Here is a 115,343-nt window from a genome sequence, read left to right as displayed (position 1 = left end):
GTCATCGAGTCGCGATGGCTCACCCGCAGCAGCACCCAGGCGGCGAGCGGCGACACGGTCAGCCCGGCGCGTCGGACCAGTGCCTCGTACAGCCCCTTACGGGTCTGGCGGCTGCTCAGCGAGCTCAGGGACCGCTGGATCTCGTCCAGCGAGGTGCGCTCGGTCGGCGCGCCGCCGAGGCCCTCGCCGTAGTCGACGACCTCGAGCGTCTTGCGCAGCGGCTGCTCCTTGACGAACCACGCGAGGACGAACGCCACGACCGCGATCGGGGCGGCAGAGAAGAACACCGTCGAGATCGCGTCGGAGTACGCCTGGATCAGCGGTACCTGGACGGCCGCGGGGAGCGTCGCGATCGACTGCGGGTCGGCCTGGAGGGCCGACGGGTCCACCCCGGGCGGCAGGGACGTGCCGGCGAGCTGGTCCGCGATGTTGCTGGAGAGCTGGTTGGCGAAGATCGTGCCGAACACCGCGACACCGAACGAGCCGCCGATGGTCCGGAAGAACGTCGCACCGGCGGTCGCGACCCCGAGGTCCTCGTACCCGACCGCGTTCTGCACGATGAGGACGAGCACCTGCATGACGAGCCCCAGCCCGAGGCCGAGGAGCAGGAACGCGAGGCTCATCTCGAGCGTCGACGACGCCGGCCCGAGCAGCGACAGGCACCACAGGGCGACGGCCGTGAGTCCCGTCCCGAGGATCGGGTAGATGCGGTACCGGCCCGTCTTGCTGATCAGCTGGCCCGTGCCGATCGACGTCAGCAGCATCCCGAGGACCATCGGCAGCATCCGGATCCCGGACATCGTCGCGGACACCCCGTGGACGACCTGGAGGAACGTCGGGATGAAGGTGAGCGCCCCGAACATCGCGAATCCCACGATGAAGCCGATCGCGGAGGTGATCGTGAACGACGGCAGCGCGAACAGGTGCAGCGGCATGACCGGCTCCGCGGCCCGCCGCTCCACCGGGATGAAGAGCGCGAGCATCACGACGGCGGCGCCGACGAGCGCGTACGTCTGCCACGAGTTCCACGGGTAGCTCACCCCGCCCAGCGACGTCATGAGGACGAGCGCCGTCGCGATCCCGGCGAGCAGCGTCGTGCCGAGGTAGTCGATCTTCTGCTTACGGTGCTCGGCGTTCGTGTGGAGCACCGCGGCGATCACGACGAGCGCCACGATGCCGATCGGCAGGTTGATGTAGAAGACCCAGCGCCACGACAGGTGGTCGACGAACAGGCCGCCCAGCAGCGGGCCGCCGACCGACGTCACGCCGAACACCGCACCGAAGTACCCCTGGTACTTGCCGCGCTCGCGGGGCGGGACGACGTCCCCGACGATCGCCTGCGTCAGCACCATCATGCCGCCGCCGCCGATGCCCTGGAGGGCGCGGAACAGGATCAGCTCGGTCATGTTCTGCGCGAGCCCGCACAGCGCGGAGCCGACCAGGAAGATCACGATGCACGCCTGGAAGAACGCCTTCCGGCCGTACATGTCGCCGAGCTTGCCCCACAGCGGCGTCGACGCCGTGCTCGCCAGCATGTACGCCGTCACGACCCACGACAGGTGGTCGAGCCCGCCGAGGTCGCCGACGATCGTCGGCAGCGCGGTCGAGACGATCGTCTGGTCGAGCGCCGCGAGGAACATCGCGAGCATCAGGGCGCCGAACACCACCCACACGCTGCGGGTGGGCTCCTCGGACGCGGCGGCGTTCCCGGCGGGTTCGACCGCCTCCGTGCGGCTCATTTCCCCAGTGTGCGTCCGACTCGTCCGGCGCGCCCGGTGCGCCTGACGGGTGCTGCCGCCGCGGCCGGCCACAGAGTGTCGTCGGGAGTTCTGCCGTGGTCCGGGGTCCGTTCACCCGGGTCGGTCAGCATGCCGAGGACCGAACGGAGAACCATGTCCCGCCTTGTCCCGCTCCCCGCGGCCCGTACCCGGGGGGCCACCCCCGCCCGCCGCTGGGCCACCGCGGCGCTCGCGGTGGTCGCGGCGTGCCTGGCGCTCCCGGTGCTCGGCGCGGGGACGTCGTCCGCGCACGGCTTCTCGTCGAGCGTGTACGCGTCGGTCGTCGCCGGCCCGGAGGGCGCGGTGCGGACGACGCTGGACCTCGAGTACGACGTCCTCGTGGTGTCCGCGGGAACGGCCGAGGACGACCCCGACCTCGTCGCCGACGGGTCCGCAGACTTCGGCACGGGACACGAGGTGGACGCGCTGCACGGCCACCCCGACGCGGTCCTCGCGTACGTCACGGACCGCTTCCGGGTGTCGGCGGACGGCGCGGCATGCGCCCTGACGCAGGTGGGCCGGGCGACCGTGCACCAGCGCGACGGGGTGCCGTACGCGACGCTCGTCCTCGACCACGCGTGCGGGCGCGCCGCCGCGGGGCACGAGATCCGCAGCACGCTCTTCCCGGACTCCGAGGGGATCGTGCGCGGCACGGAGACGATCGTGACGTACCACCTCGACGGACGGTCGGGAAGCGCGGCGCTCGACACGGTGACCCCGTCGGTGTCGACGCAGCAGTCGACGGCGAGCCACCTCCTGGAGTTCCTGCGCCTGGGCGCGGAGCACCTGCTCACAGGGCTGGACCACATCCTGTTCCTGCTCGCGCTGATCGTCGGGTCGCGGCGGCTGCGCGACGTCGTCGGCGCGGCGACGTCGTTCACGCTCGCGCACTCGGTGACGTTCCTGCTGGCGGCGCTCGGGATCGTGCACGTGTCGTCGCGCTGGGTCGAGCCGACCATCGCCCTGTCGATCGCGCTGGTCGCGGGCTGGTACCTGTGGCGCCTGCGCGCCCGGCGCGGGACGGAGACGTTCGAGGCGCCCACGGTGGGGCGCCTCGGGATGGACCGCGCCGACTGGACGCGGCTCGGGATCGTGTTCGGCTTCGGGTTGGTCCACGGGCTGGGGTTCGCCGGTGCGCTCGGCATCGACGCGGCGTGGTCGTGGACGCTGCTGTCGTCGCTGCTCGTGTTCAACGTGGGGATCGAGCTGGTGCAGCTGAGCATCATCGCGCTCGTGTTCCCGCCGCTGGTGCTGCTGCGGCGCCGCGCACCGCGGACCGCGCTGTGGGCGGGTGCCGTGGTCGCGGCCGGGGTGAGCGCGGTCGGCCTGTTCTGGTTCGTCCAGCGGGTCGCCGGGGTGGGCTGATCCCGGTCGGGTGCGCCACAGCCAGTTCATCGGCGGTCCACCGATGTTCACAAGGTGGCCCCCCGGGTGTTTTGTCGGGTCAACAAAGGGTTCGGCCTCGCCTGGTCGGGTGAGGTCGTGCACGCCACCTCGTCCCGCCGAGCGCGGTCCGTCGTCCGCACCGCGCTCGCGGCGCTCGTCACGACGACAGCCCTCGCGGGCCTCGTCCTCGGTGCCGCGCAGCCCGCCGCCGCGCACCCCTTCGGTGCGCCGCAGAGCATCACGCTGAGCCTCGCGGACCCCGACACCGTCCGCATCCACTGGCAGGTCGGCGCCCAGGACGACCTCACGTACCTCGCCGAGTACCTGGACCTCCTGCCGGACGACCGCATCATGCTCGACGGTGCCGTCACCTACGACGACGGCGATCCCGCCCTCCTCGAGTCGTCCCCCGCGTTCCGGGCCTACCTGCTCGACCACCTCGGCGTCACCGTCGGCGGGACGACGTGCCCCGGCACGATCGTCGACGAGAAGGACGTCCTCCACGACGGCGCCACCCTCGACTTCGCGTGCGGGGCTCCCGTCACCAGCGCCACCGTCTCGGTGAGCATGCTGACCGACCTCTCGTCGCTCTACACGACCCTCGCCACCGGCCCCCACGGCCAGCGCGGTGCGTACGGGGGGGCGCGCACCAGCCAGGAGTGGTCCTTCGGCAGCGATGCCGCCTCCGCGTCGGCCGGCCCCGCGACCGCGCCGGCATCAGCGCCCGCACCGGCCGCAGCGTCCCCCGGCTCGTCCGCCGCGGGCGCCGGGCGCGCAGCGGCCCTGGCGGTCGGTGCCGCGGCGCTGCTCGCGCTCGCCGTCGCGGGCGTCCTCCTCTCCCGGCGCAGGCGCCGGGAGCCCGAACCCGCACCGGAGCAGCCCGCACCGGTGTGCCCGCGTCGCAGCGCGGCGCAGCCGAGCACCACGTCCCAGAACCCCCGACAAGGAGCACAGACGTGAATCCGCAGACACGAGCCCGAACGGTGCGACGCGTCGTCGCAGCCGCCGCAGGGCTCTCCCTCGCCGCGAGCGCGCTCGTCGGCGTCGGCGTCGCCGTCGCCGAGAACGGCGCGAGCCCGAGCCCGCAGGCCACCGGCCTGCCGAAGGCCGACGTCCTCGACGTCGACTTCGCCGACGGCAGCCCCACCGACCACGCCCAGGGTCGCGTCGCCGCGACCAACGGGTCGCCCACGTACGCGCAGGACGCGACGCTGCACCGCGCCGTGCCGACCTTCAACGGCACCACCGACGCCTACGTCTACCCGGCGTCCGACGCCTGGGACGCCGGCAAGACCCCCAACATCACGAAGTCCGTGACGTTCGAGTGCGTGTTCCGGTTTGACGGCGCGCTCCCGAGCGCGACCGAGCAGGACCTCTGCTCCGGCAAGGAGTCCGGCGGCTACTCCCTCTACGTGCCCAAGGGCACGTCGTCGGTGCGCTGGGGCGCCTACGTCGACGGCGCGTACAAGACTGCGACGGCGGCGCTCGACACCGGACGCTGGCACCACGCGGTCGGCACCTACGACGGCGCGAACGTGGCGCTCTACCTCGACGGCCAGCTCGCGTCGACCGCCCCGGCGACGGGCACGCTCGGCGCCCCCGAGTCGACTTCGCGCTACCTCGCGATCGGCTCCGACATCGGCAAGGCCGGCGTGGTCCAGACGCCGGCGACCGCGACGGTCGCCCTCGCCCGCGTCTACAGCAGCGCCCTGGGCGCCGCGGACGTGCAGGCGCTCGCGGTCGCGTCGGGCGTCGTGGCGGGCACGCCGACCGGCACGCCCACGCAGACGCCGACGGCCACCCCGAGCCAGACCCCGACGGCCACGTCCACGCCGACGCAGACGCCGACCGGCACCCCGGCCCCGACGGTCACCGTCCCGAAGGCCGACGTCCTCGACGTCGACCTCGTGGGCGGCGCGCCGACGGACCACGCGCAGCAGCGCGCGGCGAAGGTGTACGGCAAGCCCGTGTACTCCGTCGACGCGACGACCCACAAGGTGGTCGCGGCGTTCGACGGCAGCACCAACGGCTTCGTGTACCCGCTCGCGGACGCCTGGGACCCCGACCACACCCCGAACGTCACGAAGAGCGTGACGATCGAGTGCTGGTTCCGGTTCGACGGCGCTCTCCCCGTCGCCTCCGAGAACGACGTGTGCTCGGGCAAGGAGGGCGGTGGGTACACCATCCGGGTGAGCTCGTCGAGCGTGCAGGCCCAGTTCTACGTGGGCGGCGCGTACCGCTACGCGACGGCACCGGTCACGGCCGGTCGCTGGACGCACGCGGTGGGCGTGTACGACGGCTCGGCCGTGAAGCTGTACCTCGACGGGACGCTCGCGGCGTCGACCGCGGTCACCGGCGCCGTCGGCACCCCGGGCGGCCTGTTCTTCGGTGTCGGGACGGACATCGGGACGACCGGCGGGATGCAGACGGGCGCGGCGGCGACCGTCGGCGCGGCCCGCATCTGGAGCAAGCCGCTGTCGGCCGACCAGGTGTCGGCCCTCTACGCGCAGGACACCGCGGCGGTCACGGTGCCGTCCGCGGACGTCCTCGACGTCGACCTGGCGGACGGCACCTGGACGGACCACGCGCAGAACCGGACGCCCACGGTCAACGGTGACCCCGCGGTCACGAAGGACCCGGCGCTGGGCCGGACGGTCGGCTCGTTCGACGGCCTGCACGACGCGGTCGTGTACCCCGTCCAGGACATGTGGGACGCGACGCACACGCCGAACGTGCTGCAGTCCGTGTCGATCGAGTGCGACTTCCGGTTCGACGGCACGCTGCCCGTCACGAGCGAGAACGACGTCTGCTCCGACAAGAACAGCGGCGGCTACTCGGTGTACGTGACCGGCTCGTCCGTCCGGGCGGCGTTCTACATCGGTGGCGCGTACCGGTACGCCACGTCGCCCGCGATCCAGCGCGGCGTCTGGCACACCGTGGTGGCCACGTACGACGGTGCGAGCCTCAAGCTCTACGTCGACGGGTCGCTGTCGGCCAGCACCGCTGTCAGCGGTGCCGTGGGCCTGCCGCAGAAGGACGCCGGCTACTTCGCGATCGGGTCGGACGTCGGCTCGTCGGGCGGCTCGCCGGAGTTCTACGGTGCGGCGACGGTGTCGGCCGCACGCATCTGGAGCACGACGCTCACGGCCGCCCAGGTCGCGGCGCTCGACGTCCGGTCCGTGGGGACGCGTCAGGTCGACGTGACCCTGACGTCGTCGACGCCGGCGAGCGGTACGAAGCTCACCAAGCCCGCCGAGTTCGACGTGCAGGTGGTGAACCAGGGCGCGGCGACCGGGTGGACGTACACCCTCGACGGTCAGCAGATCGCGCTCGGCCAGAAGATCGGCGCCGGCCTGCGGGCGGGGAGCCACACGATCGCCATCACCGCGACCGACCTGTTCGGCCACCCGCTGAGCTGGACCGTCCCGTTCACCTCGGCGACCATCCCGACGGGCGGCGGCACGGACACCGGGCAGGGCGGCGGCAAGGTGACGCTCTCGGCCATCGCGTCCGACCCCGCGGGCGGCAAGGTCACGACGACGTTCAAGCAGGCGACGGCGAGCCTCGCCGACGGCGGCTTCCAGGGCACGGTGGCCGTCGCGCCGTCCGCGCTCGAGTTCGCGTACGACGACGCGGGCACCGTCACGGGCACGCAGGCGGAGGACGGCACCACGGCCGACAGCCCGTCGAGCCACGAGGCGATCCCGTTCCAGCGGTTCGACGTCCGGGTGCCCGCGTCCGACGGTGACCGGCACCTGCGCTGGTCCGGTGTCGTGGACCCCGAGCGCAGCGTCAGCCTGCGCGTCTGGGACGCGACCAAGAAGTCGTGGACGGAGGTCGCGGCGGCCCGCGGCGCCGAGGGGACGAACACGGCCCTCGACGCGGCGGTGCCGGTGAGCGCGGTCGACGGCGGCGTCGTGCACGTCCTCGTCATGGCGCTCGACCCGTTCGCTGACGACCTGGCCCCGCGCGACGCGTCGGCCGGGACCGCGGCGCTGCAGGACCACTTCCAGGACCCGAAGGACTACCAGTTCTCCTTCGTGCACTGGACGGACCCGCAGTTCATCGCCGAGGGCGCCGTGGGCGGCTCTGGCAAGTGGCCGGCGAGCCCGCAGTACCAGACGTCGTCCGGTGTCGAGACCAAGGAGGAGCAGGCCGTGTGGGCTGCCGCCTACCGCGGCAGCATCGAGTGGACGAAGGCCAACGCGGCCGACAAGAAGATCGCCTACCTCGCGAACACGGGCGACCTCATCAACAACAACACGCAGGACCCGGACGCGAAGGACGCGAACGGCAACCTGCTGTACCCGGGCCTGAAGGACGAGATCGCGAAGGAGAACGCGTTCGCCACGGGCGCCTTCTCGATGCTCGACGGCACGGGCGTCGTGAACCAGGTCGTCGCGGGCAACCACGACAACCGGGGCGGTGCCGAGACCGGTGCCGACTCGACCTTCTCGAAGGCGTTCACGGCGGACGGCTACTACGACCAGGCGAAGGACTGGCCGGCCGGCGCGTCGTACCACGCGTGGGACGAGCAGACCGCGTCCGACGGCTCGACGACGGCACGCGGCAAGGACAGCCAGAACAGCTACGTGCTGTTCTCCGCGGGCGGCCTCGACTTCGTCGCGATCGGCCTGTCGTACGGCGTCACGCAGGCCGAGGCCGACTGGGCCAACACCGTGCTGCAGCGCTACAAGGACCGCAACGCCGTGATCATCACGCACGGCTACCTGGGCGCGTCGGGCAACAGCGACGGCCGTGAGGCGTCGTTCAACAGCGACGGCAGCCTGCTCTACAAGCAGGTCGTCTCCGCGAACCCGAACGTGTTCCTGGTCCTCGCGGGGCACATCCACGGGGTGGGCACGAACCTCAAGACGATCCAGGGCCCGCAGCTGTCCCACAAGGTCGTCGAGCTGCTCGCGGACTACCAGGAGTACCAGGAGCCGGCGAGCAAGATCTTCACGTCGAGCACCTGCCCGACGTGCGTGACGCAGCCCGACGGCAGCATCGACGTGGACGGCGACGGCGTCGTCGACCACAAGGCCGCGGACTCGCTGCGGTTCGGGGCGAGCTACCTGCGTCTGCTGCAGTTCGACACCAAGCGCTCGACGATGTCGGTCGACTCGTACTCGCCGTTCTTCAAGCAGTTCGGCAACTCCGCCGACGACGGGAAGGCACGCTACGACGGCTCGGAGAACAACTTCACGGTCCCCGTGGACCTGTCGAGCCGCCGCACGTCGTTCGGCACGGACGGCCTGGCCGTCGTCACGCCGACCGACACCGTGATCGGCACGGCGACGGGCACCTCCGGGTTCCCGGTGTCGGTCACATGGTCCGGGCTGACGCAGGGCCAGACGTACGCGTGGACGGCGAGCAGCACGGACGCCGCCGGCAACGACCTCGGGACCGTCGACCAGTTCGGCGGGATCTTCGTGGCGTCGGCCGCCGGCACGGACACCGCGGCGCCCGTCCTCACCGTCCCCGCGACGACGACCGTGCAGGAGGGCGACACGTTCGACCCGATGGCCGGCGTCACCGCGGTCGACGCGGCGGACGGCGACCTGACCCGCAGGGTCACCGTCGTCGGCACGGTCGACAGGACCACGCCGGGCACCTACACGCTCCTGTACAGCGTCGCGGACGCGAACGGGAACGTGGCCCAGGCGCAGCGGGCCGTGAAGGTCGTCGCGAAGCAGGCACCGCAGCTCACGAGGACCACGGTCTCGGCGGGCAACGTGTCGGCGACCTTCGGGACGCAGCTCGGCCTGTCCGCGACGGTCGCGCCCGCGGGGGCGACCGGCACGGTGCAGTTCATGCTGGGCGAGGACGCGCTCTGCGTCACCCCGCTCGTCGCCGGGAAGGCGCAGTGCACGATCGACCACCTCCCCACCCCGGGGAGCTACGTCGTCGTCGCGTCGTACCTGGGTGACGACCGGCACGCGGCGTCGCAGCAGTCGTTCGTCCTGACGGTCAAGGACCCTTCGGACGCACCGGCCGCGGCGACGAAGGTCACCGGCACCACCAGCACGTGGGCGTACGGCCGCAACGGCACGGTGCGCGTCGCCGTGACCGGCGGGACGGCGAACCCCTCGGGCAGCGTCGAGCTGCGGTCCGGCTCGAAGCAGCTCGGCTGGACGTCGCTCGTGCGCGGCACGGGCAGCGTCACGCTGGCCGCCGGGACGCTCGCGCCCGGCAAGCACACGCTCGCGCTGCGGTACACGGGTGACCGGTACCACCTCGCGAGCAGCGGCACGGTCGTCGTGACGGTGACGAAGGCCGCCCAGCGGCCGACGCTGACCGTCACCCGCACGCCCACGACCCGGGCGCACGGGACGGCGGTCGTCACGGTCGCGTCCGTGCGCGGCGGGTCGCCCGCGACGGGGAAGGTCGTCGTGACCCTCACGCACGGCGCGTCGAAGCGCACCGTCACGGTGACGCTGCGGTCCGGGCGCGCGACGGTCACGCTGCCGACGCTCTCCCGCGGGACGTGGCGTGCCGTCGCGTCCTACCGGGGTGACGACCGGTACGCGGCGGCGACGTCGTCGGCGCACGGGGTGTCCGTGACGCGCTGACCACGGCGTGCAGCGACCCTCGGCCCTCCGGGCCGGGGGTCGCTGTGCGGGGGGCGTCGGTGGTTCAGTGCGGGCGGGCCGCGCGGCGCGTCTCGCTCCGGTGGGCGACGACGACGAGGAGGACCCCGAGCGCGACGAGAAGGACGCCCGCCGCGGCCCACGGCCAGGGGTTCATCGCCTCGGTGCACGCGGTGCCTCCGGCGTGGCACACGTCGCCCGGGCCGCCGCGGTTGAGCCACGCCACGTACAGTGGGACGACACCGAGCCCGCTGACCACGAGAGGTGCGGTCGTCAGCGCCCACCGGCGCCCGAGGGTCCCGAGCAGGATGCCGCCGACGATCGCCAGCGGCGCCGTGACAAGGCCGATCACGGAGATGCCGAGCCCGATCCCGGCGCCGACCAGCACCCACAGGACGCCGCTGACGGTCACCGCAGAGGGCCCCGGCGGCGCCTCCGGTGGCGGAGGCGTGGGCCACGTCGGGGGTTGGGCGCTCACGACGCACCTCCGGCGGGTGCCCTGCCCGTCCGGGGGCGCGGGGCACGGTCGCTGCGGACCGCGGGCCCGGGCTCCAGCAGGTCGGCGACGCGTCGCGCGCGTCCGAAGAGGACGGCGGTGGTCTCCCGGCCGGTGGACGTCCCGGCCACGAGCTCAAGACCCAGGAGCGTGGCGATGAGCACGTGCGCCGCCTCGTCGACGGGGAGCACGGCGGCGCCGGGCACGAGCTCGAAGACGCGCCCGACCGCGAGCTCCGCGAGGTCGCGCCACGGGGCGAGCCGTTCCGTGACGGCTGCGGCGAGGTCGGGCGACGACGACCCGGCGGTGAGCAGCTCGACGAGCACTGCGACGTTTCCGGCGGCGAGGTCGTCCTCGAGCACCCGCTCGGCGGCGTCGACGAGGGCGTGCAGGGTCGTGGCGGTCGCGATCGACTCCTGGTAGGCGGTCAGACGGCGGGTGCTGACGTCGTCGAGGGCGGCGAGCAGGAGGTCCTGCACCGACCCGAAGTGGTAGAAGACGAGCGCCTGGTTGCAGCCGGCGCGGCGCGCGATCTCGCGGGCGCTCGACCCGGAGTACCCGACGTCGCGGAGGGCGTCCTGGGCGGCGTGGACGAGCGCGGTGCGGGTGGCGTCGGCGCTGCGTCGTGCGGGTGGCGGCATGCCCGGCTCCGGCGGTCGTCGTTATCGAGCGCTTGGTTTGAGCGAACGCTCAACGGTCGTGGACGACGCTACCGGCGTAGCGTGGTCGGAGCAACCCCACCCCCACCCCCCCCGGGAGATGCCTCATGCACGCTGCCGTCATCCACGGTCCGCACGACGTCCGGTACGAAGAGCGCCCGGACCCGACGATCCTTGCCCCGGGCGACGCGCTGATCCGGGTCGTCGCCGCGTGCGTGTGCGGCTCCGACCTGTGGCCGTACCGCGGCGTCCGCGAGACGAAGCAGCCGCACCCCATCGGGCACGAGCTCGTGGGCGTCGTCGAGGAGGTCGGCGCGGACGTCACCGTCGCGCAGCCCGGCGACTTCGTCATCGCGCCGTTCTCGCTGTCCGACGGGACGTGCCAGGCGTGCCGCGCCGGGATGCCGTCGGCGTGCGACCACGTGTCGTTCTTCGGCGCGCCCGACCCCGACAAGCTGCCGATCGACGGCGCCCAGGGCGAGCGGGTCCGCATGCCGCTCGCGGACGGCTCGCTCGTCGTCGTCCCCGGACCCGTCGACGACGCCCTCGTGCCGCACCTGCTCACCCTGTCCGACGTCATGTCGACGGGGCACCACGCGGCCGTGTCCGCGGGCGTCGGACCGGGCAAGACCGTCGTCGTCGTGGGGGACGGCGCCGTCGGGCTGTCGGGCGTCCTCGCCGCGTCGCGTCTCGGCGCCGAGCGGATCATCGCGATGAGCCGGCACGAGTCGCGCGCCGCGCTCGCTCGCGAGTTCGGTGCCACCGACGTCGTCGCCGAGCGCGGCGACGACGGGATCGCGGCCGTGCGCGACGTGCTCGGTGGCGACCTCGCCGACTGCGCGCTCGAGTGCGTCGGCACGAAGGAGTCGATGGAGCAGGCGCTCGGCGTCGTCCGCGGGGGAGGGCACGTCGGGTACGTGGGCGTGCCGGCCGGCGGGTCCGAGCTGCCCATCGGGAAGCTCTTCTCGCGCAACATCACGGTCGGCGGCGGCATGGCCCCCGCCCGCCAGTACATCCCCGAGCTGCTGCCCGACGTGCTCTCCGGGAAGATCCAGCCCGGCAAGGTGTTCGACCTCGAGCTGCCGCTCAGCGAGATCGCCGAGGCCTACGCCGCCATGGACGAGCGACGCGCCATCAAGGTGCTGGTGAGGCCCTGAGAAGGGCCACCAGCGGCGCCGGAGAGCGGCGTGGCGAGCGTCACCCCGGATCGAGTTTGGGATGACGGCTCGGGCACGGTAGGCTTCTCGACGGCCCCGCAAGGTGGTCAAGCGCCCGTAGCTCAACGGATAGAGCATCTGACTACGGATCAGAAGGTTGGGGGTTCGAATCCCTCCGGGCGCACCGACAGAAGGCCCCGAACCGCAACGGTTCGGGGCCTTCGTCGATCTCCTGGGTCACTCGCCATGGGGGCCAACTCGGGGGCCAACCGTGCGAGGCGTGACCCGTTCGACGTCGCCGGTGGGCAGCCATGCGCGCCAGGTCGGCCACCCGGGGGCCGGTCTGCTGCACGCACAGGGCACCGCGGGCGGCGGCGACCACGAGGACGTCGACGGTGTCACCGCTGTAGGCGGGGCCAGTGGCGCGGGCCGGCACGGGCTGATCGAGCACCCGCACACCCACCGGGCGGAGGTCGACCTCACGGTTCACGAAGAGGGCGGAGAAGTCCGGCGTCGGCGGGCGCGGCATCGGGCCATTGTCGCGCAGGGATGTGACGGAGGTACTCCCCGGACAAACGGAAGTACGCACATGCGAACAAGTGAGTGGAAGAAATAGTATGCCGATAGCGTAGAACTGTTGTGACACAGGGGTTTAGCGCCTACGCTCGCTGCCTGTCCCCAGTTGCGGCGTACCCGTTCATTTCGTTCGAGTTTGACACGCGTACCAGCTGGCCGCGATCAGTAGAGGACGAGGTTGGTGTTAACGACGTTGACCTGGACGGCATCCGCAGGGATCAGTCCGGTGCTGGCGATCGCGTCGTGGGTCGCCTGGACGCCGTACGGGTCAGAGATGTCGAACCCGAGCTTGCCGACACTCGGCATCACGTGGATGGCGACCAGCTTGACCCCGATCAACGCATGGCGGAATTCCTCCTCGCCGGTGAGCGCCTCGAAGCCGCGTAGCTGCTCGTCAGTGTAGGCGGACGACGATGCCGGAGACGTAGGGCCTTCCGTGGCAGATCGGGCGGCAGTGATGCTCGGTGCGGGCGATGGACGGGCAGCCGCTGCCACCGAGGCGTGGTAGCCCGCCGCTCCTGCCGCCAGTGCTGCAATGACGAGTGCACCGGAAGTGACGCCGTAGATTCGCTGACGCGACACGGTAGCTTTCCCTTCGTTCGGTTAGTGCGACACCCGCGTAGACATTCTTGCACCCGATCAGGCGCCGAGCGACGCGGAGAAGTTGGTGAGGATGGAAGTGAGCGTCGTGCCAGTCACATCGTTCGAGCAAGCCCTGTACGGTTGGTCAACGGTGGAGTACTTCAGGTCGGCGAAAGTGTCGCACCTCGTAGGCGCAGAACCTCGGCCCGTGTTGCTTGTGATGATGCCGACGTACTGGCGGGGGCTGGCCGCGAAGTAGATGGGACCACCGCTGTCGCCCTCACCGGCCCCCTGCCCCTCGCCTCGGTAACTGTCGAACAGGCCGCAGGGGAACCTCATTGGCCCACTCTGGGTCGCTTGCGCCTTGCAGTAGTTGACGTAGTCGCCGTTGACGGTCATCGAGCATCGAGCGCCGGTGAAAGCGCCGTTGGCGCATACTTCGGTTCCGGCAATGGGGGACTTGATTGTTGCCGACATCGAAACCTTGTCGGACCACGTTGTATACATTGCGCGTCCGGTTCCGAGCGATGAATCGAGAGCAATAAGCTCGGCATCGACGCCGTAGTCCTCCATCCAGCTCCGCTTCGCGACCGCGCCGATTTTCTGTGTGGTCGTTGGCGTGTCGGGGAGCACTACCGAGCGACCGGTGGAGATGTACTGGCCAAGCTCCCAGCAGTGGCCGGCAGTCACGATGTAAGAGCGTCCGGCAATTACGACGCCCGGCCCGGCGCTACAGTCCGCGGCTTCTGTGACCTGGCCATTGACCGTGACCTTGCGAGTGAGATTCATGCTACTGCTGTACGGAGCTGAATCGTCCGCCCGCGAGAAGTTGACTGAAGATTCCTTGGAGCCGTTCTCGACCACGACGGCGTCCGCGGGAACGCCGAGGTCTGTGACGACTTTGGTTGCTGTGTCCCGAGAGTCGCCGTCACCCACGAGTTCAATTGCGACGGCGTCAGCCGAGGGCCGCTGGCCGATTCGCCCGAGGGTGAGGCCAGCGTCATCGAACGACTTGCTTCCGGCGAGCAGTGTTGCGAAGAACTGGTCGAGTTGAGCTTGCGTGTACTTTACGGACACCACCTCGAGTGAGTCCTCTGCGGTACCAGACCCGGCAGCAGTGGCTGCTGCGTCGGCCAGGCGCGACTGGGTCTTGACTGAAGTCTTGGCGGTCGCACCAACCTTGACGGTGCCTTCGCTGCGATCGACCCAGAGCGGACCGGTCGTCTGGGGATCCAGGGTGTCTTGGACGGCGAGGGCCTGCTGGGTGAGCGAGTCCACAGGGTCGGTTGTGGCGTCGACCCCGGCGTCGACGGAAAGCTGGTCACCTGTTGCATTACCCATCGCCGTGGACGCCCATGCTCCACCGCCCGCGATCGTCATCAATGCCGTCAGGGTGGCCATGCGAGCAAAACTGCGTGATCTCATCTAGTCTCCTCGGACGTCTTTGTAAACACCGCTGACGCGTGACGGTGAGCCGGAGGTTACACCGCCTGAAGGACCGGTTCCACGAGTCGTCCAGAAGGGAGCGGAATTGGTCTCCGGAGCGGCACAGACGAGGACCCATGGAGGCTACTTGGTTGCCTCGATCCACCAGTGGTAGCCGCCGTCGATCGTGTAGGGGGTGCGTTACGCGTTGGCGGGGTAGTACTTGCCGTCGATGCGAACGGGTTCCCAGGTGGCAGCGCCGGCCGGGGCGCTCGTGGTCAGCGTCCCGTCAGCTTCGATGAGAGACGTGCCCTGGGTGTAGTCGACGAGGTAGGGCGCCACGTGCTCCCAGTCGGCAGGTCCGGCGGCGCAGGTCGACGAGTCGTGCAGTGGCGCGACGGTGGTCGCGTCGTTGATCACGAACCAACCGGCGTCGACGGTGCCGCAGCCGGCAAAGGCGATCTCGAGCTCATTGATCGCCCCCTTCTTGGGAGACAGAGAGAGCTCCTGGCACGTCGGCAGGTGAGATCGACGCCGTGCTGCAGGCCGACGGCGTCATGCAGGAGAGGAATGCGGTGATCGTTCGACGCGCACTCGGGCTCGTTGCGGTGACGGCTCTTGTGAGCTCGGCGCTCGTGGGCTGTTCCCGTGGGCCGGACGCCAAGACACTGATGCACAACTGCGTGGCGTACCACTACGACGGATGGGGTGCTGAGGCGGCTCGCACGGTCTGTCAGGTGGAGTTCGACGACCAGCCCGCATACTCCGCGTGCAAGTACGCGGAGGCGGATCCTGCGATCGTCGATCGGGAGGCCGCGGCGAACGACTGCGACGCGAAGTGGATCGACGGTGGCGCTGCCACGCAGGGCTCCGCAGGTGGGGCCGACGGCGCGTCGGACGCGGACGACGACGCCGACGTCGCCGAGGAGCCGCAGGCGCCGGCCCCCGCGCCGGCCGCGAGCACCGACACGAGCGCCGACGCCGGGGACGCGCCGGAGCCTCCCGTCGCGGACGACGAGGGTGACCCCATGGCCGTCCCAGCTGGCGGCGGAGTGCCCACGGGCGTCGAGGGTGTCGTACAGGACTTCCTCCAGGCGACCCAGGGTGCTGACGTCGACCTCGCGATCGATGTTCTCGGGGCTCCGGGGGCGGGGTTGTCCGACATGTTCGGTACGTATGGCGGTCGGGCGCCGTACACGAAGAGCCTCGGGTGCGCACTCGGTCCCGACGGACGGGCGTACCTCTGCGACGTGACCAACGGGACCGATCCCCTCGAGCTGGTGATCGCGTCGAACGCCGATCATGCGATGTGGCTGCTCGACTCGCTCTACAGCGCCGACCCGGAGAACTGAGACCGCGTTCCCGTGACCCGTCCGCCCGCTCGTCCTGTCCGCCCCGGCGAGCGGGCGGTTAGCCCACGCTGAACGGGAGGCTATCCACCCGAAACCGCGGCAGAGGGTGGATAACCGCCCGCTCGGCGGGCGTCGGACGGCGGGCGTCGGACGGCGGGCGGCGGACGGCGGGCGTCGGACGGCGGGCGGGGCGGGCGGGGCCGGGGTCAGGCGTCTCGCGCGTCGCGCACGCAGAGGGCGACCTGCACCCGGTTGTCGACGCCCAGCTTGGCGAACACGTGCCCCACGTGGGCCTTGACGGTCGGCACGCTGAGGTACAGCTCGGCGGCGATCTGTGCGTTGCTGAGCCCGCGCGACACCGCGTCGGCGATCTCACGCTCGCGGTCCGTCAGGAGCGCGAGGCGCTCGCGGGCGTCCGCCGAACGGTCCGGGGCCTGCTGGGTCACCTGTGCGATCAGCGTCGTGAGCACCGCGGGAGACAGCATCGGCTCCCCGGAGGCCACGCGCCGGACGGCGTGCACGATGTCGGCGGGCGGGGTGTCCTTGAGCAGGAATCCTGCGGCCCCGGCGGACAGGGCCCGGACGACGTGGTCGTCCGCACCGAACGTCGTCAGCACCACCACCCGTGGCGGCGCCGCGACCGACCGGAGCCGCGCCGTCGCCTCGATCCCGTCCATGACGGGCATCCGGATGTCCATGAGCACGACGTCGGGACGCAGGTCCTCGACCAGCGACAGCGCGGCACGCCCGTCGCCGGCCTGGCCCACGATGTCGAGGTCTGGCGCTCCGCCGAGGATCAGGGCGAGGCCGCTGCGCACCAGCGGGTCGTCGTCGACCAGCACGACGCGGATCGAAGCGTCGTCCGTGCGCCCGCTCATCGCTGACCTCCCGGTGTCGTCCGTGGCTCACGACCGGCCGGGTCGGCCTGGCCCGCCTGCCAGGGCAGCCATGCTTCCAGGGCGAAGAGCCCCGGGTCGGCCCGTACTTCGAGCCGCCCGCCCGCGAGCTGGACACGCTCCCTCATGCCGACGAGCCCGAGTCCCGCACCGGTCCGCTCGCTCGGGTTCGCGAGGCCGTTGCGGCCGTTGCGCACGACCAGGTGCAGCCAGGCGCCCGGGTCCCCGCTCACCGTCACGGTGACCGGCGACCCGGGGGCGTGCTTGCGGGCGTTGGTGAGCGCCTCCTGCACCACGCGGTACGCGGTGCGCCCGGTCCGGTCGGGCACGGCGGCAGGATCCGCGACGTCGACCTCCAGGCGGACGCGCGCGCCCGCCACGGCCGCCTCGTCGACGAGCTCCTGCACGTCCACCAGCGTGGGCTGGGGGCGGGTCGGCTCCGTCTCGCGCAGCACCCCGAGGACCTCACGCAGCTCGGCCAGCGCCTCGTGCGCCTTCTCCGACACCAGGGCGGCGGTCTCCCGCACCTGCTCGGGCGGCAGGTCGGTCCGGTACGCGAGCGCCCCGGCGTGCATGCTGATGAGGCTGATGCGGTGCGCGAGGACGTCGTGCATCTCGCGGGCGATCCGCTCGCGCTCGAGGTCTCGGGCGCGCTCGACGCGCAGCTCCTGCTGCTGCTCGGCCTGGTCCGCCCGGTCGCGCAACGACCACAGCAGCTCGCGACGCGACCCGATGTACATGCCCCACACGACCAGGGCAGCCGTCACGATGACCGAGAAGACCATGTTCAGCCACCATGACGACTCGTCGGCGTGCGGCACGAGCGCGTCGAACGCCGTCCCGGCGGCGACGCCGGCAGCCCCGACGACGACGAGCCGAGGGAGCTCGCGGCGTGTCGCCAGCGAGACGAGCGCGAGGGCCGCGGGCCCGCTGGACACCTCGGACAGCGTCCCGAAGCAGGCGAGCACCAACGCGATCGTGAACGGGTGCTGTCGTCGACGGAGCACCACGACGAACGACGCGGCACCGAGAACGAGGTCCGCCCAGAAGACCACCGGCCGGTGCGTCGCCTCGGCGTCGGCGACCTGGGACCACGTCAGGACCGACAGGAGCAGGCACAGGGTGAGCCGCCACGTCGTGCCCCACCGTGTGAGCGGCGGGGCGAACGGGTCTGGGCGGACGGGCACCTCCACACTCTAGGAGCGCTGCCGCGCGGCGGCAGCGGCCCCAGGTCTCGGACCAGACCCGACTTTGGTATCGGTCGGGTCGATCCCGCGGCCCGATGTGCGGGACGCTCCGCTCGACGAGGCTGGACGCATGATCACCTTCGAGAACGTGAGCAAGAGGTACGGAGGCTTCACCGCCGTCGACGACGTCTCGTTCGTCGCGCGCTCCGGCCGCGTGACCGGCTTCCTCGGGCCGAACGGCGCCGGCAAGTCGACCAGCATGCGCATCATGGCGGGGCTCACGCTCCCCGACCACGGTGTCGCGACCATCGGCGGCCACGCGTACGCCGACATCCCCAACCCGGGCCGCCACGTGGGCGTCCTGCTCGACGCGTCCGCGCAGCACGCGGGCCGCACCGGGCGCGAGGTCCTCGCGCTCACCGCGATGACCATGGGGCTGCCCGGCTCCAGCGTCGACGAGATGCTCGAGACGGTGGGACTGACCCCCACGGAGGCCAAGCGGCGCGTCAAGAACTACTCGCTCGGCATGCGCCAGCGACTCGGCATCGCGAACGCCCTCATCGGCAAGCCGTCCGTGCTGATCCTGGACGAGCCCGCCAACGGGCTCGACCCCGCGGGCATCCACTGGATGCGCGGCCTGCTGCGCCAGTTCGCCGCCGACGGCGGCACCGTGCTGCTGTCGTCGCACCTGCTGCACGAGGTCGAGATGATCGCCGACGACATGGTGCTCATCGGCCGCGGGAAGATCGTCGCGCAGGGCAGCAAGCAGGAGCTGCTGCAGACGGCCGGCACGTTCGTCCGCGGGGAGGACCCCCAGCTGCTCGCCAAGGTGCTCGCCGACGCCGGCATCACCGCGACCGCGTCGGGCGACGGTGGCCTGCGCACCGAGGTCGACCCGATCGAGATCGGCCGCGCGGCTGCGGCGGCGGGGGTCGTCCTCGTCGAGCTGCGGCCCGCGGAGGGTGCCGGCCTGGAGGAGATGTTCCTCCAGCTCACCGCGTCCGACGCCCGCGAGTCCGTGAACTCTGAAGGAGCTGCAGCATGACCACCCTCCTGCCCGCTGCCCCCGGCAGCCCGGCCGCCCGTCCCGCCGCCGACGTCCTCGACGTGAGCGGCACCCCTTCCGTCCCGCTGACCCGGCTGGTTCGCGTCGAGCTGCGCAAGATGCGCGACACCCGGTCCGGCAAGTGGCTCCTCATCACGGTCGCCGCGGTCGCGGTCCTCGTCATGGCGGGCCTCTTCATCTGGGGCGACCAGGACGACAGGACGTTCATGACCCTGCTCGGGATCGCGTTCGTCCCGCTCGCGTTCGCGCTCCCCGTGCTGGGCATCCTGCTGATCTGCTCCGAATGGGGTCAGCGGACCGCGCTCGTGACGTTCACGCTGACGCCGCACCGGGGTCGGGTGCTCACCGCGAAGGTCGTCGCCGCGCTGCTGTTCGCGCTCGGCGCGATCGTCGTGGCGGCGATCCCGGCCGCGATCCTCGCCGCCGTCGGCGGTGCCCACGCGCCGTGGGACGACGTCACCGTCGCCGTCCTCGCGCGGGTGCTGCTCGCGTTCGTCCTCGGGGTCGTGTGGGGTCTCGCGTTCGGCGCGGCGCTGCTGAACTCGGCGCTCGCGATCGTCGCGTACTTCCTGGTGCCGACGCTGCTCAGCCTCGTCGGCGGTATCTGGACCGGCGCCCAGGACGCTCTCGTGTGGTTCGACCTCAACCAGTCGAGCAGCGTGCTGTTCGACTCCGGGCCGGTCACCGGCGCCGAGTGGGCGCACATGGCCACCGGGTTCCTGGTGTGGGTCGTGCTGCCGGGCGTCCTCGGGACGTGGCGGATCCTGCGGTCCGAGGTCAAGTAGCCGCCGAGCTCTCGCGGTGCGCGCCGGGTGACGACGCGCACCGCGAGGGCGGCCCAGGGGCTGTCTGTCAGCCGCCTGCGAGCAAGACCATGTCCGTGTCGCCGACGAAACGCTCCGAGACCGTGACGGAGGACCCGGCGACCCACAGGGTGCCTCCTCCGTCCCGCGCCACCTCGAGGTAGGGCGCGACCCGGTACCCGGAGGTGTCGTACAGCTTTTCGTAGCCGAGGCCGGGCTGGCGGCCGTCGTCCTCTGCCGAGACGCCCGCGAGGGTGGGGAGCCGGCACGAGTCGGCCTCCGTGAGCCGCCCGGTCACGGTGACCGTCGAGGCCCGGGCCGTGCTGTGAACGCTCGTGGGCTGCCGACCCCACGACACGACGCGACCGTTCTCGACCCAGGCGATGCCGACCGACCGGACGTCCGCCGCAGAGACGCCGTGGCCGAGATGCACGGCGACCTGGACGCGCGCGCCCGACGTGCGGGCCAGCAGGTCCCCGGCGTCGACCGTCGTCGCCAGGATCCGGGGATCGGCGGTGTGCACGTGGACGGCGTCGTCCCACGACATCCCGCAGGTCAGCCCGGACCCGGCGAGCCACGCCGGCTCACCAGCGGTCGAGACGTCCGACACGACCGTCCCGTCGTCGGCGATCCGGACGGTGACTGCGTCCGACACCACGGTGGCCTGCGAGGTCGCCGTGGGTCCGGCGAGAACCTCGGCCCGCACCTGGTAGGTCCCTGCGGGGAGCAGCCTCTCGGCACCCGGGAGGCTGCCGCACGCCGACGGGGCCGAGAAGCGCGCGGCGCTCGGGTAGGTGCCGCCGGGCGACAGCTCGAACGTGTCGGGCGGCGCGTCGACCCCCGCTGACTCGCTGACGACCGTGCCGTCCTGGATCCAGACCAGCGCGGGGCTCGACACCACATGGCTGCCGCCGCCCTCGGAGACGTCCGTGACGGACACCGGGAGCTCCGTCGTCCCGGACGGTGCGCGGTGCACCGGCCCCGTCACACGCAGGCCCCAGTCGGTCGACGCGTGGTCGAGGAGATACGCCTCGGGCTTCGTCCCGCACGACCCGTCCCACGTGGCCTTCGCGGTGGCTCTGGTCGTGGTCGGGTCGGAGGACGTCCGGGTCGGTGCTGACGTGGACGTGGGCCGTTCCGTCGACGTGGCCGAGGGCGCCGGGGTGACAGCGGCGGTCGGCGACGACGTCGGCGTCGCGGTCTGCGTCGCCGGAGGGACGACGGGCGAACGCCAGGACGACGCGGACGAGACTCCCGCGACGACAGCACCGACGAGCACGCACGCGCTCATACCCGTCGTCACCGCGCGGGCCGTCCGACGACGACGGACGCGGCGTGCCACGCCGTCGAGCATCCAGGCACCGTCCTCCTCCGCAGAACGCGCCCGCGAGGCCAGGACCGCGCGAAGCGCCGCGGAGTCGGGGACCTCGGCATCGAGGTTCTCAGGGCCGGACTGGGGCATCACGCCACCTCCTTGTCGTCCTGGGGCGCGCTGTCTGCGACGCCCGCTGTGGTCTTCTGCGGGCCGGTGAGGTCACCCAGGGCGTCACGCAGGACGTCGAGGGCCTCGAACAGTCGGCGCTTGACCGTTCCCTGCGCGATCCCCAGGGTGGCCGCCACCTGCGGCACGGTCTGGTCCTCGAAGAAGCGCAGGACCACGCAGGCCCGCTGCCGCGGCGTCAGCCGCGAGAGTGCTGCGACGACGTCCGCTCGGGCGGTCGCGCCGGACTCCGGGCCCCGGGTGCAGTCGGGTGTCACGAGGCGGTGCTCGAAGCCGGCGAAACGCTGACGACGTCGGTACCCGTCGAGGTAGAGATTGAGGATCGTCGTGCGGACGTAGGCCTCCAGGAAGTGCGCCGGACCGGTGTCCACCGGGAGCGTGGCGCCCGTCGGATCGGTGCGCGGAGCCCGTAGTCCGGGCCGTCGCCCCCGCGCGAAGACCTTGTAGAGAGCCTCCTGCACGAGGTCCTCGGCTTCTCTCCGGTCCTCGCACAGCAGGAACGCGTAGCCCACCAAGGCACCTGAGCGTCTGTGGACCAGATCGCTCAGCTCCCCCTCCCATCGGCGCATCCGTCCACCCTTCTCTCGTCGAGGCCGCATAGGCCGCGGGCGCCCTCTGCGCACGCGCTCTCGATGAGGTCGACGAACGGCCGCCGCGGATCGTTGCCCAGCGCTCGGTCCGGTCGGCTCACCTGGCGACCGCCCAAGGTATCCCGGTGATCACTGCGGGTGGGGCGTCTCGCCGCGCTCCAGCATCGCCACGAGACGCGCGAGGCGGTTCGCGCGGCTCGTCGGGCTGGGAGCGGTGATGATGCGGTGGAGCACCGCGTACCGGTTCTGCCCGTTGAGACGCCCGAACGTGTCCAGGGCGGCAGGCGACGCGGCGAGGGCCTGGGCGAGGTCGTCCGGGATCTCGATGGTCCGGGCGCCGGCATACGCGCGGTCCCAGCGTCCGTCGGCCTTCGCCCGGTCGATCTCGGCCTGGCCGCGAGGCCGCATCCGGCCCTCGTCGGTGAGGCGGCCAACGAGCTCGACGTTCCGCGCGGACCACAGCGACCGGGCCCGGCGCGGCGTGTACCGCTGGAGGTAGGTCGTGGCGTCCAGTCCCTTGCGCTGTCCGTCGATCCATCCGCTGCACAGCGCCTCGTCGAGCGCCTCGGCGATGGTGAGCGTCGCCGGCGACGTCGTCCCCTTCTTGGCGATCCGGAGCCACACACCGTCGGACGACGCCTCGTTCTCGTCCAGCCAGGCGCGCCAGCTCGCGGCGTCGGGCAGGACGAGGGGATCGGGCTCGGTCGGACGCTCTGGGCCGCTCATCCTCGGAGCGTAGGGGGCACGCCCGACACGGAGAGGCGCGGGCACGCCGAGATGATGGGCGGCGCGGCGGTCAGAAGGCGCCGAGGCGGCGCGGCGAACCCGGGCGCGGCCGCTCCGGCCGGGGCTCCCAGGCGTCGGACGAGGCGACGGCGACCCACCGGTGACGCGCGTCGCGCAGCCCAGCACCGTCCGCGCGGAGCTCGGTGCCTGTGGTCGTGGCCAGGGCCGCGGGCCCCATCGGCAGGACCAAGGGCAGGAACGCGAGAGAGAACACGAAGAGGATCCCGAGCGTCGTCTCCGGGATCCAGTGGTCAGGGACGCCGCAGGGCGGTCGCGATCCGCCGTCGCCACAGCGAGGACGGCATGTCCCGCGCTTCTTCGTGCACCACGTCACGAGGGTATGCGCCCTGCCCCGGTGCGGACCCCTGCGTCGGGGTGGCTCAGGACGTGACGATCTCGAGGACGACGAACAGATGAATCGTCGGGGTCGCATCCCCGAGGACCCCGGACCGGTCAGCCGCGCACGGTACGCTCTCCGACGAATCGGACACCGACGGAGGGTCGGGCGTGAAGAAGCGGGTCTTCGTCAGCATGGTGGCGGTCGTCCTCGCGATCCTGTGCGCCGGCATCTTCGGCGCAGTCCGGGGCCCGTGGGTGCGTGACGACGCCGGGCCGGCGCAAGCCGAGGCGAACTCCGACAACGCGTCCCTCATCGTCGCCGCCGGCAGAGCGGCCGCGACGGTCCTGCCGACGCAGCGTCCACCCGACCTGGAGTACTTCACCGTCGTCGCGGCCGACGAGGACCGGTTCGAGGTCTGGGTCCAGCACACCGACGTCCTGTACGCGCTGTGCGTGGGTCGGGTCGTGCCGGACTCGGCGTGCGACGGCGAGGCGGCGGACGTCGTCCGGTCGACGACGGTCGACGGGATGCCCGTGCGCGTCGCGCAGGTGGGCCTGATCGACCCGCAGCGCCGGGAGCCCGTGGCCGTGTCGCGCTACTGGCGGGACGTGTCGTTGCGGCACGGCGTCCCGTCGTGGGTCCGGTCCTTCGTGCAGGCGGCGCCCACCGCGTGATCTCGCGGATCGGTCGTGGTCCTCAGGGGTCGTCCGCCGTGCCGCCGTCGGGCGTGTCCGGCAGGAGCGGGACGGCGAGCCCCGCCCCGCGGCGCAGCAGGCTCGCCCGGCCGACCGCCGACGCGCCGAACCGTTCCGCGACAGCGTCCACCGCGGCGTCCAGGTCGGCGCGCTCGCACCGGGCGCGGGCGCCGGCGGCCACCGGGACCGGACCGGCCGGTCCGAGCAGCCCGAGGTCGAGCTGCGGCTGGACGACCGCCGCGGAGCCGAGGTTGGTCAGCGCCACCCCGACGAGCGTGAGCCCGCGCTCGCGCACGAGAGGCTCGGCCTCGGAGAGCAGCACGAGCGCAGCACCGCCGAGGTGCGTTCCGACGTCCGTCGCGTGCGGCAGCGAGTGGGAGCGCGTGGCCCGCGTGTAGTCGGCGAAGCGGAGGCGCAGCACGACCGTCCGTGCGGTCCGGTCGCCGTCGCGCAGGCGTCGGCACACCCGGTCCACGAGCCCGAGCAGCGCGGCCCGCACCGCCTCGGGCGCGTGCGGACCGCGCCCCAGTGCGCGTTGGGCGCCCACGGACGACCGGCGGCGTCCCGTCTCGACGCGTGCGGACGTCAGCCCGTGGACGACCTCGTGCAGGTGGCGCCCCGCTGCAGGCCCGAGGATCGCGCGGAGGGCGCCCGCGGGCAGGGCCGCGACGTCGCCGGCCGTCCGGAGCCCGTGGGCGTGGAGTCGGGCCGCCGTGACCGCTCCGACGCCCCAGAGCTGCTCGACGGGGAGCGGGTGGAGGAACGCGTCCTCGGCGTCGGGCTCGACGACCAGCAGGCCGTCCGGCTTGGCGACGCGGCTCGCGACCTTCGCCAGGAAGGGGGTGCGGGCGACGCCGACCGTGAGGGTCAGGCCGACCTCCACGCGGACCAGGGCGCGGACGCGGGCGGCGATGTCGACGGGCGCGACGTCGATGTGCCGGAGCCCCGCGACGTCGAGGAACGCCTCGTCGATGGACACGCCCTGCACGCGCGGGGTGGTGCGCCGGAACACCTCGAACACGGCCTTGCTGGCTGCGCTGTACGCGTCGAACCGCGGGGGCACCACCACGAGCCCGGGGCACAGGGAGCGGGCCTCGCGCAGTCCCATCGCGGTGCGCACGCCACGTCGCTTCGCCTCGTACGAGCACGCGAGCACCACACCGCCGCCGACTGCGACGGGGCGGCCGCGCAGCCACGGCGCGTCCCGCTGCTCGACCGACGCGTAGAACGCGTCGAGGTCGGCGTGCAGGACGGTGGCGCGGCGCACGTCATCGCGCGCGTCGGCACCCTGCGGACGGCCCTCCATAGAACATATGTTCGAACACGGGGAGCCGTCACGTCCAGCCCTCGTCGGCCGCAGCCCCCTGAGCAGGGAAGTCAAGAGCGGGGAGAAATTTCACCCGCTCTCGCGCTGCGAGGGCGCGTTCCGTGGGTGTGGATAGGACCACAGACCGGTACACGCCAGGGGGTGGCGGAATGACGACGACGGACGACGTGCGACGGGCCGACCAGGCCGACGCGATCCTCGACGTGGTCGCGGCCGTCGAGGCCGTGCGCGAGGGACGCGACGGCGACCTGTGCTTCGTCGTGGCGGGCCGCTCCGACGACACGTTCCACGACCTGCTCGTCGCGACGGTCGCCCGCGCGCTCGGGGGGAGCCGGGAACGCCTCCTGCCCGAGGGTCTCGAGGTGCTCAGCCCCCACACGTGGACGGAGCTGCACGCGCGCGTGCCCGCGCTCGTCGAGCACCACCACGCGCCACGCCACGCGTCGCCCGACGAGGTGCCGGTCGCGGACCGCAACGTCGAGCTCGTCCGCGCGTTCGCGGCCCTGCTCGAGGCCGACGACCTGGCGTGCGGGGAGGGTCACTCCGCGCAGGTCCTCGCGACCGCCCGCCGGATGGCGCTGCGCGTCGCGGCGTAGCTCGGGCCCGCGCGGCCGACCCGTCAGGCGCCCGGGCCCGTCAGGGCTCGAGGCCCGCCTCGCGCGCCAGGTCCGCGTAGGTGCGGTCCCCGGGCTGGGCACGGTCGAGCTCGAGCGCACCGCCCCACTCGGCGAGGTGCAGGCTGCCCGCCTTCACCTCGTCGGCGGTCCATCCCGCGTCCCGGATGACCTCGAGCTGGTCCCGGAGCTGGTCCCGCTCCACGTCACGACCCGATGCTGTGCTCATGGTCCGACGCTAGCCCGGCCGGCTCCGACGGGCACGCGGGCGAGCCGGTTCGTCGGACGGACGACCCGGGCGCCGCGGCTAGGGTGGGGGAGCACCCAGATCCGGAACGGGAAGAGGCAGTCGATGACGACCGGGACGCAGCCCGACAGCACCACGGGGACGCGCGCACCGCGCAAGGTCGCGCCGGAGATCGCCCGGTCGTGGCTCCTCGTGAACGCGTCGCGGACCGAGCTGTACGCCCCGGCTGCGGCGTCGCGGGCCGACCAGGTGGTGCTCGACATCGAGGACGCCGTCGACCCGAGCACCAAGCCGGAGGCGCGCGAAGAGGTCGCGTCGTGGCTCGAGCACGGTGACCACGACACCTGGGTGCGCATCAACGACCGGTCGACGTCCTTCTGGTCCGACGACGTGGACCGGCTCGCCGGCCTGCCCGGGCTCGCGGGCGTGATGCTCGCCAAGACGGAGGCCGCGCAGGACGTCACGGAGACGTTCGACCGCCTGGGCGGGCACACTCCCGTCCTCGCTCTCGTGGAGTCCGCGCTCGGGATCGAGGAGGCCGTCTCGATCGCGCGCGCACGGGGGGCGTTCCGGCTCGCCTTCGGCAGCGGCGACTACCGCCGCGACACCGGCACGAGCGCCGACGACCTCGCGATGGCGTACCCGCGTTCGCGGCTCGTCGTCGCGAGCCGTATCGGTGGGCTGCCTGGCCCGATCGACGGGCCGACGGTGAGCAGCAACCACCCCGTCCTGCGCGAGCAGGCGGCGGTCACGGTCTCGCTCGGCCTGACCGGAAAGCTCGTGCTCGACGTCGACCAGCTGCCTGTGATCAACGAGGTCATCAGCCCCACGCCGTCCGACGTCGCGTGGGCCCGGGACTTCCTCGACGAGTTCGAGGCGCGTGGTCGCGTGATCCGTGACGGCAGCGACCTGCCTCGCCTCGGCCGTGCGCAGAAGATCGACACGCTCGCGCGAGCCTTCGGGGTCAACCCGTCCTGACGGGCCGGCGCGCGGCCCGTCGGCGAGCGGCCGGTCAGCGGGCGCCGAGGCGCGCGTACCGGGCGCGGAAGAAGAAGTAGACGCCGTAGGTGATCAGCCCGATCGCGACGACGACGAGCAGCACGACACCGAACGGCAGGTCCGTGAGCGCCTTGAGCGCGCCGTCGAGCCCGGACGCCTTGTCGGCGTCGCGCGTCAGCGCGGCGACGACGAACAGGACGCCGACGATCACGATCGCGACACCCTTGGCGACGTATCCGGTGGTCGCGGTCACGACCACGGCCTTGTCCACGGCGGGCGAGGACGGAAGCGTGATGTCCTCACGGAACTTCTGCCGGACGCCCTTGACGACGAAGTAGACGCCCACGGCGACGACGGCGAGACCCACGATCACGAGGAGCGTCCGGCCGCCGGTGGCGGCAAGCAGCCTGGCCGACCACGTCTCGGTCTGCTTCGAGCTGTCGGCGCCCGAGCCGATCGCGACCTCGAACGCCGTGAACCCGACGGCGACGTACGCGACCGCCGTGCCGACGTACTTGGCGCGCCGGGCCCACACCTTCTTGCTGTCGGTGCCGCGGAGCACGATCGCGCTGATCACGAGGAACAGGGCGAGGCACCACACGGCGACCGCGACGACCCACAGCATCGCCTCACCGCCCGGTGCCTTCGCGAGCTCCTCGAGCGCACCGCCCTGGTCGGCCTCGCCGGAGCCGCCGAACGCGACCCGGAGCGCGACCACCCCGATGAGGATGTGGACCAGCCCGGCGGCCGCGAAGCCGACCCGTGCTGCGCCCCGGAGGGCGGTGCTGTCCTGGACGGCGTCGGCGGTGCCCTGCGTGCGGCGGGCTGTGGTCGTCGGCATCGGACAAAAGTAGCGAGGCGTCCGGGTCCACGCCCGGTGGGGGGCCCGTTCGTGCAGCCGGTCAGCTCGTCACGTCGCGCGAGCCGAACCGTGCCCACGCCGCCGTCACGAACACGACCCCGTACGCGAGGTCGGTGAGCAGCCCGAGCCGCAGATCCGCCGTGTACACGGGGTCGCGCAGCAGGTCGGCGAACGCGAGCTGCTTGTCGACGAGGAGCCACGGGTGGATCGCGTGGAGCTGGCTGATCGAGTCGAGGATCCACATCAGGGTGCTGACGAGCACGACGGCGATGGTGGCGCCCATGGGTTGCTCGGTGAGCGTCGAGACGAAGAGCCCGAGTGCGCCGAGCGCGGCGAGGAACGCCCCGACGTACAGGCCCACGAGCAGCAGCCGCCACAGGGCGGCACCCAGCCCGAGCGTCGTGCCGGAGAGGGTCGTGACGGGGTGGAGCCCGAACAGCGCGGCGCCGGCGACGAGCCCGACGACCGCGACGAGGGCGACCGCGAGCAGCGCCCCCAGCACCACGGCCGCGTACTTCACGGCGAGCAGGCGTGTTCGTGGCACGGGCACGACGAGCAGCCCGCGCAGCGTCCCGACGTTCGCCTCGCCGGCGATCGCGTCGCCCGACAGGGCCGCGACCGCGAGCGGCAGGAACAGCCCGATCTCGACGCTCAGCGCGGCGAGCGCCACGAAGAACCCGTTCCCCGCGACCGACCCGACGAAGCTGTCGGTCGTCGAGCCCGACCCGTCCGACGCGCCGCCGCCGGCGACCTTGACCGCGATCGCGATGACGACGGGCACGACGGCGAGCACCGCGAGCCCGGCCTGGTTGCGGCGGCGGCTCAGGACCAGCCGCAGCTCCGAGCGCAGCAGGCGCCACGTGGCGCCGCGGACCGTCTCGGCGATGCTCTCGGGGACGCGATGGGGCACGCTGTCGGCGGTCGTGTCGGCAGTCGCGTCGTCCGTCGTGTCGTCAGGCGTCCGCACCGTAGCCTCCGCCCGTGAGCTCGATGAACCGGTCCTCGAGGCTCGGCCGGTGCACGACGAACCCGCGCACCGGCACCCCCGCGCGCACGAGCGCGGCCACGACGTCCTCCGTGGCGTGCCCGTCGAGCACCCCGCGGGCCGACGTGCCGCCGTCCGCCGTCACGTCCGCGAGCCCGAGCCGGACGAGCACCGCTGCGGCCGCCGCGGGGTCCGGCGTCGTCACCTCGGCGACCGGACGGGACGCACCGCGCACGTCCGCGACCGCACCCTGCGCGACGAGCCGGCCCGCACGCATCACGCCGAGGTGCGTGCACACCTGCTCGATCTCGGACAGCAGGTGGCTCGACACGAGCACGGTGACGCCCTCGGCGTGCAGGGCCCCGATCAGGGCACGGACCTCGCGTGTGCCCTGCGGGTCGAGCCCGTTCGTCGGCTCGTCGAGCACGAGGAGCTCGCGGTCGCGCAGGAGCGCCGCCGCGATGCCGAGCCGCTGCCGCATCCCGAGCGAGTAGGCGCGGTACCGCTTGGCCGCCGCGTGGAGCAGGTCAACGCGCTCCAGGGCGGCGTCGACGCGGTGGGCGGACGTCCGCGGGTCGGCGGTGCGGTCCGCGACGTCGAGCCGGACGAGGTTCGCCCGCCCTGACAGGTACGGGTGAAACGCCGGCCCCTCGACGAGCGCGCCCACGCGCGGCAGCACCGTCGTCAGAGCGTCCGGCATCGGGCCGCCGAGCAGCGTCACCGTGCCCGCGCTCGGCCGCACCAGGCCCAGCAGCATGCGGATCGTCGTCGTCTTGCCCGACCCGTTCGGCCCCAGGAACCCGTACACCCCTCCCCGCGGCACCGCGAGGTCGATCCCGTCGACCGCGGCCTGCGCGCCGAAGCGCTTCGTCAGCCCGCTCGTCGCGACGGCGAGATCCTCGCCGTCCCGTTCGCTCACCCCGTCAGCCCTGCGGGGCCGACGCGAGCGCGCCCGTCAGGACGTCGACCGGGACCGCACCCACGGCGACCCGCCCGTCGTCGGTGAGCACCGCCGAGAACAACGTGCCCCGCAGCACGTGCCCCGACCCCCACGCGCCCGATGCCGTCGGAAGCTGGTCGAGGACCTCCGTCGTCGAGCCGTCGCCGGTCAGCGCAGCGAGCTGGTCGTCGTCGAGCGTGCCCACAGCGACGGCGTCCCAGCCGTCGCCCACGACCGTCGGGTCCTGGGCGTCGCGCGTCGAACCCTTCGCCCCGGCGCCGGCCCGCAGCGGGACGGTCTTCACGGTGGCACCCGCAGGCGGGGTGAAGTCGAACGTGCTCGCCGGCGGGGTCGCGAACGACACGTCCGTGAACCCGACGTCCACGGCCGGCTTCGACTGCTCGACCGACCACACGCGCACGCGCAGCGGCACGTGCGTCGCGGCGTCGACGTCGACCGCGACCTCCCGCACGAGCGTGCGCTCCGACGGCTTCGGCGTGAGCGTCAGCGTGTACGCGGGACGACCCGCGACCCGCGCGGTGTCGTCCGTCGCGACGACCGTGCCGGGGTCCACGGCACCGAGCGCGGCGCGCGCCGCGGCGTCCGGCGTGAGTGTCGGCCCGACCCCGCCCGTCGCGGACGGGACGCCCGCCCTCTCGGCGGGCAGCGTGACGTGCGTCGCCGACCGCGCAGCGCTGTCCCACAGCCACACGTCCGTGCCGTCGCGCACCACGTCCGTCTCCGACTGGCCGCCGAGCACCGCGACCCGCGACCGTCCCGGCCCGTCCGACCACACCCGGAGCGTGTGCGTCCCCGCGAGGACCGACGCCGACGACCCGCCCGCGACCGGCCCCCCACCCAACCCCGGGACGCCGGACAGGTCAGGGAGCCCGAGGCGCATCGTCGCCTCGACCGTCCCCTGCACCGACGGCGTCGTCGGGCTTGCCAGGTCCACCAGGAGGTCCTGCGCCGACACGGCCGGAAGGTCGGGGTGGTCGTCGGCGCTCGCGACCGTCGACGTGCCCACCGCGACGGCGCCCACGAGGGCCGCCGCGGCGACGGGAACCGCCCACCGCAGCGCCGGGCGCCGGTCGAAGATGCTCATCTGTCGATCTTGCGCCTCTCGACGCCCGGATGCCAGGGGTCGGTGCGCGCCCACGATGGATGGGGAGCAGTCCCGCCGTCCTCGTGCGTCAGCCGCGGTCGCCGCCCGGCCCGCCTCCCGAGAAGCCGCCCGGGCCGCCGCCCTGGAACCCGCCGCCGTTCGAGTCCCCGGACCCGCCGATGCCCGACAGGCCGCTCGTGCTGTCCGTCGAGTCGTCGGACGAGATCGCCTGGTCGAGGTCCGCGAGGACGACCTGCTGGCCGACCTTCACACCCGACGTGACCTCGGTGAGCGCGGTGCCCACGGCACCCAGCTGCACGTCGACCGTCGACACCTTCCCGCCGTCGAGCACCTGCACCGTGTGCTTCGTGCCCGACGTGGTGATCGCGGACGTGGGGACGACCGTCGCGCCCTTCGCGGACGCGACCGCGACGGACATCTGCGCGGACGCACCGTCGAACAGGGTGCTGTCCGTGTCGTCCAGGGTGACGGTCACGTCGTAGGACGGCGTCGACGTCTCGGACTGGTTCGTGATCCCGATCCGGGAGACCGTCCCTGTGAGGGCGTCCTTCGAGCCGGTGACCGTCGCCGCGACGTCCTGACCCGTCGTGAGCAGCTTGACCTCCGTCAGCGGCACCGTCGCGTCGACCACGTAGCCGGTCTTGCCGACGACGGTCACGACCTCGCTCGACGACGACGCGCTCACGCTGTCGCCCTTCGCGATCGAGACCTCGGCGACCGTGCCGGCGATGCGGCTGGTCAGCTCCGAGTGCGACGCCGAGGCGGTCGCGATGTCGACGTCCTGCTGGGCGACGTCGACCGCCGCCCGGTCCGCCAGGATGCGCTCGGCCGTCACGGCCACCCCGCCGGACGCGCCCCCCGCGCCGCCCGACGTGCTCCCGGACGAGTCGCTGCCGGAGTGCGAGCCCGATCCCGTCGAGCTCCCGGAGCCGCTGTCGCCCGAGCCGGCGGAACCGCCCGACCCGGAGAAGCCGCTGCTGCCGGCGCCACCTCCGGTGCCCGCGCCGCCACCGGAGGCGCCGCCGGTGCCTGACCCCGCGCCCGACCCCGTGCCCGAGCCGTTGCCCGTGCCGGACCCCTTGCCCGCGCCGGAGCCGGAGTCGGTGCCCGCGCCGGAGCCGGAGTCGGTGCCCGCGCCGGAACCCGAGCCGGAACCGCCCGAGCCGCTGCCGGAACCCGCGGCGTTCTGCTCGGCGTCGACCGCGGCCACCAGCTCGTCCACGGCCTGGTCCAGCGCCGTCGCGAGCGACAGCAGCTTCTGCTGCGCCGCGTCGACGGTCGTCTGGTCCGTCAGCACGCCCGAGATGGCGTCCTGGCAGTCCTTCAGCGCGTCCGCGACGGTGGAGTCGTCGTCCGAGCCGGTGCTGCTCCCGGTCCCGGTCCCGGTGCCGCCGCCGGTGCTGTCGTCAGCGTCGTCCGTGTCGGCGGTGGTCGCCGCCAGGAAGGCGGCGCACGTCGCCTGCGACGCGGTGACGCCGTCGCTGCTCGTGGACAGCGCCTTCGACGCGATCTCGTACTGCGCCAGCAGGGCCTCCTGCGCGGAGGCGACCTTCTTCTGCGCGGCGGCGACGTCGTCGGTCGAGCTCGTCGTGGTGCCCGTGGGCTTGCCGCCGGACGTCCGCACCACGTACGCGGCGGTCTGCACCGACGTCTGCGTGGAGGCCCGTCCGGAGGTCGTGCTCCCGGCGTTCGCCGCGCCGCCGGTCCCCGAGCCGCCGCCCGACCCGGAGCCCGACGAGTCGCTCACCGTCTCGCCGTTCGCCTGGGCCTCGAGGTCGTCGGCGAGGGTCTGCTCGGCCGACGTGAGGGTGTCCTGGGCGTCGTCGACCGCGTCCTGGAGGTCGTCCGTGTCGAGGGTCGCGAGCACCTGGCCCGCCTTCACGGTGTCGCCCACGGCGACCTTCACGGACGCGACGGTCCCCGCCACGGGGAACGACGCGTCGTCCCGCGCAGCGGACGCGACCGTCCCGTCGGTGTGGACCGTCTGGTCGACGTCGCCCGTGGTGACGTCGGCGGTGCGGTAGTGGGTGCCGCCGTCGCGCGTGACGGCGACGGCCACGCCGCCCACGGCGACGAGCGCGGCCGCGCTCACACCGGCGACGAGGACACGCCGTCGTCGCGCCCGCCGGCGGCGCTCACGGGGAGTGAGTCGCGGTGCGCGGACGTGCGCCGGGGACGACGGCTCGTTCTCGAACCCGGTGAGCAGCGGCCCCTGCTGCGGGGTGCTCTGCTCAGGCATCGGTGCCGCCGCCCTCGCCGTTGCCGGACCCGCCCTGACCACCGTTCTGCCCGCGGCCGCCGCCGAACCCGCCGAAGCCGGTCGAGCAGCCGTCGTCGCCCTTCGTGGAGAGCGTGACCTGGGTCGCGGCGAGGGTGCCGGACGTGTCCTCCGTGCCCTGGGCCGTCATGCACAGGCCGACCTTGATCGCGGACGCCGTGGCCGTCTTGGTGGTCGTGTACGTGGTCGAGCCGGTCACGGCCACGGTGCGCGGCGTGGTCGACGTGCTGGGCGTCGAACCCGCCGACGGCGTGGCGTCGCCCGTCGGACGCTGGAAGCTCACGGAGTCGACGGTGAGGGTCGAGCCGGAGACCTTCGTGACCTTGCCGGACACGAGCCCGCCGCCGAAACCGCCGAACCCGCCGCCCGCGCGCCCGGTCGCGGCGCCGCTGGGCATCGGCATCTGGCCACCCTCGCCCTGCGGTCCGCCCTGGGGCATCTCGCCCTGCTGACCGCCGGTGCCGCCGCCGGGGAACCCGGCCCCGCCGACGCCGCGGCCCGTGGTGCACTCGCCGTCGGTCGCGGCCGTGATCGTGATCGCGGACGCGGTGACGGGCGTGGACGTGTCGTCCGACGAGCCGGACGCGTCCGACGAGCCCGACGACGAGGCGTCCGACGTCACCATGACGCAGCTGCCCACCGTGACGTCGGAGAGCGATCCCGACACCCGCTGGCTCACGGTCGTCTTCGACGTCCAGCTCACCGCGGTCTGCGTGCTCGTCGACTGGACCTGCGCGGTCGAGCCGTCGATCGCGGCGATCTCGCCGGACACGCCCGGGGTGCGCTGCGCCCCGCCCTGCCCGCCGTTCTGGCCACCCTGCTGCTGGCCGTTCTGCTCGCCAGTCTGGCCCTTCGCCGCCGCCTGGCCGGACGCGCTGTCGTCTCCCGACGAGCAGGCGGCCAGGGTCAGGGCGGCGACGAACAGGGTCGCCGCGCCGGCGACGCGGACGGAGCGGCGCGTCGACCGGCTGACGGGGGTGCGCGCGGGGGTGCTGGACGGGTTCATGGGGTCTCCTCGGTGGGGGAGGGGGACGGAGGACAAGGACGGGTGCGGCCGGCGGGCCGCGCGGTGCTCGAGGTGGTCCACGGCGGCCTCACTCGCTGCGCAGGGCGTCGATGGGGGCGAGGCGCGCGGCACGGACCGCGGGGTACACGCCGAACACCAGGCCGATCGCCAGGGCGATCGCGATGGACCCGAACACCGCCGGCATGGAGACGACGATCGACGAGTCGAGCACGTCGGGCAGGACCTTCGCGGCGAGGATCCCGAGGCCCGCGCCGACGATCCCGCCGGAGAGCCCGAGGATCGACGCCTCGGTGAGGAACTGTCGCCGGATCGCGGTGGGCGGGGCGCCGAGCGCCTTGCGCAGACCGATCTCCCGCGTCCGCTCGGTGACGGAGACGAGCATGATGTTCATGACGCCGATGCCGCCGACGAGCAGCGACAGGGCGGCGATGCCGGTGAGCAGCACCGTCAGCGTCCGGTAGACGGACGTCGCCGTGGACACCAGGGCGTCCTGCGAGCTGACCGTGAAGTCGGCGTTGTCGGCGTTCGTGATGCCGTGCAGGTTCAGCAGCAGGTTCTGCGTCTCCTGGTAGGCGGCCGAGATCTCGTCGGTGCCGACGGCCTTGACGTAGATCGTCGAGACCGACGTGCGGTTGGTGCCGCCGACGATCGTGCTCGCCATGGTGGCGAGCGGTACGACCGCAGTGTCGTCGAGGTCGTCCGACGAGCTGGCGCCCGCCGACGAGAGCACGCCCACGACGGTGAACGACACGTCGTTGATCGTGACGGTGCGGCCCACGGCGTACGGGCTGCCGAACAGCTCGGTCGCCGTCTCGGACCCCAGCACGATGTTCGTGGCCTGGTCGGTGTCGTCGTCCGCGGTGAGGAACCGGCCCTGGGCGAGCGTGCGCGAGCGCACGTCCGTCCACGACGGGGTGGTCCCGACGACCGTGGTCGTCCAGTTCGTGTCGCCGTTCTCGAGCGACTCGGACGCCGACTTCTCGGGCGCGACGGCCTCGACGTCCGGTGCGGCTGTCTGCGAGGCCAGCGCCTCGGAGTCCGCCACGGTGAGCGTCGTCGACGACCCGAACCCGCCGCGGACGCCCGCGGACGACGTCGTCGACCCCGGCGTCACGATGAGCAGGTTCGAGCCGAGCGAGCTGATCTGCGCGCTGACGTCCTTCTGCGTCCCGAGGCCGAGCCCGACGGTGAGGATCACCGCGGCGATGCCGATGAGGATGCCGAGGACCGTCAGGAGGGAACGCATCGAGTGCGCGCGGATGGCGTGCCACCCGGTGGAGAGGGTCTCGCCCCAGCTCATCGGACGCCCCCGTTCTCGTCGTGGTGCAGGTAGCCGCGGTCGTCGTGCAGCGCGGACGCAGGGCCGTCGCTCTGGATGACGCCGTCCCGGACGCGCACGACGCGGCGGGCGCGCTCGGCGACCTCGGGCTCGTGCGTGATGAGGACGATCGTGCGGCCCTGCGCGTGCAGCTCGTCGAACAGCGCGAGGACGTCCTCGGTGGACACCGTGTCGAGGTTCCCGGTGGGCTCGTCCGCGAGGATGAGCGCCGGCTCCCCGACGAGGGCGCGCGCCACGGCGACCCGCTGCTGCTGGCCGCCGGACAGCTCGCCCGGTCGGTTCTCGAGCCGGTCGCCCAGGCCGACGCGCTCGAGCGCGGCGCTCGCCCGCTCCTTGCGCTCGGCGCGCTGCGTCCCCCGGTACATGAGCGGCAGCTCGACGTTGCGCCAGGCGGAGAGCGACGGCAGCAGGTGGAACTGCTGGAACACGAAGCCGATCTCCTCGTTGCGGAGGGTCGCGAGGTCGATCTCGTCGAGCTCGCCCACGTCGTTCCCGGCGAGCCGGTACTCACCCGTGGTGAGCACGTCGAGGCAGCCGAGGACGTTCATGAGCGTCGACTTGCCGGAGCCCGACGGGCCCATGATCGCGACGTACTCGCCGCGGTCGATCCGCAGGTCGACGCCGCGCAGCGCCTCGAACTCGATCGAGCCGGAGCGGTAGGTCTTGCGGCCGCCGGCGAGCTCGATGACGGGGGTCGAGGTCGCGGGAGCGCCCGCGTCCGAGGCGGCCCAGGGTGCGGTGGTGGTCGTCGTGGTCGTCACCCGCGGCCACCGCCGCCCTGGAAGTTGCCGCCGCCCTGCTGCCCGCCGCCGCCCGGGAAGTTGCCGTAACCACCCTGGCCACCACCGGGGAAGCCGCCCTCGCCGCCGCCGGGGAGCTCGCCCTGCTGGCGGTTGCCGGTGCCGGTCCCGCCGTTGCCGGTCGACACGACCTGCGTGTACTGCACGGTCTGACCCTCGGTGAGGCCCTTCGTGATCTCGACCATCTGGCCGGACGTCTCGCCGACGGTGACCGTGGTCGGGGTGACCGTGCCCTCGTCGTCGACGACGTCGACCGTCGCGGTGTCGCCGTCACGCGTCACGGCCGCGGACGGGACCGCGAGGACGTCGGAGCGGCGCTCGTAGACGATCGCGGCCGTCACGGACGTGCCGTCGTAGAGACCCTTCGGAGAGCCGGTGACCTGCACCGTGACGGGGTAGGACACCGAGCCGGACGACGTGCTGGGCAGCAGACCCACGCTCGACACCGTCCCGAACACCGTGTCGGACAGGTCGTCGCCGGTGAGCTCGACCTGCTCGCCCTTCTTGACGTTCGCGATGTCGTCCTCGCCGACCGTCACGGAGACCTCCCACGACGACTGCCCGACGATGACGAACTGCGCCGAGCTCGACGTGCTGGTCGACGACGAGCCGGAGCCGCCCCCGCTGCCGGTACCACCGGCGCCCGACGTCGAGGCGGACGAGCCGGAGCCGGACGAGCCGGAGCCCGACGCGCTCGAGCTCCCCGTGACCGCGTCACCCTTCGCCACGTTGACCTCGGTGACCAGGCCGGCGGCCGGTGCCTTGAGGGTGGCGTCGTCCATCGCGTCCTCGGCGGTGTCGACCGCAGCCTGTGCCACGTCGACCTGCGCCTCCTTCGCGCTGACCTGCGCCTCGGCGGAGTCGGACCCGTCGTTCTCGTCCTCGGCGGTCGCGAGGTCGGACTTCGCGCTCGCGAGGTCCGCCTTCGCGGACAGGAGGTCGGCCTTGAGCTCGAGGGTGTCGATCGTCCCGAGGACCTGGCCCTTCTTGACGGTGTCACCCTCGGCGACCTTCACCGAGGTGACCGTCCCGGACGCCCCGAAGGACACGTCCTCCTGGACCGACGGCGTGAGCGTCCCGGACGCCGACACGGACTTCTCGATGGTCGTGGTGCTGACCTCGGCGGTCCGGGTGACGGACGTCGCGGTCGCAGCGCCCGCGTCGGGCGACCGCCAGACGAACCACCAGGCGAGCGCGACGGCGACGACGAGCACACCGGCCGTCCCTACGACGAGCAGTCGGGTGCGTGGCCTGTCCCAGGCCCGGTGCAGCAGGGCGCCCATGATCTCCCTCGGGGTCGGCGAGCGCAGGGGGCGCTCGATGATGTCTGAGGGGAACGTACGGAGCGGGACTTGACCGGCACTGTCGCGCACCTGTCAGCCACCTGTGCGACGGCGGGCCCGGCACCTTCGGGTCAGCCACGACCACCGGCGCGTCAGCCACGACCGTCGGCCTGTCAGCCACGACCACCTGCGGGTCAGCCGCGACCGTCGGAGGCGCTGGTCTGGGATGCCTCGACCTGGCAGGACGTAACCACAGGCGGCAGCCGTCTCGCGCTGGTCGTGGTTGACGCGAAGGTGGTCGTGGTTGACATGGGGTCGGTCGTGGCTGGCCGGCCACGGTCGTGGCTGGCCGGCGCGCGCGGGAGGGGACGCACGACGGGCGCCGACCGTGGTGGTCGACGCCCGTCGCGTGGTTGTTGCGGGGTGGTGCGGTGCTGCCGTCAGGCTGCGACGGCACCCTCCGCGGGGAGCGAGTCCCTGCGTGCCACGATGACGAACGCGGCGATGAGCAGCGCGATCGCGAAGAACCCGGCGCCCCACACGTACGCGGTGTGGAAGCCGTGCACCTGGGCGGTCGCTGCCGTCATCGGGTCCTTCGGGTTCGCCCCGCCCGCGACGAGGTCGCCGATCTTGTCGGTCGCGGCGGAGATCGCGACCGTGTTCAGCAGCGCGAGGCCCAGCGAACCACCGATCTGCTGCGACGTGTTGAGCACCGCGGAAGCGATGCCGGCGTCGTGCCCGCCGACGCCGATGAGGGCCGTCGACGACACCGGGATGAAGACCGCGGCCATGCCGAGGCTCATGACGAGGATGCCGGGGAACACCTGCGTCCAGTAGCTGCCCTCGGTGCTGGTGCGGGTCAGCAGCAGGAGGCCGATGGTCGCGAACGCGAGGCCCGGGATCATGAGCGGCTTCGGACCGAGCTTCGGCAGGAGCCGCGAGACGACGCCCGCCATGGCGATGATGCCGAGGCTGAACGGCAGCATCGCGAAGCCGGTCTTGAGGGGCTCCCAGCCGAGGATGTCCTGGAAGTACAGCGTGAGGAACAGGAACATCGCGAACATGCCGGCGCCGGCGAGCAGGAACACGAGGTACGAGCCGCCGCGGTTGCGGTCGAGCACGATGCGCAGCGGGAGCAGCGGGTTCTTGACCCTCGTCTGCAGGTAGACGAAGAGCACGAGTGCGACGACCGCGACGGCGAACAGCGTGAGGACGAGCGGGTCGGTCCAGCCGACCGTCGTCGGGTTGCCCTGCGCGTCGGTGGTCTGCTTGGCGGCCTCGGTGAAGCCGTAGACGAGGGCGACGAGACCGCCGGTGGCGAGGATCGCTCCGGGGATGTCGAGCCGCGTGTCACCGGCCGCCTTCGACTCGGGGACGATCCGCGCGGCGAAGATCGCGGTGACGATCACGATCGGCACGTTGACGTAGAGGCACCAGCGCCAGTCGAGGTACTCGGTGAGCACGCCGCCCGCGATGAGGCCGATCGCGGCGCCACCGCCGGCGATCGCGCCGAAGACGCCGAACGCGCGGGCGCGCTCGTGCGGCTCGACGAACATCACGGTGATGAGCGAGAGGGCCGCGGGGGCGAGGAGGGCGCCGAACACGCCCTGGAGGGCGCGCGAGCCGAACAGCCAGCCCTCGTTCATGGCCATGCCGCCGAGGCCGGACGCGGCCGCGAAGCCGATGAGGCCGATGATGAAGGTGCGCTTGCGGCCGAGGTAGTCGGCGATCCGCCCGCCGAGCAGGAGCAGGCCGCCGAAGGCCAGGGTGTAGGCCGTGACGGCCCACTGGATGTTGGCCGGCGAGATGTCGAGATCCTCGGCCGCGGACGGCAGCGCGACGTTCATGATCGACGTGTCGAGCACGATGACGAGCTGCGCGATGGCGATGACGGCCAGGGCGGCCCAGCGCTTGGGGTAGGACGCGAGGTGGGCGTGCGGGTCGTGCTCGACCTCGCCGCCCGAGTGGGGCTCGACGGTGGTCGCGGAGCTCGCGGCCTTGTCGAGCGGGACGGAGGCATGCTGGTCGGACACGTGTCCTCCAAGGACGGGGCGGAGTGGGTGCGGCGGCGTCGCCGGTGCGTCGCGCTGCCGAGGGCCGGATGCGGAGTCGGGCCGGGCGGGCGGCGAGAGGGTTACAGCACAGCAGCAGCACAGGGGTACGTCAACGCGATTCGACCGAGAATCCGGAAGACGGCTCCGTTTCCGCTCAGGGCGAACGTAACTGGTTGCCCGGGTCAGCGGATCGGGATGTCGGCGCGCAGTGCGCCCCGTGCCGCAGCAGGCAGGGCGGGAGAGCCGCTCGCCGGCCCGACGACCGTCAGCGTCGACCCGGCGGGCCGGGGGATCGAGTCCAGGAGCCGGACGACCGCCGTCCCGGCCACGTCGGCGTCCCGAGCTCCCGGGTCCGGCGTGGTGCCCGCCAGGTCGTGCAGCACGGGCGCGTGCGACACGACGAAGAGCGCGGTCGGCGACTGCCCGGCGTACTCCTCGTACAGGGCCGCACCGCGTTCGTCGGCGAGCCGGAGCTGCTCGGCCGTCGTCGCCGTCCCCGCGTCGAGCACGCCGACGTGCCGGACCCACGCGGGGATGTCGCCGTGGTCGTCGAGCGGGCCGAAGTAGGTCACGTAGGTCGACGTCTCCGGATCGAACGCCACGACGGCCGCACCGTGCCGCGTGTGCCGGTGCCCGTCGACGTCGCGCCACGCCGTCGGGGTGTCGAGCACGCGCCGGAAGAACGCGTGCCGGGGGACCGCGACCGCGGGGACCTGGTCCACGAGGCGCCGGCCCAGGCTCCGCAGGCGTTCGCGGTTCGCCGCGAAGCACACGCTCAGCGGGACCCCGACCGTCGCCACGCCGACGATCGCCGGCTGTGCCACGGCGGCCGGCGTGTCGTGCCGCGGCGGCGCGTCGTCCGCGGTGTGCGAGGCCGGGACGACGACAGGCGGCGGACCGGCCGGGGCCGTGCCCTCCGGGACGCCTGCCGTGCCCGCAGCCCCCGCCGGCGCCGTGTCGACCGGTGGGGTGGGCGGGGCCAGGACCGGGGCCGGGGTGCGGCGGACCGGATCGACGGGGTGCGTGCGGCGCGGCGCCGCCGCGGAGCGACGACCGGACGCCGTGGCCGCACCCCGCAGGGCGATCGCGTGGTAGTCCGCCAGCTTCCGCGCCGTCCCGTCGTCGAGGGTCGCGCGGCGCTCGGCCAGCCGCTGGATGCCCGACGTCGCCGCCGACCAGTCCGCGACGGCCTGGTCCCAGGTCGCCCGCGCCATGTACGGGCCGACGAACGAGGAGGACCAGTTGAAGGTGTTCCACGGGCTCAGACCGTTGGCACGCGACCCGCGCGCCGTCGCGTCGGCCGCCTCGACGGACAGCCGGGCCGCGGTGCGGGCGATGTCCTCGACCTCGTCGGCGTAGTCGGTCAGGATGTCCGCGACGGTGCCGCAGTCGGCCTGGAGCGACGTGATCGTCCCGACCTCGGACCCCAGCCGGTCGGCCAGGGCCGTGACGGCGTCGCCGTGCTGGTCGTCCAGGAGCGCCTTCGCCTGCGCCGCGTAGCGGGCCTCGACACCGAGCTGGTGCGCCCAGTGGCGGTACGTCGCCGCCAGGTCCCGGATGCCGGCGGGGTCGCCCGCGCCCGGACCGGTCGCGGCGTCGGTGGTGCCCGTCAGCTCGGCCACTCGATGCCCTGCCAGATCTCGTCGTCGGCCTGGTCGACCCCGTCCTCGACGGTCGACGTCGACGTCCCGGCGTTCGTCAGCGCGGTCCGGGTGACCTCGATCGCGTCGCGCAACGCCATGTTGGCCTTGACCAGGGCCGGCGACACGACATCCGAGCCGAGCGCCGTCGGCGGGTACATGCCGATGTCGACGCCGTCCTGGACACAGCACACACCACCCGTCGCCCCCAGGGTGAGCGCCTTGTCGAGGGTGGCGCGCACCGCGCTCAACGTGTCGGAGTCGATCTGCAGGTCGCTCACCGGCTGCCCACCACCCCGTGGCCGGCCCGTGCACTTCGCGTGGCGCGCATCGCCTTTCCCCCCATTTGTCCGGACGTGCGGGCGCCACTCTAGCGGGGGGCGGGACAACGGGAAGACGGCCGTCCACAGGGCCTCTCGGCGTCCGTCGACGGCGAGTGCAGGGGTCGTGCGGCGTCAGGCGGACGCGAAGCGATCCGTGGCCTCGACCAGCGCGCGGAGCGTGCCCGGCTCCTTGAACGCGTGCCCCGCGTCCGGGACGATCAGCATCTCCGAGCCCGGCCACGCCCGGTGCAGGTCCCAGGCCGTCACGGCGGGGCACACCACGTCGTAGCGGCCCTGCACGATGACGCCCGGGATGCCCTCGAGGCGGCCCGCGTCGTCGATGAGCTGACCCTCGCGGAAGAAGCCGTGGTGCACGAAGTAGTGGTTCTCGATCCGCGCGAACGCCGTCGCCGACGCGGGCTCCGCCGCCTCGGCGATGTGCTCCTCGTCCTCCAGCAGCGTCGACGTCGACGACTCCCACGTCGTCCACGCGACCGCCGCGGGAACGTGCACCGCCGGGTCGGCGTCGAACAGCAGCGAGTGGTACGCGGCGATGCGCTCGCCCGGCGGCACACCGGGCACCTGCGCCAGGAAGTCGGCGTACCGCTCCGGGAAGACGTTGCCCGCGCCGCCCTCGTAGTACCAGTCGAGCTCGGACCGACGCAGCGTGAAGATGCCGCGCAGCACCAGCTCCGTCACGCGCTCCGGGTAGGTCTCCGCGTACGCGAGCGCGAGCGTCGAACCCCACGACCCGCCGAACACGAGCCACTTGTCGATGCGCAGGTGCGCGCGCAGCACCTCGAGGTCCTCGACCAGGTACCACGTCGTGTTCGTCGTGAGGTCGGCGTCCGGCTCGCTCGCGTGCGGCACGCTCCGACCACAACCACGCTGGTCGAGCAGGATGATCCGGTACTTCTCCGGGTCGAACAGGCGGCGGTGCACGGCGCTCGTGCCACCACCCGGACCGCCGTGCAGGAACACGGCCGGCTTGCCCAGCGGGTTGCCCGACGCCTCCCAGTAGATCTGCGCACCGTCGCCCACGTCGAGCATGCCCGACGCGTACGGCTCGATCTCGGGGTACAGCACGTCGTCGGTCGCCGTCATCGGTCCGTCCTCATCTGCTCTGCCAGGCCTGCAGGGAGAACCTTAGTGGCCGCGCTTGAGGCGCCGTGCCGCGACCCCGGCGCCCTGCGTCGCCGCGCGCTGAGCCGCCGCACCCACCGCCGCCGCGAGCGCCGCGAACAGGATCGCCGCCGCCGCCGTGACCTCCGTGTCGGTCGCGTTGCGCGGGGCCTTCATGCCGCTGCGCGACCACACCGAACGGACGATCTTCTGCGCCGCCCACCCGGCCGCCGCCGACAGGACGGTCGTCAGCACCTGCGTCGTGATGTCGGGCTTCTCGGCCACGGGGAGCTCCTCGGTCGTGCGGTCGGCAGGGACCCCACCAACCTAGCCCGCGCGTCCCGCCCGCGCGCGACCCGGCGGTAGGCTGGGACCGAACGACAGGGGAGCGTCGTCGAGCCACGAGGCCCGGCGGGCGCTGAGAGTGCGGACCACCGCAGACCCTCGAACCTGATCCGGTTAGCACCGGTGGAGGAAGTCGGGATTCTCATCCGTCGTGACACCACCGGGTGCTGCCCGGGGGCCGTCACGGCGGACCCCTCCACAGCACCATGCGGAGGACACGTTGCAGAACATGACCGGCCGGGCGACCGGCAGAGCGAAGACGCTCACAGCACTCGCCCTCACCGTCGCCGGGGCCCTCGCGCTCGCCGGCTGCACCTCGGACGGCGACGCGTCGCCGTCGCCCACCGGCACGGGCGCCGTCGCGGCCACCGGGCCCGTCACCCTCGTCACGCACGACTCGTTCAGCATCGACAAGGCCCAGCTGGCCGCGTTCGAGAAGAAGAGCGGCATCACCGTCAAGATCGTCAAGCAGGGCGACGCCGGGCAGCTGACCAACCAGCTCGTCCTCACCAAGGACGCGCCCCTCGGCGACGCCGTGTTCGGCATCGACAACACGTTCGCGACCCGGGCGATGGAGGCCGGCGTGCTCGCCGACTACCGGTCCCCGGCCCTCCCGAAGGACGCCGAGCAGTACCTCGTGGGTACGCACCACGGCGGCGCGACCGACCAGCTCACCCCCATCGACTACGGCGACGTGTGCCTCAACGTCGACCACACCTGGTTCACGACGAAGAAGCTCGCCGAGCCGACGACGCTCGACGACCTCCTCAAGCCCGAGTACAAGGACCTCACGGTCGTCGAGAACCCGGCCACGTCGTCGCCCGGTCTCGCGTTCCTCCTCGCCACCGTCGCCGCGAAGGGCGAGGACGGCTACCTCGACTGGTGGAAGTCCCTCAAGGCCAACGGGCTCAAGGTCGACCAGGGCTGGGAGGACGCCTACTACACCGACTTCTCGGGCGCCGACGGCAAGGGCCCCCGGCCCGTCGTCCTGTCGTACTCGTCGTCCCCCGCGTACACGCTGAGCAAGGACGAGTCGTCCACCACCACGGGTGCGCTCCTCGACACCTGCTTCCGTCAGGTCGAGTACGCCGGCGTCCTCGCCGGCGCCAAGAACCCGGGCGCCGCGCAGAAGGTCGTGGACTTCCTGCTCTCGCCCGAGTACCAGAGCACCATCGCCGACCAGATGTACATGTACCCCGTGAGCCCCGACGCGACGCTGCCCACCGCGTGGGAGAAGTTCGCGCCGCTGGCCGACAAGCCGTGGGTCGTCGACCCCGACGACATCACGACGCACCGGGCGGAGTGGATCCAGGAGTGGACGGGGGCGGTCGTCGGGTGAGGTCTGCTCCACGGGTCGCGCTCTGGGGGGTGGCGGTCGTCGTGCCGCTCGCGTTCCTCGGCGTGTTCTTCGCGTGGCCCGTGGCGACGCTGGTCGGCAAGGGGTTCGTCGTCGACGGGCACGTCGACCTGTCCGGGTTCGCCGACGTGTTCTCCGCCGCCCGCACGTGGCGGATCGTCGGGCTCACCTTGCTGCAGGCCACTCTCGGGACGGCGGTCTCGGTGCTGCTCGGGGTGCCGGGCGCGTACGTGCTGTTCCGGTGCCGCTGGCGCGGGCGCGGCCTCGCGCGCGCCGTCGTGACCGTCCCGTTCGTGCTGCCCACCGTGGTCGTGGGCGTCGCGTTCCGGTCGCTGCTCGTCGACGGCGGCCCTCTCGGGTTCCTGCACCTCGACGGCACGTTCGCCGCGATCGTCCTCGCGCTCGTGTTCTTCAACTACACGGTCGTCGTGCGGACGGTCGGCGGGTTGTGGGAGCGGCTCGACCCGCGCGCCGAGCAGGCCGCCCGCGCCCTCGGTGCGTCGCCCTGGCGCGCCTTCCGGACCGTGACGCTCCCGGCGCTCGGCCCCGCGATCGCGAGCGCCGCCAGCATCGTGTTCCTGTTCTGCGCGACGGCGTTCGGGGTCGTCCTCGTCCTCGGTGGCATCCAGTACGGCACGATCGAGACGGAGATCTGGATCCAGACCACGCAGTTCCTGGACCTGCGGACGGCGTCGGTGCTGTCGGTGGTCCAGCTCGTCGTCGTGAGCGCGGTGCTCGTCGTCGCCGGGCGGGCGCGCAGCCGGCGGGAGCGGGCGCTGAGCCTCGCGTCCGACCGCCCGGTCGACGACCGCCGCCTGCGCCTGTGGCACCGCGCAGCCGACGGCACCCGGTCGCCGTGGGGCGGCGACCTCGTGCCCGCGCTCGTCACCGCGCTCGTCGTCGTGGTGCTGCTGCTCGTCCCGCTCGTGAACCTCGTGGTGCGCTCGCTGCGGGTCGACGGTGCCTGGTCGCTCGCGAGCTACCGCGCCCTCGGCACGGTCGGCGACCGCGGCGCGCTCTCCGTCACGGTGTGGGAGGCGGCCGGGAACTCGCTGCGGACGGCGTCGGTCGCCGCAGCCATCGCCGTCGTCGTCGGCGGGCTGGTCGCCCTCGTGGTGTCGCGCCGCCCTCGCCGGCGCCTCGGCCGGCGTGCGGTCGGCGCCCTCGACGCCGTCTTCATGCTGCCGCTCGGCGTGTCCGCCGTGACCGTCGGGTTCGGGTTCCTCGTGACGCTCGACCGGCCCCTCGGGATCCCGATCGACCTGCGCACGTCCGGGGCCCTCGTCCCGATCGCGCAGGCCGTCGTCGCGATCCCGCTCGTCGTGCGGTCGGTGCTGCCCGTCCTGCGTGCGATCGACCCCCGGCTGCGGGAGGCTGCGAGCACTCTCGGCGCGGCACCCGGACGCGTCCTGCGCACGGTCGACGCCCCCCTCGCGGCGCGGTCCCTCGGCCTGGCGATCGGGTTCGCGTTCGCGGCCAGCCTCGGCGAGTTCGGGGCCACGTCGTTCCTCGCGCGACCGGACGCCCCGACCCTCCCCGTCGCGATCTTCACCCTGATCGGCCGGCCCGGTGCAGGGAACTACGGCATGGCGCTCGCGGCGTCGTGCGTGCTCGCCGCGCTGACGGCGGCGGTGATGCTGCTCGCCGAGCAGCTCCGCGGCGAGCGGCAAGGAGGCGAGCTGTGAGCCCGACGACCCCCCGCGCGACCCCGGGCGCGGGCGCCCTCGAGGTGCAGGACCTCGTCGTCCGGTACGACACCGGGTCCCGGCAGGCGGTGCAGGCCGTCGACGGCGTGACCCTCGACGTCGCCCGCGGCGAGACGCTCGCGCTGCTCGGCCCGTCGGGCTGCGGCAAGTCGAGCCTGCTGCGTGCGGTCGCGGGGCTCGAGCCGGTCGCGTCGGGACGGGTGGCCTGGGGCGGCGACGACCTGGACGGCGTCCCGGTCCACCGCCGCGGGTTCGGCCTGATGTTCCAGGACGGCCAGCTCTTCCCGCACCGGACCGTCGCGGGGAACGTGGCGTACGGGCTGCGGTCGCGCGGCGGGTCGGGCGGTGACGGACCCGCGGGTGGCGGCCGCGTGTCGCGCGCGGAGCGCGACGGCCGGGTGGCCGAGCTGCTCGAGCTCGTCGGCCTCGCCGGGTACGGCGACCGGGCGGTCGCGACCCTGTCGGGCGGCGAGCGGCAGCGTGTCGCCCTCGCCCGGGCGCTCGCGCCGCGCCCCCGCCTGCTGCTGCTCGACGAGCCGCTGTCCGCGCTCGACCGCGGGCTGCGCGAGCGGCTCGCCGCGGACGTCCGCGCCGTCCTGCACGCGACGGGCACCACGGCCGTCTTCGTGACGCACGACCAGGACGAGGCGTTCACCGTCGCCGACCGGGTCGCCGTCATGGGCGGCGGACGTCTGCTGCGCGTCGCGACCCCGGAGGCGCTGTGGCGCGAGCCGGGCAGCCGGGAGGTCGCGTCCTTCCTCGGGTACCAGGCGTTCTGGCCGGCCGACGACGGGCTCCTCGCGGTCGGCCCGGACGGCCTGCGGGTCGTGGCGCCGGGCGCGCGTCCGACGCCTGACGGGGTGTGGCCGGGGACGGTCGCCGAGGTGGTGTTCCGGGGCGGGACCGCGCGCGCGACGGTCGACCTCGACGGGCCGGCCGGGCTCCAGCGGGTCGTCGCGGTCGACCCGGCGGGTGCCGCGACGCTCGGCGCGGACGTCCGCGTGACGCTCGACCGCGACCTCTGCACCGTGGTGCCCGACCCGGAGCGTGCCCCGGGCCTCCCAGCCCGCGCGGCGGCCGATGGCCGGGGCTAGTTTCGGTCCATGAGCAGCGAGACCCAGGACACCGAGACGCGGGCGGACGCCGACGACGTGCAGGAGATCCCGCAGTCCTCGCCGGACGCCCGCCGCGCCGCGAAGATCCTCTACAAGCCGTTCGGGATCGCGTCGTCCGTCGTGGGCGGTCTCGTCGCGGCGCGCGTGTTCCGTGCCGTGTACAAGAAGGCGACGCCCGGCGACCGCCAGGACCCGCCGACCGCCCTCCAGTCCGAGTACCGGCTGCGCGAGATCCTCATCGGGGCCGCCCTGCAGGGCGCGATCTACGCCGTCGTCAAGGCGAGCATCGACCGCGCGGGCGCGCGGGTGTTCCAGCGCTGGACGGGGGAGTGGCCGGGCGACTGAGCCGGCGGTTGACGCTTCCGGCGGCGCCGAGGATCAGAGCGCCGCGCCGGGTGCGTCGTCGACCAGGCGGCTGAGCATGTCGCCGAAGGCGGCCCGTTCGCTCGGGGTGAGGCGCTCGAAGGATGCCCGCAGCACGCCGTCCATCACCTGGGTGCCGGCGGCGAGCACGCGCTCGCCCTCGGGGGTGAGCTCGGGGCGGATCGCCCGGCCTGACCCGATCGTGCGACGGATGAGCCCGCGCGCCTCCATCCGGTGCGCGAGCGTGCCGAACGCCTGGTCGGTCTGGAAGGTCAGCACGGCGAGGTCGTGCAGGGACGCGCCGGGGTGCGCGTGGAGGTGGCGCAGCGCGTCCCACTGCACGATCGAGATGTCCAGGGGTCGGAGCGCCTCGTTGCCGGCGCGGTGATGCTTGGTCTGCAGACGCTTCACCGCCTGCCCGAGCTGCTGGGTGGTCAGAGCCATCCCGCCATCCTAAGACCCTCAGGTCAAGATGTTTATATCAGCATGTTGAGATAGGGTCATGGCATGCCGAGCGCCGACTCCACTCTCACCGTGACGACCTCCGCCGGACCGGTTCCGATCACGATCGCCGAGCGCGGCAGCGGGCGCGCGACGCTGCTCCTGCACGGCGGAGCCGGCCCGGCATCCGTCTCCGCGTTCGCCGACCTGCTCGCCACACGCACCGGAACCCACGTCATCACCCCTGTCCACCCTGGCTTCGACGGCACCCCCCGCCCCGCGGCGCTGTCCACGGTCCACGGGCTCGCCGAGCTGTACGCCGGCCTGCTCGACGCCCTCGACCTCGACGATGTGACGGTGATCGGCAACTCGGTCGGCGGCTGGGTCGCCGCCGAGCTGGCACTGCGCCGCTCGCCCCGCGTCGGACGGATCGCGGTCGTCGACGCCGTCGGCATCGACGTCCCGGGGCACCCCGTCGCCGACTTCTTCGCCCTCACCCCGGCCGAGGTCGCCGCGCACAGCTACCACGACCCGTCGAAGGCCGTGATCCCGGACCCGTCGACGCTCCCGCCCGCGGCACGGGACGTCCTGCTCGGCAACCGCGCCGCGCTCGCCGTCTACGGCGGCGGCATGACCGACCCCGGGCTGCTCGCACGGCTGTCCTCGGTCGACGTCCCCGCGCTCGTGGTCTGGGGCGAGGCCGACCGGATCGCGGACCCGGACTACGGACGCGCCTTCGCCGCTGCCATCCCGGGCGCCCGGTTCGTCCTGCTCGAGCGCACGGGGCACGTGCCGCAGATCGAGACCCCCGAGGCCCTGCTGGGCGCGCTGCGCGAGCTCGTCGCGTAGCGCGCCCAGCCCCTGCCTGCCCCCGACCGGTCCCCGCCGCCTACCGCTGGTGGCTCGCGCCCGGTCCGCGGTGGACGGGTGCGACCTTCGTGAGGCCGTCCAGCGCCGTCCGGAGGGCACGGGTCACCCGGGACAGCACGGCGGGCGCGGGTGCGGTCGCGCCGAGGGTCACGTCGGCGCCCGTCACCGCGGCGTCGAGCGTGGCGAGCGAGCGGGCCGTGTACCGGGACCGGTCGACGGCCGCGGCGCGCGCCACGAGCGCCCGGAGCGCGCTCGTGTCGACGGGCGTCGTCGTCGCGACGAGCCGGAAGTCGTCGAGCGCGCCCCACGCCCCCGACGACAGGGTCCCGCGGGCGCCGATCGTGACCGTGCCGTCGGCAGGGACCGTGACCTGCAGCGTCGGGGTGTGGAGCTCCGACCAGGCCGTCAGGCCGTAGGGCGCGGTGACGGTGCCCGCGGACGTCGTCGCGAACAGGTCGACGGTGTCTCCGGTGCCGAGCGCGCCGCCCTGGCCGGTCGACGTCAGGGTGTACGCGCCGGGCGCGAGCCCGCTGATCGTCTGGCTGCCGGTGAACGAGAACGGGGTGTCGAGCCAGAACGCGAGGGCGGTCGTGCCGTCGGACGCGTCGCCGGTGGCCTTGATCGAGGCGCCCGTGCCCGTGACGGTCCAGGCCGAGGACCCCGACTCGAAGCTGCCGTCGACCACGTGGTCCACCGCCCGGACCGTCACGGTCGCCGTCACGGACAAGGGGACGGTCCCGCGTGCGGTGTGCGTCGTCACGGTCCCCGGGATGCTGTAGGTCCCCGCGCCGGAGACGTCGTCGAGGACGTCCGCCCAGGAGACCCGCTCGCGGACCGCACGGCCGTCGTTGTACGTCACGGCGAGGGTCCTGGGCAGCTGCACGGGGTCGCCGACCGCGAGCGCGAGGTCGACCGGCGCGACGGAGTAGACGGCCAGGGGCGCGACGGAGCCCGTGCGCACGTACGAGAACACCTTGAGAGACGCGAGCGGGTACCCCGACGCGTCGAACATCGCCTGGTTGTCCCAGCCCGAGCCGCCCGGGTCGGTGCCCGCGGCGACGCCGGCCGCGTCCTTGTCGTAGGCGCTCGCGGCCGCGGTCGCCCAGCCCGACCCGAAGGCTGTCCACTTCTGCTGGTTGGCGGCGAGGGTGCTGGCCGGGCCCACGGGGATCCACGCGGGCTCCCAGTAGAAGACGCCGATGCCGGCGGCGCCGACGTCGTGCACGGCCTGGACGACGTCGTGCACCTCGGTCGCCTGCCCCTGGACGCTCACGGGGTACTGCGTCGCGACGCTCGCGGACGCGATGGTGTTCGGCTCGCCGTCACCGTCGGCGAGCGTGTACGCCCAGGACGTCTCGGCGACCATGACCTTCTTTCCGTAGGTGTCCGCGACGGCCTTGAGCTGCGCGGTGAGGTTCGCGAGCGAGCCGTGCCAGTACGGGTAGTACGAGCTCGCGAAGACGTCGTAGTCGACGCCGTACTCGTCGAGCTGGGCGGCGATGGTCGCGTACCCGTTCTCCGGGTCGGTGAAGTGGACGGCCACCAGCGCGTCCGGGAGGACGGCCCGCACCGCGGCGCTGCCCGCGGAGAACACGCGCGACATGTCCGCCATGCCGGTGACACCCGCGACGCCGTTGTTCGTCTCGTTCCCGACCTGGACCATGCCGACGTCCACGCCGGCGGCCTTGAAGTCCTGGAGCGTCGTGGTGGTGAAGGACGTCACCGCGGCGACGGTCTGGTCGACGGTGTACCCGGCCCAGGCCTTGGGCGCCTGCTGCTTGCTGGGGTCGGCCCAGAAGTCGGAGTAGTGGAAGTCGAGCAGCACCTTCATGCCGGCGGCGGTCGCGCGCTCGCCGATCTCCTTCGCCCGGGCGACGTCGACGTTCCCGGCGCCGTAGCCGTGGCCGGACCCGTCGCTCGGGTCGTTCCAGATCCGGATGCGGACGTCGTTGACGCCCGACTCCTTGAGCACGGTGAACAGGTCGGCCCTCTTGCCGCGGGCGTCGTGGAAGACGACGCCGCTCTCCTCCTCGGACAGGACCGTCGACACGTCGACGCCCGTCGAGAAGTCGGCGGGGAGGCCGGTGACCTGCCGGACGGTGACCCCGGCGCGCACCGGGCCCGTGCTGCCTGTGCCGTGGGTGCTCCCCGTGCTGCCGGAGCCGTGCGGGCCGGCCCAGGCGGCGGACGCGGGGGCGAGGAGGCCGATCGCGGTGAGCGTGGCCGTCGCGACGAGGCGGCGGCGCCTCGGTCGGTACGAGAGCTGCATGGGGGACCTTTCGTCACGTCGATCGTCGTCGTTCGAACGCGCCGGGCGGGCGGGCCACGGAGGGCCGACGTCCTCGTCGGGCTGGAGGCGACTGTACACGTTCACAGTTGTGCGTGACAGACCTAGCAATGATTCCAGCCGCAAGATAGCGCTGACTCAGTCATCAAACTGTGATCGTGCACAGTTGTCGGGCCAGGGCCCCGGGTCCGTCGAGCGACAAGGACGTCGCTCGGCCCAGCGGGCGCGCCTCATGCGAGACGCAGCTCCCAACCACCCCCGAGGGCCGTCACGCGGAACCCCAGGGCGACGTTGATCGCGAGCATGTGCTCGTTCTCGTCGGCGTTCCAGGTCACGACGCGCTCCACGGCCGGACGGTCGGCGCGCAGCGCCCGCAGGTTCGCGACCTTCACGAGCATCCCGAGACGGTGGCCGCGGTGGTCCGGGTCCACGATCGTCGCGTCCTGGGTCGCCCACCGCACGGACCCGTCCTGCGCGACGACCAGGACCGTGTAGGCGACGAGTCGTCCCGAGGCGACGTGCTCGGCCGCCGCCAGCAGGACGTCCTCGCCCGACCGGGCGAGCCGGTCGATCCACGCGCGCACGCGGTCGGCGTCCCAGACGTCCTGCTCGATCGTGAGCCCGCCCTGCGGTGCGTCCGTGGACATGCGGGTCTCGAGCGCGCCGACGTCGTGGAGCCGGGACTCCGGGACGTCCGGCCCGCGCCAGCCGTGCAGCACGTACCCGTCGGCGTGCGGCCGCGCCGCCGCGTCGAGCCCGTCGAGCAGCCCGGCCGACGGCACCTCGAGGGTCGACCGTCGCTCGACCTGCGCGAGCGTGGCGCCGCGGGCGGCGGCGAACCGCACCTCGGGGTCGTCGGCGGCGAGCTCGCCCGCCCCGGAGGCGGGGGTCACCGTCGCCGTCCCGGCCGGCGTGTCCGACGACGGCGGACGGTGCACGCTCCACGCCTGCACGACGTGCCGGCCCTCGCCGCGGACGACGTCCAGCGCGGCGTCCCACAGCGCGGCTCCGACACCCCGTCGCCGGTGGTCCGGGTGGACGACGAGGTCGACCTCGGCGGCGTCCGTGTTGGACGCGTCGAACAGGCGGACCCACGCGAACCCGAGCACGTCCTCGGGGGTGCTCGCGTGCGGTGCCACGGCGAGGACGGCGACGGAGTGGTGCGGTCCGGTCGTCCCGAGGACGACCTGGCGCCACCGTGCGGTCCGGAGCTCGTCCGTCGTGCCCGTGAGGTCGTGCCACCATGCCGCCTCGACGGCTTCCACGCCGCGCAGCGCCCAGTCGTCCGCGCCGCGGTCGGCGTCGGCGGTGCGGAGGGTCAGGAGCTCGAACGGGTCCATCCCTCCAGGGTCCGACCGCCACCGGCGGTCGGCCACCTCTTTCCCTGTGGTGCCGACGCATCAGTCGGTGTCCGGCTCCCCGGCCACGACGAGCCGGACATCCGCCGCGGCGAGCCGGGCGACGACCTCCGACGACGGCGGCGCGTCCGTCACGAGCACGTCGAGGTCGGCGAGCCCGCCCCACCGGGCGAGCCCGGGACGGTCGATCCGGTCGGCGGGGACCACCGCGACGGTCCGTGCCGCGGCGCGCTGCGCGGTCCGGCACACGGCGACCTCGTCGAACGCGCCGACGGTGAGCCGTCCGTCCGGCCCGAGGCCGGCGAGCTCGACGACCGCCAGGTCGACGTGCAGCGAGGCGAGAGTCTCCTCGGCGACCGGTCCGACGAGCATGCCGCGGGGCGACTGCTCGCCCCCGGGGAGCAGCGTGACGAGGCCGCGGTCGCGCTCGCCCGCGAGGAGGAGCGCGGCCCGGAGCGACGTCGGGACGACCGTGAGCGGGCGCGGGGCCCGACGCTCGGCGAGCGCGTGCGCGACCTGCTCCGTGACGCCCGCGCCGACGAGGACGACCGCGTCGCCGGGCGCGAGCAGGTCGACGACCGCGCGCGCGACGGCGGCGGTGACGACGGTCTCCCCGGGCCGCTCGTCCGGCGCGTCGGTGCCCGGTGCCTCGGAGGGACGGGCGCGAGGCCACGACCCCTCGACCTGCACCGCCCCGCCGTGGACCTTGCGGACCCGTCCGGCCGCGGCGAGCGCGCCGATGTCGCGCCGGACGGTGAGCGGCGAGACGCGCAGCCGCCCGGCGAGCTCACCGACGCGCACGGACCCGCGGCGGGCGATCTCGTCGAGGATGGCGTCGCGCCGCGCAGACGGCTCCACGGCGGGATCGGTCGTCATCACGGCCGCCGCTCCGAGCGGACCACGGCGACGTCGCCCGCCGGGACGACGAGCCGGCCGTCGACGTCCATGCCGGTGAGGAGGTCGTGGCCGGTCAGCTCGAGCGTGGCCGCCGCCGCGCCGTGGTTGACGACGAACAGGAAGTCGTCGGTCGTCCCGTGCCGGACCACGAGCTCGACGTCGTCGCCGATCCGGCGGGTGGCGACGCCCGCGTCGTGCGCCGCGGCCCGCAGCACCGACCGCAGCGCGACGCCGTCGAGCCGGGCGGCGACGTACCAGCCGTGCCCGGCGCCGTGCGCGTGCCGGGTGACGGCGGGGCCACCGGGGACGGGGCCGTCCCGGAAGGTCGCCACGGCCCGCGCGCCCTCGAGCCGCAGGTCCTCGGCCCAGACGTCGACCGCCGTCCCGTCGAGCATGTCGCCGAGGGCGTCGTCGGCAGAGCCTCCGGCCGACAGGTGCACGCGTTCGCCCGCGCGCAGCGGGGTGAACTCCTCGACGACGACCCCGAGCGCCTCGCGCAGCGGGGTGCCGAACCCGCCGGGGTGGAGGGCGTCGTCCTCGTCGACGATCGCGGAGAAGTAGGAGACGACGAGCGTGCCGCCGTCCTCGACCCACCGGGTGAGGCGTGCGGCGTGGTCGGCGCGCAGCAGGTACAGGGCGGGCGCGACCACGAGGTCGTACGCGGACAGGTCGGCGCCGGGGTGCGCGAAGTCGACGGTCACGTCCTCGTCGAACAGGGCCCGGTAGTAGGCGTCGCGCCGCTCGTCGGCGTCGAGGTCGACGCTGGGTCGCCACTCGAGTCCCTGCGCCCAGGACGACTCCCAGTCCCACAGGATCGCGACGCGCGGCCGGACGACGGACCCGTGGACGTCGGCGAGGCGGCGCAGGTCGGCGCCCAGCTCGACGACCTCGCGCCACACGCGGGTGCCGGTCCCGCCGTGGGGGAGCATCGTCGAGTGGAACTTCTCCACGCCGACGCGCGACGCGCGCCACTGGAAGAACCCGACGGCGTCGGAGCCGCGGGCGACGTGCTGGAGCGAGTTGCGCCGCATCTCGCCGGGCAGCTTCGCGACGTTGCGCGGCTGCCAGTTCACGGCCGACGTGGAGTGCTCCATGAGGAACCACGGGCGGCCGGCGGCGACGGACCGCACGAGGTCGGCGGCCTGCGCGAGCGTGACGTGGTTCCGCGGGTCGGCGGCGTCGAGGTAGTGGTCGTTCGACACGATGTCGACCTCGTCCGCCCAGGCCCACAGGTCGGTCGGACGCCCGTTGAAGCCCTGGAAGTTGGTGGTGACGGGCACGTCCGAGTGCTGCCGGATGGCGTCGCGCTCGATGCGGAAGCACGCGCGGAGCTGGTGGTCGGTGAAGCGTGCCCAGTCGAGCTGGTGCGCCGCGTTGACGACGCTGGCGGCGGGGCCGGGCGGTTCGACCTCGTCCCACGCGCCGTAGCGCTGGCCCCAGAACAGGGTGCCCCAGCGGCGGTTGAGCTCGTCGACGGTGTCGTACCGCTCCTGGAGCCAGTCGCGGAACGCGTGGCGGGCGTGGACCGAGAAGTCCTCGGAGACGGGGACGCCGTACTCGTTGTGGACGTGCCACAGCGCGAGGGCGGGGTGGGAGCCGTACCGGGCGGCGAGGGCGTCGGCGATGCGCCGGCACGCCTCGCGGTAGGCGGGGGCGCTCGGCGACATCGCGCCGCGCGAGCCGGGGCCGAGCGCGACGCCGTCGCGCGTGACGACGCGGGCGTCGGGGTACTTGGCGTAGAGCCAGGCGGGCGGTCCGGCCGTCGGGGTCGAGAGCACGACGCGGATGCCGGCGGCGTGCAGGCCGTCGATGACGCGGTCGAGCCAGTCGAGGTGGAGCTCGCCCTCGCGGGGCTCCATGAGGACCCAGGAGAACACCCCGACGGTCGCGAACGTGACGCCGGCCTCGCGCATGAGACGGACGTCCTCGGCCCAGGTCTCCTCGGGCCACTGCTCGGGGTTGTAGTCGCCGCCGTAGGCGATGCCGTCGAGCCCGGTCGCCCAGACCTGGGCCGTGTCGCGCGGTCGGCGCTGCCGTCGCGGTCCGGGTGGGGCCGGGGTGCTGGTGTCGTCCATGACACTCCATCAGGTCGTGCGAACACAGGGGTGGTCATTGTCTACACCACAAATGCTGTGAACGCACACAGTGTCTCGGAACCGTAACGATCGCTTTTCTCTGCGGTACTTGGACGTTGACAAGAGACACGGGCGTGCAACTACTGTGATCGTGCACAGCGGCTCGAGGCTCGAGTCGTACCCCGTCGCAACCGCGCGAGGGGCTTCAACGAGGAGGTCACGTGCGACCGCACACGTCAGTCAAGGCCGCCGCCGTCGTCGCAGCGGCGTCCGCACTCCTGCTCGCCGGATGCTCGTCGGACGACTCCGGCTCGGGTTCCGGCTCCGGTTCCGGCGCGTACACGACGCCCACCGACCCGGCACAGAAGATCGAGCTCACCTACTGGACCTGGGCGCCCGGCATGGACAAGGTCGCCGCCGTCTGGAACAAGGAGCACCCCACCATCCACGTCGAGGTGAACAAGCAGGACGGCGGCGACCCGGCCGTCACGAAGCTGCTCACCGCGATCAAGGCCGGCTCCGGCGCGCCCGACATCATGCAGGCCGAGTACCAGAAGATCCCGACCCTCGTCGCGTCCGACGCCCTCGCCGACATCAGCAAGGACATCGACCCCGCCACGAAGAGCGCGTTCGGCGACGGCTCCTGGAACGCCGTGACGCTCGGCTCCGACGCCGTCTACGCGGTCCCCCAGGACTCCGGGCCCATGGAGTTCTACTACCGTGCCGACGTCTTCGAGAAGTACGGCCTGACGGTCCCCACCACGTGGGACGACTACGCCAAGGTCGCCGAGGAGCTCCACCAGAAGGACCCGAAGGCGTACCTCGGGACGTTCTCGTCCACCGACGCCGGCTGGTTCACCGGTCTCGCACAGCAGGCCGGCGCGTCCTGGTGGGGTGTCGACGGCGACGCCTGGTCCGTCGACATCGACTCCGAGGCCACCCAGAAGGTCGCGACCTACTGGGGCAAGCTCGTCGAGGAGGGCGTCATCGACAACAAGCCGATGTACACGCCTGCGTGGAACAAGGCCCTCAACGACGGCACGCAGGTCGGCTGGATCTCGGCGATCTGGGCGCCCGGCGTCCTGTCGGGCAACGCGCCCGACACGAAGGGCCAGTGGAAGATGGCCAAGCTCCCGCAGTGGACCGCGGGCGACGACGCGACCGGCAACTGGGGCGGCTCCGCGACCGCGGTGACCACCCAGTCGAAGAACCCGCAGTACGCGGCGGAGTTCGTGACGTGGCTCAACACGTCGTCCGAGGCGGCCGACCTGCTCGTCTCGGAGGGTGGCCTCTACCCGGCCGCGCTGGCGTCGCAGAAGTCCGCGCTCACCAGCCCGCCCGACTTCTTCTCGAACCAGCCCGACTTCTACTCGCTCGCCGCCGAGATCTCCGGCACGGTCAAGCCGTTCACCTACGGCCCGAACGTCGACGTCGCGTACTCGGCGTACAACGACGAGTTCGGCAAGGCCACCAAGGCCAAGACGCAGCAGGCGTTCGGCGACGCGGTCACCTCGATGCAGAAGACCACGCTCGACAACCTCAAGAGCTCTGGCTACAACGTCAAGGAATGACCCGCACCGGCGGGCGCCCGGCACCGGACGCCCGCCGGTCCCGCGCCCGCGCGCACCGTCGCACGCACCCGAGGAGCACCGCATGACCACGACCACCGACCGCCCGACCGACGGGGCGTCGCCCACGGTGCCGTCGCCGGCCCCGACCGGTGGCGCGCCCGCCCGCCGCCGGAGCCGCGGGACCGCCGCCGCGCCCTACGCGTTCGTCGCGCCCGCCGCCGTGCTGTTCGTGCTGTTCCTCGCGCTGCCGATCCTCTACGCCGTCTACCTCAGCTTCCGCAAGGTGAAGGTCTCCGGCCTCGGGCTCGGGAAGGGGTCGCACACCGAGGTGTGGGCCGGCTTCGAGAACTACCGGTCGTCGCTGTCCGACCCCGACTTCGTGGCGTCCGTGGTCCGGGTGCTCGTGTACGGCGTGATCCTCGTGCCGACGATGCTCGGCCTCGCGCTGCTGTTCGCGCTCCTGCTCGACGCCCACCGCGTCCGGTCGAAGCCGTTCTCGCGCGTCTCGATCTTCCTGCCCTATGCCGTCCCGGCCGTCATCTCGTCGCTGCTGTGGGGCTTCCTGTACCTGCCGGGCGTCAGCCCGTTCACGTACGTCACCGAGAAGCTCGGGTGGGGCTCACCGGACATCCTCAACTCCGGGTGGGTGCTGTTCGCCATCGCGAACATCGCCCTGTGGGGCGGCGTCGGGTTCAACATGATCGTCATCTACACCGCCCTCAAGGCGATCCCGTCCGACCTGTACGAGGCCGCGCGCCTCGACGGCGCGACCGAGCGGCAGATCGCGTGGCGCATCAAGGTCCCGATCGTCATGCCGTCGCTCATCCTGACGTTCCTGTTCTCGATGATCGCGACGCTCCAGGTGTTCGCCGAGCCCATGACCCTCAAGCCGCTCACGAACACCATCGCGTCGACGTGGAGCCCGCTCATGACGGTCTACCGGAACGCGTTCATCCGCAACGACATCTACTCGGCTGCCGCGCTGTCCGTCGTCATCGCGCTCGCGACCCTCGTCCTCTCGTTCGGCTTCCTGCGCCTCGTGCAGCGCCGTGCGTTCGCCCAGGAGAAGTGACATGACCGCCACCACCCTCCCCGCCCCGACCGCGCCCGGACGACCCGGCCCCGACGGAGCTGCCGGCCGCCCCGCTGGTCGTACCGCCGGTCGTACCGCCTGGGGCGGCACGACCGTCCTGCTCCTCGGGGCGGCCTACTGCCTGCTCCCCGTCGTGTGGGTCGTCATCGCGTCGACCAAGAGCGCCGGAGAGCTGTTCAGCACGTTCACCCTCGCGCCCTCGACCCACCTGTGGGACAACATCACCGCGCTGTCCGACTACCGCGGTGGCCTCTTCTGGCGCTGGATGCTCAACACGGCCCTCTACGCGGGCGTCGGCGGCGTGCTGTCCGTCCTCGTGTCGGCGATGGCCGGCTACGGGCTCGCCAAGTACTCGTTCCGCGGCAAGACGGCGACCTTCAACGTCATCCTCGCGGGCGTGCTCATGCCCGCGGTCGTCCTCGCGATCCCGCAGTACCTGCTGCTCGCGAAGGTCGGCATGACCAACACGTACTGGGCCGTCCTGCTGCCGAGCATCATCAGCCCGTACGGCATCTACCTGTCCCGCATCTACGCGGCGGCCGCCGTCCCCGACGACGTCATCGAGGCCGCCCGGACCGACGGCGCGGGGGAGGGGCGGATCTTCTTCCGGCTCGCGGTGCCCATGATGATGCCGGGGCTCGTCACCGTGTTCCTGTTCCAGTTCGTCGCCATCTGGAACAACTTCATGCTGCCGTACATCATGCTCGGCAACGACAAGCTCTTCCCGCTCACCGTGGGGCTGTCGGGCCTGCTCAACCAGGGTGCGACCCAGCCCGCCATGTACACGTCCGTCATCACGGGGGCGCTGCTGTCGATCATCCCGCTCGTCGCGCTGTTCCTGACGCTCCAGCGGTTCTGGCAGGTCGATCTCGCTGCGGGTGCCGTGAAAGCATGACCCGCATGATCACCGACAAGGCCGGTGCGACCCCGCGTCGCCGGCCGACGATCAAGGACGTCGCCGCTGCCGCCGGCGTCTCGCGCGGGACGGTGTCCCGCGTCCTCAACGGCGGGCACTGGGTGTCGCCCGACGCGCTCGCCGCGGTCGAGGCCGCCATCGAGGCCACCGGGTACTCGGCCAACCAGCACGCCCGCAGCCTCGTGACCGGACGCTCGAACTCGATCGCGTTCCTGCTCACCGAGCCGCAGCACCTGCTCTTCGAGGACCCGAACTTCTCGGTCCTGCTGCGCGGGTCGGCCCAGGAGCTCGCACGGCGCCGCATGCCGCTGCTGCTCATGGTCGCCGGCACCAAGGAGGAGCAGCGCAACGTCGTCGACTACGTCGGGTCGGGCCACGTCGACGGCGTGCTGCTCATCTCGTCGCACGCCGGCAACACGGTGCTCCGCTCGCTGCAGGAGCGCGGCATCCCGACGATCGCGTGCGGCATCCCGCTCGGGTTCGAGAGCACGGTCGGGTACGTGTCCGCGGACGACCGCGCCGGCGCGCGCACCATGGTGCGGCACCTGCTGGACGGGGGACGACAGCACGTCGCGATGATCACCGGCCCCATGGACACGCCCGGCGGACGGCTGCGCCTCGACGGGTACCGCGACGAGCTGGGCGACGCCTTCGACCCGACCCTCGTCGCGCACGGCGACTACTCGCGCGACAGCGGCGCCCGCGCCATGGCCGAGCTGCTCGAGCGACGGCCTGACCTCGACGCTGTGTTCGTCGCCTCCGACCTCATGGCCTCCGGCGCGTACATGACGCTGCGGACGGCGGGGATCTCCGTTCCCGGGCAGGTCGCCGTCGGCGGCTTCGACGACGCGGGCATCGCGGAGGCGCTCGACCCGCCGCTCACGTCCATGCGGCAGCCGTTCGACCGCATCAGCGCGGAGATGGTGCGGCTGCTGCTGTCCGTCATCGACGGGGAGACGCCGGCTGCCGTGACCGTCCCGGCGTCGCTCGTGGTGCGCGCCAGCACCTGACGCGCGAGTGCTGCTGCGCCGGGCGCGCCCCGCCCGCACCAGCACGCTGCGGTCGGGGGGAGGATGGACCCGTGCGGGTGGACATGTGGCTCTGGACGGTCCGGCTGGCGAAGTCGCGGTCGGTCGCGACCGCGTGGTGCCGGGCGGGTCGCGTGCGCGTCAACGGCGGCAGCGTCAAGGCGTCAGCGACCCTGCGGACGGGCGACCGCGTCACGTTCCGGACGGACCGCGAGCGCGACGTCGAGGTGGTCGAGCTCGTGCCGAAGCGTGTCGGCGCGCCCGAGGCCGCGAAGGCCTACGTGGACCACTCGCCGCCGCCGCCGGAGCGCGGGTTCGCAGGGCCTGCGGGCCTGCGCGATCGCGGCGCCGGCCGCCCCACCAAGCGCGAGCGCCGCGAGATCGACCGCCTCCGCGGCCGCGCCTGAGCCCCGCAGGCTACGACTCCGTCTGGCGCGGCCCGGGCATTGCGGACGCCTCCATCGCGTCGAAGACCCTCCGCCGGAGGAGCTCGTACTGCTCCCGGTGGTAGCGGGAGTCCGCGGTGAGGTCCGTCCGGAAGCCGGTTCCAGCAGTGGTTGCCGATCTTGGTGCCGTCCACGTGGACCTCGGCCAGGATCAGGTCGCCACCGAGGATGTCCTGCACGACCAGGGCGTCATGCCGGACTCCGCGGTGATGGCCATGCGAACTGCCTAGCCAGCAAGACCCAGGCGACGTGCCGCGTCGCCGAGCGGGAAGGTGCCGGCGTCGCTGTGGCCGGCCGTGCCGTCGACGACGGGGAACACTCCCTGATCAGGCGAAGTCAGGTAGGCCACCCCGGAGTCAGAGACCTTGACGAAGACCGCATACTCGGTCCCGGTCCGCAGCTCGACCGAGTCGTCCGTGCCGTTGTCGACCGGCAGGGTCAGCGTGACCGTCTTGTGGTCGAAGTCGGGATCGCTCGCCTCCACGTCGGCGTGGACGATGTCTTGGTCCATGCCCTCGATCACGGCCTTCTCGATGCCCGTCACCGAGATCAGCAAGGCATGGTCCGAGGCGGACTCAAGGGCGCCGAGGGACGCGTAGAACGGCGAGTCGCCAGCAGCCTGCTGGTCTCCCGAGCTGCACGCGGCCAACGTCGCGGCGAGCGCGATGCACAGGGCGGAGGTCCTGGTAGCCCCGGACTTCCGGCGCTCACGGGATGGCTGTCGAGGGTCCGGTCGCACGAAGTGCATGGTCATTCCGACGCTCCATCGTGTCGCGGTGGCGAGCGGGATCTGCGTCATTGTCAGCCGGCTCAGGGACATCTGAACGCTACTTGAGCTTTGTCAGCATTCGCCGAGATATCCATGATGTGGAAACGCTGCGAATTGGTTGAGCGTCCTCCCGAGCACGTCATGTCATGGGCATGTCGGGCCGGTCGCCGGTTCAGGGGCACGTATGACCATGCACTCAGCCGTCCGACGGGTCGAGGCGCGCGTCGCGGACCAGCAGCGCCAGACGCGTGCGGTTGGGGCAGCCCAGCTTGTCGAGCACGCTCGACACGTACGCCTTGACCGTCGGCAGGGACAGGAACAGCGCGCTCCCCACCTCGGCGTTGGACGCCCCCTGCCCGACCAGCTGCGCCACCTCGCGCTCGCGCGGCGTCAGGGCGGCCAGGGCGGCGCGGGCCTCGTCCTGCGCCGCGGTGACCGTCGTCAGGTGCGTCACCAGGTGGCGGGCGACGGCCGGCGCCAGCACCGGCTCGCCCGCCGCGGCGGCGAACACCCCGGCGACGATCCGGTCCGGGGGTGCGTCCTTCAGCAGGTACCCGGCCGCGCCGGCCTGCAGCGCCCCGGCCACCTCGTCGTCCGTGTCGAACGTCGTCAGGACGACCACGCGGGGCGCCGTAGGACGCCGGGTGACCCGGCGCGTGGCCTCGATCCCGCGCACGCCCGGCATCCGCAGGTCCATGAGGACGACGTCCGTGGGGTGCGCGTCCAGGACCGGCTCCAGCGTGCCCCCGTCGGACGCCTCGCCGACCACCTCGATCCGCCTGACTCCCCGGTCGCCGCCGCGCGTCCCGTCGAGCACCCCCTCGCGCACCCCCTCGCGCACCCCGTCGAGCAGGGTCACGAGCGCGCGCCGGACCAGCGCGTCGTCGTCGACCACCACGACCCGCACCGGGGCGTCCCCGGCTCGGCCGCTCATCCGACCCGCTCCGGTGCGACGGGCAGGTCGACCCGCAGCGTCCACCGGGCGTCGACCACCCCGGCGTCGAGCCTGCCGCCCAGCGCTGCCGCGCGCTCGCCCAGGCCGGCGAGCCCGACCCCCGGCCGGTGCGCCGGCGCGTCCGGGCGGGGGACGGGGTTGCTGGCGACCACCCGGACCCACCGCGCACCGGTGTCCGGGCCTCCGGCGTCCACTGCCACGTCGAGCCGCACGACCTCGCCCGGGGCGTGCCGCCGCGCGTTCGTCAGCGCCTCCTGGACGGTGCGCGCCACCGCGCCGCGCGTCGTCGCGGTGAGCGCGACGACCGCCGGGTCGATGGTCGGCTCGACCGGCGTGCCCGCGTGCCGGGCCTCGGTCACGAGCGTGTCGAGGTCGGGCACCGTCGTCTCCGGGTCGCGCAGCACCCCGATCACGGCGCGCAGCTCGTCGAGAGCCTCGGCCACCCCGTCCCGGACGACGAGCGCGGCCGCAGCGAGCCGCTCCGGCGGAGCGTCCGGGCGGTAGGCGACGGCGCCGGCGCTCGCGGCGACCAGCGACAGCCGGTGGGCGAGCGTGTCGTGCATGTCGCGGGCGATGCGGAGGCGTTCGTCGCGGCGCGCCTGCTCGGCGCGGCGGTCCCGGTCGGCCTCGGCGGCGCGGACGCGTCCACGCAGCGACGCGACGAGGTCGGCGCGCGTCCGCGCGTACGCGCCCCATCCGAGCAGCGCGGCGTGGACCCCCACGTCGCACAGCAGCCACCAGCCGTACCCGATCCCGACGTCGCGCCACGCGCCGCGCACGGCCTGCCCGGCCGCGCCCGCCACGGCCGCGGGGATCGCGGAGCGCAGGGGCATGGTCCGTGCGACCACCAGCGTCGTCATGGTCGACGCGGGCATCGCGCCCGGCGACAGGGCACCGAGGGCGGCGAGCGCGCCCGCTCCGGTGGCGAGGGCGCGCCGGCGCGGGACGTCCGACACGCTGATCAGCACGAACGCCGCGCCGAGCACGGACAAGACCCCGCAGACGACGTCGAGCGCGAGGTGCTGCGGCGGCTGCTCGGACACGACGGCGAGGACGGTGAGCACCGCGATCGCCGCGGTGGAGACGGCCACACCGGCGCGGGACAGGCCGGTCCAGCGGGCGGTGCAGTCCGCCTCGCCGGTGCTCGGCGTGCTGTGCGTGGTCATGGTGCCTCCTCGGGTGGGTCGGCCGGACGGCCATGCCACGAGGCTAGGAACGGCACCAGCCTGCCACTACCGACCAAGGGATGGTCCGGGGAAGCACAGGGACGGGTCGTGCTGACGCGCGTCGACCCCGGCGCGCTGGGCCCTCAGCCCTGGGCGCCGGGGTCGACGTGGTGCGAGAGGTGGTGGCGCGGGTCAGCAGGCGCTGACGAGCTCCCACGCACCCCACTGCTGGGACCCCGGCGTCTCGCCGGTGGTCCACCACTTCGCCTTGTAGAGCGAGCCGTTGTACGTGGCCGTGTTGCCGCCCACGTAGACGAGCGAGCTGCTCCACGCGGCCGCCGTGCACGAGCCGGACGTGGCCGTCGCGGTCGGCGTGGCGGTCTTCGTGGGGGTGGCCGTGGCGGTCGGGGTGGCCGTCTTGGTCGGCGTCGCGGTGGCCGTGGGCGTGGCCGACTTCGTGGGGGTCACGGTCGGCGTGGCGGTAGCCGTCGGGGTCACGGTCGGCGTCGAGGTGGGCGTGCCGGGGTCGGTGCCGTTCGCCGTGACCGTCAGGTCGACGCACGAGTAGAACGCGTTCACGGTGTCCGCGATGTTCCAGCGGGCCAGGATGGTGTGCTGGCCGGTGGGCAGCCCGGTGACGGTGTGCGACACGGTCGCCGCGGGCTGCTTGTTGCCGCCGTCGAACGTCTTGAACAACGTGCCGTCGACGAAGTACTCCCACGACGCGGTGGAGTGCAGCGCGGTGTTCTTCCACTGGAAGGTGACGGACGTGCCGGTCGTCGTGCGCGGCCACGCGAGCGTGTTGTCGTCGAGGATCGTGAACGCGCTGCCGCCCGAGCACTTCAGAGAGCCCTTGGGGGCCTCCACGCTCTGGGGCTCGTACTTGATCTCGCCGCAGTCGAACGACGTCCTGCCGGTCGAGCAGAAGTCCTGTCGGCTCGACGGCGACGTGATCCAGCCGTGTGCGTCCGCTGCGGGGGCGATCAGGATGCCTGCGGTGAGCGCCGCGAGGGCGGCGGTGAGCGCCGCTGCGGCGGCGCGGAGGGGTGATCGAGTCATGGGACCTCGCTTCATCGGGGGACCGCCTCGGACCTCTGGCCTAGGACGGGCTAGCCTCACGACGCTAGGAACTCTGACAACTCAGGCGCAATCGTGCGAACCGCGTATGTAAAGACCCCTACCAGTTGCATGTAGCAACTATCGACCCCGGCGGGAGGGCGACGAGAGGTCACCCCGGACGGCCGCCGAGGTGCCGGGCGAAGAACCGCGCGGCGTCCTCGCCCGCGAACGCCGGGACGCCGCGGTGCCCGCCCAGGTTCGCCTGCAGGGTCTTCTCGGGCGAGCCGATCGCGTCGAACAGGTCGAGGGACGCCTGTCGGTCGTTGCCCTCGTCGTCCCACTGCAGCAGCACGTGCACGGGGACGGTGAGGCGGCGCGCCTCGTCCACCGTGGTGCCGGGCAGGAAGCTGCCCGCGAACAGGCCGAGCGCCGCGATCCGTGGCTCGACGAGCGCCAGCCGGACTCCGATCGCGACGATGCCGCCCGAGTACCCGGCGGGTCCACCGACCTCGGGCAGGGCGCCCAGCGCGTCGAGGGCACCACGGTGCTCGGGGACCGACCGGTCCACGAGGGGAAGGACCAACCGGTCGACCACGTCGTCGGGGACCGGCTCACCGGCCGCCAGCGCGGCGCGCAGGTCGGCGCGTGCCGCGTCGACCTCCTCGAGACGAGCACGCTCGCCGCTGCCCGGGAGCTCGAGGGCCGCGGTGGCGAACCCGTCCCGCGCGGACCGTCGCGCGCGTCCCGCGAGCCGGGGGGACATCGCGTCCAGGCCGCCGGGGTGGCCGAGCAGGATCAGCGGCGCGGGTGCGGACTCGGAGGCGCCGGCCGGCGTCCACAGGATGCCGGGGACTGTCGCGCCGTCCACGTCGAGCGTGAAGCGGCGTTCGGTGAGGCCGTCGTCGAGGGTGCGGGCGGTGTCGAGACGCATGCGCAAGCCGTACCACCCGGACGTGCTGCGCGGCACGCTGAAAAGCCCGCCGCCCTCGCCGGCCGGACCGGACGCGCGCGGGCCGGCCGGGTCGCGGAGGACCCGGCCGGCCCGAGGCGTCCGGGGACGGACGTGGCTAGCAGGTGCCGAGGAGCTTCCAGGGACCCCAGGCGGTGTTGCTGGGCGTCTCGCCCTGCGTCCACCACCTGGCCTGGTAGAGCGACCCGTTGTAGGTCACCGTGTTGCCACCGACGTAGGCCAGCGAGGAGCTCCACGCGGCCGCCGAGCAGGTGCCCGGGGTGGTCGGGGTGGGCGTGGCCGTCTTCGTCGGAGTGGTCGTCTTCGTGGGGGTGACGGTCGGCGTCACGGTCGGGGTGGGCGTCGCGGTCGGCGTACCCGGGTCCGTGCCGCCCGACGAGATGTTGAGGTCGACGCACGAGTAGAACGAGTTGGCCGTGTCGGAGATGTTCCAGCGGGCCAGGATCGTGTGCTGGCCGGTCGGGAGCCCCGACACCGTGTGCGAGAAGCTGAACGGGGGCTGCTTGTTGTTGCCCGCGAACGTCGTGAACAGCTTGCCGTCCACGAAGTACTCCCACGACGACGTGGCGTGCGCCGCCGTGAGCTTCCACTGGAACGTGACCGTCGTGCCGGTGTTGGTCCGCGGCCACGGCTTGGAGCTGTCGTCCAGGATCGTGAACGCGCTGCCGCCGGAACACTTCAGCGACCCGTGCGGTGCTTCCACGCTCTGCGGCTCGTACTTGATCTCGCCGCAGTCGAACGACGTCTTGCCGGTCGAGCAGAAGTCCTGCCGGCTCGGCGGTGACGTGATCCACCCGTGGGCGGACGCGGACGGTGCGACGAGGACGCCCACCGTCAGAGCCGTGGCGAGCGCTGCGACGCCCGCGACGGCGGTTCTCAACCTGCTTCTGGTCCGTGCTCGTGTCATGAGGCCTCACTTCGTCGTGGGGGCCTGTCCGGGCATCGTTCGCCCGTGCGACAGGGCTGACCCTTCGACACTAGGAGGGGTGCCGGGTTCGTCCCATCGTGCGGTCCACGTAGATCGGGGGCCGTCGGGTGTACGGGGACCGCGCAGCCCGGCCCTCCCTGGCCGGCCGGCCCGCCGGCACGTCAGGCCGGGACGACCTCGCGCAGCCAGCCGCGGGTGTCCTCCGCGCGCCCGTACTGGACGTCCAGGAGCGCCGTGCGGATCGCGAGGGCGGTCGTGCCCGGTGCACCGTCGCCCACGGTCACCTCGTAGTCGTCGCCGGTCGCTGCGTCGCGTCCCCGGAACGCGGTGACGGGCGTGATGACGGCCGCGGTCCCGGCGGCGAACACCTCGCGCACGCGTCCGGAGGCGAGGTCGTCGCGCAGCTCGGCGAGCGACACGCGGCGCTCGGTGGTCCGCAGGCCGAGGTCGGGGGCGAGGTCGAGGATGCTGTCGCGCGTGACGCCCTCGAGGATCGTGCCGAGGCTCGGGGTGACGAGCTCGCCGTCGTCCGTGACGAGGAACAGGTTCATGGTCCCCGACTCCTCGAGCCAGGCGTGCTCCTCACCGTCGAGGTAGAGCACCTGGTCGCAGCCGTGCTCGCGCGCCTCCGCCTGCGCCGCGAGGGACGCCGCGTAGTTCCCGCCGCACTTGGCCGCGCCCGTGCCGCCGCGGCTGGCACGCGTGTACTGCTCGGTGACCCACAGGGCGACGCCCTGCACGCCGCCCGCGAAGTACGGGCCGGCGGGGCTCGCGATGACCGAGTACGTGACCTCCTGCGAGGGCCGCACCCCGAGGAACGCCTCCGTCGCGATCATGAACGGCCGGATGTACAGGCTGGCCTCGTGGGACGCGTCGCGCGGCGTCGGGACCCAGGCGGCGTCGGCCTCGACGAGCGCGGCGACGGTCGCCACGAAGTCGTCCTCAGGCAGGACCGGCAGGGCGAGGCGCTCGGCCGACTGCGCGAAGCGGCGGGCGTTCTTCTCCGGACGGAACAGGTGCACGGATCCGTCCGCGTGGCGGTACGCCTTGAGCCCCTCGAAGATCTCCTGGCCGTAGTGCAGGACCGCGGCGCTCGGGTGCAGCGAGAAGGGCGCGAGGGCGGTGATCTCGGCGTCCTGCCAGGCGCCGTCCTGCCACCGCGCGACCGCCATGTGGTCCGTGAAGTACCGGCCGAACCCGGGATCGGCCAGGATCGCGGCCCGTGCGTCGTCGGCGAGCGGGGCGGGAGCAGGGTGGACGGCGAGGTCGAGGGTCACGTTCCGATGCTACGGCGGCCCGCAGGGCGGGCTGCGCGGGCGCCGGCAAGTTACGTCCGGGTAACATGCCTGCGACAAGCATCTACAGGGTCTTCTCAGCCTCCGCCTCGCGACGTAGCGTGGCGGCGCAGCACGGTCGGGTCCGCTCGCGCAACGGGTCGGGTGGACGACGGCGGGCCCGCTCCGGAGACCCCGGACGCGCCCGCCCCGGCCCTTCCGGCACCCGGAACCGAAGGGAAAGTGCATGGCACTCCACACGAGCAGCGGGCGCAGCAGGAGGGTGGCAGCCATCACGGCAGCCACCCTCTTCGCGTCCGCCGGAGCGATCGGGCTCGGCAGCGTCGCCGCGTCCGCAGCGTCGGACGGCGACCTCGCGACGCCGGTCCCGGTCGCCTCCGGTCACACGTTCGACGCCGCCGCCGCGAGCAAACTGGGCGGCTCCCTCGCGACGAGCACGACGGGACGGAACTCCGTGTTCGTCCAGCTCGCCGGCAGCGGCGCCGCGGACGTGGCCGCCGCCACCTCCGGCGGCACGACGACCAAGAAGGCTGCCGCGAACGCGCGGCGCGGCGCCGTCGACAAGAACGCGGACGCCGTCGTGAAGACCGCGAAGAGCGAGGACGCCAAGGCCACCGCGCTCTACACGGTCTCCAACGCCGTCCCTGGCGTCGCCGTCTCCGCGGACAGCGACGCGATCGACGCCATGGCCGCCCGCGACGACGTCGTCAAGATCACGCCGATCGTCCCCAAGAAGATCAGCAACTCGAGCACCGCCGTGCTCACCAAGGCGCTCGCGACGTGGCGCGACGCCGGCAACACCGGCAAGGGCGTGACCGTCGGCGTCATCGACACCGGCATCGACTACACGCACGCCGACTTCGGCGGCCCGGGCACCGTCGCGGCGTGGAACACCGCGCACGCGCACTCGACCGCGGCATGGACGCCCACCGCGAAGGTCGCGGGCGGCTACGACTTCGTCGGCGACGACTACGACGCCGACCCCGCCTCGGCGAACTACCAGCCCGTCCCGCACCCCGACGTCAACCCGCTCGGCTGCGACGCCCACGGCACGCACGTCTCCGGCACCGTCGCGGGCTACGGCGAGAACGCCGACGGCTCGACGTTCACCGGCAGCTACGCGAAGCTCACGAGCGACAAGCTCATGGACATGAAGATCGGCCCCGGGATGGCGCCAGAGGCCACCCTCTACGCCCTCAAGGTGTTCGGCTGCACCGGCTCGACCGACGAGGTCATCCCGGCGCTCGACTGGTCGCTCGACCCCAACGGTGACGGAGACTTCTCCGACCACCTCGACGTCGTCAACATGTCGCTCGGCTCCGACTACGGCACCGTCGACGACCCCGAGAACGCGGTCGTCGACAACCTCGCCAAGAACGGCGTGCTGCCCGTCATCGCGATGGGCAACAACGGCGACCTCACCGACACGGGCGGCTCGCCCGGCAACGCGGTCCGGTCGCTCGCCGTCGCGAGCTCCGTGGACGCCTACCAGCTGCGTGACGGCCTGAAGGTCAACGCACCGTCCGACGTCGCGGGCATCGCCGCGAGCCAGTTCTCGGTCGCGTACCCGTGGGCCACCGCGGCCCCCGTCACCGGGGACGTCGTGGCGATCCCGGGCGCGAACGCCGACGGCTGCACCGCCCTCTCGGCCGCCGACGCCGCGAAGGTCAAGGGCAAGGTCGCCTGGCTCGTCTGGGACGACAACGACGCGACCCGTCGCTGCGGCTCCGTCGGACGCTCCGGCAACGTCGCGGCCGCCGGCGCGATCGGCGCGATCTTCACCTCCGGTCGTGACGTGTTCGGCGCCGGCATCACGGGCAGCACCGCCATCCCGGTCGTCCAGCTCCCCAAGACGCAGACCGACCGGCTCCAGCCGGCCGTGACCGCGGGCACCCTCAACGTCACGTTCGACGGGTCGCTCCAGGCCACCATCAAGGACGTCATGCCCGCCATCACCGACACCCTCAGCACCTTCAGCTCGCGGGGCACCCACGGGTCGCTCGGCGTGGTCAAGCCCGACGTCACCGCACCCGGTGACACCGTCGCGTCCGCGGGCCTCGGCTCCGGCAACGGCGTGCTCGTCGAGTCGGGGACGTCCATGGCGACCCCGCACGTCGCCGGCATCTCCGCGCTCGTGAAGGCCGCGCACCCGTCGTGGTCGGCCGAGGCGATCAAGGCCGCCGTCATGAACACCGCCGGCCACGACCTGTACACCGGCACGGACAAGAGCGGGCACAAGTACGGCCCGGCACGCGTCGGCGCCGGCCGCGTGGACGCCCTCGCGGCGGTCGACACGAGCGTCATCGCGTACGACACCGACGTGCGCGGCGGGGTCTCGGCCTCGTTCGGTGTCGTGGAGGCACCCGCCAACAAGGCGATCGTCACGGAGAAGCGGACGGTCCGCGTGCAGAACACCGGCTCGTCCAAGACGACCGTCACGCTGAAGTACCAGGGTGTCGTCAAGCAGCCCGGGGTCACCTACTCGGTGTCGCCGACCGCCGTCGCGATCCCCGCGCACTCCAGCAAGGACGTGAAGGTCACGATGACCGTCGTCACGGCCGACCTGCGCAAGACGATCGACCCCACGATGGACGCCACGCAGGTCAGCCCGTACACGGGTGCCGACGAGGCACGCCAGTACGTGTCGGACGCGTCCGGTCGCCTGCTCGTCACGCCGTCCGGCAAGAAGTCGCTGCGCGTCCCCGTCTACGGGGCCGCCAAGCCCGCGTCGACGACCACGACGAAGGCCACCACCTTCCACAGCGGCAAGCAGACCCTCTCCGCGCTCACCCTCAAGGGCAAGGGCGTCTCCCAGGGGTCCGGCTCGACGGCCTACCGGTCGCTCGTGTCGGTCCTGCAGCTCGGTGCCAAGAGCCCCAAGCTGCCCGTCTGCACCGGCACCCAGACGTCCGGCTGCACCTACAACACGTCGACGACGTCCGGTGACCTCAAGTACGTGGGCACCGGGTCGGTCAAGGGCACCCGCGGGTACTCGAACGGCGAGCTGTGGATCGGCCTCGCGACGTTCGGCGACTGGGCGACCATCGGCAACTCGGTCATCCCGTACGTCCAGATCGACGCCACGAAGGACGGGAAGCCGGACTTCGAGGTCGACGTGCAGAACGCGCCGTCGACGGACCTCCTCGAGGCGCTCGTCTACGACCTCAACGACCGGGACAGCACCGGGGCGCCGACCCTCGTCGACGTCCAGCCCGTCAACTACCAGGAGGGCGACGTCGACACCAACGTGTTCGACAACGACGTCCTGCTGGTTCCGGTGAACCCGGCGATCCTCGGCGTCAAGGCGTCTGCCACGTCGTTCCCGATCACCTACGCGGTGGGCATGTTCAACGCGTTCACCGGTACCGACGTCGACGACTCGCCGGCCGTCGCGTACGACGTCGCCGACCCGGCCGTCCAGGTCTCGGCGCCGCTGTTCGCGGACCAGGGCAACACGTCCATCGTGTACAGCCTCGGTTCGGACGTCGCCAAGAAGGGCACCGACGCGCTCGTCCTGCACCTGCAGGGCACGAAGGGCTCGCGCGCCGAGGTCGTCCACCTCGACAAGGCCGCCAGCCCGAAGGCCGCGCCGAAGGGCAAGCAGAAGCTGCCGTCCTTCTCGAAGCTGCAGGGCAGCGGCAAGCACTACCTGCTCGGGGGTTCGTCCGCCGAGTGACCGGCTGACGCCGACGTCGGCCCGGGAGGACCTGTTCCTCCCGGGCCGACGTGCGTGAGCGGGTCTACGCCCCCGTCGGTCCGGCGTCGGCGTCGATGCCCGCCTCGACGCCGAGCTGCTCGGTGAGCCACGCGACGTCGCGCGGGGCGTCGGCGTGCGTCTCGCAGATCACGGGCGCGCCCGCGTCGCGGACCAGCGCGACCAGGACGTCCGGGTCGATCGTGCCGTCCGTCAGGCCGGCGTGCCGGTCGGCGCCCGACCCCGCGGCGTCGCGGCTGTTGTTCGCGTGCACCAGGTCGATGCGTCCGGTGATCGCACGGACGTCCGCGACGGCCGTCGTGAGGTCGATGCCCGACGCCCACGCGTGGCAGCTGTCCAGGCAGAGCCCCACGTCGACGCCCGCCTTCCGGCCGGCCGGCGCGACCGCCTCCCACAGCTGCGCGATCCGGTCGAGACCCCGCGCCATCGCACCGTCGCCGCCCGCGGTGTTCTCGATGAGCACCGGCACGTCGGTCGTCAGCGCCTCGACCGCCTTGCGCCAGTTGTCGAACCCGACCTCCGGCTCGTCGTCCTTGCCGACGTGGCCGCCGTGCACCACGACCCCCTTCGCACCGATCGCCGCCGCGCCGTCCATGATCTTCTGGAGCAGCTTGCGGCTCGGGATCCGGATGCGGTTGTTCGTGCTCGCGACGTTGATGACGTAGGGCGCGTGGACCACGAGGTCGACGTCGGCGTCCGCGGCGGTGGCGCGCAGGGCGTCCGCTCCGCCCGGGAAGTCGAACGCCGGACCCTTCCAGGACTGCGGGTCGCCCAGGAACACCTGGGCCTGACCCGCGCCCATCGCCAGGGCGAGGGCGACGGCGTCCGACTGGTCGACGTGGGCTCCGATGCGCATGCCCCCAACCTAACCGGCGGCACCCCCACGGGCCTCGGCAGCCTCCGTGGCGACGGTCTCCCGGTCGGCGCGGCCGGCTCCGTCGCGCGGCATGAGGAACACGGCCAGGGCCATGCCGACCGCAGCGACCAGGACGCCGACGAACACGTCGTGCACTGCGTCGGCGAGCGGACCGGGCGCGGGGTGGCCCGCGGACGACCCCAGCGACGCGTTGACGATCGCCCCGTACACCGCCACGCCGAGCGCGGACCCGATGCTGCGCGCGAACATCGTCGCGGACGTCACCACGCCGCGCTCCGACCAGCCGACGGTGTTCTGCGCCGCGATCTGCGTGGGCGGCGCCGTGAGCCCCAGCCCGGCGCCCACGACGAGGCAGAAGGCGCCGACCTCCCACGGCGTCGACCCGGTGCCCAGCAGCAGCATGAGCACCGCGCCCACGACCGTGATCGCCGACCCGATGAGCGCCGTCACGCGGAAGCCGTGGCGCAGGTAGATCCGCCCGCTCTGGGCGGCCGCGATCGGCCACCCGACCGTCATCGTCGCGACCGAGAACCCCGCGATCAGGGCGCCCGTGCCGAGGGTCACCTGCGTGAACGTCGGCACGTACGACGTGAAGCCGATCATGACCGCGCCCACGCCGAGGGACGCGAGGCTCGTGGTCAGCAGGGCGCGCCGCCCGAACACCCACAGCGGCAGCACGGGCTCCGGCGCCCGGCGCTCCACCAGCACGAACGCCACGACCAGCGCCGCCCCCGCGCCGAGCACCACGACGCTCGTCGCCGACAGCCACGCCCAGCCCTCCCCGCCCTCGAGCAGGCCGAGCATGATCAGCGTCGTGGCCGCCGTCACGAGGATCGCACCGAGGTAGTCGATGCGGTGTCGCCGGCGCTCGACCTTCTCGCGAAAGTTGCGCCACAGGATCACGCCCGCGACGAGGCAGAGCGGCACGTTGACCCAGAAGATCCAGCGCCACGACACCCACTGCGAGAACGCGCCGCCGATCAGCGGGCCCACCACGGCTGACACGCCCCACACGCTCGCCACGTACCCCTGGACCTTCGCACGCTCCTGGAGCGAGTAGATGTCGCCGACGATCGTCATCGACATCGGCAGGATCGCGCCCGCCCCCAGGCCCTGCACCGCGCGGAACGCGATGAGCGACGGCATCGACCACGCGAGCGCACACAGCACCGACCCCACGAGGAACACCGCGATGCCGATCATCATGACGGGCTTGCGCCCCAGCATGTCCGCGACCTTCCCGTACAGCGGGGTCGTCGCGGCCTGCGCCAGCAGGTACACCGACAGGAGCCACGGGAACTGCGAGAAGCCGCCCAGGTCCTTCGTGATCGTCGGGATGGCCGTCGCGATGACGGTGGAGTCGAGTGCGACGAGCGCCGTAGCGAGCATGAGGGACAGCAGGATCGGGCCGCGCTCGGAGCGCAGCCCCACGCTGCGGCGCGAGATCGGCGCGTCGGTGTCGGGGGAGGTCACGTGGAACGGCAACCCGGGCCGCGCGTGCGTTGTTCCCGACGTCGGTGCGGGCGTCAGCGCTGCCGCGGCGCGGGTGCGCGCGGGGCGGGCGGCCGCGGTGGACCGTCGACCGCCCAGTCGCCGGCACGCCCCCGGAGGGCGGCGGACACCGCGGTCACGACCTCGGACGTCACCGCCAGCGGTGCCCGCGGCGAGAACCAGAACCGGGCGCGCAGCGTCGCGCTCGCGGGCCGACCGGTGACGACCACGACGACCGGTTCGGGGTGGCGCGCGACCCCCGTCGCCGCGACGACGGCCGCGCGCACCGTCTCGACGTCGACGTCGAGGTCGGGGTCCTCGAGCCACACCTCGACCTCGTCACGCCGGGCGCCGTACTCGGAGTAGTTGAGCAGGGGCTCGCCCAGCACGTCGCTGTTCGGCAGGTGCACCGCGACGCCGTCGGCCGTGCGGATGACGACGGACCGCGCGTTGAGCTCGCGCACCGTGCCGCGGTAGCCCTGCGACTCGACGTCGTCGCCGACACGGATCGGCTGGCGCGTCTGCAGGATGACGCTCGCCCCGAAGTTGTCGGCGACGCCTCGCAGCGCGATCACCAGGACCACGGCGACGATGATCGCGCCCGCGATGAGCGGCTGGACGTCCGCACCGAGGAACGCGAGCGCCACCCCCACGCCGAGCAGCAGGACGAAGTACCGCACCAGGCGCGCGGTCGTCGCCGCGAGCGACTCCGAGACGCCGGCGAACCGCGCGGGGAGCCGCATGACGCCGCGGCCGGCGTACCGCGCCACGAGCCACGCGATCACCATCGTCGCGATCGCGAACGCGAATCCCCACCACGTGAGGTTCTTGCCCGACACGTCGTCCAGGCTCGGCACGGAGACGGCGGCCAGACCGGCGACCGGGGGGACGTTCACGACGGTTCCTCTCGTCGGGACGGAGGCTGCGGGGGATGCGGGCGACGCAGTCGGGCGTCGTGACGTGGAGCACCGGAGCCACCCTCGACCCGGCGTCGCCGGGGTGCGGTTCCCGCGGGAGGACGCCGTGCGTCTGCCGCGAGGGGAGTCGGGGCGGTGCGGTCGGCTGCGGCTGTGGTGCTCGGCGTCACGAACGCGGGCCGACAGGTCACCGGACGGGTCAGTCCACGACCTCGAGCAGGTTCCGGCGCTCCGCGTCGGTGAGGTTCGTGTCGACGAGCGCGCCACCGAGTCCGTGCAGGCGCTCGCCGAGGCGGTCGAGGTCGCCGGCCTCCGTGACGGCGAACAGCGCGGACGTCCCTTCGGTGACGGCCGCGCGGATGCGTTCGACGTCGTCCTCGCGGATGCCGAGCCCGGCCATCGCCTTGGCACCCGCCCCGAGGGCGGCCCCCGCTGCGGCGCCGAGGAACGGCACGAAGAACAGCACACCGAAGAAGAACCCCCACAGCGCGCCCCAGCCGGCGCCGCGGGCGGTGTCCTGGTGATGGTGCCGCGTCGTGGGGCGTGCGGCTCCCGCCGGCCAGGTGACGACGGCCGTGTCGTGCAGCGTCACCAGCCCGTCCGACTCCGCGTCGCGCAGGATGCCCTCGGCCTGCTCGGCGCGCTCGGGGTCGTCGTACTTCCACACGGTGAACGTGGTCATGGTGCTTCTCCTCTACTCGATGCCGTTCTCGATGCGTTCGTCGACCGTCCGGGCGGCCTCGATCGTCGCGGCGTGGTTCGCGCGCCGGCGCCGGGACCCGCGGTGGCCGTCGTCGGGGGTGCCCAGGGATCGGGACGTGGGTTCCGGGTCGTACAGGCTCGCGGAGTCCACGAGCTCGTGCCGTTGCAGGTAGGTGGACGCGGCGGCCTGGATCGTCGCCGCGATCGGCAGGGCGAGGAACGCCCCGATGGCCCCGAACACCGCACCGAACGCGATCACCACGACGAACGAGACCGCCGGGTTCATCTCGAGCGCGCGCGCCGAGACCTTCGGCGAGAACACGTAGTTCTCGATCTGCTGGTACACGATGATGAAGACGAGGACCGCGACCATCGCCCCCACGCCCTGCGCGGTCAGCGCCACGAGCGTCGGCAGGGCGCCCCCGATGTACGTGCCGATCGTCGGGACGAACTGCGAGACCACCCCGGTGAACAGGGCGAGCGGCACGGCGTACGGGGTGTGGATGATCGTCAGGAAGATCCAGGTGAAGAAGCTCGAGAGGGCCGCGAGGACCACCCGGGACGTCACGAAGTCCGACACCTTGATCTGCGTGATGTCCCACAGGCGCAGCATCTCCGACTGCCGCTGCTGGGGCAGCCACGAGCAGACCGTCCGGCGGAACCTCGGCCCCGCGGACGACAGGTAGTAGACGATCAGCAGGATCGTCGCGAGCGAGAAGATCACGCCCACGAGCCCCGTGCCGACGAGCCACACGCCGGACGCGACGTCGTTCCCGTAGCGGGACAGGGTCGAGTGCACGACGTCCTCGGACGCCGGGAGCTGGACGCCGAGCTCGTCGGACGCCCACTGCGTGAGGTCCTCGTAGAGGTGGGGCAGCGCCTCGAACAGCCCGACGAGCTGCTCGACGAACAGGCGCCCGAACAGCACGGCGACGACGCAGACGGCGACGATGAACCCGCCCAGCGCGGTGCCCGCGGCGACGGTGCGGCGCCACCCGTGCCGCACGAGCCACACGACGGTGGGCTCGAGCACGAGCGTCAGGAAGAACGCGAGCAGCAGGTCGACGAGCAGCCCCTCGAGGTTCCGCAGCGCGAACCACGCGAACGCCGCCACGAAGACGGCCAGCGCCGTCATGAGGAGCGCCCGCCAGAGCCAGGGCGGCGGCGTGCGGGGGGAGCGGCCGCCCGTGCGGCGCCCAGCACCGTCCACCCCGTCCAGCGGGACGGAGAACAGCGCCGGGCGTGCGTCTGCCATGTCGAGAACGTAGCGCAACGTCCCTGCTCGGGCAGGTGGCGCGCGCCGTGCGGGAGGTGGCAGGGTCGGTGCGTGCCTGCCGACCTGCCCGTGAGCCCTGCCCGTCCGACGCCCGCGCCCACCGCAGCGCCCGCACCGACGCCCGCACCCGGCGCCGCCGTCGTGCTCGACGGCGCGGCGAACGCCCGCGACCTGGGCGGCTGGCCGGTGACGACGCCGCAGGGCGGTGGGGGGACGGTCCGCTACGGCGTGGTGCTGCGGTCCGCGGGCCTCGACGGGCTGACCGCGGACGGTGGTGCGGCGCTCGCGGCGTGCGGGGTGCGGGCGGTCGTGGACCTGCGGACCGCGGGGGAGGTGCGGGCGCGTCCGGACGCCCTGCCGCCGGGGGTGCGGCACGTGGCCGCGGACGTCCTCGCCGATTCGCCGCAGGCCGCGGCGGCGAACGTCGCGCAGTTCTTCGACGACCCGGGCGCGTTCGCGGCGATGCTCGCGGGCACGGGGGTCGCGACCGCTTTCGCGGAGACGTACCGCGACATCGTCCGCCTGCCGAGCGCGCGGGCCTCCTACGCCGCGCTGTTCGGGGCGCTCGCCGCGGGCGAGGGACCGGTGCTGTTCCACTGCACGACGGGCAAGGACCGGACGGGGTGGGGTGCCGCGGCCCTCCTGCTGCTGCTCGGGGTCAGCCCGGAGGACGTCGAGGCGGACTACCTGCTCACCAACGAGCGCCTGCTCCCGGCGTTGCAGCCGATGTTCGACGCGTTCGCCGCGAAGGGCGGGGACCCCGACCTGCTGACGCCGGTGCTGGGTGTCCGGGTCGAGTACCTGCGGGCCGCGCTCGACGAGATGACGACACGCTTCGGCGACGTCGAGGGCTACTTCACGGACGGCCTGGGGCTGGGCCCGGGCGTGCAGGACGCCCTGCGGCGCCGGCTCGTCGAACCGGCGCCGCAGGGCGTCTGAGGGCTCCCGCGGAGCGGGCCCGGCGTCAGACCGCCTCGGCCTCGTCCCCGTGGACGATGAGCGCCCACAGCACGAACACGTCGAGGACGATCACGATGACCGACCACCAGGGCTGTGCCGGCAGGTACAGGAACTGGGTGATGAGGTTCAGGGTGATGAGGACGACCGCGGTGAGCCGCGCCCACGCCTGACCCGTGAGGACGCACAGGCCGACGACCGCGATGATCACCCCGAAGATCAGGTGCGCCCAGCCCCAGCCCTGCTGGTTGAACACGAGGAGCTGCGCGTCCGACACGAGGTAGCGCTTGTCGGGGCCGAGCACCGCGGCCAGCCCGTAGAAGAAGTTCCAGACGCCGGCGATGAACATCGCCAGCCCGCCGAACCACACCCAGCCGACCCAACCCGAGACCCGCTGTGCCATCTGTCGTCGCCTCCGTCCGAGAAGAGTGTCGTGGACGACGCCGACGGCCCGCCCCGACCTGCCGCGGACCGGAACGGCCCCGCACCGCGACTGTAGTGAAAGGTCCGTTCCGCGTCGCGGTGGGGCTCCATCGTCTCGGCCGGCGGTCGTCCTGCGGGGGCCTGACGGTGCACGACACTGGTGTCGTGTCAGAACGTGCGCCTGCCGGGCGCCTCCAGCGCTTCCTCCTCGAGGGCTACGAGCGGCGTCCCGCCGCGCAGCAGGGTCCGCACGGACTGCCGGCCGCCGCTGAGGGCCGCCGCCGGCCGTGGTGGGCCGTCATGACGCTGTCGGGCGTCGACTACTTCTCGACCCTCGGGTACCAGCCGGGCATCGCGGTGCTGGCCGCCGGGGTGCTCGCGCCGTTCGCGACGGTCGTGCTGGTCGCGCTGACGCTGTGCGGCGCGCTGCCCGTCTACCGGCGCGTGGCGCGCGACTCGCCGCACGGCGAGGGGTCGATCGCGATGCTCGAGCACCTCCTGCCGTGGTGGGCCGGGAAGCTGTTCGTCCTCGCGCTGCTGGGGTTCGCGGCGACCGACTTCGTCATCACCATGACGCTGTCCGCCGCCGACGCCGCCCAGCACGCCGTCGAGAACCCGCTGTTCCGGGACGTCCTGCACGGGCACCAGATGACCGTGACGCTCGTGCTCCTGGCGCTGCTCGCCGGCGTGTTCCTCAAGGGGTTCCGTGAGGCGATCGCGCTGTCCGTCCCCATCGTCGCGGTGTACCTCGCGCTCAACGTCGTGGTCATCGGCGTCGCGCTCGGCCGCGTCGTGACGGCGCCGCACGTCGTCGTGGACTGGACGAACCTCGTGCACGTCCAGTACTCGAGCGTCTTCGCGGTCGTCGGGGTGTCCCTGCTGGTGTTCCCCAAGCTCGCGCTCGGGCTGTCGGGCTTCGAGACGGGCGTGGCCGTCATGCCCGAGATCCAGGGCGGCCCCGACGACACCGAGAGCAAGCCCGTCGGCCGCATCGTCGGTGCCAAGAAGCTGCTCACCACGTCCGCGCTCATCATGAGCGTGCTGCTCATCGCGAGCTCGTTCGTCACGACCGTGCTCGTGCCCGCCGACGCGCTGGAGTCCGGCGGACCGGCGAACGGTCGCGCGCTCGCGTACGTGGCGCACGAGTACCTCGGCTCGGGCTTCGGGTCGGTCTACGACATCGCGACGATCCTCATCCTGTGGTTCGCGGGCGCGTCCGCCATGGCCGGCCTGCTCAACCTCGTCCCGCGCTACCTGCCGCGCTACGGCATGGCGCCCGAGTGGACCCGCGCGCGCCGGCCCCTCGTGCTCGTGTTCCTGCTCGTCGGCGTCGTCATCACGCTCCTGTTCCGCGCCGACGTGGACGCCCAGGGCGGCGCCTACGCGACCGGGGTGCTCGTGCTCATCACGTCCGCGTCCGTCGCCTGCACCGTCTCCGCGCACCGGGCCGGGCAGCGCCGCGCCCGCATCGGGTTCGGCGTCGTCGCCGCCGTCTTCGTCTACACGACCGTCGACAACATGGTCGAGCGGCCCGACGGCCTCAAGATCGGCCTGATCTTCGTCGCCGCGATCGTGATCCTGTCGGCCGTCTCGCGCGTCGGGCGTTCGTTCCGCCTGCGCGACGTGGGCGTCGAGCTCGACGACACCGCCCGCGCGATCGTCGACGCCGACCGCGGCGAACCCGTGCAGCTCGTCGCGCACGAGCCGCCCGACGCCGAGGACGTCCCCCTCACGCCGCGGGCGCGCGAGGCGGCGCTCGCGGCCCGTCCGCGCCGCTCGTTCCGCGAGGGCAGCACCGAGTACGCCGCCAAGGCGGAGTCCGTGCGCCGCAGCCGACGCGTCCCCGAGGACGTGCCGCTCGTGTTCCTCGAGGTCGACGTCGTCGACTCGTCCGAGTTCGAGGAGCGTCTGCAGGTGCGCGGCGAGTACCGGTACGGGTACCCCGTGCTGCGGGTCACCTCGTCCAACGTGGCGTCGACGCTCGCGTCCGTCGCGCTCGCCGTGCGCGACCGCACCGGCGTCCCGCCCGAGCTGTACATCGAGTGGGAGGAGGGCAACCCGATGAACCGGATGTCCCGCTACCTGCTCTTCGGGACGGGCGAGGTCGGACCCGTCTCGCGGGAGATCCTGCGGTCCGCCGAGCCGGACGTCGGGCGCCGCCCACCCGTCCACGTGGGCTGACGGGGACGGGTCAGGGGCGCAGCGCCGCCACCACGAGGGTGGTGTACCGCCGCCAGACGTCGAGGTCGGTGACGCCGAGGTCGACGAGCGAGCGGGCGAAGCCGGCCACGAGCACCTTGACGTCCAGGACGGACGCGTCCTGGCGCAGCGTCCCCTGTGCGCGCCCGTGCGCGAGGATCTCCTCGAGGGCGTCGAAGGTCGCCTCGTCGTCGAGGTCGTCGATCGTGCTGAGCACGTCGACCATGAGGCGGTCCTGGGCGATCGTGGTGGTGACCCGCTGGAGCAGGTCGCCGAGCGCGCCCGCCGCGTCGTCCGAGGCGCGGCCGGCGGCCTCGGCGACGAGGCCGTTCAGCCAGTCGATGTGCCTCTGGGCGATGGCCCGGACGAGGTCGGCCTTCGTCGGGTAGCTGCGGTACACGGTGGCCTTGCCGACGCCGGCACGGGCCGCGATCTCGGGGACCGTCGCCTCGAGGCCGTGCTCGGTGAACACCTCGACGGCCGCGGCGAGGACGCGTTCGTGGTTCCGGCGCGCGTCGGCACGCCGCGGGGGCCGCCCCGGCTCCGTCGTCAGGGTCATCGCCTCGTCTCGTCTCGTCAGGATCCTCGTGTGATGTGCACCATCTTTCCACAACAAGCGGACCCAGGGGTCCGATTGTGACCTAGGCTCGTCGAGGCCGACGTCTCGGCCACCGCTCGTCCCTCGGAGGAATTCATGGCGTGGCAGCTGTTCCGGCTCGGCCGGTGGTCGTTCGTGCACCACAAGCTCGTCGTCGGGGCGTGGGTCCTGCTGCTCGCGCTCCTGGGCGTCGGTGCCGCGACCCTGTCCGGCCAGACCGACGACAACTTCCAGCTCAAGGGCATCGAGTCGACCGACGCGTTCGCGCTCATCAAGGAGCGCAGCCCGCAGGCGGCCCCGGACGGCGCCACCGCGCGCATCGTGTTCGAGGCGCCCGAGGGCCAGTCGCTGAGCGACCCGGCGAACAAGCAGGTCGTCACCGACACGCTCGCCACCGTCAAGACCACCGACGTGCAGTCGATCGCCGACCCGTTCACCGCCGGAACGATCTCGCAGAACGGTCGCGTCGGGTACGCGACCGTCAGCTACGACGTGCAGGCCGTCGAGCTGCAGGACGCCGACCGCACCGCCCTGACGGACGCGCAGGCGTCCGCGGAGGACGCCGGGCTCACCGTCGCCATCGGCGGCGACGCGCTCGCTGCCACCGCCGCACCGCCCACCGGCGAGGTCGTCGGCATCGTCGTCGCGCTGGTCGTGCTGACCATCACGTTCGGCTCGCTGCTGGCCGCCGGGATGCCGCTGCTCACCGCCGCGATCGGCGTCGGCGTCGGCGCGCTGGCCATCACGACGCTCACCGGGTTCGTCACGCTCAGCTCGACCACCTCGGCGCTCGGCACGATGCTCGGCCTCGCCGTCGGGATCGACTACGCCTTGTTCATCATGTCCCGGTACCGCAGCGAGGTCCGCAAGGGCAGGCCCCTGGACGAGGCGGCCGGGCGCGCGGTCGGCACCGCAGGCTCCGCCGTCGTGTTCGCCGGCCTGACCGTGATCATCGCGCTCGCCGGGCTGTCCGTCTGCCGTGTTCCGTTCCTCACCCAGATGGGCCTGGGCGGTTCCTTCACCGTCGCGATCGCGGTGCTCATCGCGCTCACCCTGCTGCCCGCCATCCTCGGGTTCGCCGGCGAGCGCGTCACCTCCGGTGGTCTGCGGTTCCTCGTCGGTCGTCCCGTCCACAGCGGCGGCCCCGAGGTCCGGACCAACGGCCGTCGCTGGGTCGAGGGCGTCGCGAAGCTCAAGTGGCCGGCACTCGTCGGCGGTGTGCTGATCGCCGCGGTCGCCTCCATCCCGGTCGCGTCCATGCAGCTCGCGCTGCCCGACGACGCCAGCGCGCCCGCGGGCAGCAACGCCCGCGTCGCGTACGACCTCATCGGCGACAGCTTCGGCGCGGGCGCCAACGGTCCGCTCGTCGTCGTCGTCGACACGAAGGGCGCCCAGGACCCCGAGGCGGCCGTCGGCGCGGTGACCAAGGACCTGCAGGCCATGGCGACCCAGCCGGGCTCCGACATCACCGCGGTGATCCCTCCGGTCACCAGCGACGACCCCGCGGCCCAGAAGTCGTTCCAGGACCAGCTCCAGGCGATGCAGCTCGCCACGATCACCGTGATCCCGTCGTCGGGCCCGTCGGACGAGGCCACCAAGAACCTCGTGGCCGACATCCGAGCCAGCGTCGAGGACCTGCCCGCCCAGACCGGCGCCCGCGCGCTCGTCACCGGGCAGACCGCCGTCGGCGTGGACATCTCCGACAAGCTCAGCTCCGTGTTCCCGCTGTACCTGCTGGTGGTCGTCGGGCTCGCGGTCTTCCTGCTCATCGCGGTGTTCCGGTCGATCTGGGTGCCCGTCAAGGCAGCCCTCGGGTTCCTGCTGTCGATCGGGGTCTCGCTCGGGGCGACCGTCGCGGTCTTCCAGTGGGGGTGGCTCAACAACCTCCTGGGGCTCGACACCACGTCACCCGTGATGTTCCTGCTCCCGATCCTGCTGACCGGGATCCTGTTCGGCCTCGCCATGGACTACGAGGTGTTCCTCGTGACCCGCATGCGGGAGGCCTACGTCCACGGCACCCCCGCACGGCAGGCCGTCGTCGACGGGTTCGTGCACAGCGCCCGCGTCGTCGTCGCTGCCGCCTGCATCATGATCGGCGTCTTCGCCGGCTTCGCCCTGACCGACAACGTGATCCTCAAGACGATCGGCTTCGCCCTGGCGGTCGGCCTCCTCGCCGACGCGTTCCTGGTCCGCATGACGATCGTGCCGGCCGTGATGCTCATCGTCGGGAAGCGCATGTGGTGGATGCCGAAGTGGCTGGGGCCGCTGGTGCCGAACCTCGACATCGAGGGTGAGGCGCTGACCTCGCGTCTCGACCCGCCGGCCGTGGCTGACGGGATCGAGCGGGAGCCGGTCACGGCGCGCTGACGGGACCAGGCGCCGACAGGACAGCGGGCCGGGTCCCCCTCGTGGGATCCGGCCTGTGTTGTCAGGTCAGGTCGAAGAACCGGTCGAAGAAGGCGGTCAGCTTCTCGACGACGGTCTGCTTCTTCGCGCTGTGGTTCGAGCCTCGTGCGAACCGTGAGACCGGGGGCAGGATCGTGGCGACCGCGGTGCCGGTGGCCCGGACCTGTCCGTCGCGGAACGCGGCGTCGACGAACGCGCGGGTCTCGTCGGACTTGAGGTTCTCGTCGGTGATGATCTGTGTGAGCTCGGCCTCGCGCTTCGCCGCGACGTAGGCACGCCACTCGTCGGCGACGTCTTCGTCCACGGAGAGCCGGTCGACGAACTCCTCGATGAGGTCCTTCTTGTTGCGCAGCGTGGGGCTGGAGTCGATGGCTCGCTCGATGGTCGCCGTGAGCTCCCGGTCGTCACCGTCGCCCTTCGCGGCCCGATGCTGCTCGACGAGCATGAGGATGTAGTCGACGTTGATCTCGACCTGCTTGATGAGCTCGATCTCGAACACGACGTCGTCGTTGATCGACTCCCGCTCGGCCTCGTCGGTGCGGCGGAAGGACTGGTAGAGGTCCAGGTAGATCGACTGGTAGTCCTGCAGGTCGCGGTCCGAGAGGATCTGGTTCCCGGCGAAGTCGTCGAACGAGACCAGGATGTTCCGCAGGCGCAGGAGCGCGCCGAACAGGGCGATGAAGTCCTTCTGCGCCTGCTCGCCGACGATCTGCTCGCCGAGGGGGAACAGCTCGCCCAGCTCGGTGACGTTGTCGGCGTACTCGTCGAAGTACTCCCGGTAGGGCTGGAGCAGGACGATCCCGGTGGCGTCCTTGTTGCCGAACAGCGCGATGGCGTCGTTCGTCTGCTCCTCGAGGTCACGGAAGGAGACGATGTTGCCGTACGTCTTGACGGAGTTCAGGATGCGGTTGGTCCGTGAGTAGGCCTGGATCAGCCCGTGCGCGCGCAGGTTCTTGTCGACCCACAGGGTGTTCAGGGTGGTCGCGTCGAAGCCCGTGAGGAACATGTTGACCACGATCACGAGGTCGATCTCACGGTTCTTGAGCCGCAGCGAGAGGTCCTTGTAGTAGTTCTGGAACTTCTCCGCGGACGTGTCGAACGACGTGCCGAACATGTCGTTGTAGTCCTGGATCGCGTCCTCCAGGAAGTCCCGGGAGCTTGCGTCGAGGGCGTCGGTCTCGAACTCCTCCTCGCCGAGGAGGCCGGCGCCCGTCTCGTCGTCGGCCTCGTTGGCCGCGTAGGAGTAGATCAGCCCGACCTTGAGCTTCTTCGCGTCCGGCAGGTCGCGCTGCAGGAGCCCGAACGCGTTGTAGTACCGCCTGGCCGCTTCGATGGACGCGGTCGCGAACAGGGCGTTGAACCCCGCCACCCGGCGGTCCTGGAGGGCGTACGTCTGGTTGCGCTTCGTCTTCTGGTCGAAGTGCTCGAGGACGTACCCGGCGATGTCGCGGATGCGCTGGGAGTCCAGCAGCGCGCGCTCCGCGTCGATCGACGAGACCTGCTTGTCCACGACCGCGCCGACCTTGACCGTGTTGACGTAGTCGATGCGGAACGGCAGCACGTTCTTGTCGCTGATCGCGTCCACGATCGTGTACGTGTGCAGCTTGTCACCGAAGGCCTGCGCAGTGGTCCGCAGCGTCGGGTTCCCGCCCGTACCGGCGTTCGCGGCGAAGATCGGCGTCCCGGTGAACCCGAACAGGTGGTACCGCGTGAACGCCTTCGTGATCGCGGTGTGCATGTCGCCGAACTGGGAGCGGTGGCACTCGTCGAACACGATCACCACGTGCCCGCCGAAGATCGCGTGGCCCTTGTTCTTCGCGATGAAGTTCGACAGCTTCTGGATCGTCGTGATGATGATCCGCGCCGACGGGTCCTCGAGCTGCCGCTTGAGCACCGCGGTCGAGGTGTTCGAGTTCGCGGCGCCCTTCTCGAAGCGGTCGTACTCGCGCATCGTCTGGTAGTCGAGGTCCTTGCGGTCCACGACGAACAGCACCTTGTCCACGTCACCGAGCCGCGAGGCGAGCTGCGCCGTCTTGAAGCTCGTGAGCGTCTTGCCGGAGCCGGTGGTGTGCCACACGTAGCCACCCGCCGACAAGGTGCCGTACCGCTTCTGGTTCGACGACGTCTCGATCCGGCTCAGGATCTGCTCGGTCGCCGCGATCTGGTACGGGCGCATGACGAGCAGCATCCGGTCCGCGGTCAGCACGCAGTACCGGGTCAGCACATTGAGCAGCGAGTGCTTGGCGAAGAACGTTCGGGTGAACCCGACGAGGTCGGTGATGGGCTTGTTCGCGGCGTCCGCCCACCATGACGTGAACTCGAACGAGTTCGACGTCTTCCGCGCGCGTCCGCCCGAACGTGTTGCCTTGTTCGCTTCGTCCAGGTGCCGCGCGCGCGTCGTGTTCGAGTAGTACTTGGTCAGCGTGCCGTTGGAGATCACGAAGAGCTGGACGTACTCGAACAGCCCCGAGCCGGACCAGAAGGAGTCGCGCTGGTAGCGGTTGATCTGGTTGAACGCCTCCCGGATGTCCACCCCGCGCCGCTTGAGCTCGACGTGCACCAGCGGGATCCCGTTCACGAGGATCGTGACGTCGTACCGGTTCGCGCGCTGCGCGCGGTGATCGGTGCCCGACGCTGTGTCCCGTGACAGCGCCCCCGGCACCTCGTACTGGTTGATGACCTGCAACCGGTTGTTGTGGATGTGGGTCTTGTCGAGCAGCGTGATGTTCTTGCTCGTCCCGTCGTCCCGCTTGAGCAGCTGGACGTGGTCCTCCTGGATCCGCACGGTCTTCTCGACGATGCCGTCCCGCTCACCCGCGACCTTCTCGGCGAAGAACCGCCGCCACTCGTCGTCGGTGAACGTCATGCGGTTCAGCGTCTCGAGCTGGGTGCGCAGGTTTGCGACGAGGTCGGCCTCGGACGTGATCGGCAGGTACTCGTACGCCTGCTCGCCCAGCAGCCGGACCAGCTCGGCCTCGAGCTCGGCCTCCGACTGGTACCGCGTCGCCTCCGCGGGGTCGGCCTCGAACTCCGCGACGACCGTCGACTCCGACGACACCGCGATCGGCTCGAACCGGGATGGCTGTGCCTCGCTCACGTGTTCTCCTCGATCACGATCCAGTGCCCGGACTTGGGCGGTCCTTCCCTGCGGATGCGGCCGGCGCCCTTGAGTGCGCTGAGGTGCCGCTCGACGGTGCGCGACGTCGTGCCGAGGCGCAGGGCGAGACCGACGGCGCTCTGTGCCGGGTCTTCGCGGAGCAGCCCCAGCAGCGCGTCGGCTACTCCGACATTTACTCCGACATTTACTCCGACACCGCCCGCGGCGTCCGCCTTGGCGCGTGACTCGTACGACGCCAGGGAGTCGGTGATGATGTCGAGCATGTAGTCGATGAAGGCAGCGGCATCGATCTCGGGCTCTCGCGACGCCTGCAGCGCCCGGTAGTAGTCGCCCTGCCGCTCGCGGACCAGGGTCTCCGTGGGCATCCATGCGAAGAGCGGCTTCCACCGGCTGAGGATGAGTGTCTGCCACAGGCGTCCGATCCGACCGTTGCCGTCTCGGAAGGGGTGGATGTGCTCGATCAGGAAGTGCACGGCGCTCGATGCCACGAGGGCGTGGTCGTCCGACGTGCTGCCCCAGGCGAGCAGCTCCGCGATGAGCCGTGGCACCTTCTCGACGCGCGAGCCGGTGTGGATCACGTCGCCGCCGGCGTTGACGATCTCGACGTCCACCGTGCGGAACGCACCGGACTCGGTCACGAGCCCCGCTGTCAGCAGGCCGTGGGCCCGGAGGAAGTCGTCGATGCTCCACGGGTCGAGGTCTTCGATCGCGTCGTAGGCGGCGAGCGCGTTCTCGACCTCCTTGACGTCGCGGGGCGGGGCAAAGACGGGCTCGCCGTGGGCCACGCCCTCGACCTGCGCCAGGGTGAGCCGGTTGCCCTCGATGGCTGTCGAGGAGTGGACCGACCCGATCCGGTTGCCTCGTCGCAGCTCGAGGCGGCGACCGGACAGCTCCTCGATCGCCGTCACCCGGCCGAGGAGCTCCACGACGTGCTCGATCCTGGCCGGCCAGTCCGGCTGTGGCGTGTAGAAGTCTGGGATCACGGGGCCTCCTGGCGCGCACGAGCGTGGCGGCGACGTGATCGGGCCGTCATCTCTGGGGGTCCCCAGACTGTCGCGAGAGCCACTGGCGCCGGATCGAGTCGAGCATCGGGCCGCCGAGCGTACCGACGTGCCAGGTCGTCCATCCGTTCGAGGACTGAAGCCCCAGAGCCTTCGCAGCGGCACCGCTCGGCGACCTGTACGCGACGCCGCGGACGACGATCTCCCCGTCGGCCGTGACGCTCCCGGTCTCTTCCATGCGTCCTTGCTTCAGGTGGAGGGTCTCCCCGGCCCGGACGAGCCCGCTCGACACGAGGTTGCTGAACTTGGCAGGGAACGAGGCCCGTCCGGCCGATGACGCCTCGGCGGGGTGTCTGGTCCTCGGGCTCGGTCTCGGGGTTGCTGCGGATCGTGTCGACGCCTGCAAGACGCAGGGCGCCCAGGATGCTCTTCACGAAGGAGCCGAGGGAGATCATCATGTGCTTCGGCAGGGTCTCGTCGCCGCTGGACCGGCCCTCGACCACGGTGAGGTTGTCCAGCGCCGCGACCTCTGCGGACACGCGACCCTCGAGGTAACCGATCTCGGCGGTGTTGAATCCGTCCGTGGTGTCGCGCTTGACGGCAACAGCGCGCCGCCAGGGGAGTGGCTCCTTCGTGTTGTGCTGGAAGAGCCGGCCTCGGAGCCTGCGGGCCCGTCCGACGTAGACGCGCCCGGACCCGTCACCGGTCAGGAGCACGTAGACACCGGGGGCGTCCCAGTCACCCGCCGGGAGCGACGACAGGTGCGCACGGTTCACGTAGGCGACGCGCAGCGCGTGCTCCACGAAGTCGGCGATCACCGGCGCCTCGGCGTCGGAGGGGATCGGCACGTTGACGGGCGTGGTGCTCATGCGGCCTCCTTGAACGACAGGAGCGTGTCGCGGTAGTGCGCGTACTGCTGACGACGGGCTGCGATCTCCGCGGGCAGGCCTGACGACAGGTCGTTCACGAGGGCGTCAAACTGGTCGAGGACCGCGGCGATGTGCTTCTGCTCCTCGACATCCGGTAGCGGCACCGCCATCTTGCCGAACGGAGCCTTGGAGATGTTGATCCGCGTCACGCCGTTCGCCGTCTTGACTATCTGGTCGCGCATCACAGGGGCTCGGAACAGGTGCTTGGCAAACTCCGGGTCGAGGTCAGCGGTCGAGTTCGGACGGAACCCGAAGCAGAAGCTGTTCAGGTACGTCGGCCTGCTCGGCTCGCGGACCACGGCAGAGGCCATGCCGACCTCCTCGCGTGACTCCGAGGAGGCCGTGAACAATACGTCGCCGTAGGCGACGGCCGTCTGGCGCTCATTTGGCCCCACCTCCACGAGCGCGTCGGCGTCGAGGTCTGTCGCGAGGTTGCTGAACACGTTCATGTAGGTGATGAACGGCGCGCTGCCACCGGTAAAGTCGGCTTTCGACTTGCCCGTGAGCCCGCCGTAGAGCGTCCCGAGATCACTCAACGTGGCCCACCTGACTCTCTCTCTCTCTCTCTCTCTCGGTGAACGAGAGGAGCGCGTCTCGGTAGTGGGCATACTGCGCTCGCCGAGCCTCCAGCTCCGCCTCCAGCTCCGCCTCCAGCTCCGCCTCCAGCTCCGTGAAGGCGTCCAGGATTCGCACGATCTCGCGCTGAACCTCGAGCGGCGGTACCGGGATTCTCCAGTCAAGGAGGCCCTGCGAATCGACGGCAGCCATTGAGCCGTCAGTCCGGACGATCCCTGCCCGGCGGATCCTCTCGCTTGCGGACTGAAGTGCCCAGAACGCATACCTCGTGTCAACGTCGCTGTGTGGCGTGAGCAAGCGGATGTCCTGGTTCACCGTCGTGTCGACGGCGATGTACCCGATCGGGAGGAACTTGCGGAGCACGTTCGAGCGCATGACGACGGCCACGGTGGGGCCAGAGATGACTCGAAGTGATGTCTCGTCGAGAGCGTCCTGGGTGATCCGCCCGCGGATCTGACTTCCTTGGGTCGCGCTGATGTCCATTGACGCGACCCAAGGAATCGTTCCGTTCTCCCAGTACCGGGCGACAGCCTTTGAGGGAGTCACCCCGCCGACCCAGGTCCCTACGTCGCGCAGCGCTCGGTACTCCACACCGTCGGGTGCGTACTGGGCGATGAGGTCGTCGATGCGGCTCATCGGTCACCACCGTCCTGAAGCTCGCGTTCGATCTGCTCGATGGTCGGCAGGTTCGTCGCCAAAGGCTCGGGGAGGTCCTTCAAGAGTTCGTACTCGCTGACGCCAAGCGGCGCCGCCACGTTCCGCAGGGCGTACTCGGCCACGACCTCGTTCTTCGTCCTGCACAGCAGCAGTCCGACGGTCGGGCCGTCGTCCGGATGCTTCACCTCGCCGTCGACGGCCGCCAGGTAGAACCCGAGCTGCCCGAGGTGCTCGGGCTTGAACGCCGTCGCCTTCAGCTCGATGACGACGAAGCAGCGCAGCTTCAGGTGGTAGAAGAGCAGGTCGAGGTAGAAGTCCTCGCCGCCGACCTCCAGGTGAACCTGCCGCCCGACGTACGCGAAGCCGGCGCCGAGCTCGACGAGGAACTCGGTGACGTGATCGACCAGCGCCTGCTCGATCGCCCGCTCCTGCGCGTCGTTGCCAAGCCCGAGAAAGTCGAAGAGATACGGGTCCTTGAGGGACTCCCGTGCCAGGTCCGAGTGCGGAGCAGGCAAGGTCCGCTCGAAATTCGTGACCGCGCGCCCCTTCCGCTCGAGGGTCCGGGCGTCGATGTGCATCTCGAGCACCGACCGCGACCAGCCGTGCTCGACTGCCGCGGCCGCGTAGGCGAGGCGCCCGTCGCGCTCCTTCAGCCTGGCGAGGAGCACGAGGTTGTGGCCCCAAGGCAATCTGCCAACAGCCGTTGGCAGATCTTCGTCCGGCCATGCCTGAGCGAACGAACGCATGTAGCGGAGATTGGTGAAGGAGAAGCCGCGCATGTCGGGGAAGGACGTCCTGAGGTCGTGAGCCAGCCGTTGGATCACCTTCGCGCCCCAGCGGTCCTGCGAGACGCGGGCGTCGATCGCGCGACCTACTTCCCAGTAGAGCGACATCTGTTCGGTGTTGACCGCGAGCGCCGCACGCTGCTGCGCGGCACGCACCCGCGTCTTGAGGTCGGCGAGCCACTCGCCGTACCCCTCCGGCACGGGAACCAGTGCGTCGGGTTGCTCCGTCACTTCACGCCCTCCAGGTCGGCGACGATCGCGTCGATCTGCTCGCGCAGCGCCGCCTGGCGCTCCACGATCCCGGCGATGCGGCTGTTGAGCTCGGCGATGTCGACGACCTCCCGGGTGTCCTCGGCCTCGACCCACGACGACACCGAGAGGTTGTACCCGTTCTCGCCGATGGCCTCGTTCTCGACGAGCTTTGCGAAGTGTGCGGCGTCCTCGCGGTCGGTGAACGCGTCGAGGATGCGCTGCTGGTGCGGCCCGTCGAGCGTGTTCTTGTTGCCGCTCCGCACGAACTCGGTCGACGCGTCGACGAACAGCACCGCGTTGTCCGTCTTGGACTTCTTCAGCACGATGATGCAGGTCGCGATCGTGGTGCCGAAGAACAGGTCCGGCGGGAGCTGGATCACCGCGTCGACGTAGTTGTTGTCGATGAGGTACTTGCGGATCTTCTGCTCCGCACCGCTGCGGTACAGCACACCCGGGAACTCGACGATCGCGGCCGTCCCGTTCACCGCGAGCCACGACAGCATGTGCATCGTGAACGCCAGGTCCGCCTTCGACTTCGGCGCGAGCACACCCGCCGGGGCGTAGCGCGGGTCGTTGATCAGCAGCGGGTTCGCGTCGCCGTCCCACCGGATCGAGTACGGCGGGTTGGACACGATCGCCTCGAACGGCTCGTCGTCCCAGTGGGCAGGGTCGATCAGGGTGTCGCCGTGCGCGATGTCGAACTTCTCGTAGCCGACGTCGTGCAGGAACATGTTGATCCGGCACAGGTTGTACGTCGTCAGGTTGATCTCCTGACCGAAGTACCCCTGTCGCACGCCGTCCTTGCCCAGCACCTTGCGGAACTTCAACAGCAGCGACCCTGACCCGCACGCCGGGTCGTACACCTTGTTCACGCTCGTCTTGCCCACCACGGTGATGCGGGCGAGCAGCTCGGAGACCTCCTGCGGCGTGTAGTACTCGCCACCCGACTTGCCCGCCGCCGACGCGTACATCTGCATGAGGAACTCGTACGCGTCGCCGAACGCGTCGATCTTGTTCTCGCTGAACGTCCCGTTGCCGAGGTTCAGGTCACCGATCGCGTCGAGCAGCTTGACCAGCTTCTCGTTGCGCTTCGCCACGGTCGAGCCGAGCTTGTTCGAGTTGACGTCGACGTCCTCGAACAAGCCCTTGAGGTCGTTCTCAGCGTCGGTACCGACGGCGGACGCCTCGATGTTCCCGAACACCCGCTCCAGCGTCTCGTTGAGATTAGCGTCGCGCGACGCCCGCGCGCGCACATTCACGAACAGCTCCGACGGACGGATGAAGAACCCCTTCTCCGCCACGATCCCCGCGACCAGGTCGTCGTCGTCGACGTCCACGTTCGACGCTTTCGCATACTCGAAGTCGGCGTTCCCGGCCTCGTGCTCGCCGGCGTCGAGATACGCCGCGAGGTTCTCCGAGATGTACCGGTAGAACAAGAACCCGAGCACGTACGACTTGAAGTCCCAGCCGTCCACCGACCCCCGCAGGTCGTTCGCGATCCGCCAGATCGTCTTGTGCAGCTCGGCACGCTGTGCCTCGCGGGTCGTGGGGGCCACGTCGTCTCCTTGCGCCTCGCACTCCTGCGCTCGCAGGGGCAGGGACGAGCGTATCCGTGCCCTCTGACCAGGGCCGTCACGCCCCGCCGTCCAGCCTGACGCCTGGCACGTCGCCCTCGTCCACCGGACCAGTGGGAGCCGGCGGGCGTCCGAGGAGCGTCAAGATCGCCGCGCCGGGCGTCAACGTTCCGTCAACGCGGACGTCAGGGCCCTCGAGCGGGACCTAGAACGGATCTGCCCCGACGTGCGGGGCCGCCCGGCAGCACTACGTCGGGCGCGATCCGAGAGGTGCACCAGCTGCCATGGCTGACCTGCTCTACGTCCTCGTCACGGTCGGGTTCTTCACCGCCGTGGCGCTCGTCGCGCACCGGCGCCCCCGCGCCGCCCGCCCCGAGATGCAGGACCACCGATGAGGGCCGAGGACTCGGTGGGGCTCGTCGTCGCCGCCGCGCTCGCTGTCTACCTGTTCGTCGCGCTCCTCCGCGCCGACCGGACGAGGTGACGGCGTGGGAACCTCCACCACCGCCGAGGTGTGGTCCGCCGCTGCGACCCTCGCGACGCTCCTCGTCGTGCTCGCGGCCGTCCACGTACCGCTCGGCAACTACATGGCGTGGGTCTACAGCGCACCCCGTCACCTGCGCGTCGAACGGGCCGCCTACCGGGCCGCGCGCGTCGACCCCGACGCCGAGCAGACGTGGCGCGGGTACCTCTTCTCGCTGCTCGGCTTCTCCGCGGCGTCGCTCCTCGCGCTCTACGCCCTCGGCCGGCTGCAGGCCCTCCTGCCGCTGAACCTGGGCTTCACGGGTCTCGACCCCGCCGGCGCCTGGAACTCCGCCGTCTCGTTCGTCACCAACACCAACTGGCAGTGGTACTCCGGCGAGGCCGCTGCGGGGCACCTCCTGCAGATGGCGGGCTTCGCCGTCCAGAACGTCGGCTCGGCGGCCGTCGGGCTCGGCGTCGCCATGGCGCTCGTCCGCGGGTTCGCGCGCTCCGGCACCGACGCCCGGGTCGGGAACTTCTGGTCGGACCTGGTGCGCGGCGTGCTGCGCATCCTGCTGCCGATCGCGTTCGTCGCCGCCGTGCTGCTCGTCGCCGGCGGCGTCATCCAGAACTTCCTCCCACACACCGAGGTGACCACCCTCGCGGGCGGCTCCCAGAACGTCCTCGGCGGCCCGGTGGCCTCGCAGGAGGCCATCAAGGAGCTCGGCACCAACGGCGGCGGCTTCTTCAACGCGAACTCGGCGCACCCCTACGAGAACCCGACCCCTTGGACCAACCTCCTCGAGATCTTCCTGCTGCTCGTCATCCCGTTCTCGCTGCCCCGGACCTTCGGGGTCATGGTCGGCGACCGGCGCCAGGGCTGGGCGATCCTCGGCGTGATGGGCGCGATCTTCCTGACGTCGGTGGCGCTGCTCACCTGGGCCGAGGTCGCCGGACCGGGCGCCGCACCCCACGCCGCGGGCGCTGCCATGGAAGGCAAGGAGACGCGGTTCGGCCTCGCCGCGAGCGCGCTGTTCGGGTCCGCCACCACCCTCACCTCGACCGGCGCCGTGAACTCCCTGCACGACTCGTTCACCGCCCCCGGCGGCGGGATCACCCTCGTCGACATGATGCTCGGGGAGATCGCTCCCGGCGGAGTCGGCTCCGGGCTCTACGGGATGCTGATCGTCGCGATCCTCACCGTGTTCCTCGCCGGGCTCATGGTCGGCCGGACCCCCCAGTACCTCGGCAAGAAGATCGGGCAGGGCGAGATCACCCTCGTCGCCCTCTACGTCCTGGTGACGCCGCTGCTGGTCCTCGTCGGCACGGGGGTGTCCGTCGTCGTCGGGCCGGGGCTCGCCGGGCCGCTCGCGACCGGGCCCCACGGCCTGTCCGAGGTCCTCTACGCCTTCACTTCCGCGGCCAACAACAACGGCAGCGCGTTCGGCGGCATCACCTCCGGCACGCCGTACTACGACACCGCGCTCGGCATCGCGATGCTCGCCGGCCGGTTCGTGCCCGTCGCGCTCGTCCTCGCGCTCGCCGGACGGTTCGCGTCCCAGGGGAAGACTCCCGAGACGCGCGGCACCCTGCCCACGCACACCCCCGTGTTCGTGGGGCTCGTCGGCGCCGTCGCGGTCGTCGTCGTGGCGCTCACCTTCGTCCCTGCCCTGTCCCTCGGTCCTGTTGTGGAGTCGCTGTCATGAGCGCGTCCGTCGTCACCCCTCCGTCCGCCGGCGCGGATCTCCCGCCGGACGCGGCGTCCGGCACGCCGCACGCCCCCGTCCCCACGGACCGCCGACCGCGGGCGCTCAGTGCGGCCCTCCTGCGCAGCGCGCTGCCCGCGGCGTTCCGCAAGCTCGACCCCCGGGACATGTGGCAGACGCCCGTCATGTTCGTCGTCGAGGTCGGGGCCGTCCTCACGACCGTGCTGGCGGTCGTGCACCCCGGCGTGTTCGCCGGGGTGGTCGCCGTGTGGCTCTGGGTCACCGTGCTGTTCGCGACCCTTGCCGAGGCCGTCGCCGAGAGCCGCGGGCGCGCCCAGGCCTCCAGCCTGCGCGCCACCCAGCAGCACACCGTCGCGCACCGCGTCCTCGGCACCCCGGACGAGCTCCGGTACGGCAGCCGGCTCGCCGACCGCCCCACGGCCGACGTGCCGTCGTCGACGCTCGACGTCGGCGACGTCGTCGTCGTGGCCGCCGGCGAGGTGGTCCCGGGTGACGGCGACGTCGTGGAGGGCGTGGCGTCCGTCGACGAGTCCGCCATCACCGGCGAGTCCGCCCCCGTCATCCGGGAGTCGGGCGGCGACCGGACCGCCGTCACCGGCGGGACGACCGTGCTGTCCGACCGGATCGTGGTCCGCATCACCGCACCCGCCGGCCGCACCTTCGTCGACCGGATGATCGCGCTCGTTGAGGGGTCGCAGCGGCAGAAGACGCCCAACGAGGTCGCGCTCAACGTGCTCCTCGCGTCGCTGACCATCGTGTTCCTCGGTGCGGTCGCCACGCTGCAGCCCCTGGCGATCTACTCCGGGTCGCGGCAGTCGCTCGTCGTCCTCGTCGCGCTGCTCGTGTGCCTCATCCCGACGACCATCGGCGCGCTCCTGTCGGCGATCGGCATCGCCGGCATGGACCGGCTCGTGCAGCGCAACGTCCTCGCCATGTCCGGGCGCGCCGTCGAGGCCGCGGGTGACGTCGACGTCCTCCTGCTCGACAAGACCGGCACCATCACCTACGGCAACCGGCGTGCGAGCGAGCTGATCGCCGCCCCCGGCGTCCCGGACGCCGAGCTGGCCGACGCCGCGCGGCTCGCGTCGCTCGCCGACGAGACGCCCGAGGGTCGCAGCATCGTCGAGTTCGTCGAGCGTGGCGCCGACCGCTCTCACGCCGGCCAGCCCGCCGGGGTGGACGACGGCGACGACCCGCTGCTCGGCGCGACCCTGGTCGCGTTCTCCGCGTCGACCCGCATGTCCGGGGTCGACCTGCCGCTGTCCGACGGCGGGGTACGGCGCCTGCGCAAGGGTGCCGCGGCTGCGGTGCACGCGTGGGTCCGGTCCACCGGCGGCGAGCTGCAGCCCACCTCCGCGCGGGGTGCGGCGGCAGCGCCGACGGGGGCGGCCGCCGCGGTCGACGCCGCGGTCGCCGACGTCTCCGAGCGTGGCGGGACACCGCTCGTCGTCGCCGAGCAGCAGGTCGACGCCACGGGGTACGAGCAGCCCGCGCGGCTCCTCGGCGTCGTGCACCTCAAGGACGTCGTCAAGGAAGGCCTCGTCGAGCGGTTCGCCGAGCTGCGCGCCATGGGCATCCGCACGGTCATGGTCACGGGCGACAACCCCGTCACCGCGCGCGTCATCGCGGCCGAGGCGGGCGTCGACGACGTCCTCGCCGAAGCCACGCCGGAGGACAAGCTCGCCCTCATCCGCCGGGAGCAGGCCGGTGGCCGGCTCGTCGCCATGTGCGGCGACGGCACCAACGACGCCCCCGCGCTCGCGCAAGCGGACGTCGGCGTCGCCATGGCGAGCGGCACCACCGCCGCGAAGGAGGCCGGCAACATGGTCGACCTCGACTCCGACCCGACCAAGCTCATCGAGATCGTCGCGATCGGCAAGCAGCTCCTCATCACCCGCGGCGCCCTCACGACGTTCTCCATCACCAACGACGTCGCCAAGTACTTCGCGATCCTGCCCGCCATGTTCGTCGCCGCGTTCCCGCAGCTCGGCGTGCTCAACGTCATGCACCTGCACAGCTCGCAGTCCGCGATCGTGTCCGCCGTCGTGTTCAACGCGCTCGTCATCGTCGCCCTCGTGCCGCTCGCGCTCCGTGGGGTGCGGTACCGGCCGTCGTCCGCCGCCGCGCTGCTGCGCCGCAACCTGTGGCTCTACGGCCTCGGCGGGCTGGTGGTGCCGTTCCTCGGAATCAAGGCGATCGACGTCATCGTCTCCCTCGTCCCCGGGTTGCGGTGAGCGCCACCCACCCGCCCCGGCGCACGCACCGCGTCCGCGCCCGCCCGTCGCACACGAAAGACCGGAGAACCCTGATGTCCTCGTCCGTCCAGACCGCAGCCGTGGCCCAGCCCCCGGCCGGCCGCGCGCTCGCGTCCTTGTGGCGCAGCTCTGTCGCCGGCCTGCGCATGCTCGTGCTGCTCACCGTCGTCCTCGGGATCGCGTACCCGCTCGCGGTCGCCGGCGTCGCGAGGATCGCGTTCCCGTGGCAGGCCGCAGGGTCGCTCGTGACCGCTGACGGCGACCACACCACCTCCCGGTCCGACGCTGTCGGGTCGGTGCTCATCGGCCAGGACTTCGGCGTGCCGGACGAGGGCGCGCAGTGGTTCCACGGGCGCCCGTCCGTCGCCGGGGACGGGTACGACACCCTCGCGTCCGCGGGGTCGAATCTCGGGCCGCTCAGCCCCGACCTCGTCGCCGCGATCGACGAGCGCCGCGCCGCCGTCGCCGCTGCCGACAGCGTCGACCCCGCGAGCGTCCCCGCCGACGCCGTCACCGCGTCCGGGTCGGGCCTCGACCCCCACGTCTCGCCTGCCTACGCCGACGAACAGGTCGCGCGCGTCGCCACCGCCCGCAGGCTCGACCCCGCCACCGTGCGCCGCCTCGTCGCCCAGCACCTCGACGGACGCACCCTCGGGTATCTGGGCGAGCCTCGCGTGAACGTCCTCGCCCTCAACCTCGCGCTCGCACGGCTGGGGGCATGAGCCACGCTCGCACGGCTCGACCTGTGACGACGGGCGAGGATGGGGGCATGTCACCAGGCCACGGGTCGGGTCGCCTCACCGTGTACCTCGGTGCGGCGCCCGGCGTCGGCAAGACGTTCAAGATGCTCGACGAGGCCCGCCGACGACGCGCCCGCGGCACCGACGTCGTCGTCGGGCTCGTCGAGACCCACGGCCGCGACGAGACGGCCGCAGCCGTCGGAGACCTCGAGGTCGTGCCACGGCGGACCGTCACCCACCGCGGCGCCACCCTCACCGAGCTCGACGTCGACGCCGTCCTCGCCCGCGCGCCCGAGGTCGTCCTCGTCGACGAGCTCGCGCACACCAACGCCCCCGGGTCCGACCGCACCAAGCGGTGGGAGGACGTCCACGTCCTGCTCGGTGCCGGCATCGACGTCATCACGACCGTCAACGTGCAGCACCTCGAGTCGCTCGGCGCGGACGTCGAGGCCATCACCGGGGTCGTGCAGCGGGAGACCGTGCCCGACCGCGTCGTCCGGGACGCCGACCAGATCCAGCTCATCGACCTGTCCCCGCACGCCCTGCGGCGCCGCCTCGCGCACGGCAGCGTCTACCGGCCCGAGCAGATCGACGCGTCCCTCGCGTCCTACTTCCGCGAGGGGAACCTCACCGCGCTGCGCGAGCTCGCCCTGCTGTGGCTCGCCGACCGTGTCGACGACGCCCTCACCCGGTACCGCGACGACCACGCCATCACCGGGACGTGGCCCGCGCGCGAACGCGTCGTCGTCGCCGTCACCGGCGGCCCCGAGGGCGCGACGCTGCTGCGCCGCGGGGCCCGCATCGTCGAACGGGCTGCCGGCTCGGAGCTGCACGCCGTCCACGTCCTCGCGACCGACGGGCTGCCTGGGCCGCCCGCCGGCGCCATCACCGCTGCCCGCCGGCTCGTCGAGTCCCTCGGCGGGACGTTCCACACCGTCGTCGGGGAGGACGTCGCGTCCGCCGTCGTCGACTTCGCGCGCGGTATCAACGCGACCATGGTCGTCGTCGGGACGTCCCGGCACTCGCGGTGGCGGGAGGCCGTCGTCGGGTCCACGGGCTCGCGCGTCGCCCAGCTCGCCGGCTCGATCGACGTGCACCTCGTGACGCACGAGCGCGCCCGGTCTGAACCGCTCGTCCGGGGGCGGTGGTCCGTCCTCACGCGACGGCGCCGCGTGGCCGGGTGGATGCTCGGGCTCCTGCTGCCCGTCCTGCTCGTCGCGCTGCTCGGCATCGGCGACGGCGTCGACCTGTCCGTCGACGTGCTGCTGTACCTGGTCGGCGTCGTCGCCGTGGCGCTCGTCGGCGGGATGTGGCCCGCGCTCGTGTCGGCCGTCCTCGCGTTCGCGTGCCTCAACTGGTTCTTCACGCCACCGACCGGACGGTTCACCGTCGCGTCGACCGAGAACCTCGTGACGCTGCTCGTGTTCGTCGTCGTCGCGGCGTCCGTCGCGGCCGTCGTGGACGTGTCCGCACGCCGCGCCGCCGAGGCGTCGCAGGCGCGCGCCGAGGCGAGCACGCTCGCCGGGCTGTCGCGGTCCGTGCTCGCGGGGGAGGACTCGGCGTCCGCGATCGTCGAGCGGCTCGTCGAGACGTTCGGGGTGCGCGCCGCGCGGCTCGAGGAGCGGTCGAGCGCGGACGGGCGGTGGGAGGTCGTCGCGTCGGCGGGGGCGCTCGCGGTGGCGTCGGCGGGCGCGGGGACGCCCGCTCCGCGTGCGGATCGGCGCTTCGCGTCCGCCGAAGCGCACGCGAACGGACCTTGCGTAGGCGACGCTGCGGGGGGTGGCGGGGAGGGGTCGGTCGTGGACGTCGACGGGGCGCGGCGGCTCGTCCTCGTCGGCGACCCGCTGCCCGCCGCCGACCGGCAGGTGCTCGAGGCGTTCGCCGCCCAGGCGGGCGTGGTGCTCGAACGTCGCCGCCTTGCCGCGCAGGCGTCGCGCGCCGCCGCCCTCGAGGAGGCCGCCGCCGTCCGGCAGGCGCTGCTCGCCGCGGTGTCGCACGACCTGCGCACCCCGCTCGCCTCGATCCGGGCCGCCGTGGACGGCCTCACGGCAGAGGACGTCGACCTCGACCCGGTCGATGAGGCAGGGCTCGTCGCGACCGTCGACGAGTCCACGGCACGCCTCGAACGGCTCATCGACAACCTGCTCGACCTGTCCCGCCTGCAGGCCGGCGGGCTCGCTCCGACGCTGCGCGCCGCGTCGCTCGACGAGGTGGTGCCGCTCGCGCTCGAACAGCTGCCCGCGGGTCGCGTCGAGCTTCTCGTCCCCGACGACCTGCCGCTCGTGCGTACCGACCCCGGCCTGCTCGAACGGGTGGTCGCGAACGTCGTCGGGAACGCGGTGCGGTTCCAGCCGACGGCCAGCCCGGTGCAGGTGACCGCGTCCGCCGACCGCACCCACGTCGAGGTGCGGGTCGTCGACCGGGGACGTGGCGTCCCCGACGACCAGAAGACGCACATGTTCGACGCCTTCCAGCGCCTCGACGACTCGTCGCCCGGGGGCCTGGGCCTGGGGCTCGCGGTCGCGCGCGGGCTGGCATCGGCGGCGGGCGCGACACTCGTCCCGGAGGACACCCCGGGCGGAGGCCTCACCATGGTCCTGCGGCTCCCCCGCGCGGACCGCGCCGCACCAGCCGCCGGAGAGAAGGGCGACGCATGACCGAGACCGGCAGCGGCACCGACGGGCGGCGAGTGCTCGTCGTCGACGACGACGCCGCCCTCGCGCGCGCGCTCGCGATCAACCTGCGCGCCCACGGGTGGGAGGTCGCCACCGCCGCGACGGGCCGCGATGCGCTCGACGCCGTGGCTGCGGTCCACCCGGACGTCGTGGTCCTCGACCTCGGCCTGCCAGACGTCCCGGGCCTCGACGTCATCGCGGGGATCCGCGGGTGGAACCGGGTGCCCATCGTCGTCCTGTCGGCGCGCCAGCTCGGTGACGACAAGGTCGACGCCCTGGACGCGGGCGCGGACGACTACGTGACCAAGCCGTTCGCGATGAACGAGCTCATGGCGCGGCTCCGGGCGGCGGTGCGCAGAGGGGCGCCCTCGGGCGACGACGACGAGCCGGTGGTCACAGCCGGTGCTCTGCGCGTCGACCTGGCCCGCCGCACCGTCGCGCGCGCCGGCGTCGAGGTGCGGCTCAGCCCGACCGAGTGGTCCCTGCTCGAGGTGCTCGTCCGCCACCGCGGACGCGTCGTGGGACGTGAACAGCTCCTGCACGAGGTGTGGGGGCCGTCGTACGGGACGGAGAGCCACTACCTGCGCGTGTACGTGGCGCAGCTGCGCCGCAAGCTCGAGGACGACCCCGCGGCACCGCAGCACCTCATCACCAGCCCGGGTGTGGGGTACCGGTTCGAGGCGTGAACGGTCGCATCGCCCCCGTATCCTGACGGCGATGTCCGAGCACTGGTTCCACGAGGCCACCCGCGGCAGCGCCGTCGGCGCAGAGGCCCGCGACGTGGCGTGGGAGAGCACACCGCTCGGCCCGCCCGAGGGCTGGCCCGCACCCCTGCGGCAGGCGGTCGAGCTCTGTTACTCGACCCGGTTCCCGGTGATGCTGGTGTGGGGCCCCGACCTCACCCTCATCTACAACGACGGCTACCGCGACATGCTCGGCACCGAGAAGCACCCCGCGTCTCTCGGTGCGTCGGCCCGCACGGTCTGGGCCGAGATCTGGGACGACGTCGGCCCGCTCTTCGACCAGGTGCTGACCACAGGCGTGCCGACGTGGACCGAGGACATGCCTCTGTTCATGAACCGGTCCGGGTTCGTCGAGGAGACGTCGTTCACGTTCTCCTACAGCCCGCTGCGCGACGACGACGGCATCGTGCGGGGCGTGCTCGACATCGCGACCGAGACCACGGACCGGGTCCGCGCGCTGCGACGGATGACGGCGCTCGAGGCGCTGCACGCGGCGTTCGCGGGACGGGTCGACGGGCTCGACCGGCTCGCGGAGGCGCTGGTCGGCGCGCTCGCGGGGAGCGGCGACCTCGCCCGTGCCACGGTCTACCGGGTCTCAGGGGACCGGCTCGAGCCCGTCGCGCACACCGCCGACACCGCGGTGGACGCGCGGGGGCGGGCGCTGCTCGACACGGCGCTCCGGACCGGACGGACCGCGGTCCAGGAGCCGCTGCTGGCGGCCGCCCTGGGCGCCGGCCACGGACGGCCCGCGATCGGCGCGCTCCTGCTGGAGGGCTCGCCCACGCAGCCGTTCGACGACGCCGCCCGGCACTTCCTCGAGCTCGTCGCCGCGGTCGTCGGCACGGCCGTCGCCGAGTCCTCCGCGCGACGCCGGCTCGTCGGTGAGCTGCGCGACGAGGTCGTCGCGTCGGGCGCCCGTGCGGACGGCGCGGAGCAGGAGGCCGCGCGGGCCCGTGCGGCGTCGCTCGCGCTGCAGCGCGCGATGCTCACCGTCCTCCCCACGGTCGACGGCGTGACGTTCGACGCGTTGTACGTCCCTGCCGTCCATACGGAGGACGTCGGCGGCGACTGGTACGACGTGCTCGAGCTGCGCGACGGCACGACCGCGCTGGCGGTCGGTGACGTGACCGGGCACGACCTGCACGCGGCGGCGGTCATGGGACAGCTCCGCTCCCTGCTGCGCGCCCTCCTCTGGACCTTCGACGACCCGCCCAGCGTGTCCGTCCGCCGCCTCGACGAGGTGAGTGCGGGCACCGGCCTGGGTGCGGTCGCGACGCTCGTCGTCGCGCGGCTCGGCGCCCCGGACGACGACGGCTGCCGCCGGCTCGTCTGGTCCAACGCCGGGCACCCGCCGCCCATGGTGCGTCGGGCGGACGGCACGGTCGAGGTGCTCGACGACCGCCACGGCGCGCTGCTCGGGCTGGCGTGGGCACGGGAACGCCGCCAGTCGGAGACCGTCCTGCGGCCGGGCGACACCCTCGTGCTCTACACGGACGGCCTGGTCGAGAGCCGTCGGGAGACGATCCTCGACGGGTTCCGGCGCCTGGCGTCGGCCCTGTCGGCGTCCGACGCGCCCTCGCCCGCGGGCCTGCACGCCACGCTGGCGCCGAGCACCGCCGAGGACGACGACGTCGTGGTCGTGACGGTCGCCCTCTCCGCCCGCTGACGGCTCCGCCCGCTGACGGCCCCGCCCGGCGCGCCGAGGCCGGACCGTCGTCGTACGTTCCACGTATGACGACGACATCGTCCGACGACGCGACGCCCCCCGCCGCACCCGCCCGGACCCGTGAGGAGAGCGCCGCGACAGGTCGCGCGGCCCGTTCGGCCGTCCCGCGTCGGACGCTCGGGTCGGTCGACCTTGCGCGCGACCGCGACCCCGTCGGGCTGGTCCTCGGCCAGGACGAGACCCGCGTCCCCGAGCTCGTCCCGGTCCGGCACGAGCGCATGGCGGTCTCGCCGTTCACCTTCTTCCGCGGCGCGGCCCTGCCCATGGCCGACGACCTGGCGACCGCGCCGTCGCCCGGACTCACGGTGCAGCTCTGCGGCGACGCCCACCTGTCGAACTTCGGGATGTACGCGTCGCCCGAGCGGCGGCTCGTGTTCGACCTCAACGACTTCGACGAGACCCTGCCGGGACCGTTCGAGTGGGACCTCGAGCGCCTCGTCGCGAGCGTCGCCGTCGCCGGGCGCGAGAACGACCTCAAGCGCAAGGAGCGCCGGGCGGCCGTGCTCGCGACCGTCGCCGCGTACCGCACGGGGATCCGCCAGCTCGCGGCGATGCCCGTCGTGGACGTCTGGTACGCGCACCTCGAGGTCGAGGAGGCCATCGCGCAGATCCGGACGTCGCTCGTGCGCCGGGACCAGAAGCGCGTCCGCGCGAGCGTCGCGAAGGCGCGCCGTCGGGACGGCGTGCAGGCCGTCACCAAGCTCACCGAGGTCGTCGACGGACGCCGGCGCATCGTCGCGGACCCCCCGCTGGTGGTCCCGCTGGAGGACCTCGCGTCGGTCCTCGACCCGGCGCTCGTGGACGCCGTGCTCCGCGACGTCGTGCGGGGCTACACGGCGACGCTCGACCCCGACCCGCGATGGCTCGTCGAGCAGTTCGACCTGGTGCAGGTCGCGCGCAAGGTCGTCGGTGTGGGCAGCGTCGGCACGCGCGCCTGGATCCTGCTCTTCGAGCCCCACGACGGGATGGCCCCGCTGCTGCTCCAGGCGAAGGAGGCGGGACGGTCGGTGCTCGCCGGGTACCTCGGGGAGAGCGAGTACGAGCACGCCGGGCGGCGCGTCGTCGAGGGCCAGCGCCGCATGCAGGCCGTGAGCGACGTCCTGCTGGGGTGGCACCGCACCGACGGCTCCGCAGGGCAGCGGCCGGCCGACTACTACGTCCGTCAGCTCCGCGACTGGAAGTTCGCGGCCGTGGTGTCCCAGCTCGACGCGAAGGCGCTCGCCGTCTACGCGGGGCTCTGCGGACGGACCCTCGCGCGGGCCCACGCCCGCACGGGCGACCGGATCGCGATCGCCACGTACCTCGGTAGCAGCGACACCGCGGACCAGGCGCTCGCGGACTTCGCGGAGGAGTACGCCGACGTCACCGAACGCGACCACGCCGCGTTCGTGGCACGTGCAGGGCTGGTCGACCGTCAGGGTGCGGGGGAGGGCGTCGCAGGCGGCGCGACGGCGGGGTGAGCGCGGACCGGCCCAGCTGGGCGCGGTGGGTCGACCTGCGGGTCGGCAGGCAGCGGCGGCAGACGGTCCGCACCGTCGGGCGCGCCCTCGGGCCACACCAGCAGGACGGCGCACGGCGCGTGGTCGACGACGAACCGGCTCGCCACCCCGAGGCTGTGCGGGCCTAGCCGGCGACGGTCGCCGTCTCGAGCGCAGACGAGCAGGTCGGCGTCGTCGCACGCGGCGACGACCTCGCGCTCGAGGGCACCACGCCCGGTGACGGTCCGCGCGTCGCGCCGGACGGACCCGCCCGCGTCGAGCCGGGCCGCCGCGGCGTCGAGGAGCTGTCGTGCGGCGTCGTGCAGCGGGGTCGGGTCGGCGTCGTGCACCCCTCGGCCGAACAGCCCGACGGGCGCCGCGGTCCACGCCTCGGCGGTGCCTGGGTCCTCGACGTGCAGCAGCACGACCTCGTCGGGGCGCCGGTCGCGCACGACGTCGCGGGTCGCGTCGACGCATGCCTCCCAGGTGCCCTCGGTGAGCCAGGCGACGACCTTCACTGCACGCACCCCCGTCGGTGGTCGGACGTCCTCACGCTAGCCCGTCGTGCCTCAGCCGGTCCCGCTGGCGCGCAGGCCGACCCACAGTGCGAGGACGCCCACGAGCAGGCACGCGGGCACGGTCGCGAGCCCGAGCCGCACGAAGCGTCCGGCGGACGGGGTGTGGTCGTGGGCGTGCAGCACCTGCCGCCACAGCAGTGTCGCGAGCGAGCCGACGTACGTGAGGTTGGGGCCGATGTTGACGCCGAGGAGCACCGCGAGGACGAGCCCGGGGGAGTGCGCGACGAGCGGGACGAGGACGAGCGTCGCCGGCAGGTTGTTGAGCAGGTTGGCGAGGACGGCAGCCAGCGCGGCGGTGGCGAGCAGCCCGACGAGGTCGGCGTGCTCCGGGACGAGGCGGCCGATCGCGTCGCCGACCGGGCCCTCCCGGACGGCGAGCACCACGACCCCGAGCCCGAGCACGAACGCGAGGAACAGCGGGTTCGCGGCGCGCGCTAGTCGCCGCGCCTCGGCCAGGGGCGTCCGCCGCAAGGAGCCGGCGGCGAGGACGAGGGCGCCCGCGCCGGCGACCCAGGCCGGTTCCACGTGGAACGGCTCGGCGACGGCGAACCCGACGAGCGTCGCGCCGAGCACGACGAGCGCGAACCGCGGGGCCGGGGTGTCGGTGGGCGGCACCGCATGGACGGGCGTGCCGAGGTCGTCGCGGAAGAACCACCGGATCACGACGTACTCGACGACGACCACCAGCACCCACGGTGCGGCCATGAGGCCCGCGAACCCGAGGAACGTCAGCCCGCTCGCCGTGAACGCCAGCAGGTTCGTGAGGTTGGAGACGGGGAGCAGCAGGGACGCCGAGTTCGCAAGGTGGGTGCTCGCGTAGACGCCGGGCGCCGGGCGTGCGCGCACGAGTGCGGCGGTCGTGAGCACGACCGGGGTCAGGAGCACGACGGTGGCGTCGAGGCTGAGCACGGCCGTCGTCACCGACGCCACGACGAACACCGCGACGAGCAGCCGCTGCGGCGACCCGCGCGACGAGCGGGCCATGAGCTCGCCGGCCCACGTGAACACGCCGTGGGATCGGGCGAGCTCGGCGAGCACGAGGATCGCGGCGAGGAACGCCACGGTCGGGCCGAGCGTCCGGAGCTCGTCGAGCGCGTCGGGCCACTGCACGAGGCCGGCGGCGACCACGATCACGGCGGCCGGCACGGCGGCTGTCGCCTCCGGCAGTCCGCGCGGGCGGACGATGGCGAACGCGAGCACCGCGAGCAGCAGCGCGACGGCGAGCACGGCGCCCCAGACGCCCGTCGTGGAGGTGTCGCCCGGGTTCACGGGGAAAGCATCGCAGGCCGGTGCCTCAGCCGTCCGGTGGGAACGGTCGTGGTGGACCGAACCTGGCTCAGGACGGTGCAGGATCGGGGGATGGCTCTCCTGAACACCCACTTCTTCTCGGACGCGCTCGGCATGAGCACGTCGATGACCGTGATCCTCCCGCAGCGCACCACCCGGCAGATCGGCATGACGGGAGTCGACGCGGGTGATGGCGGCCCCCCGGTGCTCTACCTCCTGCACGGCCTCTCGGACGACGACACCGTCTGGCTGCGGCGGACGTCGATCGAGCGGTACGTCGCGGACCTCGGGCTCGCCGTCGTCATGCCGCGCGTCGAGCGCAGCTTCTCCCTCGACGAGGCGCACGGACTGCCCTACGGGGAGTTCCTCACCGACGAGCTGCCGGAGGTGGTGTCGTCGTTCTTCCGGGTGTCGGACCGGCGTGAGGACACGTTCGTCGCCGGGTTGTCGATGGGCGGGTTCGGCGCGCTCCGGTGGGCGCTGACGCAGCCCGACCGGTTCGCGGCGGCCGCGAGCCTGTCGGGTGCGCTCGACCTGTCGACCCGCGGGACCGCCGACTTCGCCCCCGACGTGCTCGACCGCGTGTTCGGCGGCGAGATCGTGCCGGGCGGCGACGCAGATGTCGTGGCGCTGCTCGAACGGTCGGCGCGCGCCGCGCAGGAGGGCGGGTCGGAGCTTCCCGACCTCTACGTCGCGTGCGGGACGGACGACGACCTGCTGGCCGGGTCGAAGGCGTTCGCGGACCGCGCCGCCGCGCTCGAGGTGCCGGTCACGACGCAGTTCGGTCCCGGCGGCCACACCTGGGACGTGTGGGACGCCGGCATCCAGGACGTCCTCGCCTGGCTCCCGCTGCGGCCCCGCTGACCGCACCGCTCGCGGGCCCCGGCACGACGACGCCCGTGACCCGTCTGGGGTGGGTCACGGGCGCGTCGCCCGCCGTGCATCGGTCTCCCGGTCTCAGCGGACCGGTTCGGGGCCGGTCAGCTGCGGCGGCGGCTCCAGAGCGCGGCACCGATCACGACCAGCCCGAGGCCGAGCAGCCCTGCGACGAGCAGACCGAGCCGCAGGCTGTCGAAACCGGTCGGGGCGAGGCCCCCACCTGCCTCGGTGGACGTGGGCGACGGCGGCACCGGGACGAGCTCGAACTGGTTCGTCACGGTGACCTTCGCGGTGGTGCCGTCGCCGACGGTGATCGACGCCGGGCTGATCGTGGTCGCGTCGGCCCCGCCGTCGTCGGGCTCGGACACGGCGCAGGTCGCGCCCGTCGGCAGGTCGTCGACCGTCCAGACGAGGTCGCCCGGCTTCAGGTCGTGCGTCGCGTCGTAGACGGTGGTCGGGTCTGCCGTGGTGAGCGTGCAGACGAGCCGCACCTCGAACGGGCCGGCGCCGCGGGCCGTGGCCCCGCCACCGGTGATCTGCTTGGTGACCTGCACCGCGCCGACCGTGAAGTGGTTGGTCACGGCGACGGCGTTGACGTCGGCGCCGCCCGCGTCGAGCACGAACCCGCCGGACGACGTCCCGTCCTGCTGGACGGTCTGGTCGCCCTGGGTGACGGTGACGTCGGTGGCGGACGCGCCCGCGGTGGAGGTCTCCTCGACCTGGCAGACCGAGTTGACGGGCACCCCGGTCACCGCGTGCGTCCCGCCCTCGCCGAGCGAGAACGTCCGGTCGGCGTCCGCGAGCTGTTCCGTCCCGTCGAACACGCAGGACGCGCTGAACGTGAACGGCCCGGAGTACCGGACGGGGTCGCCGTCCGCGTCGACGGCGTCGGTGTCCACCCGCTTGGTGACCGTGAAGCCCGTGTCGTCGAACGTGTTGGTGATCGTCAGCGTGTTGGCGGTGTCGTCACCGGCAGGGACCACGAGGGTCGCCGTCCCGCTGTCGTCGCTCGTGCTGCTGACGTTCGTCCCCGTGACCGTCGTCGACGTGGCACCCCCGTCGTCGACCTCGGTCACGGTGCAGTCGGACCCGATGGGCAGGCCGATCGTGGTGAACGGCTGGTCGGGGCCGATCTCCTCCTGGACGGGCCCGGGGTTGTCGTTCACGTCCTCGACCGGGAGGGCCACACGGTTGTCACCCTCGCCGTAGAAGCAGGCGACCGTCACGGGGAACGTGTCGGGCGCGGCGTCGGCGGCGTCACCGTCGACGACCTTCTCGATGGTCAGCGGCGCGACCCGGAAGCCGTTGAGCGTCCGGACGAGAGTCGTGGAGTCGCCCACCCCGACCGTGACGGTCCGGGGGAGGGTCACGACGATCGGCGGGGTCTGCTGGTCCGGCGCGAACTCCTCGGTGACCTGGCACCTCGCGCCGGTGGGCAGCCCGGTCCACGTGCCCTCCCGGTCCTCCGACGGGACGACCTCGATCGGGTTGTCGCCCGGGATCGGGACGTCGACCGTCTCGCCGTTCACCTCGCGGGTGCAGGCGAGCGAGAAGGTGTAGGTCGCGTCCATCGCCTCCTGGTACTGGGTGCTGTCGGGGTCGAGCCCGCCGATGACCTTGCGGACCGTCACGTTCCCCTCGGTGAAGGTGTTCGTGACGTCCACGGCGACCGGGTTCTGCGGGTCGTCGCCCACCGTGACGGGTGACGGGCTGATGGTGGTGCTGTTCGCGCCGCCGTCGCCGTCGTCCGGCTCGGTGACCGCGCAGGACGCGCCCGTGGGCAGGTTGTCGACCGTCCAGACGAGGTCGTCGGGCGGGGTGAGGGTGTGGTCGGCCTCGTACACGGGGTTCGGGTCGGTGCCGGCGAGCGTGCAGACCATGTGGACGGTGAACGGTCCCTGGCCCCAGTCGTCCGCGCCGTCGCCGGTGACGTCCTTGGTGACCTGGACGCTGCCGACCGTGTAGTGGTTGGTGACGGCGACCGCGTTGATGTCGGCACCGCCCGCGTCGAGCGTGAACTCGCCCGACGACGAGCCTGTCGTCTCGTCGGCCGCGGTGCCGTCCTGCGTGACGACCATGGTGGTCGACGCGGCGCCGCCGGTGGCGGTCTCGGTGACCACGCAGACCGAGTTGACGGCGATCCCGTCGATCGTCTTCGTGTCACCGTCCTGCAGGGTGAAGGTCCGGTCGGCCGGGTCGACCTGCTCGTTGCCGTTGAGCGTGCACGACGCCGTGAACCCGTACGTCCGCGTGTAGGCGATGTCGTCGCCGTCCTGGTCGACCGCACCGCCGTCGTCGACGGCCTTGCTGACGGTGAACCCGGTGGCGTCATAGGTGTTGGTGATCGTCACCGTGTCGGCGTCAGGGTCGTCGGCGAGCGACGCGATGGTCACGACGCCGTCGTTGCTGATGGTCGTCGACGTGGCGCCCTCGTTGTCGTCCTCGGTGACGGTGCAGGTCGTGCCGATCGGCAGCGGCCCGGTCGTCGACGGGGTGCCCGGGACGACGTCGAACGAGTACGGGCCGGGGGTGCCGTCCGGGTCGTCCGGGTCGATCGCGAGCTCGGTGCCGTCGTACGTGCAGTCGGCGGTGACGGGGTAGCTGGCGGCGCCCGCGTCGGCGGCGTCGCCGTCCACGACCTTGACGACGCTCAGCGGCGCCGTCTCGAACGTGTTCGTGACGTCCACGTTCACCGTGGTGCCGTCACCGACGGTGACGGTGGCCGGGTCGTACGACGGCGTCGGCGGGTTCGTCGCGTCGTCGGGGAACTGCTCGGTGACGGTGCAGGTCGCGCCTGTGGGCAGGCCGCTCCACGTGGCGGTCGGGTCGTCCGACGGGACGACGTCGACCGGGTTGTCGCCCGGGATCGGGACGTCGACCGTCTCGCCGTTCACCTCGCGGGTGCAGGCGAGCTCGAACGTGTAGGTCCGGTCCATCGCCTGGTCGAGGGTGGTGCCCGTGAGCCCGGCGAAGTTCTTCGTGGCGGTGACCTCACCCTCGGTGAACGTGTTGGTCACGGAGATCGGGGTCGCGTCGTCCGTGGCGTCGTCACCGACGATCGCGGGGGACGGGTCGACCGCGACGCTGTTCGCGCCGCCGTCCTCGGGCTCGGTGACCTGGCAGGACGCACCCGTGGGCAGGTCCTCGACCGTCCAGACGAGGTCGTCCGGCGGGGTGAACGTGTGGTCGGCGTCGTACACCGGGTCGGGGTCCGTGCCGTCGAGCGTGCACGTCATGTGGACGACGAACGGTCCGTCGCCCCAGTCGTCCGCGCCGTCGCCGGCGAGCGACTTGGTGACGACGACCGAGCCGACCGTGTACGTGTTGGTGACGTCGACGGTGTTGGTGATCGTCGTCGGGTCGGTCTGGTCGGTGTCCGGCGTGATGACGAAGTCGGTCGACGTGCCGTCCACCGGGTCGGTGGCGCCGTCCGCGGTCGTGGTGTCGATCGTGGTCGACGCCGCGCCGCCGTCGTCGGTCTCGGTGACGGTGCAGTCCGAGCCGGCGGGCAGGCCCGTCACCGTCTCGGTGTCCCCGTCGCCGAGCGTGAACGACTGCTGGTCCGCGGGGACCACCTCGGTGTCGTTGAACGTGCACGACGCGGTGAAGTCGTACGTCCGGTCGTAGACGATCGGGTTGCCGTCCTGGTCGACGGCGCCCCCGGTGTCGACCGCCTTCGTGACGGAGAAGCCGCCCTCCTCGTAGGTGTTCGTCACGGTGATGCCCTCGATGGTGTCGGGGCTCGTGTCGATGGGGTGAGCGATGTCGGTCCGGTCGGAGTAGTCCTGGAGCGCGGTGATCGGACCGGACAGCGTGAGGTCCGGCAGGAGGGGAGACGGGTCGTAGGTGACGGTCGCTCCCTGGGGCGTCGGCGTCTCCTGGGCACGGCACGCAGCACCCCACGGGATGGTCACGTTCGACCAGGTGTTGTCGCCCGGGTTCGCGCGGTCGTTGACGGTGATCGTGCCGTTGCGTGGCACGTCGACGACACTCCGGTCCGTGCCGTCCTGGTCGACGACGGTCACCGGTACGGGGATGGGCTGGTCGAACGCTCCGACCGAGGTGCAGATGAGCTTGACGGGATAGGTGTCGGGGAGCGGGAAGTCGGTGCCGTCGGGTGTGAGCGTCGTCTTCGTCAGCCTGACGGATCCCGTGGCCATCGCGACGCCGACCTTGGGTGGCTCGGTGACGAGGCTGACCGGGTGCGACAGGTCGCCGGTGTCGGGGTCGCGGTAGACGCCCTGCGACCCCTCGGCCACCGAGTTCCATGCGATGGTGTCCTGCCCCGGTGTGGTCTGCGGGGCGTAGGCCGGGGTCCGGGTGTCGAACGTGAGCGCCAGGTCGTCGCCGGGCGCGAGGCCCTCGTCGAGCACACCGTACGTGAGGACCGCCTTGAGCGCGGTGGCCTGCGTGAGCTGGCTCTCCGGGGTGTCGCTCGTGACGGTGAGCCAGGTGCGGCCCTCGACGTCACCCTGGCAGTGAGCGAGGTCCGCGTACTCGGGATCGGTCCAGATCCCGCCTTCGGTCGTCTCGTTGAGGATGTCCGCCTCGTTGCACTCCTCGTCGAGCGTGTCGGTCGTGTAGTAGAGCTTCATCGGGGTGCTCGCGTCGACCGGGGCTCCGTCGTAGCGGAAGTTCCCGACAAGGCGCGGGCGCCACTCCGAATCACGCGGGGTGGGCACGACGACCCCGGTGTCACCGGGCGTCGGGAGCACGTCGATGCCCGCGACGATGTGCGCGGGGATGTTGCCGGCATTGACGAGCCGCACCTGCCACCGTGCGAGACCGCCCGGCCGCAGCATCGGGACGCAGCTCTCGTCGTAGTAGACGACGCTCTCGTCGTAGTCGGGGACGCTCGGCGACTGGCATCCCGAGGCGTTCTCGTCGTTGGCGTCGACGTCGATGACGCCGAGGTCGTCGTAGTTCGGGTCGTCGGGCGCGACGGCCGGGTCTCCGCCACCGAGCCCTCGCACCGCCTTGGTGATGCGCAGCGGTGTCAGTGCCCGGGGCTGTGTCGTCGTGTCGGACGTGCACGTGTACACGTCGGTCTCGGTCGGGTTGTCGACCGTCGCGTTGTGCGTGCTGTCGCACTCGTCGTAGATGCGGTCGTCCGAGACGGTCACCGAGTTGACGACGTCGACACCGGGGTCGACGGGGTCGCTTCCCCCGCGGTACTCGAGCGGGGTGGACACGACGATCGCGTTCCCGGGGGCGAGCACGAAGTCGTCGGGGAGCGTCACGCTGATCGACGGGTCGCCGTCCACGCTCATGCAGTACTGGGCGCTCGCCCCGGCGATCGGGTCCTCCGAGCCGTCGGCGCCGCGGAGCTGGATCACCGCGTCCGGGTAGTCCGCGCACTCGCCGTCGGCCGGCACGTCCTGCGACGCGGGCACGAGCTGTGGACCGCCGTCGTCGGTCGGCAGCGTGTCGACGATCGTCACGCCCGTCTGCGGCCACTGCCCGGTGTTCGTGACGACGAACTGGTAGGCGATGGGGCTGTTCGGGGACTCGTCGGTCGGGTTGTTGTTCCCGTTCCCGGGCGACTTGGTGATCGACACGGAGTTCGGCAGGTGGAGGTAGTCGGTGGAGTCGTTCGCGTCGGCGTCCGCCGTCCACGGTCCTTCGCCGTTGTTCCACGACCCCTCGCTGTGCACCTGGATGGTGTTGTTGGTCCGGCCGAGCACGGTCTCGCCGGGGGCGAGGTCGTTGGTCGACAGGTCGGACGGGACCGGCGTCACGTTCTCGCCCTCGGTGCTCCAGCGCAGGTTGTCGCGCTGGACGGCCGAGAACGTGGCGTGCGCGGTCGGGTTCGACGGGTGCTCCCAGTTGGGCTGGCCCTCGCCCGCGTCGTAGGTGAAGCGCAGGCCCTGGACGTCCGCGGCCGCGACGCCGGCAGGCAGAGCGGGGCTCGCCGCGTCGACCGGTTCGCCGTCGACCCAGCAGTCCGTCAGGTCGTCACTTCCGTTGCACTGCTGGACGAGCGTGCTCCCGTCGAGCGAGTAGGTGACGCCGACGAGCGCGTCGACCTGGACCCGGCTGATGGGCGCGTTGACCGTCTGGGCGGGGAAGCCGGTGAAGTCGAACGCGTTCCAGAACAGCGGGTCGTCGTCGGTGATCGTGAGGACCGTCGTGCGGACCGTGCCCGTGGGCTTGCCGGTGAGGTCGACCGTGTACGCGTTGGTGTCGCCCTCGTACCGGCTCGCGGGGTCGATGTTCTTGGCGGCGTCGACGTCGTAGGTCGGCTGCTCGATGTTGACCGTGTCGTTGTCGGTGCCGGTCGCCGTGTCCTCGGGATTGGTCGCGGACGCGAACGAGTAGTTGTCGACCGAGTCCGCCTCGGTGAGCGGGGTGCCGTCGCTGCGGTGGTCCGCGCGCAGCTGCATGTCGAGGACGACCCGTGCCGGCGTCGTCGAGTCCGTCGTCGTCACGATGAGCCCGTGGAACACCACGCGCACACCGGTGACGTCGGCGAGGTCGCCCGGACCGAGCGCGAGGGCCGCGTCGGCCGTGATCGCCGGGTCCTCGGTGCCGCCGCGCGTCAGGAACACCTCGGTCTGGCTCGCGTCCGCGCCGCTCGGGGCGTCGATGCTGAGGAAGCCGGTGAGGTTCATGAGGTCGAACGTGTTCGAGTCCGGCGACGGGTCGGGAGCCGGGTCCTGGATCGTCATGGTCCGGACCTTGGCGTTCGTGTCGTTGTTCGCCGTGAGGGTCAGAGCATCCTTGGGGTAGTCGCCGGCGGCGGTGCCGTCGGGCGGTAGGCCGAGGACGCTCTCCTCGAACTGCTTCGTGGTGCTGACATTGACGGGACGGTCGGTGATCGTGATCTCGGCCGAGTCCGTGTCCTGGTAGTCCGGCGGGTCGGTCACGGGTGTGCCGGGCGCCCACGAGTCCATGCCGACGGTGTTGGACACGAGCCCGTCGGTCCCCGTGTTGTACGGCTGGTCGCCGTTGTCGGGGTCGTTGCCGAGCACGGGGTCGCCGGACACGCGCATGTCCTGCCGGATGCGGAACGTGAGGTCGACCGGGCGGTCGTTCCCGACAGAGCCCGCGACGCCCGAGCCGACCGGCGGGTCGCTCGGTGACGTGATGCGCGACGCACGCGTCGGGCTCTCGACGAACGTGAGCCGCACGCTCAGGGTGGAGTCCTGCTCGGCAGCGGTCAGGGTGTAGCCGCCGAACGTCCCGTCGCAGCCGTTCGCGCAGGCCGCGGCCGTGATGTCGACCCAGCCCCCGGCGCCCCCGTTCGCCGACGCGCTGAACAGCTCCACCTTCGACACCTCGTCGAACGCGATGAGGGGGTCGGTGCTCGTGGTGATCGGGTCGATCCGGACGAGGTCGAACGCGTCGTAGACCGTGTCGGCGACGGCGTCGCCGGTCGCCGGGTCCGGGACGTCCGAGAGCTGCACCTGGCTCATCGGGTAGCCGCCCGTGCCCCACGAGACGCGCGCGGTGCGCTCGTCGTCCGTGAGCGCCGGCACGAGCACGCCGGTGTCGAAGACCTCGCCGGTGTCGGGGTCGACCCAGCCCTTGTCGACCGAGTCGCCCGGGCCGCTGCCGTCGGTCGGGTCGACGGTGATGTCGGCGGCGTCGTCGTCGGTCACGGGGCTCTCGTCGGCGTCCGGGTTGTCGACCTGCGACTCGACGTCGTTGGTGTACGTCACCGGGTCGGTGCCGGTGGGCAGCGCGGACGTGCCCGGGTCGCTGCGCAGCGTCGCCCGGTGGCTGAACGACAGGTACGGCTCGACCTTGAAGCCCGGCGGCAGCCCGACGTCCGGGTCGGTGGGCTCGAAGTCGAACTGGATGCCCTGGATGTCGTCCGGGCTCGGGTCGGACCCGATCTGGTAGGTCCAGGGCGACTGGTCCGCGGTGATGGGACCGGCGAGCGGCACCCACGCTGAACCGTTCCAGTAGTTGACCTGCAGGGTCGACCCCGCCGGGATGTCCATCGGGCCGATGGACGTGAGGTTCATGTGGTCCCAGAACTCGGTCGGCGTCTCGCCGGGGTTCGCGGGGTCGGACACGATGAGGTCGTCGGACGGGACCGTCGACGTCTGGTCGCACGTGCCGGCGTCGACCTCGGTCTGGCCGCAGACCTCCGCCGGCAGCTCGACGACGGTGCGTGCGCCGGGGACCCCGAGGATCTCGTCGGGGGTGAAGACCTTGTCGACGTTGGTGTCGATGCGGGCGGGCTGCCGGGTCACGTCGTCGGACGCGTCGTCCGTGCCGGTCGAGCCGTCGTCCGCGGTGACGTCGGTCGTCGTCTCGTTCGTGGTGGTGACGTCGTCCTCGCCGGTGACCGCCTGGGCGGTCACGTCGAAGGGCACGTTCGCGAAGTCGCCCGTCTCGATGCCGTCGGGGTCGTCGCTGGTGAACGTGATCGTGAAGCCGGTGACCTGGTCCTCGGCCTGGTCGGTCGGCGCGGGGAACTCGTCGCGCGTGTCCGACGTCACCGTCTGCGTGTCGCCGTTCGCGAAGGTGTACTCGATCGAGATGTGGTCG

90 protein-coding genes, 1 tRNA gene, 1 pseudogene and 1 riboswitch (2 of these 93 running past the window's edge) are annotated in these 115,343 nt (G+C 72.4%); of the genes and pseudogenes, 34 read left to right on the top strand and 58 right to left on the bottom strand.

The window, feature by feature from the left end:
• Positions 1–1,739, bottom strand: the 5' portion of a protein-coding gene (locus CLV34_RS13135; protein WP_100350754.1) for an MFS transporter. It extends 328 nt beyond the left edge of the window; 1,739 of the gene's 2,067 nt are visible here — the first part of the coding sequence; it begins with the start codon at positions 1,737–1,739; its stop codon lies beyond the left edge, outside the window.
• A gap of 153 nt (positions 1,740–1,892) precedes the next feature.
• On the opposite strand from CLV34_RS13135, the gene CLV34_RS13130 reads away from it, so the two are divergent.
• The 3 genes from CLV34_RS13130 to CLV34_RS13120 all read left to right on the top strand — a co-directional run bounded on the left by CLV34_RS13130 (position 1,893) and on the right by CLV34_RS13120 (position 9,736).
• The gene (locus CLV34_RS13130; protein ID WP_100350753.1) at positions 1,893–3,143 is read left to right on the top strand and encodes a HupE/UreJ family protein; all 1,251 of its coding nucleotides are present in this window, start codon (positions 1,893–1,895) and stop codon (positions 3,141–3,143) included.
• Positions 3,144–3,260: 117 nt separating this feature from the next.
• Positions 3,261–4,124 carry a hypothetical protein gene (locus CLV34_RS13125; protein ID WP_100350752.1) on the top strand — a complete coding sequence of 288 codons (864 nt, stop codon included), beginning with the start codon at positions 3,261–3,263 and terminating at the stop codon, positions 4,122–4,124.
• Positions 4,121–9,736, top strand: coding sequence for a LamG-like jellyroll fold domain-containing protein (locus CLV34_RS13120; protein ID WP_157803847.1), 5,616 nt, complete (start codon positions 4,121–4,123; stop codon positions 9,734–9,736). Before CLV34_RS13125 ends, CLV34_RS13120 begins: the two co-directional genes overlap by 4 nt.
• Positions 9,737–9,800: 64 nt before the next feature.
• Here the strand turns inward: CLV34_RS13120 and CLV34_RS13115 are convergent, their stop codons facing one another.
• On the bottom strand, positions 9,801–10,232 hold the full coding sequence (locus tag CLV34_RS13115) for a hypothetical protein (protein ID WP_157803846.1): 432 nt from the start codon (positions 10,230–10,232) through the stop codon (positions 9,801–9,803).
• Positions 10,229–10,891, bottom strand: a complete 663-nt coding sequence (locus tag CLV34_RS13110) for a TetR/AcrR family transcriptional regulator (protein ID WP_100350749.1) — start codon at positions 10,889–10,891, stop codon at positions 10,229–10,231. Before CLV34_RS13110 ends, CLV34_RS13115 begins: the two co-directional genes overlap by 4 nt.
• Positions 10,892–11,016: 125 nt before the next feature.
• On the opposite strand from CLV34_RS13110, the gene CLV34_RS13105 reads away from it, so the two are divergent.
• Both CLV34_RS13105 and CLV34_RS13100 read left to right on the top strand, forming a co-directional pair.
• On the top strand, positions 11,017–12,066 hold the full coding sequence (locus CLV34_RS13105; protein ID WP_100350748.1) for a zinc-dependent alcohol dehydrogenase family protein: 1,050 nt from the start codon (positions 11,017–11,019) through the stop codon (positions 12,064–12,066).
• Between the two features lie 111 nt (positions 12,067–12,177).
• A tRNA-Arg gene (locus tag CLV34_RS13100) sits at positions 12,178–12,250 on the top strand.
• A gap of 554 nt (positions 12,251–12,804) precedes the next feature.
• Here the strand turns inward: CLV34_RS13100 and CLV34_RS16465 are convergent.
• From CLV34_RS16465 to CLV34_RS13090, 3 genes are all read right to left on the bottom strand, one after another.
• Positions 12,805–13,224, bottom strand: coding sequence for a hypothetical protein (locus CLV34_RS16465; RefSeq protein ID WP_157803845.1), 420 nt, complete (start codon positions 13,222–13,224; stop codon positions 12,805–12,807).
• A 57-nt stretch (positions 13,225–13,281) separates the two neighbouring features.
• Positions 13,282–14,625, bottom strand: coding sequence for a trypsin-like serine protease (locus tag CLV34_RS13095; RefSeq protein ID WP_100350747.1), 1,344 nt, complete (start codon positions 14,623–14,625; stop codon positions 13,282–13,284).
• A gap of 225 nt (positions 14,626–14,850) precedes the next feature.
• A complete protein-coding gene (locus CLV34_RS13090; RefSeq protein WP_100350746.1) occupies positions 14,851–15,069 on the bottom strand; it encodes a hypothetical protein in 219 nt (72 codons plus the stop codon).
• Positions 15,070–15,185: 116 nt separating this feature from the next.
• Here CLV34_RS13090 and CLV34_RS13085 point away from each other — a divergent pair, with 116 nt between their 5' ends.
• A complete protein-coding gene (locus CLV34_RS13085; RefSeq protein ID WP_157803844.1) occupies positions 15,186–16,001 on the top strand; it encodes a hypothetical protein in 816 nt (271 codons plus the stop codon).
• A gap of 206 nt (positions 16,002–16,207) precedes the next feature.
• Here the strand turns inward: CLV34_RS13085 and CLV34_RS13080 are convergent, their stop codons facing one another.
• Together CLV34_RS13080 and CLV34_RS13075 are read right to left on the bottom strand one after the other, a co-directional pair.
• Positions 16,208–16,879: a response regulator gene (locus tag CLV34_RS13080; protein ID WP_100350744.1), complete on the bottom strand. Its 672-nt coding sequence runs from the start codon at positions 16,877–16,879 to the stop codon at positions 16,208–16,210.
• Complete coding sequence (locus CLV34_RS13075; RefSeq protein WP_211289452.1) at positions 16,876–18,084, bottom strand: sensor histidine kinase; 1,209 nt, start codon at positions 18,082–18,084, stop codon at positions 16,876–16,878. The genes CLV34_RS13080 and CLV34_RS13075 overlap by 4 nt, the downstream gene beginning before the upstream one ends.
• 130 nt (positions 18,085–18,214) lie before the next feature.
• Between CLV34_RS13075 and CLV34_RS13070 the strand changes: the two genes are divergently transcribed.
• Positions 18,215–19,129, top strand: a complete 915-nt coding sequence (locus CLV34_RS13070) for an ABC transporter ATP-binding protein (protein ID WP_100350742.1) — start codon at positions 18,215–18,217, stop codon at positions 19,127–19,129.
• Positions 19,126–19,935, top strand: coding sequence for an ABC transporter permease (locus CLV34_RS13065; protein ID WP_100350741.1), 810 nt, complete (start codon positions 19,126–19,128; stop codon positions 19,933–19,935). The genes CLV34_RS13070 and CLV34_RS13065 overlap by 4 nt, the downstream gene beginning before the upstream one ends.
• 67 nt (positions 19,936–20,002) lie before the next feature.
• Here CLV34_RS13065 and CLV34_RS13060 read toward each other — a convergent pair whose 3' ends face one another.
• The 4 genes from CLV34_RS13060 to CLV34_RS13045 form a co-directional block, all read right to left on the bottom strand.
• Positions 20,003–21,415, bottom strand: a complete 1,413-nt coding sequence (locus CLV34_RS13060; protein WP_100350740.1) for a hypothetical protein — start codon at positions 21,413–21,415, stop codon at positions 20,003–20,005.
• Positions 21,415–22,023, bottom strand: a complete 609-nt coding sequence (locus CLV34_RS13055; protein WP_100350739.1) for an RNA polymerase sigma factor — start codon at positions 22,021–22,023, stop codon at positions 21,415–21,417. Before CLV34_RS13055 ends, CLV34_RS13060 begins: the two co-directional genes overlap by 1 nt.
• A 150-nt stretch (positions 22,024–22,173) precedes the next feature.
• The gene (locus tag CLV34_RS13050) at positions 22,174–22,770 is read right to left on the bottom strand and encodes a YdeI/OmpD-associated family protein (RefSeq protein WP_100350738.1); all 597 of its coding nucleotides are present in this window, start codon (positions 22,768–22,770) and stop codon (positions 22,174–22,176) included.
• 70 nt (positions 22,771–22,840) lie between these two features.
• The gene (locus CLV34_RS13045) at positions 22,841–23,044 is read right to left on the bottom strand and encodes a hypothetical protein (RefSeq protein WP_100350737.1); all 204 of its coding nucleotides are present in this window, start codon (positions 23,042–23,044) and stop codon (positions 22,841–22,843) included.
• A gap of 293 nt (positions 23,045–23,337) precedes the next feature.
• Between CLV34_RS13045 and CLV34_RS13040 the strand changes: the two genes are divergently transcribed.
• Positions 23,338–23,844 carry a hypothetical protein gene (locus CLV34_RS13040; protein WP_157803843.1) on the top strand — a complete coding sequence of 169 codons (507 nt, stop codon included), beginning with the start codon at positions 23,338–23,340 and terminating at the stop codon, positions 23,842–23,844.
• 22 nt (positions 23,845–23,866) lie between these two features.
• Here CLV34_RS13040 and dinB read toward each other — a convergent pair whose 3' ends face one another.
• The gene (gene dinB / locus CLV34_RS13035) at positions 23,867–25,171 is read right to left on the bottom strand and encodes a DNA polymerase IV (RefSeq protein WP_100350735.1); all 1,305 of its coding nucleotides are present in this window, start codon (positions 25,169–25,171) and stop codon (positions 23,867–23,869) included.
• A 170-nt stretch (positions 25,172–25,341) separates the two neighbouring features.
• Between dinB and CLV34_RS13030 the strand changes: the two genes are divergently transcribed.
• Positions 25,342–25,788, top strand: a complete 447-nt coding sequence (locus CLV34_RS13030) for a hypothetical protein (protein ID WP_100350734.1) — start codon at positions 25,342–25,344, stop codon at positions 25,786–25,788.
• A 40-nt stretch (positions 25,789–25,828) separates the two neighbouring features.
• Here the strand turns inward: CLV34_RS13030 and CLV34_RS13025 are convergent, their stop codons facing one another.
• Positions 25,829–26,035: a hypothetical protein gene (locus CLV34_RS13025; RefSeq protein WP_157803842.1), complete on the bottom strand. Its 207-nt coding sequence runs from the start codon at positions 26,033–26,035 to the stop codon at positions 25,829–25,831.
• 123 nt (positions 26,036–26,158) lie between these two features.
• On the opposite strand from CLV34_RS13025, the gene CLV34_RS13020 reads away from it, so the two are divergent.
• Complete coding sequence (locus CLV34_RS13020; protein ID WP_100350732.1) at positions 26,159–27,031, top strand: HpcH/HpaI aldolase/citrate lyase family protein; 873 nt, start codon at positions 26,159–26,161, stop codon at positions 27,029–27,031.
• Between the two features lie 34 nt (positions 27,032–27,065).
• Here the strand turns inward: CLV34_RS13020 and CLV34_RS13015 are convergent, their stop codons facing one another.
• The 14 genes from CLV34_RS13015 to CLV34_RS12950 all read right to left on the bottom strand — a co-directional run bounded on the left by CLV34_RS13015 (position 27,066) and on the right by CLV34_RS12950 (position 43,116).
• On the bottom strand, positions 27,066–27,893 hold the full coding sequence (locus CLV34_RS13015) for a DUF1206 domain-containing protein (RefSeq protein WP_100350731.1): 828 nt from the start codon (positions 27,891–27,893) through the stop codon (positions 27,066–27,068).
• Positions 27,894–27,954: 61 nt separating this feature from the next.
• Complete coding sequence (locus tag CLV34_RS13010) at positions 27,955–28,881, bottom strand: ABC transporter permease (RefSeq protein ID WP_211289451.1); 927 nt, start codon at positions 28,879–28,881, stop codon at positions 27,955–27,957.
• On the bottom strand, positions 28,868–29,818 hold the full coding sequence (locus CLV34_RS13005) for an ABC transporter ATP-binding protein (protein WP_100350730.1): 951 nt from the start codon (positions 29,816–29,818) through the stop codon (positions 28,868–28,870). The genes CLV34_RS13010 and CLV34_RS13005 overlap by 14 nt, the downstream gene beginning before the upstream one ends.
• A 4-nt stretch (positions 29,819–29,822) precedes the next feature.
• Entirely contained in the window at positions 29,823–30,944 is a 1,122-nt protein-coding gene (locus CLV34_RS13000; RefSeq protein ID WP_100350729.1) for a LolA family protein, read from the bottom strand.
• An 88-nt stretch (positions 30,945–31,032) separates the two neighbouring features.
• Complete coding sequence (locus CLV34_RS12995; RefSeq protein ID WP_100350728.1) at positions 31,033–33,204, bottom strand: efflux RND transporter periplasmic adaptor subunit; 2,172 nt, start codon at positions 33,202–33,204, stop codon at positions 31,033–31,035.
• On the bottom strand, positions 33,197–34,249 hold the full coding sequence (locus CLV34_RS12990) for a hypothetical protein (protein WP_100350727.1): 1,053 nt from the start codon (positions 34,247–34,249) through the stop codon (positions 33,197–33,199). The genes CLV34_RS12995 and CLV34_RS12990 overlap by 8 nt, the downstream gene beginning before the upstream one ends.
• A gap of 88 nt (positions 34,250–34,337) precedes the next feature.
• Positions 34,338–35,570 carry an ABC transporter permease gene (locus tag CLV34_RS12985; RefSeq protein WP_100350726.1) on the bottom strand — a complete coding sequence of 411 codons (1,233 nt, stop codon included), beginning with the start codon at positions 35,568–35,570 and terminating at the stop codon, positions 34,338–34,340.
• Complete coding sequence (locus tag CLV34_RS12980; protein WP_100350725.1) at positions 35,567–36,370, bottom strand: ABC transporter ATP-binding protein; 804 nt, start codon at positions 36,368–36,370, stop codon at positions 35,567–35,569. Before CLV34_RS12980 ends, CLV34_RS12985 begins: the two co-directional genes overlap by 4 nt.
• Positions 36,367–37,692, bottom strand: a complete 1,326-nt coding sequence (locus CLV34_RS12975; protein ID WP_100350724.1) for an efflux RND transporter periplasmic adaptor subunit — start codon at positions 37,690–37,692, stop codon at positions 36,367–36,369. Before CLV34_RS12975 ends, CLV34_RS12980 begins: the two co-directional genes overlap by 4 nt.
• 440 nt (positions 37,693–38,132) lie before the next feature.
• A complete protein-coding gene (locus CLV34_RS12970) occupies positions 38,133–39,725 on the bottom strand; it encodes an MFS transporter (RefSeq protein WP_245859215.1) in 1,593 nt (530 codons plus the stop codon).
• A 203-nt stretch (positions 39,726–39,928) separates the two neighbouring features.
• The gene (locus tag CLV34_RS12965; RefSeq protein ID WP_100350723.1) at positions 39,929–41,368 is read right to left on the bottom strand and encodes a hypothetical protein; all 1,440 of its coding nucleotides are present in this window, start codon (positions 41,366–41,368) and stop codon (positions 39,929–39,931) included.
• Entirely contained in the window at positions 41,356–41,667 is a 312-nt protein-coding gene (locus tag CLV34_RS12960) for a hypothetical protein (protein WP_100350722.1), read from the bottom strand. Before CLV34_RS12960 ends, CLV34_RS12965 begins: the two co-directional genes overlap by 13 nt.
• Before the next feature lie 174 nt (positions 41,668–41,841).
• Positions 41,842–42,813 (bottom strand): prolyl aminopeptidase, encoded by a 972-nt coding sequence (gene pip, locus CLV34_RS12955; RefSeq protein ID WP_100350721.1) that lies wholly within the window; start codon positions 42,811–42,813, stop codon positions 41,842–41,844.
• 42 nt (positions 42,814–42,855) lie between these two features.
• On the bottom strand, positions 42,856–43,116 hold the full coding sequence (locus CLV34_RS12950) for a DUF4235 domain-containing protein (protein WP_100350720.1): 261 nt from the start codon (positions 43,114–43,116) through the stop codon (positions 42,856–42,858).
• Positions 43,117–43,203: 87 nt separating this feature from the next.
• Positions 43,204–43,325, top strand: a riboswitch (TPP riboswitch).
• 80 nt (positions 43,326–43,405) lie between these two features.
• Between CLV34_RS12950 and CLV34_RS12945 the strand changes: the two genes are divergently transcribed.
• Genes CLV34_RS12945 through CLV34_RS12930 form a run of 4 tightly spaced genes read left to right on the top strand, consistent with a single transcriptional unit; the run spans position 43,406 to position 47,699 of the window.
• Positions 43,406–44,515, top strand: a complete 1,110-nt coding sequence (locus CLV34_RS12945; protein WP_100350719.1) for a thiamine ABC transporter substrate-binding protein — start codon at positions 43,406–43,408, stop codon at positions 44,513–44,515.
• Positions 44,479–46,218 carry an ABC transporter permease gene (locus CLV34_RS12940; RefSeq protein ID WP_425436240.1) on the top strand — a complete coding sequence of 580 codons (1,740 nt, stop codon included), beginning with the start codon at positions 44,479–44,481 and terminating at the stop codon, positions 46,216–46,218. The genes CLV34_RS12945 and CLV34_RS12940 overlap by 37 nt, the downstream gene beginning before the upstream one ends.
• The gene (locus CLV34_RS12935) at positions 46,215–47,333 is read left to right on the top strand and encodes an ABC transporter ATP-binding protein (protein ID WP_100350717.1); all 1,119 of its coding nucleotides are present in this window, start codon (positions 46,215–46,217) and stop codon (positions 47,331–47,333) included. Before CLV34_RS12940 ends, CLV34_RS12935 begins: the two co-directional genes overlap by 4 nt.
• Before the next feature lie 9 nt (positions 47,334–47,342).
• Positions 47,343–47,699 carry a DUF4235 domain-containing protein gene (locus CLV34_RS12930; protein WP_100350716.1) on the top strand — a complete coding sequence of 119 codons (357 nt, stop codon included), beginning with the start codon at positions 47,343–47,345 and terminating at the stop codon, positions 47,697–47,699.
• Between the two features lie 33 nt (positions 47,700–47,732).
• On the opposite strand, the gene CLV34_RS12925 is transcribed toward CLV34_RS12930, so the two are convergent.
• Positions 47,733–48,161 (bottom strand): MarR family winged helix-turn-helix transcriptional regulator, encoded by a 429-nt coding sequence (locus CLV34_RS12925; RefSeq protein WP_100350715.1) that lies wholly within the window; start codon positions 48,159–48,161, stop codon positions 47,733–47,735.
• Positions 48,162–48,224: 63 nt separating this feature from the next.
• Between CLV34_RS12925 and CLV34_RS12920 the strand changes: the two genes are divergently transcribed.
• Positions 48,225–49,007 (top strand): alpha/beta fold hydrolase, encoded by a 783-nt coding sequence (locus CLV34_RS12920; protein WP_100350714.1) that lies wholly within the window; start codon positions 48,225–48,227, stop codon positions 49,005–49,007.
• A 40-nt stretch (positions 49,008–49,047) separates the two neighbouring features.
• Here the strand turns inward: CLV34_RS12920 and CLV34_RS12915 are convergent, their stop codons facing one another.
• The 4 genes from CLV34_RS12915 to CLV34_RS12900 form a co-directional block, all read right to left on the bottom strand.
• On the bottom strand, positions 49,048–51,297 hold the full coding sequence (locus CLV34_RS12915; protein ID WP_100350713.1) for a glycosyl hydrolase 53 family protein: 2,250 nt from the start codon (positions 51,295–51,297) through the stop codon (positions 49,048–49,050).
• A 248-nt stretch (positions 51,298–51,545) separates the two neighbouring features.
• Positions 51,546–52,655, bottom strand: coding sequence for a GNAT family N-acetyltransferase (locus CLV34_RS12910; protein ID WP_100350712.1), 1,110 nt, complete (start codon positions 52,653–52,655; stop codon positions 51,546–51,548).
• Between the two features lie 60 nt (positions 52,656–52,715).
• The gene (locus CLV34_RS12905) at positions 52,716–53,549 is read right to left on the bottom strand and encodes a DeoR/GlpR family DNA-binding transcription regulator (RefSeq protein WP_100350711.1); all 834 of its coding nucleotides are present in this window, start codon (positions 53,547–53,549) and stop codon (positions 52,716–52,718) included.
• Entirely contained in the window at positions 53,549–55,645 is a 2,097-nt protein-coding gene (locus CLV34_RS12900) for a beta-galactosidase (protein ID WP_100350710.1), read from the bottom strand. The genes CLV34_RS12905 and CLV34_RS12900 overlap by 1 nt, the downstream gene beginning before the upstream one ends.
• Positions 55,646–55,866: 221 nt before the next feature.
• On the opposite strand from CLV34_RS12900, the gene CLV34_RS12895 reads away from it, so the two are divergent.
• From CLV34_RS12895 to CLV34_RS12875, 5 genes are all read left to right on the top strand, one after another.
• Entirely contained in the window at positions 55,867–57,216 is a 1,350-nt protein-coding gene (locus CLV34_RS12895) for an ABC transporter substrate-binding protein (RefSeq protein WP_100350709.1), read from the top strand.
• An 82-nt stretch (positions 57,217–57,298) separates the two neighbouring features.
• Positions 57,299–58,288, top strand: coding sequence for a carbohydrate ABC transporter permease (locus CLV34_RS12890; protein ID WP_100350708.1), 990 nt, complete (start codon positions 57,299–57,301; stop codon positions 58,286–58,288).
• 1 nt (position 58,289) lies between these two features.
• Positions 58,290–59,204: a carbohydrate ABC transporter permease gene (locus CLV34_RS12885; RefSeq protein WP_100350707.1), complete on the top strand. Its 915-nt coding sequence runs from the start codon at positions 58,290–58,292 to the stop codon at positions 59,202–59,204.
• Positions 59,201–60,235, top strand: coding sequence for a LacI family DNA-binding transcriptional regulator (locus tag CLV34_RS12880; RefSeq protein ID WP_425436239.1), 1,035 nt, complete (start codon positions 59,201–59,203; stop codon positions 60,233–60,235). The genes CLV34_RS12885 and CLV34_RS12880 overlap by 4 nt, the downstream gene beginning before the upstream one ends.
• Positions 60,236–60,306: 71 nt before the next feature.
• Complete coding sequence (locus CLV34_RS12875) at positions 60,307–60,660, top strand: RNA-binding S4 domain-containing protein (protein ID WP_100350706.1); 354 nt, start codon at positions 60,307–60,309, stop codon at positions 60,658–60,660.
• Between the two features lie 134 nt (positions 60,661–60,794).
• Here the strand turns inward: CLV34_RS12875 and CLV34_RS17355 are convergent.
• From CLV34_RS17355 to CLV34_RS12840, 8 genes and pseudogenes are all read right to left on the bottom strand, one after another.
• Positions 60,795–60,878: pseudogene (locus CLV34_RS17355) on the bottom strand (hypothetical protein); the annotation flags it as partial.
• Positions 60,879–60,925: 47 nt separating this feature from the next.
• Positions 60,926–61,498 carry a hypothetical protein gene (locus CLV34_RS12870; protein ID WP_157803841.1) on the bottom strand — a complete coding sequence of 191 codons (573 nt, stop codon included), beginning with the start codon at positions 61,496–61,498 and terminating at the stop codon, positions 60,926–60,928.
• A gap of 166 nt (positions 61,499–61,664) precedes the next feature.
• The gene (locus CLV34_RS12865) at positions 61,665–62,402 is read right to left on the bottom strand and encodes a response regulator (RefSeq protein WP_100350704.1); all 738 of its coding nucleotides are present in this window, start codon (positions 62,400–62,402) and stop codon (positions 61,665–61,667) included.
• Complete coding sequence (locus tag CLV34_RS12860) at positions 62,399–63,589, bottom strand: sensor histidine kinase (RefSeq protein WP_100350703.1); 1,191 nt, start codon at positions 63,587–63,589, stop codon at positions 62,399–62,401. Before CLV34_RS12860 ends, CLV34_RS12865 begins: the two co-directional genes overlap by 4 nt.
• A 192-nt stretch (positions 63,590–63,781) precedes the next feature.
• Entirely contained in the window at positions 63,782–64,648 is an 867-nt protein-coding gene (locus CLV34_RS17070) for a lytic polysaccharide monooxygenase (RefSeq protein WP_170044684.1), read from the bottom strand.
• 169 nt (positions 64,649–64,817) lie between these two features.
• On the bottom strand, positions 64,818–65,579 hold the full coding sequence (locus CLV34_RS12850; protein WP_100350701.1) for a dienelactone hydrolase family protein: 762 nt from the start codon (positions 65,577–65,579) through the stop codon (positions 64,818–64,820).
• Between the two features lie 136 nt (positions 65,580–65,715).
• Positions 65,716–66,498 carry a lytic polysaccharide monooxygenase gene (locus tag CLV34_RS17230; RefSeq protein ID WP_281255199.1) on the bottom strand — a complete coding sequence of 261 codons (783 nt, stop codon included), beginning with the start codon at positions 66,496–66,498 and terminating at the stop codon, positions 65,716–65,718.
• A 209-nt stretch (positions 66,499–66,707) separates the two neighbouring features.
• Positions 66,708–67,823 carry a branched-chain amino acid aminotransferase gene (locus tag CLV34_RS12840; protein WP_100350699.1) on the bottom strand — a complete coding sequence of 372 codons (1,116 nt, stop codon included), beginning with the start codon at positions 67,821–67,823 and terminating at the stop codon, positions 66,708–66,710.
• Positions 67,824–68,067: 244 nt separating this feature from the next.
• On the opposite strand from CLV34_RS12840, the gene CLV34_RS12835 reads away from it, so the two are divergent.
• A complete protein-coding gene (locus CLV34_RS12835) occupies positions 68,068–71,517 on the top strand; it encodes a S8 family peptidase (RefSeq protein ID WP_100350698.1) in 3,450 nt (1,149 codons plus the stop codon).
• 64 nt (positions 71,518–71,581) lie between these two features.
• Here the strand turns inward: CLV34_RS12835 and CLV34_RS12830 are convergent, their stop codons facing one another.
• The 5 genes from CLV34_RS12830 to CLV34_RS12810 form a co-directional block, all read right to left on the bottom strand.
• Complete coding sequence (locus tag CLV34_RS12830) at positions 71,582–72,412, bottom strand: deoxyribonuclease IV (protein WP_100350697.1); 831 nt, start codon at positions 72,410–72,412, stop codon at positions 71,582–71,584.
• Between the two features lie 9 nt (positions 72,413–72,421).
• The gene (locus tag CLV34_RS12825; RefSeq protein ID WP_100350822.1) at positions 72,422–73,822 is read right to left on the bottom strand and encodes an MDR family MFS transporter; all 1,401 of its coding nucleotides are present in this window, start codon (positions 73,820–73,822) and stop codon (positions 72,422–72,424) included.
• A gap of 137 nt (positions 73,823–73,959) precedes the next feature.
• Complete coding sequence (locus tag CLV34_RS12820; RefSeq protein ID WP_100350696.1) at positions 73,960–74,820, bottom strand: mechanosensitive ion channel family protein; 861 nt, start codon at positions 74,818–74,820, stop codon at positions 73,960–73,962.
• A 220-nt stretch (positions 74,821–75,040) separates the two neighbouring features.
• The gene (locus CLV34_RS12815) at positions 75,041–75,523 is read right to left on the bottom strand and encodes a DUF1269 domain-containing protein (protein ID WP_100350695.1); all 483 of its coding nucleotides are present in this window, start codon (positions 75,521–75,523) and stop codon (positions 75,041–75,043) included.
• 12 nt (positions 75,524–75,535) lie between these two features.
• Positions 75,536–76,798, bottom strand: coding sequence for an AI-2E family transporter (locus CLV34_RS12810; RefSeq protein ID WP_245859213.1), 1,263 nt, complete (start codon positions 76,796–76,798; stop codon positions 75,536–75,538).
• Positions 76,799–76,870: 72 nt separating this feature from the next.
• Here CLV34_RS12810 and CLV34_RS12805 point away from each other — a divergent pair, with 72 nt between their 5' ends.
• Complete coding sequence (locus CLV34_RS12805; protein ID WP_211289450.1) at positions 76,871–77,758, top strand: tyrosine-protein phosphatase; 888 nt, start codon at positions 76,871–76,873, stop codon at positions 77,756–77,758.
• Between the two features lie 25 nt (positions 77,759–77,783).
• On the opposite strand, the gene CLV34_RS12800 is transcribed toward CLV34_RS12805, so the two are convergent.
• Complete coding sequence (locus tag CLV34_RS12800) at positions 77,784–78,179, bottom strand: DUF7144 family membrane protein (protein ID WP_100350694.1); 396 nt, start codon at positions 78,177–78,179, stop codon at positions 77,784–77,786.
• Positions 78,180–78,364: 185 nt separating this feature from the next.
• Here CLV34_RS12800 and CLV34_RS12795 point away from each other — a divergent pair, with 185 nt between their 5' ends.
• Entirely contained in the window at positions 78,365–80,380 is a 2,016-nt protein-coding gene (locus CLV34_RS12795; RefSeq protein WP_245859212.1) for an APC family permease, read from the top strand.
• A 10-nt stretch (positions 80,381–80,390) separates the two neighbouring features.
• Here CLV34_RS12795 and CLV34_RS12790 read toward each other — a convergent pair whose 3' ends face one another.
• Entirely contained in the window at positions 80,391–80,957 is a 567-nt protein-coding gene (locus CLV34_RS12790) for a TetR/AcrR family transcriptional regulator (protein ID WP_100350693.1), read from the bottom strand.
• 135 nt (positions 80,958–81,092) lie between these two features.
• On the opposite strand from CLV34_RS12790, the gene CLV34_RS12785 reads away from it, so the two are divergent.
• Entirely contained in the window at positions 81,093–83,363 is a 2,271-nt protein-coding gene (locus tag CLV34_RS12785; RefSeq protein ID WP_100350692.1) for an MMPL family transporter, read from the top strand.
• 61 nt (positions 83,364–83,424) lie between these two features.
• On the opposite strand, the gene CLV34_RS12780 is transcribed toward CLV34_RS12785, so the two are convergent.
• Genes CLV34_RS12780 through CLV34_RS12750 form a run of 7 tightly spaced genes read right to left on the bottom strand, consistent with a single transcriptional unit; the run spans position 83,425 to position 92,276 of the window.
• Positions 83,425–86,499: a type I restriction endonuclease subunit R gene (locus CLV34_RS12780; protein WP_100350691.1), complete on the bottom strand. Its 3,075-nt coding sequence runs from the start codon at positions 86,497–86,499 to the stop codon at positions 83,425–83,427.
• A complete protein-coding gene (locus tag CLV34_RS12775) occupies positions 86,496–87,503 on the bottom strand; it encodes a Fic family protein (RefSeq protein WP_100350690.1) in 1,008 nt (335 codons plus the stop codon). The genes CLV34_RS12780 and CLV34_RS12775 overlap by 4 nt, the downstream gene beginning before the upstream one ends.
• On the bottom strand, positions 87,500–88,390 hold the full coding sequence (locus CLV34_RS17060; RefSeq protein ID WP_157803840.1) for a GIY-YIG nuclease family protein: 891 nt from the start codon (positions 88,388–88,390) through the stop codon (positions 87,500–87,502). The genes CLV34_RS12775 and CLV34_RS17060 overlap by 4 nt, the downstream gene beginning before the upstream one ends.
• Positions 88,387–88,986 (bottom strand): restriction endonuclease subunit S, encoded by a 600-nt coding sequence (locus tag CLV34_RS12765; protein ID WP_157803839.1) that lies wholly within the window; start codon positions 88,984–88,986, stop codon positions 88,387–88,389. The genes CLV34_RS17060 and CLV34_RS12765 overlap by 4 nt, the downstream gene beginning before the upstream one ends.
• Positions 88,979–89,662 carry a restriction endonuclease subunit S gene (locus CLV34_RS12760; RefSeq protein ID WP_100350687.1) on the bottom strand — a complete coding sequence of 228 codons (684 nt, stop codon included), beginning with the start codon at positions 89,660–89,662 and terminating at the stop codon, positions 88,979–88,981. Before CLV34_RS12760 ends, CLV34_RS12765 begins: the two co-directional genes overlap by 8 nt.
• Entirely contained in the window at positions 89,659–90,699 is a 1,041-nt protein-coding gene (locus tag CLV34_RS12755) for a PDDEXK nuclease domain-containing protein (RefSeq protein ID WP_100350686.1), read from the bottom strand. Before CLV34_RS12755 ends, CLV34_RS12760 begins: the two co-directional genes overlap by 4 nt.
• On the bottom strand, positions 90,696–92,276 hold the full coding sequence (locus tag CLV34_RS12750; protein WP_100350685.1) for a type I restriction-modification system subunit M: 1,581 nt from the start codon (positions 92,274–92,276) through the stop codon (positions 90,696–90,698). The genes CLV34_RS12755 and CLV34_RS12750 overlap by 4 nt, the downstream gene beginning before the upstream one ends.
• 409 nt (positions 92,277–92,685) lie before the next feature.
• Here CLV34_RS12750 and kdpF point away from each other — a divergent pair, with 409 nt between their 5' ends.
• From kdpF to CLV34_RS12710, 8 genes are all read left to right on the top strand, one after another.
• On the top strand, positions 92,686–92,778 hold the full coding sequence (kdpF, locus tag CLV34_RS12745) for a K(+)-transporting ATPase subunit F (protein WP_100350684.1): 93 nt from the start codon (positions 92,686–92,688) through the stop codon (positions 92,776–92,778).
• Between the two features lie 4 nt (positions 92,779–92,782).
• On the top strand, positions 92,783–94,462 hold the full coding sequence (gene kdpA, locus CLV34_RS12740) for a potassium-transporting ATPase subunit KdpA (protein WP_100350683.1): 1,680 nt from the start codon (positions 92,783–92,785) through the stop codon (positions 94,460–94,462).
• Positions 94,459–96,717: a potassium-transporting ATPase subunit KdpB gene (gene kdpB, locus CLV34_RS12735; protein ID WP_100350682.1), complete on the top strand. Its 2,259-nt coding sequence runs from the start codon at positions 94,459–94,461 to the stop codon at positions 96,715–96,717. The genes kdpA and kdpB overlap by 4 nt, the downstream gene beginning before the upstream one ends.
• 74 nt (positions 96,718–96,791) lie before the next feature.
• Complete coding sequence (kdpC, locus tag CLV34_RS12730; protein ID WP_100350681.1) at positions 96,792–97,460, top strand: potassium-transporting ATPase subunit KdpC; 669 nt, start codon at positions 96,792–96,794, stop codon at positions 97,458–97,460.
• 47 nt (positions 97,461–97,507) lie between these two features.
• Positions 97,508–100,135: a DUF4118 domain-containing protein gene (locus CLV34_RS12725; RefSeq protein ID WP_100350680.1), complete on the top strand. Its 2,628-nt coding sequence runs from the start codon at positions 97,508–97,510 to the stop codon at positions 100,133–100,135.
• Positions 100,132–100,839 (top strand): response regulator, encoded by a 708-nt coding sequence (locus CLV34_RS12720; protein WP_100350679.1) that lies wholly within the window; start codon positions 100,132–100,134, stop codon positions 100,837–100,839. The genes CLV34_RS12725 and CLV34_RS12720 overlap by 4 nt, the downstream gene beginning before the upstream one ends.
• Positions 100,840–100,870: 31 nt before the next feature.
• Positions 100,871–102,562, top strand: coding sequence for a SpoIIE family protein phosphatase (locus CLV34_RS17225; RefSeq protein WP_100350678.1), 1,692 nt, complete (start codon positions 100,871–100,873; stop codon positions 102,560–102,562).
• 65 nt (positions 102,563–102,627) lie between these two features.
• Positions 102,628–104,082 (top strand): DUF2252 domain-containing protein, encoded by a 1,455-nt coding sequence (locus CLV34_RS12710; protein WP_100350677.1) that lies wholly within the window; start codon positions 102,628–102,630, stop codon positions 104,080–104,082.
• On the opposite strand, the gene CLV34_RS12705 is transcribed toward CLV34_RS12710, so the two are convergent.
• Positions 104,037–104,618: a universal stress protein gene (locus tag CLV34_RS12705; protein WP_100350676.1), complete on the bottom strand. Its 582-nt coding sequence runs from the start codon at positions 104,616–104,618 to the stop codon at positions 104,037–104,039. The genes CLV34_RS12710 and CLV34_RS12705 overlap by 46 nt on opposite strands.
• 51 nt (positions 104,619–104,669) lie before the next feature.
• On the bottom strand, positions 104,670–105,947 hold the full coding sequence (locus CLV34_RS12700) for an ArsB/NhaD family transporter (protein WP_211289448.1): 1,278 nt from the start codon (positions 105,945–105,947) through the stop codon (positions 104,670–104,672).
• A 90-nt stretch (positions 105,948–106,037) separates the two neighbouring features.
• Here CLV34_RS12700 and CLV34_RS12695 point away from each other — a divergent pair, with 90 nt between their 5' ends.
• Positions 106,038–106,829, top strand: coding sequence for an alpha/beta hydrolase (locus CLV34_RS12695; protein WP_100350675.1), 792 nt, complete (start codon positions 106,038–106,040; stop codon positions 106,827–106,829).
• A gap of 116 nt (positions 106,830–106,945) precedes the next feature.
• On the opposite strand, the gene CLV34_RS17220 is transcribed toward CLV34_RS12695, so the two are convergent.
• Positions 106,946–115,343: the 3' portion of a DUF5979 domain-containing protein gene (locus tag CLV34_RS17220; RefSeq protein ID WP_100350674.1), read on the bottom strand. The gene runs 1,319 nt beyond the window's last position; 8,398 of the gene's 9,717 nt are visible here — the last part of the coding sequence; the start codon falls outside the window, past its right edge — the gene reads right to left on this strand; the stop codon is at positions 106,946–106,948.

Source organism: Luteimicrobium subarcticum, assembly GCF_002798015.1.
Lineage (GTDB): Bacteria > Actinomycetota > Actinomycetes > Actinomycetales > Cellulomonadaceae > Luteimicrobium > Luteimicrobium subarcticum.
This window is presented reverse-complemented; position numbering and strand designations above follow the sequence as displayed.

What these genes read in the sequence shown, in the direction of transcription:
- CLV34_RS13060 (WP_100350740.1), bottom strand. Translation starts at nt 21,415, where the DNA reads ATGCCCCAGTCCGGCCCTGAGAACCTCGATGCCGAGGTCCCCGACTCC.
- CLV34_RS17225 (WP_100350678.1), top strand. Translation starts at nt 100,871, where the DNA reads ATGTCCGAGCACTGGTTCCACGAGGCCACCCGCGGCAGCGCCGTCGGC.
- CLV34_RS12990 (WP_100350727.1), bottom strand. Translation starts at nt 34,249, where the DNA reads ATGAACCCGTCCAGCACCCCCGCGCGCACCCCCGTCAGCCGGTCGACG.
- CLV34_RS12785 (WP_100350692.1), top strand. Translation starts at nt 81,093, where the DNA reads ATGGCGTGGCAGCTGTTCCGGCTCGGCCGGTGGTCGTTCGTGCACCAC.
- CLV34_RS12870 (WP_157803841.1), bottom strand. Translation starts at nt 61,498, where the DNA reads ATGACGCAGATCCCGCTCGCCACCGCGACACGATGGAGCGTCGGAATG.
- CLV34_RS12695 (WP_100350675.1), top strand. Translation starts at nt 106,038, where the DNA reads ATGGCTCTCCTGAACACCCACTTCTTCTCGGACGCGCTCGGCATGAGC.
- CLV34_RS13050 (WP_100350738.1), bottom strand. Translation starts at nt 22,770, where the DNA reads ATGAGCGGCCCAGAGCGTCCGACCGAGCCCGATCCCCTCGTCCTGCCC.
- CLV34_RS12830 (WP_100350697.1), bottom strand. Translation starts at nt 72,412, where the DNA reads ATGCGCATCGGAGCCCACGTCGACCAGTCGGACGCCGTCGCCCTCGCC.
- CLV34_RS12815 (WP_100350695.1), bottom strand. Translation starts at nt 75,523, where the DNA reads ATGACCACGTTCACCGTGTGGAAGTACGACGACCCCGAGCGCGCCGAG.
- CLV34_RS12800 (WP_100350694.1), bottom strand. Translation starts at nt 78,179, where the DNA reads ATGGCACAGCGGGTCTCGGGTTGGGTCGGCTGGGTGTGGTTCGGCGGG.
- CLV34_RS12885 (WP_100350707.1), top strand. Translation starts at nt 58,290, where the DNA reads ATGACCGCCACCACCCTCCCCGCCCCGACCGCGCCCGGACGACCCGGC.
- CLV34_RS12725 (WP_100350680.1), top strand. Translation starts at nt 97,508, where the DNA reads ATGTCACCAGGCCACGGGTCGGGTCGCCTCACCGTGTACCTCGGTGCG.
- CLV34_RS12900 (WP_100350710.1), bottom strand. Translation starts at nt 55,645, where the DNA reads ATGGACGACACCAGCACCCCGGCCCCACCCGGACCGCGACGGCAGCGC.
- CLV34_RS12860 (WP_100350703.1), bottom strand. Translation starts at nt 63,589, where the DNA reads ATGACCACGCACAGCACGCCGAGCACCGGCGAGGCGGACTGCACCGCC.
- CLV34_RS12910 (WP_100350712.1), bottom strand. Translation starts at nt 52,655, where the DNA reads ATGGACCCGTTCGAGCTCCTGACCCTCCGCACCGCCGACGCCGACCGC.
- CLV34_RS13130 (WP_100350753.1), top strand. Translation starts at nt 1,893, where the DNA reads ATGTCCCGCCTTGTCCCGCTCCCCGCGGCCCGTACCCGGGGGGCCACC.
- CLV34_RS12720 (WP_100350679.1), top strand. Translation starts at nt 100,132, where the DNA reads ATGACCGAGACCGGCAGCGGCACCGACGGGCGGCGAGTGCTCGTCGTC.
- CLV34_RS12920 (WP_100350714.1), top strand. Translation starts at nt 48,225, where the DNA reads ATGCCGAGCGCCGACTCCACTCTCACCGTGACGACCTCCGCCGGACCG.
- CLV34_RS12880 (WP_425436239.1), top strand. Translation starts at nt 59,201, where the DNA reads ATGACCCGCATGATCACCGACAAGGCCGGTGCGACCCCGCGTCGCCGG.
- CLV34_RS12930 (WP_100350716.1), top strand. Translation starts at nt 47,343, where the DNA reads ATGAGCAGCGAGACCCAGGACACCGAGACGCGGGCGGACGCCGACGAC.
- CLV34_RS13000 (WP_100350729.1), bottom strand. Translation starts at nt 30,944, where the DNA reads ATGAGCATCTTCGACCGGCGCCCGGCGCTGCGGTGGGCGGTTCCCGTC.
- CLV34_RS12915 (WP_100350713.1), bottom strand. Translation starts at nt 51,297, where the DNA reads ATGCAGCTCTCGTACCGACCGAGGCGCCGCCGCCTCGTCGCGACGGCC.
- CLV34_RS13080 (WP_100350744.1), bottom strand. Translation starts at nt 16,879, where the DNA reads ATGAGCGGGCGCACGGACGACGCTTCGATCCGCGTCGTGCTGGTCGAC.
- CLV34_RS12995 (WP_100350728.1), bottom strand. Translation starts at nt 33,204, where the DNA reads ATGCCTGAGCAGAGCACCCCGCAGCAGGGGCCGCTGCTCACCGGGTTC.
- CLV34_RS13065 (WP_100350741.1), top strand. Translation starts at nt 19,126, where the DNA reads ATGACCACCCTCCTGCCCGCTGCCCCCGGCAGCCCGGCCGCCCGTCCC.
- CLV34_RS17070 (WP_170044684.1), bottom strand. Translation starts at nt 64,648, where the DNA reads ATGACTCGATCACCCCTCCGCGCCGCCGCAGCGGCGCTCACCGCCGCC.
- CLV34_RS12760 (WP_100350687.1), bottom strand. Translation starts at nt 89,662, where the DNA reads ATGAGCCGCATCGACGACCTCATCGCCCAGTACGCACCCGACGGTGTG.
- CLV34_RS13020 (WP_100350732.1), top strand. Translation starts at nt 26,159, where the DNA reads ATGACGACCGGGACGCAGCCCGACAGCACCACGGGGACGCGCGCACCG.
- CLV34_RS12850 (WP_100350701.1), bottom strand. Translation starts at nt 65,579, where the DNA reads ATGCGTCTCGACACCGCCCGCACCCTCGACGACGGCCTCACCGAACGC.
- CLV34_RS12925 (WP_100350715.1), bottom strand. Translation starts at nt 48,161, where the DNA reads ATGGCTCTGACCACCCAGCAGCTCGGGCAGGCGGTGAAGCGTCTGCAG.
- CLV34_RS12890 (WP_100350708.1), top strand. Translation starts at nt 57,299, where the DNA reads ATGACCACGACCACCGACCGCCCGACCGACGGGGCGTCGCCCACGGTG.
- CLV34_RS12710 (WP_100350677.1), top strand. Translation starts at nt 102,628, where the DNA reads ATGACGACGACATCGTCCGACGACGCGACGCCCCCCGCCGCACCCGCC.
- CLV34_RS13055 (WP_100350739.1), bottom strand. Translation starts at nt 22,023, where the DNA reads ATGCGCCGATGGGAGGGGGAGCTGAGCGATCTGGTCCACAGACGCTCA.
- CLV34_RS12835 (WP_100350698.1), top strand. Translation starts at nt 68,068, where the DNA reads ATGGCACTCCACACGAGCAGCGGGCGCAGCAGGAGGGTGGCAGCCATC.
- kdpC (WP_100350681.1), top strand. Translation starts at nt 96,792, where the DNA reads ATGTCCTCGTCCGTCCAGACCGCAGCCGTGGCCCAGCCCCCGGCCGGC.
- CLV34_RS12945 (WP_100350719.1), top strand. Translation starts at nt 43,406, where the DNA reads ATGACCGGCCGGGCGACCGGCAGAGCGAAGACGCTCACAGCACTCGCC.
- CLV34_RS13015 (WP_100350731.1), bottom strand. Translation starts at nt 27,893, where the DNA reads ATGCCGACGACCACAGCCCGCCGCACGCAGGGCACCGCCGACGCCGTC.
- CLV34_RS12865 (WP_100350704.1), bottom strand. Translation starts at nt 62,402, where the DNA reads ATGAGCGGCCGAGCCGGGGACGCCCCGGTGCGGGTCGTGGTGGTCGAC.
- CLV34_RS13095 (WP_100350747.1), bottom strand. Translation starts at nt 14,625, where the DNA reads ATGGCCACCCTGACGGCATTGATGACGATCGCGGGCGGTGGAGCATGG.
- CLV34_RS12810 (WP_245859213.1), bottom strand. Translation starts at nt 76,798, where the DNA reads ATGGCAGACGCACGCCCGGCGCTGTTCTCCGTCCCGCTGGACGGGGTG.
- pip (WP_100350721.1), bottom strand. Translation starts at nt 42,813, where the DNA reads ATGACGGCGACCGACGACGTGCTGTACCCCGAGATCGAGCCGTACGCG.
- CLV34_RS13070 (WP_100350742.1), top strand. Translation starts at nt 18,215, where the DNA reads ATGATCACCTTCGAGAACGTGAGCAAGAGGTACGGAGGCTTCACCGCC.
- dinB (WP_100350735.1), bottom strand. Translation starts at nt 25,171, where the DNA reads ATGGAGGGCCGTCCGCAGGGTGCCGACGCGCGCGATGACGTGCGCCGC.
- CLV34_RS13110 (WP_100350749.1), bottom strand. Translation starts at nt 10,891, where the DNA reads ATGCCGCCACCCGCACGACGCAGCGCCGACGCCACCCGCACCGCGCTC.
- CLV34_RS12975 (WP_100350724.1), bottom strand. Translation starts at nt 37,692, where the DNA reads ATGGGCGCCCTGCTGCACCGGGCCTGGGACAGGCCACGCACCCGACTG.
- CLV34_RS13025 (WP_157803842.1), bottom strand. Translation starts at nt 26,035, where the DNA reads ATGAGCACAGCATCGGGTCGTGACGTGGAGCGGGACCAGCTCCGGGAC.
- CLV34_RS13105 (WP_100350748.1), top strand. Translation starts at nt 11,017, where the DNA reads ATGCACGCTGCCGTCATCCACGGTCCGCACGACGTCCGGTACGAAGAG.
- kdpB (WP_100350682.1), top strand. Translation starts at nt 94,459, where the DNA reads ATGAGCGCGTCCGTCGTCACCCCTCCGTCCGCCGGCGCGGATCTCCCG.
- CLV34_RS12985 (WP_100350726.1), bottom strand. Translation starts at nt 35,570, where the DNA reads ATGAGCTGGGGCGAGACCCTCTCCACCGGGTGGCACGCCATCCGCGCG.
- kdpF (WP_100350684.1), top strand. Translation starts at nt 92,686, where the DNA reads ATGAGGGCCGAGGACTCGGTGGGGCTCGTCGTCGCCGCCGCGCTCGCT.
- CLV34_RS17060 (WP_157803840.1), bottom strand. Translation starts at nt 88,390, where the DNA reads ATGAGCACCACGCCCGTCAACGTGCCGATCCCCTCCGACGCCGAGGCG.
- CLV34_RS13030 (WP_100350734.1), top strand. Translation starts at nt 25,342, where the DNA reads ATGACGACGACGGACGACGTGCGACGGGCCGACCAGGCCGACGCGATC.
- CLV34_RS12825 (WP_100350822.1), bottom strand. Translation starts at nt 73,822, where the DNA reads ATGCTCGCTACGGCGCTCGTCGCACTCGACTCCACCGTCATCGCGACG.
- CLV34_RS12905 (WP_100350711.1), bottom strand. Translation starts at nt 53,549, where the DNA reads ATGACGACCGATCCCGCCGTGGAGCCGTCTGCGCGGCGCGACGCCATC.
- CLV34_RS12790 (WP_100350693.1), bottom strand. Translation starts at nt 80,957, where the DNA reads ATGACCCTGACGACGGAGCCGGGGCGGCCCCCGCGGCGTGCCGACGCG.